General features: G+C 65.5%; 111 protein-coding genes and 4 tRNA genes (2 of these 115 cut by a window edge). 50 read left to right on the forward strand and 65 right to left on the reverse strand.

Annotation, left to right across the window (positions count from 1 at the left end; translation table 11 throughout):
* From BLU17_RS08930 to BLU17_RS08980, 11 genes are all read left to right on the forward strand, one after another.
* Positions 1-334, forward strand: partial view of a glycosyltransferase family 39 protein gene (locus tag BLU17_RS08930; RefSeq protein ID WP_091996372.1) — the end only. The gene continues 1,358 nt to the left of window position 1, outside the view; 334 of the gene's 1,692 nt are visible here — the last part of the coding sequence; the start codon falls outside the window, past its left edge; its stop codon occupies positions 332-334.
* A 121-nt stretch (positions 335-455) separates the two neighbouring features.
* Complete coding sequence (locus BLU17_RS08935; RefSeq protein WP_091996373.1) at positions 456-827, forward strand: SMR family transporter; 372 nt, start codon at positions 456-458, stop codon at positions 825-827.
* A gap of 129 nt (positions 828-956) precedes the next feature.
* Positions 957-2,120 (forward strand): DegT/DnrJ/EryC1/StrS family aminotransferase, encoded by a 1,164-nt coding sequence (locus tag BLU17_RS08940; protein WP_091996374.1) that lies wholly within the window; start codon positions 957-959, stop codon positions 2,118-2,120.
* Between the two features lie 112 nt (positions 2,121-2,232).
* On the forward strand, positions 2,233-3,327 hold the full coding sequence (locus BLU17_RS08945; RefSeq protein WP_245746777.1) for a glycosyltransferase: 1,095 nt from the start codon (positions 2,233-2,235) through the stop codon (positions 3,325-3,327).
* Positions 3,324-4,292, forward strand: coding sequence for a formyltransferase (locus tag BLU17_RS08950; RefSeq protein WP_091996375.1), 969 nt, complete (start codon positions 3,324-3,326; stop codon positions 4,290-4,292). The genes BLU17_RS08945 and BLU17_RS08950 overlap by 4 nt, the downstream gene beginning before the upstream one ends.
* Positions 4,289-5,353 (forward strand): bifunctional UDP-4-keto-pentose/UDP-xylose synthase, encoded by a 1,065-nt coding sequence (locus BLU17_RS08955; protein ID WP_091996376.1) that lies wholly within the window; start codon positions 4,289-4,291, stop codon positions 5,351-5,353. The genes BLU17_RS08950 and BLU17_RS08955 overlap by 4 nt, the downstream gene beginning before the upstream one ends.
* Before the next feature lie 24 nt (positions 5,354-5,377).
* Complete coding sequence (locus BLU17_RS08960) at positions 5,378-6,274, forward strand: polysaccharide deacetylase family protein (RefSeq protein WP_091996377.1); 897 nt, start codon at positions 5,378-5,380, stop codon at positions 6,272-6,274.
* A 154-nt stretch (positions 6,275-6,428) separates the two neighbouring features.
* The gene (locus tag BLU17_RS08965) at positions 6,429-6,890 is read left to right on the forward strand and encodes a peroxiredoxin (protein ID WP_091996522.1); all 462 of its coding nucleotides are present in this window, start codon (positions 6,429-6,431) and stop codon (positions 6,888-6,890) included.
* Positions 6,891-7,277: 387 nt separating this feature from the next.
* On the forward strand, positions 7,278-9,107 hold the full coding sequence (locus tag BLU17_RS08970; RefSeq protein ID WP_091996378.1) for a PhoH family protein: 1,830 nt from the start codon (positions 7,278-7,280) through the stop codon (positions 9,105-9,107).
* 526 nt (positions 9,108-9,633) lie between these two features.
* Positions 9,634-10,734: a C40 family peptidase gene (locus BLU17_RS08975; RefSeq protein WP_091996379.1), complete on the forward strand. Its 1,101-nt coding sequence runs from the start codon at positions 9,634-9,636 to the stop codon at positions 10,732-10,734.
* Between the two features lie 123 nt (positions 10,735-10,857).
* Positions 10,858-11,664, forward strand: a complete 807-nt coding sequence (locus tag BLU17_RS08980; RefSeq protein ID WP_091996380.1) for an SDR family oxidoreductase — start codon at positions 10,858-10,860, stop codon at positions 11,662-11,664.
* A gap of 43 nt (positions 11,665-11,707) precedes the next feature.
* Here BLU17_RS08980 and BLU17_RS08985 read toward each other — a convergent pair whose 3' ends face one another.
* The 9 genes from BLU17_RS08985 to BLU17_RS09025 form a co-directional block, all read right to left on the reverse strand.
* Complete coding sequence (locus BLU17_RS08985; protein WP_091996381.1) at positions 11,708-12,718, reverse strand: inorganic phosphate transporter; 1,011 nt, start codon at positions 12,716-12,718, stop codon at positions 11,708-11,710.
* A gap of 10 nt (positions 12,719-12,728) precedes the next feature.
* On the reverse strand, positions 12,729-13,355 hold the full coding sequence (locus BLU17_RS08990) for a DUF47 domain-containing protein (protein ID WP_091996382.1): 627 nt from the start codon (positions 13,353-13,355) through the stop codon (positions 12,729-12,731).
* 159 nt (positions 13,356-13,514) lie between these two features.
* On the reverse strand, positions 13,515-14,897 hold the full coding sequence (locus BLU17_RS08995) for a replicative DNA helicase (protein WP_091996383.1): 1,383 nt from the start codon (positions 14,895-14,897) through the stop codon (positions 13,515-13,517).
* Between the two features lie 148 nt (positions 14,898-15,045).
* A complete protein-coding gene (rplI, locus tag BLU17_RS09000; RefSeq protein ID WP_091996384.1) occupies positions 15,046-15,498 on the reverse strand; it encodes a 50S ribosomal protein L9 in 453 nt (150 codons plus the stop codon).
* Between the two features lie 27 nt (positions 15,499-15,525).
* Positions 15,526-15,801, reverse strand: coding sequence for a 30S ribosomal protein S18 (gene rpsR, locus BLU17_RS09005; RefSeq protein ID WP_017776738.1), 276 nt, complete (start codon positions 15,799-15,801; stop codon positions 15,526-15,528).
* Positions 15,802-15,803: 2 nt separating this feature from the next.
* Positions 15,804-16,103: a primosomal replication protein N gene (gene priB, locus BLU17_RS09010; protein WP_091996385.1), complete on the reverse strand. Its 300-nt coding sequence runs from the start codon at positions 16,101-16,103 to the stop codon at positions 15,804-15,806.
* Between the two features lie 45 nt (positions 16,104-16,148).
* Positions 16,149-16,520, reverse strand: coding sequence for a 30S ribosomal protein S6 (gene rpsF, locus BLU17_RS09015; protein ID WP_028224726.1), 372 nt, complete (start codon positions 16,518-16,520; stop codon positions 16,149-16,151).
* Positions 16,521-16,720: 200 nt separating this feature from the next.
* On the reverse strand, positions 16,721-17,641 hold the full coding sequence (locus tag BLU17_RS09020) for a zf-HC2 domain-containing protein (protein WP_091996386.1): 921 nt from the start codon (positions 17,639-17,641) through the stop codon (positions 16,721-16,723).
* Positions 17,631-18,401 (reverse strand): RNA polymerase sigma factor, encoded by a 771-nt coding sequence (locus tag BLU17_RS09025; RefSeq protein WP_091996523.1) that lies wholly within the window; start codon positions 18,399-18,401, stop codon positions 17,631-17,633. Before BLU17_RS09025 ends, BLU17_RS09020 begins: the two co-directional genes overlap by 11 nt.
* Positions 18,402-18,571: 170 nt before the next feature.
* Between BLU17_RS09025 and BLU17_RS09030 the strand changes: the two genes are divergently transcribed.
* Complete coding sequence (locus tag BLU17_RS09030) at positions 18,572-19,471, forward strand: metallophosphoesterase family protein (protein WP_091996387.1); 900 nt, start codon at positions 18,572-18,574, stop codon at positions 19,469-19,471.
* A 48-nt stretch (positions 19,472-19,519) separates the two neighbouring features.
* Entirely contained in the window at positions 19,520-19,906 is a 387-nt protein-coding gene (locus tag BLU17_RS09035) for a cupredoxin domain-containing protein (protein WP_091996388.1), read from the forward strand.
* 11 nt (positions 19,907-19,917) lie between these two features.
* Here BLU17_RS09035 and BLU17_RS09040 read toward each other — a convergent pair whose 3' ends face one another.
* Positions 19,918-20,826 carry a LysR family transcriptional regulator gene (locus BLU17_RS09040; protein WP_091996389.1) on the reverse strand — a complete coding sequence of 303 codons (909 nt, stop codon included), beginning with the start codon at positions 20,824-20,826 and terminating at the stop codon, positions 19,918-19,920.
* A 211-nt stretch (positions 20,827-21,037) separates the two neighbouring features.
* Here BLU17_RS09040 and gcl point away from each other — a divergent pair, with 211 nt between their 5' ends.
* The 4 genes from gcl (at position 21,038) to lysM (ending at position 25,611) form a co-directional block, all read left to right on the forward strand.
* Positions 21,038-22,813 (forward strand): glyoxylate carboligase, encoded by a 1,776-nt coding sequence (gcl, locus tag BLU17_RS09045; protein WP_091996390.1) that lies wholly within the window; start codon positions 21,038-21,040, stop codon positions 22,811-22,813.
* Between the two features lie 93 nt (positions 22,814-22,906).
* Complete coding sequence (gene hyi, locus BLU17_RS09050) at positions 22,907-23,704, forward strand: hydroxypyruvate isomerase (RefSeq protein WP_091996391.1); 798 nt, start codon at positions 22,907-22,909, stop codon at positions 23,702-23,704.
* Positions 23,705-23,751: 47 nt separating this feature from the next.
* Complete coding sequence (locus BLU17_RS09055; RefSeq protein WP_091996392.1) at positions 23,752-24,657, forward strand: 2-hydroxy-3-oxopropionate reductase; 906 nt, start codon at positions 23,752-23,754, stop codon at positions 24,655-24,657.
* Between the two features lie 447 nt (positions 24,658-25,104).
* A complete protein-coding gene (gene lysM / locus BLU17_RS09060; protein WP_091996393.1) occupies positions 25,105-25,611 on the forward strand; it encodes a peptidoglycan-binding protein LysM in 507 nt (168 codons plus the stop codon).
* 72 nt (positions 25,612-25,683) lie between these two features.
* Here lysM and BLU17_RS09065 read toward each other — a convergent pair whose 3' ends face one another.
* The 6 genes from BLU17_RS09065 to BLU17_RS09090 all read right to left on the reverse strand — a co-directional run bounded on the left by BLU17_RS09065 (position 25,684) and on the right by BLU17_RS09090 (position 31,944).
* Entirely contained in the window at positions 25,684-26,712 is a 1,029-nt protein-coding gene (locus BLU17_RS09065) for an asparaginase (protein WP_091996524.1), read from the reverse strand.
* A gap of 49 nt (positions 26,713-26,761) precedes the next feature.
* Entirely contained in the window at positions 26,762-27,688 is a 927-nt protein-coding gene (locus tag BLU17_RS09070) for a CysB family HTH-type transcriptional regulator (protein WP_091996394.1), read from the reverse strand.
* Positions 27,689-27,761: 73 nt separating this feature from the next.
* Positions 27,762-28,820: a sulfate/molybdate ABC transporter ATP-binding protein gene (locus tag BLU17_RS09075; RefSeq protein ID WP_091996395.1), complete on the reverse strand. Its 1,059-nt coding sequence runs from the start codon at positions 28,818-28,820 to the stop codon at positions 27,762-27,764.
* A 42-nt stretch (positions 28,821-28,862) separates the two neighbouring features.
* Positions 28,863-29,846, reverse strand: coding sequence for a sulfate ABC transporter permease subunit CysW (cysW, locus tag BLU17_RS09080; RefSeq protein WP_245746778.1), 984 nt, complete (start codon positions 29,844-29,846; stop codon positions 28,863-28,865).
* Positions 29,843-30,754 (reverse strand): sulfate ABC transporter permease subunit CysT, encoded by a 912-nt coding sequence (cysT, locus tag BLU17_RS09085; RefSeq protein ID WP_091996525.1) that lies wholly within the window; start codon positions 30,752-30,754, stop codon positions 29,843-29,845. Before cysT ends, cysW begins: the two co-directional genes overlap by 4 nt.
* 140 nt (positions 30,755-30,894) lie before the next feature.
* A complete protein-coding gene (locus BLU17_RS09090; RefSeq protein WP_091996396.1) occupies positions 30,895-31,944 on the reverse strand; it encodes a sulfate ABC transporter substrate-binding protein in 1,050 nt (349 codons plus the stop codon).
* Positions 31,945-32,215: 271 nt separating this feature from the next.
* On the opposite strand from BLU17_RS09090, the gene lexA reads away from it, so the two are divergent.
* The 3 genes from lexA (at position 32,216) to BLU17_RS09105 (ending at position 34,027) form a co-directional block, all read left to right on the forward strand.
* Positions 32,216-32,866, forward strand: a complete 651-nt coding sequence (gene lexA / locus BLU17_RS09095) for a transcriptional repressor LexA (protein WP_091996397.1) — start codon at positions 32,216-32,218, stop codon at positions 32,864-32,866.
* Positions 32,867-32,899: 33 nt separating this feature from the next.
* A complete protein-coding gene (locus BLU17_RS09100; protein WP_091996398.1) occupies positions 32,900-33,277 on the forward strand; it encodes a hypothetical protein in 378 nt (125 codons plus the stop codon).
* 114 nt (positions 33,278-33,391) lie between these two features.
* A complete protein-coding gene (locus tag BLU17_RS09105) occupies positions 33,392-34,027 on the forward strand; it encodes a DUF2939 domain-containing protein (protein ID WP_091996399.1) in 636 nt (211 codons plus the stop codon).
* Positions 34,028-34,132: 105 nt separating this feature from the next.
* Here the strand turns inward: BLU17_RS09105 and BLU17_RS09110 are convergent, their stop codons facing one another.
* Positions 34,133-34,603: a universal stress protein gene (locus BLU17_RS09110; RefSeq protein ID WP_091996400.1), complete on the reverse strand. Its 471-nt coding sequence runs from the start codon at positions 34,601-34,603 to the stop codon at positions 34,133-34,135.
* Between the two features lie 295 nt (positions 34,604-34,898).
* Between BLU17_RS09110 and nodI the strand changes: the two genes are divergently transcribed.
* On the forward strand, positions 34,899-35,813 hold the full coding sequence (gene nodI / locus BLU17_RS09115) for a nodulation factor ABC transporter ATP-binding protein NodI (RefSeq protein ID WP_091996401.1): 915 nt from the start codon (positions 34,899-34,901) through the stop codon (positions 35,811-35,813).
* A gap of 25 nt (positions 35,814-35,838) precedes the next feature.
* Positions 35,839-36,675 carry an ABC transporter permease gene (locus BLU17_RS09120; protein ID WP_091996402.1) on the forward strand — a complete coding sequence of 279 codons (837 nt, stop codon included), beginning with the start codon at positions 35,839-35,841 and terminating at the stop codon, positions 36,673-36,675.
* Positions 36,676-36,693: 18 nt separating this feature from the next.
* On the opposite strand, the gene BLU17_RS09125 is transcribed toward BLU17_RS09120, so the two are convergent.
* The 4 genes from BLU17_RS09125 to BLU17_RS09140 form a co-directional block, all read right to left on the reverse strand.
* Complete coding sequence (locus tag BLU17_RS09125) at positions 36,694-37,116, reverse strand: hypothetical protein (RefSeq protein ID WP_091996403.1); 423 nt, start codon at positions 37,114-37,116, stop codon at positions 36,694-36,696.
* A 107-nt stretch (positions 37,117-37,223) separates the two neighbouring features.
* Positions 37,224-38,285, reverse strand: coding sequence for a permease (locus BLU17_RS09130; protein ID WP_091996404.1), 1,062 nt, complete (start codon positions 38,283-38,285; stop codon positions 37,224-37,226).
* A gap of 238 nt (positions 38,286-38,523) precedes the next feature.
* On the reverse strand, positions 38,524-39,576 hold the full coding sequence (locus tag BLU17_RS09135) for an NADP(H)-dependent aldo-keto reductase (protein WP_091996405.1): 1,053 nt from the start codon (positions 39,574-39,576) through the stop codon (positions 38,524-38,526).
* Positions 39,577-39,744: 168 nt separating this feature from the next.
* Entirely contained in the window at positions 39,745-40,074 is a 330-nt protein-coding gene (locus BLU17_RS09140) for an RcnB family protein (protein ID WP_091996406.1), read from the reverse strand.
* Positions 40,075-40,234: 160 nt separating this feature from the next.
* Between BLU17_RS09140 and BLU17_RS09145 the strand changes: the two genes are divergently transcribed.
* Positions 40,235-40,477 carry a hypothetical protein gene (locus BLU17_RS09145; protein ID WP_091996407.1) on the forward strand — a complete coding sequence of 81 codons (243 nt, stop codon included), beginning with the start codon at positions 40,235-40,237 and terminating at the stop codon, positions 40,475-40,477.
* Positions 40,478-40,606: 129 nt separating this feature from the next.
* Here BLU17_RS09145 and BLU17_RS09150 read toward each other — a convergent pair whose 3' ends face one another.
* A complete protein-coding gene (locus BLU17_RS09150; protein ID WP_091996408.1) occupies positions 40,607-40,879 on the reverse strand; it encodes a hypothetical protein in 273 nt (90 codons plus the stop codon).
* A gap of 406 nt (positions 40,880-41,285) precedes the next feature.
* Here BLU17_RS09150 and dusA point away from each other — a divergent pair, with 406 nt between their 5' ends.
* From dusA to BLU17_RS09165, 3 genes are all read left to right on the forward strand, one after another.
* Entirely contained in the window at positions 41,286-42,287 is a 1,002-nt protein-coding gene (gene dusA, locus BLU17_RS09155; RefSeq protein WP_091996409.1) for a tRNA dihydrouridine(20/20a) synthase DusA, read from the forward strand.
* A gap of 88 nt (positions 42,288-42,375) precedes the next feature.
* Positions 42,376-42,451: transfer RNA gene (locus BLU17_RS09160), tRNA-His, on the forward strand.
* Between the two features lie 82 nt (positions 42,452-42,533).
* Entirely contained in the window at positions 42,534-43,451 is a 918-nt protein-coding gene (locus tag BLU17_RS09165) for a DnaJ C-terminal domain-containing protein (protein WP_091996410.1), read from the forward strand.
* Here the strand turns inward: BLU17_RS09165 and BLU17_RS09170 are convergent.
* From BLU17_RS09170 to ssuD, 5 genes are all read right to left on the reverse strand, one after another.
* Entirely contained in the window at positions 43,448-43,696 is a 249-nt protein-coding gene (locus BLU17_RS09170; RefSeq protein WP_091996526.1) for a hypothetical protein, read from the reverse strand. The genes BLU17_RS09165 and BLU17_RS09170 overlap by 4 nt on opposite strands.
* 87 nt (positions 43,697-43,783) lie before the next feature.
* The gene (locus tag BLU17_RS09175) at positions 43,784-43,999 is read right to left on the reverse strand and encodes a TOBE domain-containing protein (RefSeq protein ID WP_091996411.1); all 216 of its coding nucleotides are present in this window, start codon (positions 43,997-43,999) and stop codon (positions 43,784-43,786) included.
* 49 nt (positions 44,000-44,048) lie between these two features.
* Positions 44,049-44,930 (reverse strand): ATP-binding cassette domain-containing protein, encoded by an 882-nt coding sequence (locus tag BLU17_RS09180; protein ID WP_091996412.1) that lies wholly within the window; start codon positions 44,928-44,930, stop codon positions 44,049-44,051.
* Entirely contained in the window at positions 44,927-45,775 is an 849-nt protein-coding gene (gene ssuC, locus BLU17_RS09185; protein WP_091996413.1) for an aliphatic sulfonate ABC transporter permease SsuC, read from the reverse strand. The genes BLU17_RS09180 and ssuC overlap by 4 nt, the downstream gene beginning before the upstream one ends.
* Positions 45,776-45,799: 24 nt before the next feature.
* On the reverse strand, positions 45,800-46,957 hold the full coding sequence (gene ssuD / locus BLU17_RS09190) for an FMNH2-dependent alkanesulfonate monooxygenase (RefSeq protein WP_091996414.1): 1,158 nt from the start codon (positions 46,955-46,957) through the stop codon (positions 45,800-45,802).
* Between ssuD and BLU17_RS32250 the strand changes: the two genes are divergently transcribed.
* Together BLU17_RS32250 and BLU17_RS09195 are read left to right on the forward strand one after the other, a co-directional pair.
* Positions 46,938-47,198, forward strand: a complete 261-nt coding sequence (locus BLU17_RS32250; protein WP_143189200.1) for a hypothetical protein — start codon at positions 46,938-46,940, stop codon at positions 47,196-47,198. The genes ssuD and BLU17_RS32250 overlap by 20 nt on opposite strands.
* A 176-nt stretch (positions 47,199-47,374) precedes the next feature.
* On the forward strand, positions 47,375-47,800 hold the full coding sequence (locus BLU17_RS09195; protein WP_091996415.1) for a hypothetical protein: 426 nt from the start codon (positions 47,375-47,377) through the stop codon (positions 47,798-47,800).
* 85 nt (positions 47,801-47,885) lie between these two features.
* Here BLU17_RS09195 and BLU17_RS09200 read toward each other — a convergent pair whose 3' ends face one another.
* From BLU17_RS09200 to BLU17_RS09220, 5 genes are all read right to left on the reverse strand, one after another.
* The gene (locus BLU17_RS09200; RefSeq protein WP_091996416.1) at positions 47,886-49,043 is read right to left on the reverse strand and encodes an enoyl-CoA hydratase/isomerase family protein; all 1,158 of its coding nucleotides are present in this window, start codon (positions 49,041-49,043) and stop codon (positions 47,886-47,888) included.
* 77 nt (positions 49,044-49,120) lie between these two features.
* The gene (locus tag BLU17_RS09205; protein WP_091996417.1) at positions 49,121-49,837 is read right to left on the reverse strand and encodes a TetR/AcrR family transcriptional regulator; all 717 of its coding nucleotides are present in this window, start codon (positions 49,835-49,837) and stop codon (positions 49,121-49,123) included.
* A 39-nt stretch (positions 49,838-49,876) separates the two neighbouring features.
* Complete coding sequence (locus tag BLU17_RS09210; RefSeq protein ID WP_091996418.1) at positions 49,877-50,161, reverse strand: DUF1488 family protein; 285 nt, start codon at positions 50,159-50,161, stop codon at positions 49,877-49,879.
* Between the two features lie 224 nt (positions 50,162-50,385).
* Positions 50,386-50,724 carry a DMT family transporter gene (locus tag BLU17_RS09215; RefSeq protein ID WP_091996419.1) on the reverse strand — a complete coding sequence of 113 codons (339 nt, stop codon included), beginning with the start codon at positions 50,722-50,724 and terminating at the stop codon, positions 50,386-50,388.
* Positions 50,725-50,728: 4 nt separating this feature from the next.
* On the reverse strand, positions 50,729-51,226 hold the full coding sequence (locus BLU17_RS09220) for a heme-degrading domain-containing protein (RefSeq protein WP_091996420.1): 498 nt from the start codon (positions 51,224-51,226) through the stop codon (positions 50,729-50,731).
* Between the two features lie 239 nt (positions 51,227-51,465).
* Here BLU17_RS09220 and BLU17_RS09225 point away from each other — a divergent pair.
* The 7 genes from BLU17_RS09225 to BLU17_RS09255 all read left to right on the forward strand — a co-directional run bounded on the left by BLU17_RS09225 (position 51,466) and on the right by BLU17_RS09255 (position 56,811).
* Positions 51,466-51,542: transfer RNA gene (locus BLU17_RS09225), tRNA-Met, on the forward strand.
* Between the two features lie 184 nt (positions 51,543-51,726).
* A complete protein-coding gene (locus BLU17_RS09230) occupies positions 51,727-52,272 on the forward strand; it encodes an NUDIX hydrolase (protein ID WP_091996421.1) in 546 nt (181 codons plus the stop codon).
* Between the two features lie 13 nt (positions 52,273-52,285).
* Positions 52,286-53,050 carry a leucyl/phenylalanyl-tRNA--protein transferase gene (gene aat, locus BLU17_RS09235; protein WP_091996422.1) on the forward strand — a complete coding sequence of 255 codons (765 nt, stop codon included), beginning with the start codon at positions 52,286-52,288 and terminating at the stop codon, positions 53,048-53,050.
* Between the two features lie 213 nt (positions 53,051-53,263).
* Positions 53,264-54,028, forward strand: a complete 765-nt coding sequence (locus tag BLU17_RS09240) for an arginyltransferase (protein ID WP_091996423.1) — start codon at positions 53,264-53,266, stop codon at positions 54,026-54,028.
* 79 nt (positions 54,029-54,107) lie between these two features.
* Positions 54,108-55,142 (forward strand): quinone-dependent dihydroorotate dehydrogenase, encoded by a 1,035-nt coding sequence (locus BLU17_RS09245; RefSeq protein ID WP_091996424.1) that lies wholly within the window; start codon positions 54,108-54,110, stop codon positions 55,140-55,142.
* Between the two features lie 100 nt (positions 55,143-55,242).
* Entirely contained in the window at positions 55,243-56,040 is a 798-nt protein-coding gene (locus tag BLU17_RS09250; protein WP_091996527.1) for a transporter substrate-binding domain-containing protein, read from the forward strand.
* A 111-nt stretch (positions 56,041-56,151) separates the two neighbouring features.
* A complete protein-coding gene (locus BLU17_RS09255) occupies positions 56,152-56,811 on the forward strand; it encodes an amino acid ABC transporter permease (RefSeq protein WP_091996425.1) in 660 nt (219 codons plus the stop codon).
* Positions 56,812-56,864: 53 nt separating this feature from the next.
* On the opposite strand, the gene BLU17_RS09260 is transcribed toward BLU17_RS09255, so the two are convergent.
* The 3 genes from BLU17_RS09260 to BLU17_RS09270 all read right to left on the reverse strand — a co-directional run bounded on the left by BLU17_RS09260 (position 56,865) and on the right by BLU17_RS09270 (position 60,582).
* Complete coding sequence (locus BLU17_RS09260; RefSeq protein WP_091996426.1) at positions 56,865-57,842, reverse strand: Gfo/Idh/MocA family protein; 978 nt, start codon at positions 57,840-57,842, stop codon at positions 56,865-56,867.
* A gap of 145 nt (positions 57,843-57,987) precedes the next feature.
* Positions 57,988-58,707, reverse strand: coding sequence for a FadR/GntR family transcriptional regulator (locus BLU17_RS09265; protein WP_091996427.1), 720 nt, complete (start codon positions 58,705-58,707; stop codon positions 57,988-57,990).
* 315 nt (positions 58,708-59,022) lie between these two features.
* Positions 59,023-60,582 (reverse strand): mannose-1-phosphate guanylyltransferase/mannose-6-phosphate isomerase, encoded by a 1,560-nt coding sequence (locus BLU17_RS09270; protein ID WP_091996428.1) that lies wholly within the window; start codon positions 60,580-60,582, stop codon positions 59,023-59,025.
* A 726-nt stretch (positions 60,583-61,308) separates the two neighbouring features.
* Here BLU17_RS09270 and BLU17_RS09275 point away from each other — a divergent pair.
* Positions 61,309-62,043, forward strand: coding sequence for a Crp/Fnr family transcriptional regulator (locus BLU17_RS09275; RefSeq protein WP_091996429.1), 735 nt, complete (start codon positions 61,309-61,311; stop codon positions 62,041-62,043).
* Between the two features lie 235 nt (positions 62,044-62,278).
* On the opposite strand, the gene BLU17_RS09280 is transcribed toward BLU17_RS09275, so the two are convergent.
* The 5 genes from BLU17_RS09280 to rnr all read right to left on the reverse strand — a co-directional run bounded on the left by BLU17_RS09280 (position 62,279) and on the right by rnr (position 68,581).
* Positions 62,279-62,890, reverse strand: a complete 612-nt coding sequence (locus BLU17_RS09280; RefSeq protein ID WP_091996430.1) for a hypothetical protein — start codon at positions 62,888-62,890, stop codon at positions 62,279-62,281.
* Between the two features lie 72 nt (positions 62,891-62,962).
* A complete protein-coding gene (locus BLU17_RS09285; RefSeq protein WP_091996431.1) occupies positions 62,963-63,553 on the reverse strand; it encodes a hypothetical protein in 591 nt (196 codons plus the stop codon).
* A 769-nt stretch (positions 63,554-64,322) separates the two neighbouring features.
* Positions 64,323-65,018, reverse strand: coding sequence for a ribose-5-phosphate isomerase RpiA (rpiA, locus tag BLU17_RS09290; RefSeq protein WP_091996432.1), 696 nt, complete (start codon positions 65,016-65,018; stop codon positions 64,323-64,325).
* A gap of 146 nt (positions 65,019-65,164) precedes the next feature.
* On the reverse strand, positions 65,165-65,908 hold the full coding sequence (gene rlmB, locus BLU17_RS09295; protein ID WP_091996433.1) for a 23S rRNA (guanosine(2251)-2'-O)-methyltransferase RlmB: 744 nt from the start codon (positions 65,906-65,908) through the stop codon (positions 65,165-65,167).
* A 207-nt stretch (positions 65,909-66,115) separates the two neighbouring features.
* Positions 66,116-68,581, reverse strand: coding sequence for a ribonuclease R (gene rnr, locus BLU17_RS09300; RefSeq protein ID WP_091996434.1), 2,466 nt, complete (start codon positions 68,579-68,581; stop codon positions 66,116-66,118).
* Between the two features lie 388 nt (positions 68,582-68,969).
* Here rnr and BLU17_RS09305 point away from each other — a divergent pair.
* Positions 68,970-69,056, forward strand: a tRNA-Leu gene (locus BLU17_RS09305).
* 175 nt (positions 69,057-69,231) lie between these two features.
* Positions 69,232-69,318, forward strand: a tRNA-Leu gene (locus BLU17_RS09310).
* A gap of 614 nt (positions 69,319-69,932) precedes the next feature.
* Here the strand turns inward: BLU17_RS09310 and oxlT are convergent.
* From oxlT to BLU17_RS09350, 8 genes are all read right to left on the reverse strand, one after another.
* A complete protein-coding gene (gene oxlT, locus BLU17_RS09315; protein ID WP_245746779.1) occupies positions 69,933-71,258 on the reverse strand; it encodes an oxalate/formate MFS antiporter in 1,326 nt (441 codons plus the stop codon).
* Positions 71,259-71,381: 123 nt separating this feature from the next.
* Entirely contained in the window at positions 71,382-72,776 is a 1,395-nt protein-coding gene (locus BLU17_RS09320; RefSeq protein WP_091996435.1) for an NAD(P)(+) transhydrogenase (Re/Si-specific) subunit beta, read from the reverse strand.
* Between the two features lie 9 nt (positions 72,777-72,785).
* Complete coding sequence (locus tag BLU17_RS09325) at positions 72,786-74,351, reverse strand: Re/Si-specific NAD(P)(+) transhydrogenase subunit alpha (protein WP_425434077.1); 1,566 nt, start codon at positions 74,349-74,351, stop codon at positions 72,786-72,788.
* Positions 74,352-74,551: 200 nt separating this feature from the next.
* The gene (locus tag BLU17_RS09330; RefSeq protein ID WP_091996437.1) at positions 74,552-74,806 is read right to left on the reverse strand and encodes a hypothetical protein; all 255 of its coding nucleotides are present in this window, start codon (positions 74,804-74,806) and stop codon (positions 74,552-74,554) included.
* 18 nt (positions 74,807-74,824) lie between these two features.
* Entirely contained in the window at positions 74,825-75,259 is a 435-nt protein-coding gene (locus BLU17_RS09335) for a PAS domain-containing protein (RefSeq protein ID WP_091996438.1), read from the reverse strand.
* Positions 75,260-75,417: 158 nt separating this feature from the next.
* Entirely contained in the window at positions 75,418-76,668 is a 1,251-nt protein-coding gene (gene frc / locus BLU17_RS09340; RefSeq protein ID WP_091996439.1) for a formyl-CoA transferase, read from the reverse strand.
* A gap of 35 nt (positions 76,669-76,703) precedes the next feature.
* Positions 76,704-78,449, reverse strand: coding sequence for an oxalyl-CoA decarboxylase (gene oxc / locus BLU17_RS09345; RefSeq protein WP_091996440.1), 1,746 nt, complete (start codon positions 78,447-78,449; stop codon positions 76,704-76,706).
* Between the two features lie 333 nt (positions 78,450-78,782).
* Entirely contained in the window at positions 78,783-79,502 is a 720-nt protein-coding gene (locus BLU17_RS09350; protein WP_091996441.1) for a GntR family transcriptional regulator, read from the reverse strand.
* 236 nt (positions 79,503-79,738) lie between these two features.
* Between BLU17_RS09350 and BLU17_RS09355 the strand changes: the two genes are divergently transcribed.
* On the forward strand, positions 79,739-80,107 hold the full coding sequence (locus BLU17_RS09355; RefSeq protein ID WP_091996442.1) for an HAD family hydrolase: 369 nt from the start codon (positions 79,739-79,741) through the stop codon (positions 80,105-80,107).
* 111 nt (positions 80,108-80,218) lie between these two features.
* On the opposite strand, the gene BLU17_RS09360 is transcribed toward BLU17_RS09355, so the two are convergent.
* Positions 80,219-81,958, reverse strand: coding sequence for a long-chain fatty acid--CoA ligase (locus tag BLU17_RS09360; protein ID WP_091996443.1), 1,740 nt, complete (start codon positions 81,956-81,958; stop codon positions 80,219-80,221).
* A 131-nt stretch (positions 81,959-82,089) separates the two neighbouring features.
* Positions 82,090-82,863, reverse strand: coding sequence for an SDR family oxidoreductase (locus BLU17_RS09365; RefSeq protein WP_091996444.1), 774 nt, complete (start codon positions 82,861-82,863; stop codon positions 82,090-82,092).
* Between the two features lie 861 nt (positions 82,864-83,724).
* On the opposite strand from BLU17_RS09365, the gene BLU17_RS09370 reads away from it, so the two are divergent.
* The 3 genes from BLU17_RS09370 to BLU17_RS09375 all read left to right on the forward strand — a co-directional run bounded on the left by BLU17_RS09370 (position 83,725) and on the right by BLU17_RS09375 (position 86,213).
* Positions 83,725-84,942, forward strand: a complete 1,218-nt coding sequence (locus tag BLU17_RS09370) for an MFS transporter (RefSeq protein WP_091996445.1) — start codon at positions 83,725-83,727, stop codon at positions 84,940-84,942.
* A gap of 117 nt (positions 84,943-85,059) precedes the next feature.
* Positions 85,060-85,200 (forward strand): hypothetical protein, encoded by a 141-nt coding sequence (locus tag BLU17_RS33060; RefSeq protein WP_176928981.1) that lies wholly within the window; start codon positions 85,060-85,062, stop codon positions 85,198-85,200.
* A 137-nt stretch (positions 85,201-85,337) separates the two neighbouring features.
* A complete protein-coding gene (locus BLU17_RS09375; RefSeq protein WP_176928982.1) occupies positions 85,338-86,213 on the forward strand; it encodes a DUF1571 domain-containing protein in 876 nt (291 codons plus the stop codon).
* Here the strand turns inward: BLU17_RS09375 and BLU17_RS09380 are convergent.
* The 5 genes from BLU17_RS09380 to BLU17_RS33065 are packed head-to-tail and all read right to left on the reverse strand — an operon-like array spanning position 86,176 to position 89,895.
* A complete protein-coding gene (locus tag BLU17_RS09380; RefSeq protein WP_143189201.1) occupies positions 86,176-86,604 on the reverse strand; it encodes a hypothetical protein in 429 nt (142 codons plus the stop codon). The two genes, BLU17_RS09375 and BLU17_RS09380, sit on opposite strands and share 38 nt — an antisense overlap.
* Positions 86,605-86,655: 51 nt before the next feature.
* On the reverse strand, positions 86,656-88,245 hold the full coding sequence (locus BLU17_RS09385) for an FAD-binding oxidoreductase (RefSeq protein ID WP_091996448.1): 1,590 nt from the start codon (positions 88,243-88,245) through the stop codon (positions 86,656-86,658).
* A gap of 58 nt (positions 88,246-88,303) precedes the next feature.
* Positions 88,304-89,185 carry an anti-sigma factor family protein gene (locus BLU17_RS09390; RefSeq protein WP_091996449.1) on the reverse strand — a complete coding sequence of 294 codons (882 nt, stop codon included), beginning with the start codon at positions 89,183-89,185 and terminating at the stop codon, positions 88,304-88,306.
* Entirely contained in the window at positions 89,182-89,733 is a 552-nt protein-coding gene (locus BLU17_RS09395) for a sigma-70 family RNA polymerase sigma factor (RefSeq protein ID WP_091996450.1), read from the reverse strand. Before BLU17_RS09395 ends, BLU17_RS09390 begins: the two co-directional genes overlap by 4 nt.
* A gap of 12 nt (positions 89,734-89,745) precedes the next feature.
* A complete protein-coding gene (locus BLU17_RS33065; protein ID WP_176928984.1) occupies positions 89,746-89,895 on the reverse strand; it encodes a hypothetical protein in 150 nt (49 codons plus the stop codon).
* A gap of 313 nt (positions 89,896-90,208) precedes the next feature.
* Here BLU17_RS33065 and BLU17_RS32255 point away from each other — a divergent pair, with 313 nt between their 5' ends.
* The 3 genes from BLU17_RS32255 to BLU17_RS09410 all read left to right on the forward strand — a co-directional run bounded on the left by BLU17_RS32255 (position 90,209) and on the right by BLU17_RS09410 (position 91,386).
* On the forward strand, positions 90,209-90,415 hold the full coding sequence (locus BLU17_RS32255; protein ID WP_143189202.1) for a hypothetical protein: 207 nt from the start codon (positions 90,209-90,211) through the stop codon (positions 90,413-90,415).
* Between the two features lie 113 nt (positions 90,416-90,528).
* Positions 90,529-91,008 (forward strand): RNA chaperone Hfq, encoded by a 480-nt coding sequence (hfq, locus tag BLU17_RS09405; protein ID WP_091996452.1) that lies wholly within the window; start codon positions 90,529-90,531, stop codon positions 91,006-91,008.
* Between the two features lie 189 nt (positions 91,009-91,197).
* Complete coding sequence (locus BLU17_RS09410; protein WP_091996453.1) at positions 91,198-91,386, forward strand: hypothetical protein; 189 nt, start codon at positions 91,198-91,200, stop codon at positions 91,384-91,386.
* 177 nt (positions 91,387-91,563) lie between these two features.
* Here BLU17_RS09410 and BLU17_RS09415 read toward each other — a convergent pair whose 3' ends face one another.
* Positions 91,564-92,292, reverse strand: coding sequence for a DUF2968 domain-containing protein (locus tag BLU17_RS09415; protein WP_091996454.1), 729 nt, complete (start codon positions 92,290-92,292; stop codon positions 91,564-91,566).
* A 313-nt stretch (positions 92,293-92,605) separates the two neighbouring features.
* Between BLU17_RS09415 and BLU17_RS09425 the strand changes: the two genes are divergently transcribed.
* A complete protein-coding gene (locus BLU17_RS09425) occupies positions 92,606-93,070 on the forward strand; it encodes a DUF2147 domain-containing protein (protein ID WP_091996529.1) in 465 nt (154 codons plus the stop codon).
* Positions 93,071-93,225: 155 nt separating this feature from the next.
* Here the strand turns inward: BLU17_RS09425 and BLU17_RS09430 are convergent, their stop codons facing one another.
* The 6 genes from BLU17_RS09430 to typA form a co-directional block, all read right to left on the reverse strand.
* Positions 93,226-93,693 (reverse strand): transposase, encoded by a 468-nt coding sequence (locus BLU17_RS09430; RefSeq protein WP_176928986.1) that lies wholly within the window; start codon positions 93,691-93,693, stop codon positions 93,226-93,228.
* A 152-nt stretch (positions 93,694-93,845) separates the two neighbouring features.
* Positions 93,846-94,943, reverse strand: coding sequence for a cell division protein ZapE (gene zapE, locus BLU17_RS09435; protein WP_091996457.1), 1,098 nt, complete (start codon positions 94,941-94,943; stop codon positions 93,846-93,848).
* A 114-nt stretch (positions 94,944-95,057) separates the two neighbouring features.
* Positions 95,058-96,488: a dihydrolipoyl dehydrogenase gene (lpdA, locus tag BLU17_RS09440; protein ID WP_091996458.1), complete on the reverse strand. Its 1,431-nt coding sequence runs from the start codon at positions 96,486-96,488 to the stop codon at positions 95,058-95,060.
* 124 nt (positions 96,489-96,612) lie between these two features.
* Positions 96,613-97,875 carry a 2-oxoglutarate dehydrogenase complex dihydrolipoyllysine-residue succinyltransferase gene (gene odhB / locus BLU17_RS09445; protein WP_091996459.1) on the reverse strand — a complete coding sequence of 421 codons (1,263 nt, stop codon included), beginning with the start codon at positions 97,873-97,875 and terminating at the stop codon, positions 96,613-96,615.
* Positions 97,876-97,981: 106 nt separating this feature from the next.
* Complete coding sequence (locus BLU17_RS09450) at positions 97,982-100,846, reverse strand: 2-oxoglutarate dehydrogenase E1 component (protein WP_091996460.1); 2,865 nt, start codon at positions 100,844-100,846, stop codon at positions 97,982-97,984.
* 336 nt (positions 100,847-101,182) lie between these two features.
* Positions 101,183-103,009 carry a translational GTPase TypA gene (typA, locus tag BLU17_RS09455; RefSeq protein ID WP_091996461.1) on the reverse strand — a complete coding sequence of 609 codons (1,827 nt, stop codon included), beginning with the start codon at positions 103,007-103,009 and terminating at the stop codon, positions 101,183-101,185.
* A 502-nt stretch (positions 103,010-103,511) separates the two neighbouring features.
* Here typA and BLU17_RS09460 point away from each other — a divergent pair.
* The 4 genes from BLU17_RS09460 (at position 103,512) to BLU17_RS09475 (ending at position 108,741) form a co-directional block, all read left to right on the forward strand.
* Positions 103,512-104,018: a MarR family winged helix-turn-helix transcriptional regulator gene (locus BLU17_RS09460; protein WP_091996462.1), complete on the forward strand. Its 507-nt coding sequence runs from the start codon at positions 103,512-103,514 to the stop codon at positions 104,016-104,018.
* Between the two features lie 86 nt (positions 104,019-104,104).
* Positions 104,105-105,712: an efflux transporter outer membrane subunit gene (locus BLU17_RS09465; RefSeq protein WP_091996463.1), complete on the forward strand. Its 1,608-nt coding sequence runs from the start codon at positions 104,105-104,107 to the stop codon at positions 105,710-105,712.
* Positions 105,713-105,783: 71 nt separating this feature from the next.
* A complete protein-coding gene (locus tag BLU17_RS09470) occupies positions 105,784-107,046 on the forward strand; it encodes an EmrA/EmrK family multidrug efflux transporter periplasmic adaptor subunit (RefSeq protein ID WP_091996530.1) in 1,263 nt (420 codons plus the stop codon).
* Between the two features lie 129 nt (positions 107,047-107,175).
* Complete coding sequence (locus tag BLU17_RS09475) at positions 107,176-108,741, forward strand: DHA2 family efflux MFS transporter permease subunit (RefSeq protein WP_091996464.1); 1,566 nt, start codon at positions 107,176-107,178, stop codon at positions 108,739-108,741.
* A gap of 123 nt (positions 108,742-108,864) precedes the next feature.
* Here the strand turns inward: BLU17_RS09475 and truB are convergent, their stop codons facing one another.
* The 3 genes from truB to infB form a co-directional block, all read right to left on the reverse strand.
* Positions 108,865-109,824: a tRNA pseudouridine(55) synthase TruB gene (truB, locus tag BLU17_RS09480; RefSeq protein WP_091996465.1), complete on the reverse strand. Its 960-nt coding sequence runs from the start codon at positions 109,822-109,824 to the stop codon at positions 108,865-108,867.
* 10 nt (positions 109,825-109,834) lie between these two features.
* A complete protein-coding gene (gene rbfA / locus BLU17_RS09485; RefSeq protein WP_065061229.1) occupies positions 109,835-110,200 on the reverse strand; it encodes a 30S ribosome-binding factor RbfA in 366 nt (121 codons plus the stop codon).
* A gap of 170 nt (positions 110,201-110,370) precedes the next feature.
* Positions 110,371-111,503 carry the 3' end of a translation initiation factor IF-2 gene (gene infB / locus BLU17_RS09490; protein WP_091996466.1) on the reverse strand. Its footprint extends 1,825 nt past the window's final position, so the window shows 1,133 of its 2,958 coding nt (coding positions 1,826-2,958); its start codon lies beyond the right edge, outside the window; the stop codon is at positions 110,371-110,373.

Here is a 111,503-nt window from a genome sequence, read left to right on the forward strand (position 1 = left end):
GCCGCTCGCGCCCGCGGTGCGCGCCGCCATCGCGAAGCTGCCGCCCGATACGCCGTTCTATTCGGTGGGCGTGCTCGACCACACCTTGCCCTTCTACGTGCGCCACACGATGACCATGGTCGAAGTCACCGACGAACTCGCCTTCGGCATTTCGGAAGAGCCGCAAAAATGGGTACCGACCATCGCCGGGTGGGAGGACCGCTGGAAAGCCGACCGCTACGCGCTTGCGCTGATCCCGGTGCAGCGCTACGAAGCGCTGGCCGCCCAAGGCTTGCCGATGCAGGTGATCGCCCGCGATTCGCGGCGCGTGATCGTGCAGAAGCCGCAGTCCTGACCGCAGTCCGGCGCCGCCTGGCCCATGCGCGATAATTGCGGCGGCCCGACCGCCGCCGTGCGGCCGGAAAACCCCTGATCCGCCCCCATAGCCCATAACCCGTTGCCCATCCCCAGTGATGATGAATCCGATTTCCCTCATCTGCATCCTCGCCGGCGTTGGCCTGAATGCCTGCGCGCAACTGTTGCTGAAAGCGGGTGTCAATGCCGTTGGACACTTCGAATTCACCCGTGCGAACATCCTGCCCATCGGCTGGAAGCTCGCGACGCAATTGCCGATCATCGGCGGGCTGACCTGCTACGTGTTCAGCGTGGTCGTGTGGATCGTCGGGCTCTCGCGCGTGGACGTCTCGATCGCCTACCCGATGCTCTCGCTCGGCTACGTGGTCAACGCGTTCGCGGCGTGGTATCTGTTCGGCGAAGTGATGAGCGTGCAGCGGCTCGTCGGCATCGGCATCATCCTGATCGGCGTGTTCGTGCTGGCGCGCAGCTAGAACGCCGCGGCGGCTCCGTCCCCGAGCGGGTTGCGCAGCCTGTTGCACCCCATACAAGCCGTTTGCAAGGCCTGCCGTGGCAGCCTTGCGCCTGGTCTCACTTTCTGACGAGCAAAGAGTAAAACACTCATGACCCAGTCATCCGCGCAGTCATCCGTTCCGTTCCTGCCGTTCGTGCGCCCCGAAATCGACGAGGAGACCATCCAGGGCGTCGCCGACGTGCTGCGCTCGGGCTGGATCACGACCGGCCCGCAGAACCAGGCGTTCGAGGCCGCGCTCTCGGAGTACTGCGGCGGCCGCCCCGTGCGCACCTTCAACTCGGGCACGGCGACGCTCGAAATCGGCCTGCGCATTGCCGGCGTCGGGCCCGGCGACGAGGTCATCACCACGCCCGCCTCGTGGGTCGCGACGAGCAACGTGATCTACGAAGTGGGCGCGACGCCCGTGTTCGCCGACATCGATCCCGTCACGCGCAACATCGACCTCGACAAGCTCGAAGCCGCCATCACGCCGAAGACGAAAGCCGTCATTCCCGTCTTTCTCTCGGGCTTGCCCGTCGACATGGACCGGCTCTATGCGATCGCCCGCCAGCACAGACTGCGCGTCATCGAGGACGCCGCGCAGGCGTTCGGCTCGACGTGGAACGGCAAGCGCATCGGCGCGATCGGCGATATCGTGTCGTTCAGCTTCCACGCCAACAAGAATCTCACGTCGATCGAGGGCGGCGCGCTCGTCCTCAACGACGAAGCCGAAGCCGTGCTCGCGCAGAAGTACCGCCTGCAGGGCATCACGCGCACGGGCTTCGACGGCATGGACTGCGACGTGCTCGGCGGCAAGTACAATCTCACGGATGTCGCGGCGCGCGTCGGGCTCGGCCAGCTCAAGCACATCGAGCGCTTCACCCGCCAGCGCCACGCGCTGGCGCGCGCCTACTTCGCGGGCTTCGAAGGCGGCGCGGCGGTGAAGCTCGGCGTGGGCCTGCCGCTGGCCGATTTCGCCAACAGCAACTGGCATATGTTCCAGATCACGCTGCCGCTCGAGCAGCTCGCCATCGACCGCGCCGGCTTCATGGGCGAACTCAAGGCGCGCGGCATCGGCTCGGGCGTGCACTACCCGGCCATCCACCTTTTCACGCTCTACCGCGAGCGCGGTTTCAAGGCGGGCATGTTCCCGCACGCGGAGCGCTTCGGCGCGAGCACGGTCACACTGCCGCTCTTCACGCAGATGACCGAAGCCGACGTGGCGCGCGTGTGCCGCGCGGTGAACGAAATCTGCGGGAAGTCTGCGAAGTAAGAAATCGCCGCGCGCAGGAACCACGGCAAATGCAGGAAATCGGTGCAGCATTGGCGCCGCCGGACTGCGAACGCAGTAAACCGAAGCATCAAATAACGGAATCGACGCACACATGAGTCAAACGGAACACGTCACCCTGACGCCGGACACACCGGAAGTCTCGGTCATCATTCCGGTCTACAACGAGGAAGCCGGACTCCCCGCACTGTTCGCGCGCCTGTATCCGGCGCTCGACAAACTCGGCACCGCGTACGAAGTGATCTTCATCAACGACGGCAGCCGCGACCGCTCGGCCGCGATGCTCGCCGAGCAGTTCCGCGCGCGCCCCGACACCACCCGCGCGATTCTGCTCAACGGCAACTATGGGCAGCACATGGCGATTCTCGCGGGCTTCGAGCAGGCACGCGGCGAGATCGTCATCACGCTCGACGCCGACCTGCAAAACCCGCCCGAGGAAATCGGCAAGCTCGTCGAGAAGATGCGCGAGGGCTACGACTACGTCGGCACGATCCGCAGGCAGCGCCAGGACAGCCTCTGGCGCCGCAAGGCCTCACAGGCGATGAACCGTCTGCGCGAGCGCATCACGCGCATCAAGATGACCGACCAGGGCTGCATGCTGCGCGCGTACAACCGCCGCATCATCGACACGATCAACCGCTGCGGCGAGATCAACACCTTCATCCCGGCGCTCGCCTACACGTTCTCGCAAAACCCCGTCGAGATCGAGGTCGCGCACGAGGAGCGCTTCGCGGGCGAGTCGAAATACTCGCTCTACAGCCTCATTCGCCTGAACTTCGACCTCGTGACGGGCTTCTCGGTCGTGCCGTTGCAGTGGCTCTCGTTCATCGGCGTGATCCTGTCGCTCGGCTCGGCAGGTCTGTTCGTGCTGCTGCTGATCCGCCGCTTCATCATCGGGGCGGAAGTGCAAGGCGTGTTCACGCTGTTCGCCATCACGTTCTTCCTGCTCGGCGTGATCATCTTCGCGCTCGGCCTGCTCGGCGAATACATCGGCCGCATCTACCAGCAGGTGCGCGCGCGTCCGCGCTATCTCATCCAGACGATCCTCGAGGAGCGCAACGGCCGCGCCGTCGTCGATGCGCCGCGCCAGGACGTGATGCAGGCCGCCGCCTTCGCGCAACAATCCGCGCAGCCGGCGCAGGCGGCAAACGCCGATACGAACCCGGCCAACCAGGGAGCCCGCCAATGAAGCCGCGCGCCGTCGTCTTCGCGTATCACAACGTAGGCGTGCGCTGCCTGCAGGTGCTGCTCGCGGGCGGCGTCGACGTCGCGCTCGTCGTCACCCACGAAGACAGCCCGACCGAAAACATCTGGTTCGGCAGCGTGAAGTCGGTGGCCGAGGCCCACGGCATCGAGGTCCTCACGCCCGCCGACCCGAAGAGCGCCGGGCTGCGCGCGGCCGTTTGCGCGGCGCGTCCGGACTTCATCTTTTCGTTCTATTACCGGCACATGCTGCCGGTGGACCTGCTCGCGCTCGCCGGCCGCGGTGCGTACAACATGCACGGCTCGCTGCTGCCGAAGTACCGCGGCCGCGTGCCGACGAACTGGGCGGTGCTCAACGGCGAAACCGAAACCGGCGCCACGCTGCACGAAATGGCCGCGAAGCCCGACGCGGGCGCCATCGTCGCGCAAACGCCGGTGCCGATCCTCCCCGACGACACCGCCGCGCAGGTATTCGACAAGGTCACCGTGGCCGCCGAGCAGACGCTCTGGCGCGTGTTGCCCGCCCTGATCGCCGGCGAGGCGCCGCATCTGCCGAACGATCTCGCGAGGGGCAGCTACTACGGCGGGCGCAAGCCCGAAGACGGCCGCATCGACTTCAGCCGGAGCGCGCAGCAGGTGTACAACCTGATCCGGGCGGTTGCGCCGCCCTATCCGGGCGCGTTCACGGACATCGGCGGCCGGCGTTTCGTGATCGCCCGCGCGCGCCTCGTGCGCCCGGGCTCGCAAGACGCCGAAAGGGTCCGCCCCCTCGCCGGATTGCCCGTGGGCATCCACGTAAGCGATAATGCGCTTTTCGCCGTCTGCGGCGACGGCCGCGCCATCGCGATCCACGAACTGCGGCACCAGCAAATCCAGGAACATGGCGGTCACGAGACCGTCATCACCCCCGCCGCGTTCTCCGAACTCATTTCATCTGTCCCCCGTCCATGAAAACCGAAGGCTACGCCAAAAAAGTTCTGATCCTGGGTGTGAACGGCTTTATCGGCCACCACCTCTCCAAGCGCATCCTCGAAACCACGAACTGGGAAGTGTTCGGCATGGACATGCAGACGGATCGCCTCGGCGACCTCGTCAAGCATGAGCGGATGCACTTCTTCGAAGGCGACATCACGATCAACAAGGAGTGGGTCGAGTACCACGTCAAGAAGTGCGACGTGATCCTGCCGCTGGTCGCCATCGCCACGCCGGCCACCTACGTGCAACAGCCGCTGCGCGTGTTCGAGCTCGACTTCGAGGCGAATCTGCCGATCGTGCGTTCGGCCGTGAAGTACCGCAAGCACCTCGTCTTCCCGTCGACGTCCGAGGTTTACGGCATGTGCGCGGACGAGCAGTTCGACCCTGACGCTTCGGCGCTGACCTACGGCCCGATCAACAAGCCGCGCTGGATCTACGCGTGCTCGAAGCAGCTCATGGATCGCGTGATCTGGGGCTACGGCATGGAAGGCCTGAACTTCACGCTGTTCCGGCCGTTCAACTGGATCGGCCCGGGCCTCGACTCGATCTACACGCCGAAGGAAGGTTCGTCGCGCGTCGTGACGCAGTTCCTCGGCCACATCGTGCGCGGCGAGAACATCAGCCTCGTCGACGGCGGCGCGCAAAAGCGCGCGTTTACCGACATCGACGACGGCATCGAAGCGCTCATGAAGATCATCGAGAACGAGAACGGCATCGCCTCGGGCAAGATCTACAACATCGGCAACCCGACCAACAACTTCTCGGTGCGCGAGCTCGCGCACAAGATGCTCGCGCTCGCCGCCGAGTTCCCCGAGTATGCGGACAGCGCGAAGAAGGTGCAGCTCGTCGAAACCTCGTCGGGCGCGTACTACGGCGCGGGCTACCAGGACGTGCAGAACCGCGTGCCGAAAATCGACAACACGAAGCAGGAGCTCGGCTGGGCGCCGAAGTCGACCTTCGACGACGCGCTGCGCAAGATTTTCGAAGCCTACCGCGGCCACGTGGCCGAGGCGCGCGCGCTCGTCGAGCAACACTGAGCGTCAGCGAAAGGACCTCGCCACTTGGCCCGTATCGTCCTGAAAATCGATGTCGACACGCTGCGCGGCACGCGCGAAGGCGTGCCGAACCTCGCGCGTATCTTCGACCGCTACAAGGCGCGCGCAACGTTCCTGTTCAGCCTCGGCCCCGATCATACGGGCTGGGCGCTGCGTCGCGTGTTGCGCCCCGGCTTTCTCAAGAAGGTCTCGCGCACGTCGGTGGTCGAGCACTACGGCATAAAGCAGCTGATGTACGGCGTACTGTTGCCGGGCCCCGACATCGGCGTGGAAGCGGCCGCGGAAATGCGCGCGATTCACGAGGCCGGCTTCGAGTGCGGCATCCATACGTGGGACCACGTGTACTGGCAGGACAACGTGCGCACGCGTAGCGCGCAATGGACCGCGCGCCAGATGCAAAAGAGCCACGACCGCTTCACGCGGATCTTCGGCGCGCCGCCCGTCACGCACGGCGCGGCGGGCTGGCAGATGAACGAGGCCGCCTTCGAGCAGATCGACGCATGGGGCATGCGCTACGCGTCCGATGGACGCGGGCACTCGCCCTATCGTCCTGTGGTGGCGGGCCGCACGCTGAATCACGTGCAGATGCCGACCACATTGCCCACGCTCGACGAGGTGCTGGGCGTGGACGGCATCGATACCGACAACGTCGCTGCCTGGATGCTCAAGCGCACCGAAAGCAATCCGCACGACCAGGTCTTCACGCTGCACGCCGAGCTCGAAGGCCAGAAGCTCGCGCCCGTATTCGAGCAGCTTCTCGCGGGCTGGCGCGCGCAAGGCCACACATTTGCCACGATGGGCGACTACCATGCGGCGCTGGACCCGGCTTCGCTCCCATCGTACCCTGTCAGCTGGGGCGAGATCGCCGGCCGTTCCGGCCAGTTGATCGTCCAGCCCGACTGAATCCGCCGCCCGCGCTGCGAGGCTTTTGGGCCCAGGCCCGACGCTCGCGCAAACCCCGCGCCGCAGGCGTCCCGGCAAAACGGCTCCGCGGCGCCGAACCTGGCAGCGCTGCGGCTTCGCCAGCCAATAACAAAGGGAGAGCCACGTGCCTGACGTGACCATCGCAGTCGACCAACCCGTTCCCGACTTCACCGCCCCCGCCACCGGCGGCGACTTCACGCTCTCGAGCCTGAAAGGCAGCAAGGTGGTGCTGTACTTCTATCCGAAAGACAACACACCGGGCTGCACGACCGAAGGCCTGCAGTTCCGCGACCTCTATCCGAAGTTCAAGAAGGCAGGCGCGCAGATCGTGGGCGTGTCGCGCGACAGCGTGCGTTCGCACGACAACTTCAAGGCCAAGCTCGAATTGCCGTTTACCTTGGTATCGGATGCCGACGAAGCGCTCTGCACGCGCTTCGACGTCATCAAAATGAAGAAAATGTATGGCAAACAGGTGCGAGGTATCGAACGCTCGACCTTCCTCATCGACGCCGACGGCGTGCTGCGCCAGGAGTGGCGCGGAATCAAGGTCCCGGGCCATGTCGACGAAGTTCTGGAGGCTGTACAAGCGCTTTGAGGAGCGTTATATTGGGCTGCAATGAGTGCCTGTCCAACCCTTTTTACGTCGCGTCGCAGCGGTATCGCAGCCGGTCATGGGATGACCGGAAATGCGCATCCGGGGCTACGCGCCGACACCGAAGTGAAGCCGCTTGCCTCGTCATCCGGGGCGGCGGCTTTTTTGTTTATGCCTCGCTGTTCCCTCCCCGTTGCGCCGGCTTTGCGACCCGGCGCGCGCCTACGTCAAGGAGCTGATCGAAAACCAGGCGAACCGGCATTTTCTGACCTGAGCGCGCACCTTGCGCAGTAACGGCGGGCGCCTACCCGGCACCCGCACGCACCGCTCGAAAGCGCGCCTTACTGGGTAACCCCGCGACCACTCGACCCGATTTTTTCGAGGGACACCATGCCTTTGCCTACCCCCCCCAGCAAGCTCGGCAACCTGCTGCCGCCCGAAGAATACAAGGCGCGTGCCCGCACGACACGCAGCACGCGCAAGGCAGCGAGCGAGAACGACGCTGCCGACGTCGGCGAATACGGCCCCGCCAGCGTTGCGGAGCCGATGACGCAGGCCGCCAATGCCGCGACGACGCTGCGCACGGTCCCGCTCTCGGGCGCCAGCGCCGAGCTGGCCGCGCTCGAACCGGTCGCACCGGCGCCCGCGCGAAAACGCAAGCAAGCCACGGCCGCGCTGCTGCAGCCGCTTGAGGCGCGCACCGAAGCCGAAGAAGCGCCCGTTGCGCGGAGCGGCAAGCCCGCGTCGGCGAAAACCCCGGGCGGCGCCGCTTCGCCCGCCACGCGCGCCGGCGCGAAAAAGCGCGTGCATCCGGAGGAAAGCACCGAAGTGCAGAAGCTCTTCGTGCTCGACACCAACGTGCTGATGCACGACCCGACCTGCCTGTTCCGTTTCGAGGAGCACGACGTCTATCTGCCGATGATGACGTTGGAAGAGCTCGACAACCACAAGAAGGGCATGTCGGAAGTCGCGCGCAACGCGCGCCAGGTGAGCCGCACGCTCGACCAGCTGGTCGCGAATGCGGGCCCGATCTCGGAGGGCATTTCGCTCGGCCGCCTCGGCAGCCGCGAGGCGCTCGGCCGCCTGTACTTCCAGACGACGCTCACGCACATCGATCCGGTCGACGGCCTGCCCCAAGGCAAGGCGGACAACCAGATTCTCGGCGTCGTGCGCGCGCTGCAGCGGGACCGGCCTGACCGCCTTGTCGTGCTGGTGTCGAAAGACATCAACATGCGCATCAAGGCCCACGCGCTCGGCCTGCCCGCGGAAGACTATTTCAACGACCAGGTTCTCGAAGACAAGGATCTGCTCTACTCGGGCGTGCGCGCACTGCCGCAGGACTTCTGGACCAAGCACGCGAAGGGCATGGAGTCCTGGCAGGAAACCAAGACCGGCACGACGTATTACCGCGTGACGGGTCCCGAATGCCTGTCGATGCTCGTGAACGAATTCGTCTATCTCGAGCCGCAAAACGGCGAGCCCGCGTTCCACGCGATCGTGCGCGAGCTCAACGGCAAGACGGCGCTGCTGCAGACGCTGCGCGACTACGGCCACCACAAAAACAACGTGTGGGGCATCACGGCGCGCAATCGCGAGCAGAACTTCGCGTTGAACCTGCTGATGAATCCCGAGATCGACTTCGTCACGCTGCTCGGCCAGGCTGGCACCGGCAAGACGCTTGTCGCGCTCGCGGCGGGCCTCGCGCAGGTGCTCGACGAAAAGCGCTACAACGAGATCATCGTGACGCGCGCGACCGTACCGGTTGGCGAGGACATCGGCTTCCTGCCGGGCACCGAAGAAGAAAAGATGCAGCCGTGGATGGGCGCCTTCGACGACAACCTCGAAGTCCTCCAGAAAACCGACGACGCCGCCGGCGAATGGGGCCGAGCCGCGACCCAGGAGCTGATCCGCTCGCGTCTGAAGGTGAAGAGCATGAATTTCATGCGCGGCCGCACGTTCGTCGACAAGTATCTGATCATCGACGAGGCGCAGAACCTGACGCCCAAGCAGATGAAGACGCTCGTCACGCGCGCGGGTCCGGGCACGAAGATCGTGTGCCTCGGGAACATCGCACAGATCGACACGCCGTATCTGACCGAAGGCAGTTCGGGCCTCACCTACGTGGTGGACCGCTTCAAGGGCTGGGCGCATAGCGGCCACGTGACGCTCGCCCGCGGCGAACGCTCGCGGCTCGCCGATTACGCGTCGGATATTCTGTAATCCGTTCGCCGGGCGTCGTCTTTCGAGGGCGCCCACGCACATGGCGAGGAACGTATCCGGGGATACCGGAACGCGGTCCATCCATAACCAGGGAAGGGAGCGAATTAATCGCTCCCTTTTTTATTTCCTCGCTCTGGCGGTCTCGCCTCTCTAGCTCCCCGACTTAAAAAGGCCCCGAACGCCGTAGCGAACGGGGCAAACTTCCGAAGCGTGTTGCCCTTGATGGCAACCTCTTAATCAACGACCCATTCCTGTGTTGATCGATTAGGGTCAACCCTAACGCGCCCCGCTTACATCAAGAAACCCTTGGACTTGAGTACGAGGAATACAAAGATACGAGGGGTTGCCGGGTAAACCTAAATACTGTCCCTTTTTATTGGCCGAGCGTCCCGCAAGTGCAACGGTTCGCGTCCGAACTTCAAGTAAATTGTGAAGAATTCTTGCGAAAGCCCGGACAGGCGGGCTACCATCCGCCCATGATCCGTTTTTCCGACGGCGCACGCGCTGCGTTCGCCTCTCCTGCTTCATGCGCCGACTCTGGCTTCCGCTTCTGACCGCAATCCTGCTTGCCGCGTGTTCGAGCGCGCCGCAAAAGGTCGCGCGCGGCGGTTCGCCTGCGGGGGAAAACGCATGGCGCACCCGCCCGCCGGGCTTTCCAAATTTCGTCGATCACAGCGTGGGCCGCGAGGAAATCTCGATCCAGGCGATGGGACTCGTCGGCATTCCGTATCGCTGGGGTGGCAACACGCCCGACAGCGGCTTCGATTGCAGCGGTCTCGTGAAATATGTGCTCGCGCGCTCAGCCTCCGTCGACTTGCCGCGCACCACGGCCGAAATGAGCACCCGCGGCGAAATGATCGAACCCGACGGGATCGCGCCCGGCGACCTCGTCTTCTTCAATACGACCGGTCGTCCGCACTCGCATGTCGGGATTTACGTAGGCAAGCTGCGCTTCGTCAATGCGCCTTCGACCGGCGGCACCGTGAGGCTCGACTATCTGACCAACCCCTATTGGGCGAAGCGTTTCGACGGCATTCGCCGCATGGCGCCCCCCAGGCGCACGCCGTTCGACACGCCGACCTGGGAGGCTTCCGCGCCTGCCGAACGAGCGCCTGGCATGGGCACCGCACCGTCGGCCGCCGCCGTCGCGAGCGCTGCTCCGGCGACGGCGGCTCAGCCATCCGCGCGGGCCGTTGCCGCCAGCCAGAATCGCATCGCCACCGCGCCGCAACCGGTCTATGCCGCCGCACCGCCTGCTGGGCCGGCAGCGCCTGCGACTGCGCCTGCCGATGTCTTCGAACCGCCGCCCGCCTCGCTCGGCGCGGCGCAAACGCAGGCGCGCGACGCTGGCACCCTCTCGCCGGCGGTTGCGCCCGGCAACAACACGCCAGCCTACGCCGCCCAGCGCGACGCGATCGACGCCGCAGCCGACGCCTTCGAGCCGCCCCCGCCCACCGCAACGGCGGCGGCCCGGCAGGCTGTCCAGGAGGGCTCGACGCGGATCCAGACTGTTTCACCAGCCCGGAATGCGAATGATGCGAATGGCGCGCAGATCATCCGCGCCCCGACGGGCCCGATCCAATCCATTGACGACCCGATCGCGCGTTTTGCCAACAGCGGTTACTGAAACCCGCCCCACGGTGCGGCGCGGCGTCTTGCTCCTGGCCGGATGGCGAGCGATGTTTCCGGCGCCCCACGCCTCTGCTATCGTCTTGGTGCCGTTTTTATACTTTCGCGCAGCGAGGCGACGATGGATCTCGGACTCAGCAAGAAGGTGGTACTGGTGACGGGCGGCAGCAAGGGCATTGGCCTTGCCTGCGCGCGCGCCTTTGCGAAGGAAGGCGCGCGCGTGGCGATCGTCTCGCGCGATCCGGCCAATCTTGCGCGCGCCCGCGAGCAACTGGTGAGCGAAGGGCTGCACGTGCATCTCACTCGCGCAGACCTGCACGAAGCGCATAGCGCAGCCGACATAGTCGAGGAAGTCTCCACGGCGGTAGGTCCGATCGATATCCTCATCAACAGCGCGGGCGCAGCGCGCCGCTACGATCCGGAAGCGCTCGATGCAGACGCGTTCAAGGCCACGATGGAGGCGAAATATTTCCCCTACATCTACCCGCAGCAGGAAGTGCTGCGCCGTATGGTGCAGCGGATCAAGGCGGGCGAGACCCTGGAGCCGGGCGCGATCGTCAACATTATCGGCATGGGCGGCAAGTTCGCGAGCGACATCCATATCGCGGGCGGCGCGGCCAACGCTGCCTTGATGCTCGCCACCGTGGGCCTCGCGCATTATCACGCGCGCTATGGCATCCGCATCAACGCCATCAACCCCGGCCCGGCGCTCACGGAGCGGCTGCAGGAAGCCGTGCAACTGGAAGCGCAGCGGCAAGGCGTCGACGCAGCCCAGGCGCTGGCGAGCGGGGAAGCCAAGGTGCCGCTCGGGCGCTACGCGAAACCAGAAGAGATCGCCGACGTCGCGCTGTTCCTCGCGAGCCGCCGGGCAAGCTATGTCACCGGCGCCCTCATTCCGATGGACGGAGCGAGCACGCCAGTTATCTGAGCCGCGCCAAAAAACACTGCGGCGCCCAAAGGCGCCGCAGGTTCTAGATGAATCGGTGACCGAGCCACCAGGCCGCCGCGGCCAGCGTGGCCGAGGCGGGAATCGTCAGGACCCACGCCCAGACGATGTTGCCCGCCACTCCCCAACGCACGGCGCTCAGCTTCTGTGTCGCGCCAACGCCGACAATCGCGCCCGTGATCGTGTGCGTAGTCGAAACGGGAATGCCCATCCACGAAGCCGTGAAGAGCGTGAGCGCCCCGCCCGCCTCCGCGCAGAAGCCGCCCACAGGTTTGAGCTTGGTAATCTTCTGCCCCATCGTACGCACAATGCGCCAGCCGCCGAACAGCGTGCCGAGCCCCATCGACAGGTAGCAGCCGCCGATCACCCAGACCGGCGGCGCATCGGCGCCCGGCAACGCGAAGCCCGTGGCGATCAGCAGCATCCAGATGATGCCGATGGTCTTCTGTGCGTCGTTGCCGCCGTGGCCGAGGCTATAGAGGCTCGCCGAGATGAGCTGCAAGCGCCGGAAGCGCCGGTCCACCTTGCTCGGCGGCGTGCGGAAATACAGCCACGACACCGTGAGCATGAAGAACGAACCCAGCACGAAGCCAAGCAGCGGCGAGATGAAGATGAACGCCACGGTCTTCATGAGGCCGTCGAGATTGAGCGAGGTCCAGCCCGACTTCGCGAGCGCCGCGCCTACGAGCCCACCGATCAGCGCGTGCGAAGAACTCGACGGAATTCCGTAATACCAGGTCAGCACGTTCCAGCCGATCGCGCCCATCAGCGCGCCGAACACGACGTAATGATCGACGATGTCGGGGTCGATGGTGCCCTTGCCCACCGTCTGCGCCACCTTCAGGTGGAACACGAAATAGGCGATCACGTTGAACATGGCGGCGAACGCCACCGCCTGTTGCGGCTTGAGCACGCCCGTGGACACGACCGTGGCGATGGAGTTCGCCGCGTCGTGAAAACCGTTCATGAAGTCGAAGATGAGAGCGATGGCGACAAGGGTCGCGACCGCCCAAAGGGCGAGTTGTATCGATTGCATCGCGGTCCGCTCAGGCGTTCTCTAGCACGATGCCTTCGATGATGTTCGCGACATCCTCGCACTTGTCCGTGATCGTTTCGAGCAGTTCGTAGATCGCCTTCAGCTTAATCAGCGTCTTGACGTCGTCTTCCTCGCGGAACAGCTTCGACATGGCCGCGCGCAACAGGCGGTCGGCGTCGGATTCGAGGCGGTCGATGTCCTCGCAGGCCTGCAGGATCGCGCGCGCCTGCTTCATGTCGGACAACAGCGCCACGGCCGCCTGCAGCCGCTCGGCCGTGGCCGTCACCACGTGCGCCAGCTGTCTCGCCTCGGAAGTCACCGCCTGCACGTCATAGAGCGAAATGGCCGTGGCGACGTCCTCCATGAGGTCGAGGCAGTCGTCCATCGTGGTAATCAGCTTGTGGATCTCGTCGCGATCGAGCGGCGTGATGAAGGTCTTGTGCAGCAGGTCGATCGCTTCGTGCGTGAGCTTGTCCGCCGCCTTTTCGGCCGCCTGGACGTTCTGCTTGTGCACCTCGGCATCGGCCAGGTTGTCGATCAGGAGTTCGAGCTCGTGGCTCGCGGAAACGATGCACTTCGCGTGCGCATTGAAGATTTCGAAGAACTTGCCCTCGGTGGGCATGAAGCGACCGAACATTGGTATCCCGGAAATTGGTCTCGGATTGCCGTCACAAAACGGCAAGATAGCCGTCATAAAACGGCAATATTGTATCGTCAGGCGAGAGCCGCCGCATGGATTGGCCGGCGCTCATGCAGCATTTGCGCCACTTTGGCGCAAGCTGCCTTCCCGCCGGCGTTATTCGCCGTAGAAGTTCTGCGCACCGGCAAAGTTGTCGAACTTCGTGTATTGCCCATGGAACGTGAGGCGAACCGGGCCGATCGGACCGTTACGTTGCTTGCCGATGATGATTTCCGCGGTACCCTTGTCAGGGCTGTCGGGGTTGTAGACTTCGTCGCGGTAAATGAACAGGATGACGTCTGCATCCTGCTCGATGGCGCCCGATTCGCGCAGGTCCGACATCACGGGACGCTTGTTCGGTCGTTGCTCGAGACCGCGGTTCAACTGCGACAACGCGATCACGGGCACGTCCAGTTCCTTCGCGAGGCTCTTGAGCGAACGCGAAATTTCGGAGATCTCGGTCGCGCGGTTTTCGCCCGATGTCGAACCGCTCATGAGCTGCAGGTAATCGATGATGATGAGGCCGAGCTTGCCGCACTGGCGCGACAGGCGCCGCGCGCGCGAGCGCAGCTCCATCGGATTCAGGCCGCCCGTTTCGTCGATGAAGATCTGCGCCTCGCTCATTTTCTGCACGGCGTGCGTGAGCTTCGGCCAGTCTTCGTCGGTCAGGCGGCCGGTGCGCATGCGGTGCTGGTCGAGACGGCCCACCGAGCCGAGCATACGCATGATGAGCTGTGTGCCCGGCATTTCCATTGAGAACACCGCCACCGGCAGACCATATTCCACGGCCACGTATTCGCCGATGTTCATCGAGAACGCCGTTTTACCCATCGACGGACGGCCCGCCACGATGATCAGTTCGCCGCCGTGCATGCCCGACGTCATGCGGTCGAGGTCCATGAAGCCCGTGGGCGTGCCCGTCACGTCGCTTGGATTAGCCGTGTGATAGAGCGTGTCGATTCGCTCCACGACCTGCGTGAGCAGCGGCCCGATTTCGAGGAAGCCCTGGGTACCGCGCGCGCCGTCTTCGGCGATCGAGAACACTTTCGCCTCGGCCTCGTCGAGCAACTGGCGCACTTCCTTGCCCTGCGGGTTGAAGGCGTCGGCGGAAATCTCGTCGGCGACGGAAACGAGGCGGCGCAGCACCGCCCGGTCGCGCACGATTTCCGCGTAGCGGCGGATGTTCGCGGCGCTAGGCGTGTTCTGCGCGAGCGCGTTCAGGTACGCGAGCCCGCCCACGTCGTCGGCCTTGCCCGATGTGCCGAGCGCTTCGTACACCGTCACCACGTCGGCCGGACGCGTGGAGGCGATCAGACGGCCGATATGTTCGAAGATGACGCGGTGATCGTAGCGGTAGAAGTCGCTTTGCGAGAGGAAGTCGGCAATCCGGTCCCAGGCGCCGTTATCCAGCAGCAGGCCGCCGAGTACCGACTGCTCGGCTTCGATCGAATGCGGCGGGACTTTCAGCGACTCGAGTTGGGGATCTTTCGGAGCGTTCATGGAGGGCAATTATCGGGCAATCGGGGCGCCCGGAACAAGCTTCAAAGCACGCTAATGAGCGCAACAAAAAAGGCAGAAGCCCTGCGGCTCCTGCCCTTCCTGAGTCCTGCATCAAACCCGTGCGGCCCGTACGGGCCCGCACGTGCGCTTAGGCGTGCTCGCCCAGCACCGACACCGTGACGTCGACGAGGACGTCGGTGTGCAGCGAAACCTGCACCGGGTGGTCGCCCACCATCTTCAGCGGGCCTTCCGGCAGGCGCACTTGGGCCTTTTCCACTGAGAAGCCTTGCTTCGTGAGCGCGCCGGCGATGTCGGCGTTCGTGACCGAGCCGAACAGACGGCCGTCCACACCCGCCTTCTGGCTGATCTGAACGGTCAGGCCATTGAGCTTTTCGCCTTCGGCTTGCGCGGCTGCCAGCTTCTCGGCGGCGGCCTTTTCGAGTTCGGCGCGGCGAACTTCGAATTCGGCGATTGCGTCCTTCGTTGCGCGGCGTGCCTTCTTGTTCGGGATCAGGAAGTTACGTGCGTAACCGTCCTTCACCTTGACGATGTCGCCGAGGTTGCCCAGGTTGACGACTTTTTCCAGAAGAATGATCTGCATTCTATTGCTCCTTATCGCGTCGTCTTGTTAGGCCTTGTGCTGGTCGGTGTACGGCATCAGCGCGAGGAAACGCGCGCGCTTGATAGCCGTGTCCAGCTGACGCTGATAGTGGGCCTTCGTACCCGTCAGACGAGCCGGCGTGATCTTGCCGTTTTCGCCGATGAAGTCCTTCAGCGTTTCGATGTCCTTGTAGTCGATCTGCTCGACGCCTGCAGCCGTGAAGCGGCAGAACTTCTTGCGCTTGAAGAGCGGGTTTTGCTGTTGACGACGCTTGTCGAATTTCTTACCAGTAGGGCGGGCCATGATTAGTCCTTTCCTGTGCCTTGCATTTCGGTGATGTGAAACACCAGGGTTCGCGCATTACGGTGCTTTTTCGCCAGAAAGCCGGTGAAGAGCGCTTCCACGCCCATCTCGCAGCTTTCCACGAGACCGCAGGCCTTGCCGGCCGCCACCGCGGGCATCGTGAGTTCGACGAAGCGGGAAACACCGGCCTCGACGACCTCCGTGCGGTGCTGCAACGTGACGCTGGCGATCGGAACGCCGGCGGGGGTATACCGCACCGGTTCGCGTTCGACGACGCTAGCCGTGAGTTGCAGCCTGTTCACGGGGTTAATTCACGCAACTGAGCTTGAATCCTGATGGCTTGTGTTTTAAGCCTGCGCTTCGGTCGGCTGGGCAGCCGCCTTCTTGGCTTCTTCGCGCTGCACTTCCTTCATCATCGGCGACGGGCCGGTTTCGGCCTTCTTCATCTTGACAATGAGGTGACGCAGGACGGCATCGTTGAACTTGAACGCGTGTTCCAGTTCGTCGAGCGTGGCCTGGTCGCATTCGATGTTCATGCAGACGTAGTGAGCCTTCGCGAGTTTCTCGATCATGTAGGCCAGTTGACGACGGCCCCAGTCTTCGATGCGGTGGATCTGGCCACCGTGCGAGGTGATCGTGCCCTTGTAGCGCTCGATCATGGCGGGCACTTGCTCGCTCTGATCGGGGTGCACGATGAAGACAATTTCGTAATGACGCATGTATCACTCCTTGTGGATTAGAGCCACCCGGGCGTCGGAACCGGTGCGGCAAGTGAGAAGCCGAAGATTGTAGCGCGCCGCTGCCGCCCGCGCAACTGGAATCGCGCGGCGGCGGTCTGATTCGGGCGTGTTTTCAATGACTTGCGGCGCGCATGTCGCCTGAACATGTCTCGCCTCGTGGCGCCACGTTGCGGCAGCGCCTACCCGCCGGCCGTCTCGCTCGCGCCAGCCGAAAGACGGGCGTCGAGCGCCGCGCGCAGGCCGTCGAGCGCATCGGCGCCCGCGTCCGTCACGGCCCACCACGTCATGCCCGCCGCCTGCCAGCGCTCGAGTGCGTAGCCCTCGCTCGTATGCGTCGCCGCGCCGCCCGGGAACACCGAGCCGCTCGCGCCGGGCGGGAACACGTAGACGTCGATCACGTGCTTGCGATAGTGATAGACGAGCACCGCGACGCGCTCGCGCCCCACATAGTCGAGGCGCCCTCCAGCGAGCGCAAAGCCCTGCTGCGCCAGGTCGAAGACGGGTGGCGCGTAGTCGATGCGGCCGTTGAACCACGGCTTCACGGTATGGCGGTCCGTCGAGATCACGTCGAGGTCGCGGCCCGAGATCTGGGCGCGCACGTGGCTCGACACCAGATCATCGACGAACGCGGCTTCCGCCGCCGGGCGACGCAGATGCAACGCGGCGATCACGGCGAGCGCGCACAGCACCAGCGCGGCGCAGCCGAACCACGCTAGCGTCGCCGCGCGCGGGCCCGCGCCGTCTGCCGGGGCGCTCCAGCCGCCCGCCCCGCCGCCGCCTGCCGCCTGGCCGCCTTGCAGCCGGTCGCGCAGCCACGCGCGCCACCCGGACGGACCGCGCGCGCGCGAAGGCGACCGGCTTGCCATCGCGGGCGCGTCCTCCGTCGCCGGCAAAGAAGCAACGATGCGCGCGGCAAGCCCGGCGGGCGGCCGGTGATAGGGCGCGCAGCGAATCATGCGGGAAATGGCCTGCGCCTCGTCGGCGGCGCGGCGGCACGCTGCGCAACTGGCCAGATGCTCGCGCACGCGCCACTCGTCGGCGGCGGAGAGTTCGCGATCGACGCTCGCGTCGACCAGCGGGCGCGCTTCGTTACAGTTCATCGGGCGCCTCCGTGGTACGGCCTTCGGTACGTGGGCGTTGGCGCGAAGGCGCGCCGCCGTCGGCGGACGGCTCCTCGCGGAACCGTCCGCCCGTTTCACGGCCGGATGATCTCCTGGCTTGACGGCTTCCCCCGACTCCCGGCCGGCCTTCCCCACAACCGTCTGCGCGCATGGCCGCTTCGCCCGCCGATGCCTGGCCGCGCCCGGCACCCCGGTAAGCCGCCAGCAGCACCGCAAGACGCCGCCGGCCGCGCGAGAGCCGCGACATCACCGTGCCGACGGGCAAGTCGGCAATCGCTGCGATTTCACGGTAGCCAAGTTCCTCGAGCTCGCGCAGCACCAGCACCTCGCGGTATTCCACGGGCAGGCGCTGCAGCGCGGCCTGCACGTGGCGCGCGTCCTCGGCACGGATGGCGAGCGTCTCGGGATCGATGCCGCCCGTTTCCCAGCCTTCGAGCGGCGCGTCGTCGCGCAGGTCGTCGAGCGGCGCGACGTCTTCCGCGCCCGCGCGCCGCCGCCACTCGTCGTACCAGACGCGCCGCACGATCGCGAGCAGCCACGGGCGCGCTTCTTCGCCGCGAAACGCGTCGAAGAAGCGAAACGCGCGCAGAAACGCCTCCTGGACGATGTCTTCCGCGTCGCCCGGATTGCGCGAGAGCCAGCGCGCGAGGTTGTAGGCCGCATCGAGATGCGGCAGCGCCAGCGCCTGGAAACGGCGGCTGCGCCCTGCCTCGTCCTGCTCGTACGCGGATTCGCCCACGTCGTCCCCTCGCGTCTTCGTCTGGCTCGCGCGACCGTGGCCGCGATGCACGCATTACCGACGCCGGGCCCAGTTTATTCCCGCCGCGCACACGCGAATACGAAAAAAATGTGGGAATGGAAAGCGTATCAATCCGGTAGGACAGTCATCCAACCCGAGAGGAGACTGTCATGCACACCCGCCTCACCCGCCGCGATTTCCTGCACCTGGCCGCCGTCGGCGGCGGCGCCGCGTTCGCCTCGGCGCTGCCCGGCTGGGCCGCCGGCCAGGCAGCGGGCCATGCCAACTTCTTCTTCGTACAGCTCTCCGACGCCCACTGGGGCTTCGAGGGCCCGGCCGTCAATCCCGACGCGAAGGGCACGCTGCCGAAGGCGATCGCCGCCGTCAACGCGCTGCCGGCCCAACCCGACTTCGTGATGTTCACGGGCGACCTCACCCACACGACCGACGACCCCGCCGTGCGCCGCGCGCGCATGCGCGAGTTCCAGCAAATCGTCGGCGGATTGCGCGCGAAGCCGCTCCATCTGATGCCCGGCGAGCACGACGCGAGCCTCGACAACGGCGCCGCGTTTCGCGAACTGTTCGGCGAGACGCACTACACATTCGACCATCGCGGCGTGCACTTCATCGTGCTCGACAATGTGTCCGATCCGGCGGGACGCATCGGCGAGACCCAGCTTGCGTGGCTCGCCGACGATCTGAACCGGCAGCCGGAGGACGCGCGCATCGTCGTCTTCACGCACCGTCCGCTCTTCGACCTCGCGCCCCAGTGGGACTGGGCAACGCGCGACGGCGCCCAGGCGATCTCGCTGCTGCAGAAGCATCCGTACGTCACCGTGTTCTACGGCCACATCCACCAGGAGCATCACGCGATGACGGGCACGATCGCGCATCACGCCGCGCGCTCGCTGATGTTCCCGCTGCCCGCGCCGATGTCGCAGGCGCAACGCCTGCCGGTGCCCTGGGACGCATCCGCGCCGTACAAGGGACTCGGCTGGCGCAGCGTCGAGGTCGACGGCGCGCCGCAGGCTTACGCGCTCAACGAAATGCCGATCCGCACGCTGGGCTGAACGCATCGACACCCATCGACACCCGTCGACACCAACCGGGAGCCCAGGATGCCGAAACTCGCCCCGCTCTTCGCCCGTGCGCCCAGCGCGGCGCGCCGCCGCTGGCTCGTTGCCGCCGCCGCGAGCGCCGCGGCCTTGCTGCGCATCGACGCGCACGCCGCGCCGCGCGTCATCAAGGTCCACGCGCGGCGCTTCGTCTTCGCGCCCGATCACATCGCGCTCGCTCCGCACGAGCAGGTCGTGTTCGAGATCACCGCGCAGGACACCACGATGGGTTTCTCGATCCCTCAGTTCGGCGTGCGCGCCGACGTGCCGCCGGGCACCGTGGTCAAGCTCGCCGCCACGGCGGGCGACGCGGGCACCGTGCCGTTTTTGTGCGACATCTTCTGTGGCTCGGGGCACGAGTCGATGAACGGCGTGATCGTGGTCGGTTGACGGCGCGAGGACTACGCGCCGCTCCAGTAACCGGGCCGCGCGTAGACCTCCTTGAGGTAGTCGATGAAATACCGCACTCTCGCGGGCACGTAACGCTGCTGCGGATACACCGCGAGGATGTCGTAATCGGGCAGCGCGTACTCGTCGAGCACGGTTTCGAGCTCGCCGCGCGCGAGCTGTGCGTCGATCTCCCATGTCGAGCGCCAGCCAAGTCCGAGGCCTTCGGTCACCCAGCGGTGCAGCAGTTCGCCGTCGTTGCAGTCGAGCGTGCCGCCCACGCGAACGGTCACGAGCTTGCCGTTGCGGCTGAAGTACCAGCCGCGGTTCTGGCCGCCCTGCAGGTTGAACGCAAGGCAGTTGTGGTTGGGCAAGTCTTCGAGCGCTTTCGGGCGCCCGTGCTTGCGAAAGTATTCGGGCGTGCCGCACACCACGCGGCGGTTCGAGGCCAGCTTCACGGCGACGAAGTTCGGATCGACCGCGCCGCCGATGCGGATCGACAGATCGTAGCCCTCGCGCACCAGATCGACCACGCGGTCGGTGAGATTGAACGACACCTGCAGCTCCGGCTTGTCGGCGAGAAACCCGGGTGCGAGCGGCGCAACGTGCTTGCGCCCGAACGCGGCGGGGGCCGAAACGATCAAATGGCCGCTCACCACCTGGCGGCCCGCCGAAAGTTCGTTCTCGGCCTGGTCCCAGTCGGCGAGCAGGCCGCGGCAACGCTCCAGAAACGCAGCGCCTTCCTCGCTCACCACGAGCCGCCGCGTCGAGCGGTAGATCAGCTTCACGCCGAGGCGCTTTTCCAGCGCGTCGATGCGCCGCCCGAGTATCACCGGCGAGACGCCCTCCTCGAGCGCCGCCGCAGCGAGGCTGCCTGCGTCCGCCACGCGCACGAAGGTTTCGATCTGCTTGAAGCGGTCCATTTCCTGTCTCCTCTCCCCGATCCGACCCGAGCGCCGGTGCGCCGCCCGCCATCCCGGACGCCCCGCCCGAAAACGCCGCCGCACCGGCATTCCATACTTTTTGTTTCGGAATAAACGACCTGGACTGATCTTATCAAACCTTTCCCGCACGCCTACAGTGGGCCTCAACCGCTTAGCCATTCCTCGCATACGAGACATTCAGGAGATATTCATGGCCAAAATGAGAGCCGTCGACGCCGCCGTGCTCGTGCTCGAAAAAGAAGGCATCGACACCGCCTTCGGCGTGCCGGGCGCCGCCATCAATCCGCTCTACTCGGCGCTCAAGCAGGCCGGCGGCATCACGCACGTGCTGGCGCGCCACGTCGAGGGCGCCTCGCACATGGCCGAAGGCTATACGCGCGCCGCGCCCGGCAACATCGGCGTATGCATCGGCACCTCGGGCCCCGCGGGCACCGACATGATCACGGGCCTCTATTCCGCGCAGGCCGACTCGATTCCGATCCTCGCGATCACGGGCCAGGCGCCGCGCGCCCGCCTCTACAAGGAGGACTTCCAGGCCGTCGATATCGAGTCGATCGCCAAACCCGTCACGAAGTGGGCCGTGACCGTGCGCGAGCCGGCGCTCGTGCCGCGCGTGTTCCAGCAGGCGTTCCACCTGATGCGCTCGGGCCGCCCGGGCCCCGTGCTCGTGGACCTGCCGATCGACGTGCAACTCGCCGAGATCGAATTCGACATCGGCACCTACGAGCCGCTGCCCGTCTACAAGCCGAAGGCGACGCGCAAGCAGATCGAAGCCGCGCTCGAACTGCTCAATGCGAGCGAGAGGCCGCTGATCGTCTCGGGCGGCGGCGTGCTCAACGCGGCGGCCGAGGACCTGCTCGTCAAGTTCGCCGAAACGGTGGGCGTGCCCGTGATCCCGACGCTGATGTCGTGGGGCGCCATCGCCGACGACCATCCGCTCATGGCCGGCATGGTCGGCCTGCAGACTTCGCACCGCTACGGCAACGCCACGATGCTCGCCTCGGATTTCGTGCTCGGCATCGGCAACCGCTGGGCGAACCGCCACACGGGCAGCGTCGAGGTCTACACGAAGGGCCGCAAGTTCGTGCACGTCGACATCGAACCGACGCAGATCGGCCGCGTGTTCGGCCCGGACCTCGGCATCGTCTCGGACGCGAAAGCCGCGCTCGAGCTGTTCGTCGAAGTCGCGCAGGAATGGCAGGCCGCGGGCAAGCTGAAGGACCGCGGCGCGTGGGTGGCCGACTGCCAGCAACGCAAGCGCACGATGCACCGCAAGACGCACTTCGACAATGCGCCGATCAAGCCGCAGCGCGTGTACGAAGAAATGAACAAGGCGTTCGGCCGCGACACCTGCTACGTGAGCACGATCGGCCTTTCGCAGATCGCGGGCGCGCAGTTCCTGCATGTGTACAAGGCGCGCAACTGGATCAACTGCGGCCAGGCCGGCCCGCTCGGCTGGACGATTCCGGCGGCGCTCGGCGTGCGCGCGGCCGACCCGTCGCGGCCCATCGTGGCGCTTTCGGGCGACTACGACTTCCAGTTCATGATCGAGGAGCTGGCCGTGGGCGCGCAGTTCAAGCTGCCCTACGTCCACGTCGTGGTGAACAACTCGTACCTCGGCCTGATCCGCCAGGCGCAGCGCCAGTTCGACATGGACTTCTGCGTGCAGCTCGCGTTCGAGAACATCAACGCGCCCGAAGTGAACGGCTATGGCGTCGATCACGTCGCGGTGGCCGAAGGACTTGGCTGCAAGGCGCTGCGCGTGTTCAAGCCCGAGGACATCGCCCCGGCCTTGAAACAGGCGCAGTCGCTTGCCGCCGAGTTCAGCGTGCCCGTCGTGGTCGAGGTGATTCTCGAACGCGTGACCAACATTTCGATGGGCGCGGAAATCGACGCGATCAACGAGTTCGAGGAACTCGCCGAGAAGCCCGAGCACGCGCCGACGGCCATCGCTCTGCAATCCTGATGTTTCAGCGTTTTGCCTCATCCGCTTTTCGCGCTCAGCCCTGACGTGCGAAAAGCGGTCTCTCTCCCACTCATCGCCCCAGGAGGCACACCCATGCCGAAATTTGCCGCGAACCTCACCATGCTGTTCAATGAAGTGCCGTTTCTCGACCGCTTCGCCTCGGCTGCGCAAGCGGGCTTCGACGCCGTCGAGTTCCTGTTCCCGTATCCGTACAAGGCCGCCGACCTCGCCGAGCGTCTCGAAGCCAACGGACTGAAGCTCGTGCTGCACAACCTGCCCGCGGGCAACTGGGATGCGGGCGAGCGCGGCATTGCGTGCCTGCCCGATCGTAAAGGCGAGTTCCAGGAAGGCGTCGGCCGCGCGATCGCGTATGCGAAGGCGCTGAAGGTGCCGCAACTGAACTGTCTCGTCGGCATTCCGGCGGCCGGCATGGATCGCGAGACGGCGCTCGCCACGATCGTGGAGAACCTGCGCTACGCGGCCGGCGAGCTCGGGCGCGAAGGCATCCGACTGCTGGTCGAGCCGTGCAACGCGTACGACATTCCCGGCTTCGCGCTGAACCGCTCGGCCGAGGCGCTCGACGTAATCGCCCAAACGAAGTCGGACAACCTGTTCCTGCAGTACGACATCTATCACATGCAGCGCATGGAGGGCGAACTGGCCGCGACGATCAAAAAGCACTTCGCGAAGATCGCCCACATCCAGCTTGCCGACAACCCGGGCCGCAACGAGCCCGGCACCGGCGAAATCCACTACCCGTTCCTGTTCGATCTGCTCGATTCGCTCGGCTACGAGGGCTATATCGGCTGCGAGTACAAGCCGCGCACGACGACTGTCGAAGGTCTCGGCTGGCTGCGCAGCGCGAAGCAGCGCACCGCCGAACTCGCCTGAACGACGCGGGACGGGACACCCGCATTCGACTTAATGGAGAAACACTGATGGCAAAGATTGGCTTTATCGGACTGGGCATCATGGGCGCGCACATGGCGCGCAATCTCATCAAGGGCGGCCACGCGCTCGCCGTGAACGGCAAGTACCCGGTGCCCGACGATCTGCGCGCGCAAACCGAGGTCGTCGCCGATTCGACGGCCGTGGCGAAGACTTCGGACATCGTCATCGTGATGGTGCCGGACACGCCCGACGTCGGCAACGTGCTGTTCGCCGACGACGGCGTCGCCAAGGGGCTGTCGGCCGGCAAGCTCGTGATCGACATGAGCTCGATTTCGCCCATCGAAACGCAGCAGTTCGCGAAGCAGATCAACGCGCTCGGCTGCGACTATCTCGACGCGCCCGTCTCGGGCGGCGAAGTCGGCGCACGCGAAGCCACGCTCACGATCATGGTGGGCGGCCCGCAGAAGTCGTTTGAGCGTGCATTGCCGCTGTTCGAACTGATGGGCAAGAACATCTCGCTCATCGGCGACAACGGCGCAGGCCAGACCTGCAAGGTGGCGAACCAGATCATCGTCGCGCTGAACATCGAGGCCGTGGCCGAGGCGCTGCTGTTCGCCGCGCGCTCGGGCGCCGATCCGGAGCGCGTGCGCCGTGCGCTGATGGGCGGCTTCGCTTCGTCGCGCATTCTCGAAGTGCACGGCGAGCGCATGACGAAGCGCACGTTCAATCCGGGCTTTCGCATCGAACTGCACCAGAAGGACCTGAACCTCGCCCTCGACGGCGCGCGCAAGCTCGGCATCGCGCTGCCGCACACGGCGAGCGCGCAGCAGCTCTTCAGCGTGTGCGCGGCGAACGGCGGCAAGGCGTGGGACCACTCGGCGCTGATCCGCGCGCTCGAAATCATGGCGAACTTCGAGATCGCCGAGCCGGCGGCGCAAGTGAAGGCCGCATAAGTCGCGGCACGGCGGTTCGCACGACGCAACGCGCGAACCGCCGCCGCAATTCGATCACACATTCGGGCTGACGCGCGAACGCTATGGCGCGCGCCGGCCTCCCGTGGGGCGCTCCGTGGCGGCGGCAACCGCCGCGGGGCAAATCGGTGCCGCTCTGGGCTGAGGGCGGCCAGTGGGGTCCGAAAGCGGCGCCCGGTGACGGCGGGGAAGCCTTGGTCGGTCAGACGTCGTCACCGGGTGTCCGCGTACGGATGCCCTTTTTCGTTTTCTTCGTTTTCTTCGTTCCCCGCGTTTCACAGTCTTTAACGTCGCCCCGATGGACACCTTCACGGCCGCGTTTCCATAATCGTGCTTTCATCCCTTTCATCCGTCTGTCACGCAGACGGCTCAAGGTGGACGCGAAACGCGACCACCCCAGTCATTTCCTGCACGTGAGGAGTGTGATCGATGGGCATCATCAATTTCATCAAGGAAGCCGGCGAAAAACTGTTCGGCGCGAGCGCCGCGCCGGCCGCCGCCGAACCAGCCGCCGCACCGGCCGACGCCGCCGCGAATCTCGCCGCGCTGAACCAGAAAGCCGGCGACGCCATCGCGGCCTATATCCGCTCGCAGGGTCTCGACGCCGACAACCTCGGCGTGACCTACGACGGCGTCTCGCACACCGTGACCGTGACCGGCAACGCCGCCGACCAGCCGACGAAGGAGAAGATTCTCGTCGCGGCCGGCAACGTGCAGAACGTCGACAAGGTCGACGACCAGATGACCGTGACGAATCCGGCGCCCGAAGCGCAGCACCACACGGTGGTCGCCGGCGACAACCTCTGGAAGATCGCCGAGAAGTACTACGGCAGCGGCGCGAAAAACGACGTGATCTTTGAGGCGAACACGCCGATGCTCAAGAGCCCGGACAAGATCTATCCGGGTCAGGTGCTCGTAATCCCGCCGCTGCAATAAGCGAGGCGGCAAACAAAACGGGCCTGGCGAATCGCCGCCAGGCCCGTTTTCTTTTTACGGCGCCGCTTGCGTTCAGTACGTATCGAATACGCCCTGCAATGCCGCCTTGCCGGTTGCGCCTGCAGCGAGCGCGAGCAGCAGCAGCACGCGCGCCTTGTAAGGGCTCAGCGTGCCGGCGGAGACGAAGCCGAGCGCATCGTCTTTCGCCGCGCCGTTATGCATCACGTGGCCCGAGCCGACGCGCGACGCGCGCACGACGGCCACGCCCCTCGCGGCCGCCTCGGCCAGCGCCTGCTGCAAGGCACCGTGAATCGAGCCGTTGCCCGTGCCGGCCACGACGAGGCCGTCGACACCGGCGGCCACGAGCGCTTCGACCGCCGCGCGCGACACGCCGGCATAGCTCGTCACGATCTCGACCTGCGGCCACTGCGACGGCGCGGAAAACGGTGCATCGATCGTATGCGGGCGCAGCGCGCGGCGCTGGCACTCCACGCGCCCATCCTGCACCCAGCCCAGCGCGCCGATTTCGGGCGACTGGAACGCATCGACGGCATAGGTGCTGATCTTCGCGACGTCGCGCGCGCAATGAATGCGGTTGTTGAACGCCACCATCACGCCTTGCCCCGCCGCTGTCGCGCTCGCAGCGAGCGTGACGGCGTTGAGCAGATTCAGCGGCCCGTCGGCCGAAAGCGCCGTGGCGGGCCGCATGGCCGCCGTCAGCACGCAGGGCTTCGCGCTTTTCACCGTGAGGTGCAGCAGGTAGGCGGTTTCTTCGAGCGTGTCCGTGCCGTGCGTGATCACCACGCCGTCGATCTCGTCGCTCGCCAGCAATTCGTTCACGCGCTGCGCGAGCGTGGTCCACAGCGCGAGCGACATGTCCTTACTGTCGATGCTCGCGACCTGCTCGGCCTGGATCTGCGCAATGGCGTCGAGGCCCGGCACGGCCGCGAGCAACTGCGCGACGCCGATCACGCCGGCCTGATAGCCGGCGGTGTTCGCGGCGTCGGCCGCGGAGCCCGCGATGGTCCCACCGGTGGCGAGTACGGCAATGCGCGGCAACACCTTGGGCGCCGCCGGCGAAAAGGAAGGGGAAGTGTTCATGGCGGCGATTTTAAGCGATCCGCCGGCCGCCACGAAAACCGGCGCGATATCAGCCTGGCTCGCGCAACTGGCTCGCGATCTGCTGCTCGGTGAGCTGCGGCGCGAACATCTCGATGAGCCGGTACGCGTACTGACGCAGGAACGCGCCCCTGCGCAGCCCCACGCGCGTCGTGCTCTCCTCGAACAGATGCTCCGTATCGAGCGCGACGAGTTCGGTGTCGCGTTTCGCCTCGTAGGCCATCGCCGCGACGATGCCCACGCCCATGCCGAGCTCGACGTAGGTTTTGATCACGTCGGCGTCGATGGCGGTCAGCACCACGTCGGGCACCACGCCCGCCTTCGCAAACGCCTGGTCGATGTGCGAGCGCCCCGTGAAGTCCTGGTCGTAAGTGATGACCGGATATTCGGCCACGTCTTCCAGCGTGAGATTCTCGCGGCCCACGAGCGGATGCGTCTTCGGCACCACCACCACGTGATGCCACGAGTAGCACGGAAACGTGACGATGTCGGAGAAGCGGTCGAGCGCCTCGGTCGAGATGCCGATGTCGGCCTCGCCGTTGATGATCATCTGCGCGATCTGCTGCGGATTCCCCTGGCGCAGCGCGAGATGCACCTTCGGAAACACCTCGCGGAACTGGTGCACGACTTTCGGCAGCGCGTAGCGCGCCTGCGTGTGCGTCGTCGCGACCACGAGGTGGCCGCTGTCCTGGTCCGCGAACTGGCGCGCCACGCGGCGCAGGTTCTCGGCGTCGAGCAGCATGCGCTCGATCAGCTGATGCACGGCTTTGCCGGGCTCCGTGAGGCCGGTCAGGCGCTTGCCGCGGCGAATGAAGATGTCGACGCCGAGCTCGTCTTCGAGATCCTTGATCTGCTTCGAGACGCCCGACTGCGACGTATAAAGCACGTTCGCGACCTCGGTCAGGTTCATGTTCTGCCGCACGGCTTCGCGCACGAAACGCAACTGCTGAAAATTCATGGTCTTTTCTCCGATACTGCCGACCGATTATTCGTTTTAGTCGATGTGAACACTGTCGCGCGAACTGCGCCGCTCATTGCGCGGGAAACACGCGCAGCCCCCGCGGAACGGCCGTCACCCCCTCGCCTACCGCGATTCCCAGCTCGCGCCACGACTCGCGGTCGAGTTCGGCTTCGAGCACGCCGCCCGCGCGGCTTTCGAGCTCCACGCGCACCGAGCCGCCCAGCGTCACCACGCGCCGCACGTCGACGACGATGCCGTCGCGACGATCGCTCGCCTCGCGATGCAGCACGAGATCGTGCGGCCGCACATAGGCGAGCGCCGGGCCCTCGAAGCTCGCCTGCACCGAGATCGGCTGCGCCGCGCCGTCGGCCACGAAGCCGCGCGAGTCCACGCTTCCGCGCAGCCGGTTCGCCGCGCCGAGAAATTCGTAGACGAAAGCCGTCTGCGGATGATCGTAGACGTCCTGCGGGCCGCCCACCTGCTCCACGCGCCCGTGATTCATCACGACGATGCGGTCGGCCACTTCGAGCGCTTCTTCCTGGTCGTGCGTGACGAAGATCGTCGAGATGTGCAGGTCGTCGTGCAGGCGTCGCAGCCAGGAGCGCAGCTCCTTGCGCACCTTGGCGTCAAGCGCGCCGAACGGCTCGTCGAGCAGCAGCACCTTCGGCTCGACGGCGAGCGCGCGAGCGAGCGCGATGCGCTGACGCTGGCCGCCCGAAAGCTCGGACGGATAGCGCTGCGCGAGCCAGTCGAGCTGCACGAGCTTGAGCAGCTCGTGCACCTTCTCGCGGATCACGGCTTCCGAGGGCCGCTCGCTGCGCGGCTTCACGCGCAGGCCGAACGCCACGTTTTCGAACACCGTCATATGGCGGAACAGCGCGTAATGCTGGAACACGAAACCTACCTGACGCTCGCGCGCGCCCACCGCGCCCACGTCCTGGCCTTGCAGCACGACCTGGCCCGCGTCGGCGTATTCGAGGCCCGCGATCACGCGCAGCAGCGTGGTCTTGCCGCAACCGGAAGGTCCGAGCAAGGCGACGAGCTCGCCCGGCGGAAAATCGAGCGACACGTTATCGAGGGCGGTGAAGTCGCCGAAGCGCTTCTGCAGATTGCTAACGGTGATGCCCATGTTGACTGCTCTCCTGTCGGCCAGAGCCGGCGCACTGGCGCCTTACTGCGGCCCCACGAAATGTTGCTGTTGAACCGCCTGACGCACTGCGCGAGGCGCCCCTGCATGTTGCGAGACCTGCTGCGAGGCGGCCACAGGCGGCCCCGCATGCGCGGGAACCTCGTCGGCGCCGCGCAGCTCGGCCGAAAGATGGCGCTCGGCGAGCAGCTTCAGGCCCAGCGTCACGAGCGCGAGCAACGCGAGCAGCGACGCAACCGCGAACGCCGCCGCAAAGTTGTATTCGTTGTAGAGGATCTCGACGTGCAGCGGCATCGTGTCAGTCTGGCCGCGAATATGGCCCGACACCACCGAGACCGCGCCAAACTCGCCCATCGCGCGCGCGTTGCAGAGAATCACGCCGTACAGCAAACCCCACCGGATATTGGGCAACGTGACGCGGCGGAACATCTGCCAGCCCGAGGCGCCCAGCACGTGCGCGGCCTCTTCCTCGTCGTTGCCTTGCGCCTGCATCAGCGGAATCAGCTCGCGCGCGACGAAGGGGAACGTCACGAAGATCGTCGCGAGCACGATGCCGGGCACCGCGAAGATGATCTGTACGTTATGGTCTTCGAGCCACGGCCCGAGCCAGCCCTGTGCGCCGAACAGCAGCACGTAGACAAGGCCCGAGATCACGGGCGAGACCGAGAACGGCAGGTCGATCAGCGTGGTGAGCAGCGCCTTGCCGCGAAACTCGAACTTGGCGATCGCCCACGAAGCCGCGAGGCCGAACGCCAGATTGAGCGGCACCGCGATCGCCGCGGTGATGAGCGTGAGCTTGATCGCGGAAAGCGCGTCGGGGTCGGCGAGCGACTCGAAATAAAAACCGACGCCCTTTGAAAGAGCCTGCCAGAACACGGCGACGAGCGGCACCACCAGAAAGAGCGCGAGAAACGCGAGCGCGATGCCCGTGAGCAGCCAGCGCACCCAGGGCGCCTCGGTCACGGGGTCCGGTCCGCGCGCGCCTCGCGATTGCGGCACCCGGCTCATTGCGCACCTCCCGCGACAGTTGCGCCGGCAACGGCATGGGGCGCGCCGGCCGCCGGGACGCCCCGGCTCGTGCGCCGCTGCAAGTACCACTGCAGCGAATTGATGAGAAGCAGCATGACGAACGAGACGCAGAGCATGACCACGGCGAGCGCCGTCGCGCCCGCGTAGTCGTATTGTTCGAGCTTCGTGATGATGAGGAGCGACGTGATTTCCGACTTCATCGGCACGTTGCCCGCGATGAAGATGACCGAGCCGTATTCGCCCAGCGCGCGCGCGAACGCGAGCGCAAACCCGGTGAGCAGCGCCGGGAGCACGGCAGGCAGCACGACGCGGCGAAACGTGAGCCAGCGCGACGCGCCGAGGCACGCGGCGGCCTCCTCCTGCTCGCGCTCGAAATCCTCGAGCACCGGCTGCACCGTGCGCACGACGAAAGGCAGGCCGATGAAGGTCAGCGCCACGAGCACGCCAAGCGGCGTAAACGCGATCTTGAGGCCGAGCGGCTGCAAAAACTGGCCGATCCAGCCATTGCCGGCATAGACGGCTGCGAGCGAGATACCCGCCACCGAAGTCGGCAGCGCGAACGGCAGATCGACGAGCGCGTCGACGATGCGCTTGAGCGGGAACGTATAGCGCACGAGCACCCACGCGAGCAAAAAGCCGAACACCGCGTTAATGAGCGCCCCGCCGAGCGCCGCCGTAAACGTGAGCCGATACGACGCGATCACGCGCGGCGACCACACGGCGCGCACGAACTGGCTCCAGTCGAGCGTGGCGGTCTTGAGGAAGGTGGCGGCAAGCGGAATGAGCACCACGAGGCTCAGGTAAGCCACCGTGATGCCGAGCGTCATGCCGAATCCCGGCAGTGCGCTGGGCTTGCGTAATCGAAACGTCGATCGAAACGTCGTCATGCTCATCGTCCAGACATGGGTTGCGCGCTCTCCGTGCTCAAAAGCGGCGCCGAAAAGCGCGCCCGTGGGCGCGCTTCTTTGTTATGCGGTCGCATCGGTTATCGATTGCCGGCCGTTACTGCATTCCTGCTGTTCCCGCATTACTGCGGTTGATAGATCGAGTCGAACACGCCGCCATCCGCGAAATGCGTCTTCTGCGCGTTGGTCCAGCCGCCGAACGTGTCGTCGACCGTATAGAGCTTCAGCTTCGGAAATTTCGCCGTAAGCGCCGCAGGAACCTTGTCCGAGCGCGGACGGTAGAAGTTCCTCGCGGCGATCTCCTGGCCTTCTTCGCTGTAGAGGAACTGCAGATACGCTTCGGCCTGCCTGCGCGTCCCGCGTTTGTCGACGACCTTGTCCACCACGGCCACGGGCGGCTCGGCGAGGATACTCACCGAAGGCACCACGATCTCGAACTTCTCCGGGCCGAACTCCTTGAGCGAGAGGAACGCTTCGTTCTCCCATGCGATCAGCACGTCGCCGATGTCACGCTGCACGAAGCTCGTGGTCGCGCCGCGCGCGCCCGAGTCGAGCACGCCCGCGTTCTTGTAGAGCTTCGAGACGAACTCCTTCGCCTTCTGCTCGTTGCCGCCCGGCTGGTGCAGCGCGTACGCCCACGCGGCGAGGTAGTTCCAGCGCGCGCCGCCCGAGGTCTTCGGATTCGGCGTGACGATCGAGACACCCGGCTTGATCAGATCGTCCCAGTCCTTGATGTGCCTGGGATTGCCCTTCCTCACGAGGAACACGATGGTCGACGTATAAGGCGAGGCATTGTCGGGCAGGCGCTTTTGCCAGTCTTTCGCGACGAGGCCCTTGTTGGCGAGCGCGTCGATGTCCCATGCAAGCGCGAGCGTCACGACGTCGGCTTGCAGGCCGTCGAGCACCGACCGCGCCTGGGCGCCCGAACCGCCGTGCGACTGCTTGATGGTGAGCGTTTCGCCCGTCTTCGCCTTCCACTGCTTGATGAAGGCCTCGTTGATGTCCTGGTACAGCTCGCGCGTCGGGTCGTAGGACACGTTGAGCAGCGCGGTATCCGCGTGGGCGGCCGCGGGCGCCATCGCCGCGATACCGGCCAGCGGCGCGACGCCGATGACCACTTTTGCCGCCAGTGTTTTCAGCCAGCCCCCGCGCCCCGTATTCCTCGTACCCATTTATCTGTTCTCCGTGTCGTGTGTGGTTTGCCGCTAACGATGGAGGCCAGTCTAGCGACCTGCTTACATCATTAAAAATAATGTTTCCTCATTCTTTAATACGCAAAAGTGGTAAGGGCAGAGGAAGTCGCTGCGAACGCACTGATTTCTCTGCATTAACACGGGAAAACGCCCGCCTGGCGGCGGTCAGGGGACGAACTTCAAGTAACACTTGAAAAGCGGCGAGTACTGTATAAAAATACAGTCACCTGTTCAAACATACAGTGGCGCCATGACCAAACTCACCGCACGACAGCAGCAGGTTTTCGATCTGGTCCGCCGGGCGATCGAGCGCACGGGCTTCCCGCCTACGCGCGCCGAAATCGCGGCGGAACTCGGCTTCAGTTCGGCCAATTCGGCTGAGGAGCACCTGCGCGCACTGGCGCGCAAGGGCGTGATCGAGCTGGCCGCAGGCGCCTCGCGCGGCATCCGCCTCGTGGCGGGGCCCGACGATATGCCGCACCAGTTCACGCTGCCGCACCCGAGCATCATGCAGCTATCGCTGCCGCTCGTCGGTCGCGTCGCGGCGGGCAGTCCGATCCTCGCGCTGGAGCACATCTCCCAGAACTACATGTGCGACCCGGCGCTCTTCTCAAGCCGACCCGACTATCTGCTGAAGGTGCGCGGTCTCTCGATGCGCGACGCCGGCATTCTCGACGGCGACCTGCTCGCCGTGCAGAAGAAGAGCGAGGCGAAAGACGGCCAGATCATCGTGGCGCGCCTTGGCGACGACGTGACCGTGAAGCGCCTGAAGCGGCGCCCGAACGGCGTCGAACTGATCGCGGAGAACCCCGACTACGACAATATTTTTGTCGAGGCCGGCAGCGCGGATTTCGCGCTCGAAGGCATTGCGGTCGGCCTGATCCGGCCCACCGAATTCTAAAGAAGTCCGACTGCGCACCTTCTGGAGAGAGCCATGGAACGCCTTGCCCGCTTGCTGCCCTTTCGTCAATTCGGCCGTCTGCGCCACCTCCGCGGGATCGCCTCGTGTACGGTCCGGGAAGTGCGCGCCTCGGCTGCCGCGCTGAACGGCTCGCTCTTCGAGGACACGCCAGACATGGTGGCGACCAGCACGGCAGACCTGCCTGCGCTGCCTTCGGCCCAGCCGGCGTTCGCGCGCGTTTCGCTCAACGGCGCGCTCAATACCGGGCAGCCCATGCGGCGCGCGCCCGTGCGGGTCTACCAGGGCCCGTCGCGGCTCATTCTGGTCGGCACGGTAGACGCGGTTTGCCGCGCGATCGACCGCTGTATCGCCGAGCAGCACAGCGACCTGCCAGCGGCGCTCGCGAAGTAACCCCGCATGGCCTTCCTATGGGCCTTCCGATGCGACGGGGCGGCGCTCGGGATCGTTTTCGCGGGTTTGCGGTCAACATCGTGTTTCAACGACTTGTCCGAAACCTCCCCCCCCATGACGGAACCCCTCACGAACCCAGGTAAACCGCAAGGCTGGAAGAAGCCCGTCGCGATCACGGTCGCGGCCGTCGCGATCGTCGCCTTGCTCGGCTACGCTTATGCGTCGCCCTACATCGCGGTGAATCGCATGAAAGCCGCAGCGGACGCGCGCGACGCCGCCACGCTGAACCAGTACGTCGATTACCCCGCATTGCGCGTAAGCCTCAAGCAGCAGGTCGGCGACATGCTGCAGCGGCGCATCGGAGCGCAGCACAGCAGCAATCCGCTGCTGATTCTCGGCGCCGTGATCGGCGCGGCGCTCATTGGGCCGCTCGTGGACGCCTATGCCACGCCGGACGGCGTAACCGCACTGCTCAACGGCATGCCGCCCACGGGCAAGCCCGGCGAACGTCCTCAGGCGACGCCGCCAGCTTCCGAAGCGCCGCCCGCTCCCGCCGCGTCCGGCAACGGTACGCCCGAGCCCAGGCCGGTCACCACAGCCAGCTATCGCGGCCTCAACGAGTTTGCGCTCACATGGGATCGCAGCAACACGGGCGAGCACTATGCCGCCATCCTGCGGCGTCACGGGCTCTTCTCGTGGAAGCTCTCGGCGGTCGAGCTAAACGAAGGGAACGTCTCGGACAAAGACTGATTTGAAGCGAAAGCCGAATCGGACCGCCTTGGGGATGAACCGGCCCGCTGATGTCGCGCGGAACAGGTGCGCGACGCAGGCCGCATCCGTACTGCCGCATGCGCGTCAAGCAGCGGCTTGCTGCTGCTTCTCCTCAGCCGCCGACGAACATGCCACCAAAATGCTGCACGACACGCGGTCGAGCAGCGGCGTGTTGCCCGCACCCATCCACCAGCGCGAGAGCCCCGTGCGGCAACGGTGGCCCACTACCACCAGATCGACATGGAGCTCGTTGGCCAGATTCGCGATTTCGTCGATCGGATGTCCGAATGCAAAGTGCCCCTGCGTGCGCACGCCGCGCTCCGTTAGCCAGTCCACGCCTTCCTGGAGGATTTCGCGAGCCGTTTCCTCGAAGCGGCCGCAGGCCACATCGGTGAGCAGGCCCGCACTCTGTGCGATCGTCGAACGCATGTCGACAACCGAGAGCAGATGCGTTTCCGCCTGCAGATCGAGCGCGAGATCGGCGCCGCATCGTAGCGCCTTGCGGCCTTCGCGCGAGCCGTCGTAACAGAGCAGAATCTTTTTATAGCTCGCCATGATCGCTTCTCCCTGCCCGCATGACTTGCAGGCTGTGCGGTTCCATGATGGTGCGCCGCAATTCCACACGCAAGGGTTGGAAAACGCCAGGTCGGCATCGGTAAACGCCATTCGCGCACGCAGCTTGCGCAAGGCGAATGCGTGCCGCGGCATGCATTCGCCTCGGGCGCGCCCGGGCTTCCGCGAAGCGACGCCCAGCCTGCTGCACGGCAATGCACTAGAATAGGCCGCCTCGTTTCGTGCGACGTTTCGTTCGATTCGCGCGACGCCCGTTCGACTCACGCTCAACCGGTCCATGCCCGCACCCGCCATCGAATTCGAGCAGGTCATCAAACACTACGGAGACAGGACGGTCGTCAACGGCCTGTCGTTCAACGTCGTCCCCGGCGAATGCTTCGGACTGCTGGGTCCGAACGGCGCGGGAAAGACCACGACGCTGCGCATGCTCCTCGGCATCGTTTCGCCCGATGCCGGGCGCATCAGCCTGTGCGGCGAGCCGGTGCCGGCACGCGCGCGCCACGCGCGCCAGCGCGTGGGAGTCGTCCCGCAATTCGACAATCTCGACCCCGATTTCACCGTACGCGAGAACCTGCTCGTGTTCGGCCGCTACTTCGGCTTGTCCGCGCGCGAAACGCGCGCCCTCGTCGCGCCGCTGCTCGAATTCGCGCGCCTCGAAAGCAAAGCCGACGCGCGCGTCGGCGAACTCTCCGGCGGCATGCGACGGCGGCTCACGCTCGCTCGCGCCCTCGTAAACGATCCCGACGTGCTCGTGATGGACGAGCCCACCACGGGCCTCGACCCGCAGGCGCGCCACCTCATCTGGGAGCGGCTGCGCTCGCTGCTCGCGCGCGGCAAGACGATTCTTCTCACCACGCATTTCATGGAGGAGGCTGAACGGCTTTGCAACCGCGTCTGCGTGATCGAGGAAGGCCGCAAGATCGCCGAGGGTGCGCCCAAGGCGCTGATCGAATCGGAGATCGGGTGCGACGTGATCGAGGTGTACGGCCCGGACCCCGCCACGCTGCGCGAGGAACTCGCCGCCGACGCGAAACGCACCGAGATCAGCGGCGAAACGCTGTTCTGCTACGTCGACGACCCGGCGCCCGTGCATGCGAAGCTGCGCCATCGCTCGGACCTGCGCTATCTGCACCGGCCCGCGAATCTCGAAGACGTGTTCCTGCGCCTCACGGGTCGCGAGATGCAGGACTAACGGCGTACGGCTTGCCAAGGACACCATGCAGACACGCACCAACAACCCGACTCCCGCACGCCCGGCCCTCGCGCCGATACGCGAGCCGCACGCCGCGCTGCCTTCGAACGCCACGCAATGGATCGCCGTGTGGCGGCGCAACTATCTGGTCTGGCGCAAGCTCGCCATCGCATCGATGTTCGGCAATCTCGCCGATCCGATGATCTACCTCTTCGGCCTCGGCTTCGGGCTCGGGCTCATGGTCGGGCACGTCGATGGCGTGTCGTACATCGCGTTTCTCGCGGCGGGCACGGTGTCGTCGTCGGTGATGATGTCGGCGAGCTTCGAGTCGATGTATTCGGGCTTTTCGCGCATGCACGTGCAGCGCACGTGGGAAGCGATCATGCACACGCCGCTTTCTCTTGGCGATATCGTGCTGGGCGAGGTGATGTGGGCCGCGAGCAAATCGATGCTGTCGGGCGCGGCGATCATGGTGGTGGCGGGCCTGCTCGGCTACGCGAGCTTTCCTTCGATGCTGCTCGCGCTACCCGTGATCGCGCTCGCGGGCCTCGCGTTCGCGAGCTGCGCGATGATCGTCACCGCGCTCGCGCCGTCCTACGACTTCTTCATGTTCTATCAGACGCTCGTGCTCACGCCGATGCTGCTGCTCTCCGGCGTGTTCTTTCCGATCGCGCAATTGCCCGCCGCCGCGCAGCACGTCACGCTGATGCTGCCGCTCGCGCACGCGGTCGCGCTGATCCGCCCCGCCATGCTCGGCCGGCCCGTCGAGCAGGCCGGCCTGCACCTGCTCGTGCTCGCGATCTACGTGGTGGTGCCGTTCGCGATCGCTTCCGTGCTGTTCCGCCGGCGCATGATGCGCTGAACGCGCACCGCGCGGCGTTCAGTCCTCGTCGTCGCCCCAGGGAATATCGACGTCCGAAATAAACGCGACCGTCGCGAACGGGCCGCCTTCCTGGCGGCCGATCTTGCCGTCGGCGCGATGCCATTCCACGCGGAACATCGTCGACTGGGTCTGCGCGAGCAGACGCACCGTGCGGATCTCTTCGGGATCCGACTCTTCCACCGGCCCGTCGAGCGAAACCAGCAGCGACTGCGGCCAAAGCCCCTCGGCCGGGTCGTAGATGCGATCGCCATCGGGAATCGACGTGTGCGCCTCGACGCCAATGGTCGCCGACGCCTCGACGATCATCTTGCCGAGCGCGCGCAGCACCGCCGTCGCGCGAGCCGAATTGGCCTGACGAATGGCGAGATCGCCGCGCGTGAGCGCCTGCTCGAGCTTCGGATTGGTTTTTTGCTGTGCCATGCTGGTTTTCGGGCCGTGGCCCGCTCCTTGGCGGACGGCATGCCGTCCGCGTATTACGTGAATGCCGACGCCTTGCTTCGCAAGGCGCCTGGCTGGTCCCGACGGCCCTAGAAGCCCAGCGCCACGGTCGCGAGACCCGCGACGACACCGAACAACACCACCGTCGCACCGACGATCGCGAGCATGCGCGGCCGGAACGAGCCCGCCAGCATCGCGAACGAAGGCACGCTCACGGGCGGCAGCGTCATCAGGAGCGCGCCTGCGGGCCCGACGCCCATGCCGAGCGCGAGCATCGCCTGGATGATGGGGACCTCGCCGGCCGTGGGAATTACGAACAACATGCCGACCACGGAGAAGGTGACGATCCAGCCGAGACTGCTCGTGACCTCCGGACCGATATGCGGAAAGAGCCAGGCGCGCGCGGCGCCGAGCAGCAGCACCAGCACGATGTACTCGGGCACGAGCCGTACGGCCATGCGCGCGAAGATGCGCGCCCAGCGCACGAACACGTTGCCGCCTTCGGCCTGTTGCTGCGTGAACTGCGCGAGACGGTCGTCGGCGGCGCGCGATTCCTCCGGCGTGACGAACCGGTTGCAGAGCCAGCCGAGGCCGAACACCATCAGCAGACCCAGCGTGAGACGCAGCGCACTCCACTGCCAGCCGAGCACGAAGCCCATGAACACGAGCGTGGCGGGATTGAGCACCGAGTTGCCGAGCCAGAACGCGATCGCCCCGCCCGCCGACGCATTACGCGCACGCAGGCCCACGACCACGGGCGCGGCGCAGCAGGTGCACATCATGCCGGGCACCGCCAGCAAGCCGCCTGCCGCGACGCTGCCGAAGCCGCGCCTGCCAAGCACGCGCGCGACCCACTGCACGGGCAGGAGTGCCTGCACGGCAGACCCGAGCAACAGCCCGAGCACCATGGCCTGCCAGATCGCCTTGCCGTAGGCGAAGGCATAGTCGAGCGCCGCGGCGAACGACGGCGCAGGAGCGCTGGCCGCGCCGCCCATCAGTATCGATTTGCCGATGGAGTGCGTCTCCTCGGCCGTGAACGCGCGGTGATAGTACGGAAACCACTTCACGTAGAAGAGACCGGCCACCGCCAGCAAAATGAAGATGGGCCAGCCGTACGACGGGGGCGATTGCGCGGGACGTGCGCTCGTCATTGTGAAGTTTCTCCATGAATGAGCGGATCTGGGCGGCTGGCGGGACAGCGACCGCGCTTTTCGCGCGTCGCGTGATGGCGCCCCGGCCGGCGCAAGCTGGATCGTAGTGTATGCCTTGCGAATCGCCAACGACTTTGGTGCAAACGCGGCTGACGCGGCTCCGCCGGCCAGGCACCGGGGCGGATCGCCTCGGCGCCTGGCAGCTCGCGAACAGCCGCCGCCTGGCGCCGAGGGCGCGTTACGGCGCGGGGTTCGGCTGCTGCTCGTGCAGCGCGTCGATCTGCGCAAGCAGTTCGGGCGTGAGCTTCACGTCGGCGCTGGCAATATTTTCCTTCAGCTGATCGAGCGAGGTCGCGCCGATCAGATTGCTCGTGACGAACGGCCGGCTGTTGACGAACGCGAGCGCGAACTGGGCGGACGTATAGCCGTGTGTACGGGCGAGATCCACATAACGCGAGGTCGCGGCCACCGATTCAGGCTTGCTGTAGCGCTTGAAGCGCTCGAACCGCGTGATGCGCGCGCCTTCCGGCCGCGCCCCGCCCTCGTACTTGCCCGAGAGCCAGCCGAACGCGAGCGGCGAATACGCGAGCAGGCCCACGCCTTCGCGATGCGTAAATTCCGAGAGACCGCTTTCGAACGTGCGGTTGAGCAGGCTGTACGGATTCTGGATGCTGACGATACGTGGCAGCCCGAGCTTTTCCGCCGCGCGCAGGAATTGCGCCACGCCCCAAGGCGTCTCGTTCGACACGCCGATGTGGCGGACCTTGCCGGCCTTCACGAAATCCGCGAGTACGCTGAGCGTTTCCTCGATCGGCACCGTGCAGGCGTCGTCGATATACGGATAGACGTTCCGGCCAAACGTCATCGTGCTGCGGTCGGGCCAGTGCAGCTGATAGAGGTCGACGTAATCGGTCTGCAGGCGCTTGAGGCTGCCGTCGAGCGCCTCGGTGAGATTCTTGCGGTCGAACTGGTTCTGCGGTCCGCGAATGTGCTGCGGATTGTGCGGCTGGCGCGCCGGGCCCGCGATCTTGGTGGCGAGCACGATGCGCTCGCGCGCCGCGCGATGCTGCGCGAGCCACGTCCCGATGAAGCGCTCGGTCTGGCCCTGGGTCTCGGGGCGCGGCGGCACGGGGTACATTTCCGCGGCATCGACCAGGGTGACGCCGTGGTCGAGTGCATAGTCGATCTGCTCGTGCGCCTCGCGCTCCGTGTTTTGCTCGCCCCACGTCATCGTGCCGAGCCCGATCAGGCTCACCTTGACGTCGCTATCGCCGAGTGTGCGGTATTCCATCGAAACGTTGTCCAGTACAGTTAGGGAGAACGGCGAAACTACCACGGCGCGAAAAATTTTTCAGGAGGTGCTGAATCCACGGGCCGCCGCCACGGCGCTGCCGGTAAAAAAAACCGGACGCGGCAGCGCCGGTCCGGCCTCAGACGGGATGCCGCGCGGCATCGAAGGTTACGGTCCGACGCGCTCGACGACCCAGTTCGAATTGCGCACCAGATAATACTGACCGCCCGCGCCGACCCAGTGATAGCCGCGCGGCGGCGGCTTGAGGTGGTACTGGCGCCAGTCGTCGATCACGTACTGGCGATCACGGTATTCGGCCGGGACGCGTTCGCCCTTGCCCCAGTGGGGCGGCGGCATGTCGGGCGGCGGGGGGTGATTGGGCGGCGGCCCGCCACGGTATTCGTTCGGACCCGGATGAGGCTGCTGCGCGAACGTCGACGTCGACGCAAGCAGGGCTGGAATTGCCAGTGCAGCGAGAAGCGTGAATCCTTTGTTCATTCTTCACCTCCTGGTTAGCCTGACGCAAAGCCATGGTAGTGCAGATCGCCTGAGCGCCTGCGCAAACCGGGCAGCACGTCCCGGACCGGACCCGGCAAGCCGGAACGCGGTTCGCCGCAGACGTGCCAGAATCCCCGAAGCGCCCACGAGGAGGACACGCATGGAAAACCGACGCACCTACGAATACATGGGATTCGACATGACGGCCGGCGTGGACGGCGACCACGAAGCCGGCTTCTTCATCTCGACGCAGACGTTCCGCAGCCTCACGGACAGCGAAAGCGGCGCCGTGCCCGTAGACGGCATCGCCACCGGCCGCTTCCCGACCCAGGACAACGCGTTCGACGCCGCGTTCGACCGCATTCGCGAGGCTATCGACCAGCGTGTGCGCGCCGCGTCCTGAACGCCGCCCCAAGACCCCAGGAGGTGCCGCACACCCTCAACGCATGTCCAAAAAACAAAAGCCGGATGTCGTCGACATCCGGCTTTCATGCCGCCCGGCTCGCGGGCGGCGCGGCAACTTCAGCGCGGCTTACTGTCCAAAGTAGACCGATTGCGGGCCTGCGGCCTTCACGTGGCTGCCCGACTGCGAAGCCGAGCCGGTAACGCCGCCGTATGCCGTCTGGGCGCCCTGGTCCTGGGCACGCTCCGCCGCAACGGTCTGTGCGCTCTGGCCGCGTTGCGAAGCAGGCGCGCCAACATCCGGGCGATAGAACGGTGCAGGGCCATAGCCGCTCGCGAACGCCGGAGCGGCAACAGAAGCGGTAGCTGCGACCAGCAGCGCTGCGATCAGTTTGGTCTTCATGGTGGACTCCAATATCAGGTTCAATTGCGGATCGGGATGGCGCCGCGCCTGGGAGGTCAGAGCCCATGAGCTGCGTCAACGGAACCTAGTGTATACACCTACTATCGGGAAATAATCGCGATAATCCGAATTTACTATTCTGCATTCGGAAACAATCGCGTCAGGCAATTCCGACGGGGCTGAGCGACGAACAGACCCTAAAAGCACGTCACAAAAAATTTGCGCGACGCACCAAATCTGGCGCGTATCACATACTTTCAGCAGGGTTTTTCATGGCGCGAACGTCCGCTGGGAGCGCTTCCTGTCCGGCGGCGGCCGAATTGGCGCAGCGCATAAAGGGCCGGAGTGGCCGCCCGCGCATGCGCTAAAATGCAAGGTTGATCCACGTCAGCCGCCTGCCATTGCCATGTCCGCCACCCGTCAAGCCAGCCCCCGCCGCGTTTCCGTCGCGCCGATGATGGACTGGACCGATCGCCACTGCCGCTCGCTGCATCGCTTCATTTCCCGGCACACGTGGCTGTATACGGAGATGGTGACGACGGGCGCCCTGCTCCACGGCGATGTACCGCGTCATCTAGCCTTCACGCCGGCCGAGGCGCCGGTCGCGCTCCAGCTCGGCGGCAGCGAGCCCGAAGACCTCGCGCGCGCGGCGAAGCTCGGAGAACAGTGGGGCTATGACGAAATCAATTTGAATTGCGGCTGCCCTTCCGAGCGCGTGCAGCGCGGCGCCTTCGGCGCATGCCTCATGAACGAGCCGCAGCTCGTGGCCGATTGCGTGAAGGCGATGCGCGACGTCGTGTCGGTGCCGGTCACGGTCAAGCACCGCATTGGCGTCGATGCGGTGGAGGACTATGCGTTCGTGCGGGATTTCGTCGGTACGATCGCCGAAGCGGGCTGCGAGGTGTTCGTCGTCCACGCGCGCAACGCGATCCTGAAGGGTCTGAGCCCGAAGGAAAACCGCGAGATTCCGCCGCTCAAGTACGACTACGCGTATCAACTCAAGCGCGACTTCCCGCAGCTCGAAATCGTCATCAACGGCGGTATCAAGACGCTGGATGAAGCGGAACAGCATTTGCAGCACGTCGACGGCGTGATGCTGGGCCGCGAGGCCTACCACAACCCCTTCGTGCTCGCCGACGTCGACATGCGCTTCTATGGGGCGACGCAAGCACCGATCACGCGCGAGCAGGTGGAAGCCAGGCTCATCGAGTACTGTGCGAGCGAAATCGCGCGCGGCACGTTCCTCGGCGCGATCACGCGCCATGCGCTGGGTCTCTATCGCGGCGTGGCCGGCGCACGCGGATGGCGCCGCGTGCTCTCCGACAGCCGCAAGCTCGCGAAAGCCGATCTCGCCATCTTCGACGAAGCCCGCGAGCATCTGCGTGTTCCGGATGAAATTGTTGAATAAAGGGCTAGGCAAGCACGCTTTGGCGTGTATATAATCTTGCTTCTTGATTGACGCCGCTTTCAAAGCAGCGCCGGTTGAGGAAACAGCGGTGGCTGTAGCTCAGTTGGTAGAGTCCAGGATTGTGATTCCTGTTGTCGTGGGTTCGAGTCCCATCAGCCACCCCAAAGAATTCAGCAGTGAACAAATGAGCCCGCCTTCGTTGCGGGCTTTTTTGCGTCCGCTCACCAGGAACATTCGGGAACGCGCTTGAGCTTCGAGAAATACTACAGGCGACTGAACCTGCCCGACACGGCATCGGCGGCGGAGATCAAGCGCGCCTACCGCCAACTGCGAGCGAGGTATCACCCGGACCGCAACAAGGGAAGCGAAGCGGCGGTCGAGCCGGTGTTCAAGCTCATTCAGGAAGCGTTCGAGATCCTGACCGGCAGGCGCGTTGCGCCGCCGGCCAAGGCTTCCGACCCGTCGAACAAAAGCCGCGCAAGGGAAGCCCCACCCCGTGATCGCCGCGCGGCGCCGCCCATGCGCGGCGCAAACTGCCTCGTCGAGCTGTTCGTGCCGCTGGAAGTGGCGATCGGGGGCGGCGGCGTCGAAGCGCGCTACCCCGTGAAGGGGCCGTGCGAATCGTGCCAGCGGGAAGATCGCAGCGTGAGTTGCGAGAAGTGCCAAAGCACAGGCGTGCGGACGTGGCGCAGGAGCGAGGTCGTCGTGATTCCTCCCGGCGCGTGGGAAGGTCAGCGTCTGGTCGTGGAAGGCGGCGGTCATCCCGGGTTGAACGGCGGCCCGCCTGGCGACGCGACTTTCTCGGTCACGATCGTTTGCGGTCCGGCTTTCACGCGCAATGGCCTCGATCTCGCCTGCGAGCTTCAGATCGACTTCGTGACGGCCATGCTGGGCGGCAAGGTCGAGGCGAAGGTCCTCGGCCGAACGCTGGACGTGAAGATCGCGCAAAACGTAAGTTCGGGCACCGCAATCGATCTGCCAGGACTTGGGCTCTCGGACCGCAACGGCGCGCGCGGCAACCTGACACTGCATCTGGTGCTCAGCATGCCGGCCGCAGCCGCACATCTGACCGACGCCGAGCGGCAACAGCTCCGTGAAATGTTCGCCGATGCAGAACGCCGAATGAAGCAATCGCCATCGGCAAGCGGGCGAAATCAACGCTAGACCGGCTGCGCCCCCTGCGCGTCGATCCATGCACGCGCCGCCTCGAAGCCCGCTTCCGCGGCGGCGTGCTCGCTCGACCAGAGGCGCGTGATGTGCACGAGCTGCCAGTCCTCCACGACCGCATCGCCTTTCAGCACGCGAAAGTGCGCCTTCACACCAGTAAGCACCTGCTCGACCGCGACTTCGACGTCGTAGTCCTTGTAGCGCTCCTGGTAGTCGCCCATGTCGATGCCCTTCGGCTCCATGATCGTTTCTCCGTCCTCAATCTGACGGTTCATCGTAGCACTTCCGCCTGGCTCGACGTACGGGCCGCACCGGCATGCGAGCGCGCTTCACAGGCGCGCGATCGACACCTCCGTCGACTTCACCAGCGCGACCACTTCGGAGCCCACTTTCAGCTCGAGTTCGTCGATCGAACGCGTGGTGATGACCGATGTCACGATGCCGAACGTCGTATCGACGTCGACTTCCGAAACGACGGGCCCGCGAATGATCTCCTTGATCTTGCCGCGAAACTGGTTGCGCACGTTGATGGCGGTAATGCTCATTGTTTCGGCTCCGTGAGTTCGGTAACTGAGAGGATGACTGAAAAATGATTCAGGGCGTCGCGGCGGAAAACGGTGCGCCCGCGTGCTGCGGCCCGTTGCCGAGCACGCGTTGCAGCACGCGTTCCTCGAGCGCGGCGAAACGCGCGTCGACCCGCGCACGCGGACGCTCGAGCTGCACGGCCTGATCGAGCGCGATGTGCCCTGCCTCGACGAGCAAAATACGGTCGCCGAGTGCGACGGCTTCATGCACGTCGTGCGTGACCAGCAGCGCCGTGAAGCGATGCTCGCGCCACAAGCGCTCGATCAGCGCATGCATCTCGATGCGCGTGAGCGCATCGAGCGCCCCGAGCGGCTCGTCCAGCAGCAACAGGCTCGGCCGGTGCACGAGCGCGCGCGCGAGCGCCACCCGCTGGCGCTGACCGCCGGAAAGGCGCGCGGGCCATTCGTCGGCGCGCGCGAGCAGGCCCACTTCGTTCAGCACCGCTCGTGCGTCCTCGCGCGCGCCGCGCGAGAGACCGAGCATCACGTTCTGCAAGACGGTCTTCCACGGCAAGAGGCGCGCATCCTGAAACATGATGCGCGTGTCGAGCGCCGCGCCGCTTGCGCCGCGCCGTTCGACGGCGCCCTCGTCCGGTGTTTCGAGGCCCGCGATCAGACGCAACAGCGTGGACTTGCCGCAACCGCTGCGGCCGACGATCGAGACGAAGCTGCCGCGTTCGATCGCAAGATCGAAGCCGCTCAGCACCACACGCTCGCCGTAACGCTTGCCGACGCCGCGCAGCTCGACGGCGGCGTCCACCGCGAGCGGGTCCGCGCGTCGCGCGGCGCCTTCGCGCGCGGTCTGCCCCGTCTCGATCCGTTCGCGCGCATGCGCGCCCTGGAAGCTATCGCGCGCCGCGCGATAAGCGGGTGCCAACTGGCTCGCGCTCATGCTTCGCTCTCCTCTTGATACGCGGGGTGCCAGCGCAGCGCCACGCGCTCCAGCCATTTCGCGAGCCAGTCAGCAAGTTTGCCGAGCGCCGCATAGAGCAGGATGCCGACCACCACCACATCGGTTTGCAGGAATTCGCGCGCGTTCATCGTCATGTAGCCGATGCCCGACTGCGCGGAAATCGTTTCGGCGACGATCAGCGTCACCCACATCAGGCCGAGCGCGAAGCGCACGCCGACGAGAATCGACGGCAACGCCCCCGGCAAAATCACTTCGCGATAGAGCGCGAAACCCTTGAGGCCATAGCTGCGGGCCATCTCGACGAGATTGGCGTCGACGGAGCGGATGCCGTGGAACGTGTTCACGTAGACGGGAAAGAACACGCCCAGCGCGACGAGAAACACCTTCGCCTCCTCGCCGATGCCGAACCACAGAATCACGAGCGGAATCATCGCGAGCGCCGGGATGTTGCGCACCATCTGCACGGTCGAATCGAGCGCGGTCTCGACGCGCTTGAAGAGCCCGGTGGCAAGCCCGAGCACGAGTCCAATGCCGCCGCCGATCGCGAAGCCCGACAGCGCGCGCCACGTGCTCACGCGCACGTCCTGCCACATTTCGCCCGATTCGATCAGCGACCAGGCGGCCCGCACCACGGCGAGCGGCTCGGGCAGCACGCGCGTGGAGAGCGCGCCGCTCTTTGCCGCGATCTCCCAGAGCGCGAAAATCGCCAGCGGCACGAGCCAGGGCGCGAGGCGCCGCCAGCTTGCGCGCGCGAACGCGCGCGCCGTGCGCGCGGCAGGATCACCGGCCGTGCCGCGCGCGGCCGTCACTGCGGATTGCGTCATCGTTGCGTCCTCCACGATCCATGCTTAGCTCTGGCTCACCTTCGGCAGAAAGTGATTGCCCACCACTTCGCCGAACGGCCCCGAAACCGGGCCGCCAGCGCCCTTCCGGACACGCCCCGGCAGCAACGGAAACACGAGCTCCGCAAAACGATAGGATTCCTCCAGATGGGGATACCCGGACAGAATGAACGTCTCGATGCCAAGCTCGGCATATTCCTTCATGCGCGCGGCCACCTGTTCCGGACTCCCGACGAGCGCCGTGCCGGCGCCGCCGCGCACGAGGCCCACCCCCGCCCACAGATTCGGATACACCTCGAGGTCCTTGCGCGTGCCGAGCTTGCCGCCGTGCAGCGCGGCCATACGGCGCTGCCCCTCGGAATCCATCTTGCCGAACGCAGCCTGCGCACGCGCGACGGTGTCGTTGTCGAGGCGGCTGATGAGCTTGTCGGCGGCGTCCCACGCTTGCGCTTCGGTCTCGCGCACGATCACGTGCAGGCGAATGCCGAAGCGGATCGTGCGGCCGTGCTCCGCCGCGCGCGCGCGAATGTCGGCGATCTTTTGCGCAACGGCGTCAGGCGGCTCGCCCCACGTCAGATACGTGTCGATATGCGCGCCGGCCATCGCGTGCGCGGCCGGCGAGGAGCCGCCGAACCACAACGGCGGATGCGGCCGCTGCACCGGCGGATACAGTACCTTGCCGCCCACCGAGCGCAGATGCCGGCCATCGAAATCGATCGCCTCGTTCGTATGCGAGGCGGCGAGCAGCTTGCGCCAGATGTGCAGGAACTCGTCGGTGATTTCGTAGCGTGTGTCGTGATCGACGAAAAGACCATCGCCTTCGAGCTCGGTCGTATCGCCGCCCGTCACCACGTTGATCAGCAGACGCCCGTTCGAGAGGCGGTCGAAAGTGGCGGCCATACGCGCCGAAAGCGCCGGCGACGAGAGTCCCGGGCGAACCGCCACCAGAAATTTCAGGCGCCGCGTCGCGGCGATGAGGCTCGACGCCACGACCCATGCGTCCTCGCACGAGCGACCCGTGGGCAGCAGGACGCCCTCGTAGCCGAGCGTATCGGCGGCGACGGCGATCTGCTGGAAGTATGCGAGGTCGGCCGCGCGCGCGCCCTCGGTCGTGCCCAGATAGCGGCTGTCGCCGTGGGTCGGGATGAACCAGAACACATTCATGCATTGCTCCTGCCAGCTATTTGAAAATCTGAAAATCGCAAAAAAAGGGAATGCCGCCATCGCGGCAGACGCGAAGGCGCGCGAGCGCGCCGCGCACGCATGCGCCGCTCATGACAGGGTTGAAAGGATTCGACGGCAGACGGAATGCGCCGACGCGTTCCCCGAGCGCCTTGCGCGGCGGCCGGTGACGGCGGCGCCGTCTTCATGGGGAACCAGTCTAGGGATGGGCCGCGTCCTTTAGAACGATTTTTTTGAGCTTTGGTTTTCCACTTTCGTGCTTTGCCCGACGCTTTAGCATACGGCGGCGCCTTGCCGCACCATGCGCCGATATAATGGCGCACGCCTCCACAAAAACACCGGCACGCCGCGCGCGCTACGCGAAACGCGGCGAGGCCACGCAAGCTCTCGCACGATTACATGCAAAAACTGATTCTGCCGTTCGTTTCCGGCTTTCTGGCGTCGCTCTTCTTTCGCGAGGCGACGCTTGCGCTACTGCACGCGGCCCAGGTCGTCGACGTAGCGGGCTTTTCGACAGAACCGTTTCTGCCGCTCGGACTGCCCGAGTTCCTGGTGAACGCGATCTGGAGCGCCATCTGGGCAGTGCTCATGGCGTGGCTGCTGCGCGTGTCGCCTGCGCGGCCCGCGCCGTGGATTCAGGCCTTCGTGTTCGGCGGCCTCGTGCTGACTGCCGCGATGGTGTTCGTCGTCGATCCGCTGCGCGGCATCTGGCCAAGCGGCAACATGCTGCCGCGGCTCGCCACGGGATTCGCGTCGAATGCGATGTGGGGTTGGGGTGCGCTCGTGTTCATGCGCGCGTTCATGAGCGAAACACCGGAAGATTGATCCTGCGCCGCGCGCAGTGCGCGGCGCGTTCGTTCCGCCGTTTTTTCCTTTCGCTTCTTTTCCCTTCTTTTCCCTTTTCCCGCGCTCAGCCGACCAGCCCGCGCAACGGATGCTCCCCAGCGCTCCAGGGGCTCTCGAACATCCGCTCGACGTCCTCTCGGCGCACGTCCTCGATCCGTGCGAAACGCCAGTGTGGACGATTGTCCTTGTCGATGATGCGTGCGCGGATGCCCTCCATCACGTCGCCGGCCGCGAAGCTCGAGCGCGTGAGGTCGAGGTCGCGGCGCAGACAGTCGGCCATCGTGCCTTCCGCACGCGACACCACCTCGAGCGACACCGCCATCGAGAGTGGCGAGCGCTCGCGCAGCACACCCACGGTCTGCTCGGCCCATTCGGCTTCGCCCTCCTCGCCTCCCCGCTGCGCGGCTTCGAGCGACGCCAGCATGGCCGGCACGTCGGCAAGCGAGAAGTGGCGATCGATCCAGGCGCGCACTGCCGCCAGCGACGAGTTTCCGGCCACGCGCCGCGACTCGGGCGTGGGCAGCGCCGCGCGCCGGACGCGCGCGACCACGTCCGCGCCCGTCGCGAACGGCTCGCTCTCGAGCGCATCGAGCAGGCCCGGCCACGCCGCCTCGTCGAGCGACACGTCGGCGAGCCCCGCATAGAGCGCGCTGGCCGCGTCGAGCGTCTCGCCCGTCACCGCCAGATAGCGGCCAATCGCGCCGGGCGTGCGCGCAAGGAACCAGCCCATCCCGACATCCGGAAAGAGGCCGATGCGCGTCTCAGGCATCGCCATGCGCGCGCTCGCGCCGACGAGCCGCAGCCCGCCCGTTCGATGCGCTCCCTGCGAAATGCCCATGCCGCCCCCCATCACCACGCCGTTGAGCAACGCGATATACGGCTTCGGGTAGGTAAAGATGGCGTGATCGAGGCGGTATTCGTCGGAGAAGAACGTGTCGAGCGCGGCCTGCTCGCCCGACCGGTACGACTCGTAGAGAAAGCGGATGTCGCCGCCCGCGCAGAACGCGCGCGCGTGGCGCGTGCGCACGATCACGGCGAGCACGCCGGGGTCGTCCCGCCAGCGGTCCAGCGCCGCGTGCATCGTGCGGACCATGGCGGTAGTGAGCGCATTGAGCGCCTGCGGGCGCTCGAGTTCGATGTAGCCGATGCGGTTCGCTACGCGTGCGAGCACGTGCGGTTCGGCTTCGGCGGGGGGCGTGCTTGCGGTGGCTTCGTGTGACATGGCGATTGACAAAAGCAGGCAGAAGCAGGCAAAACCCGGCAAAACCCGGACAGAGCGGAACGATGGTCGAACCGAGGCTAACACGACGCCGCGCCGGACGTTTGCGCAGGTGGCAGCGTGGCGGCGGCGCGTTCGCCGAACCACGCGTCGAGCGCGGCCTCAATCAGGGGTCCGGGCGCGGCGGGCGCAAATTCCGCACGCGCGAGCGTGAGCATCACCACGCCGTGCAGCGTCGCCCAGAGCGCCTCGGCAAGCAGGCCGCAGTCGGCGTGCGCGCCGCGCGCGAGTATCAGCTCGGACAGCGTGGCGGCGAAAAGCTGCGCGCCGCAGGCAGCGCAAGCGCGCGCGTCGCTCGCCGGCGGCTTGCTCGCGGCGTCGCGCTGACGGTGGGCATGCGGCCCCGCCTGCTGCTGGCGTCCCCTGTGCATCATGAAGATGAGTTCGTAAGTCTGCGGATGGTCGCAGCCGAACGCCACATACGCATGCGCGAGCGCATGCAGGCGCTCGCGCGCATCGTCGGCGCACGCGTGCGGCTCGAGATACGCGAGCAGTTGCGCATAGCCCTCGCGGCCGAGCGCCTCGGCTATCTCGTCGCGGCCTTCGAAATAGAGGTACAGGGAAGCTGGGGAATAACCGATTGCTTCAGCGATCTTGCGCATCGAGAGCGCGGCGAGCCCTTCGCGCAAGACGATGCGGCGCGCGGCGTCGACAATGCGCTCGCGCTGGTCATGTGCGCGCGTTGCGCGGTCCTTGCGCCCGGCGATGTCCATGGCCGTCAACGTCAATTGCGGCATTCGAAACGTCCGACGACGCCGGTGCCGGCGCCCGGTGCGTTACGAACACAAGCGTCCGGGCGGAAAATGACCGCTCTTGAGCAGCACCGGCGTGCCGTTGCTGAGTTCGAGATGCGCCCGCGCGACAGCCTCGATGCGCGTGCGGCCGGCGTCGAACGCTTGCATCCACGCGTCGCGATTCGCGGGCAGCGCGCCGAAATGGTCCTCGAGCGCCTCGACGGAAATCGCGCAGGGAACGCGCGCGCCATCGACGAGTGCGGGAAAGACCACGGTCAGATTGGCGTCGCGATAGAGCGGCGCATCGGCGGGAAAACGAATGATCATGTCCAGCCCCGGTGAAGAAAATCAGCAGAAAGCACCGTTGCCGGCGGACGACGCGGCGCGCGGCGACAACAGCCCATGTTACGCGCGAGGCCCGATCGCCGGCGCGAACATGGCCGCGGCCCTGGCTGCCGATGTCGTCACCGAGGCACCCGACAAGACGTCGATGCCGCGGCCATGTGCATCGCGCCACCGGACTGACCGAGGCGCCGCTGCGCGGGCAGCCGTCAGTGCGCCTGCATCTTCGAGAACAGATTCAGCACGACCACGCCCGAGACAATGAGACTCAGCCCCAGCATGGCCGGCAGATCGGGCACCTGACGATAGAGCGCCATCGCCACGAGCGTGATGAGTACGATGCCGACGCCGGACCACACGGCATAGACGATGCCCACCGGCAAGCTGCGCAATGTGAGCGAGAGCCCATAGAACGCGATGCCATACCCCACCGCCACCACCGCCGAGGGCACGAGCCGCGTGAAGCCGTCCGAGGCGCGCAATGCGGAAGTGGCGATCACTTCCGCGACGATCGAGACGGCGAGCCAGGTCCACGCAGAGAATCGCATTGCGTCAGACCTTCGCGAGCGCGAGCTGGGCGTAGTCGACGTCGAGTTGCGCGCACAGCGCTTCGACCACCAGTTCGTGATCGGCGCGCTGCGGCAAACCCGAAACGGTCACCGAGCCGATCACGCCCGCACCCGCCACGGCGAGCGGAAACGAACCGCCATGCGGCGCGAAATCGGCGATGGGCAAGCCGTGCTTTTCGGCGAGCGTCGTGCCGGTCTGCTGCATGCGCAGGCCGATCGCGTACGAACTGTGGCGGAAGTGCTCGACCACGCGCGCCTTGCGGCGCACCCAGTCGGCGTTGTCGGGCGTGGTCCCGTCGAGCGCGAAGAAGAAAAGGGGGTGCCCGAACGTGCGCACGTCGATGGCGATCGCGAGCGCGCGGGCCCGCGCGAGTTCGTGCAGATGCGCGCCGAGCTGCCAGGCGCGATCGGCGTCGAAACGGGGAAACACCAGCGCATGTTCCTGCGCGGCTATCGATTGCAGATCGAGAGGGATGTCCATAAACGAGGCTTTCGAAGGAGGCGATTGATGCGCGATGCGCGGCGGAAAGCAAGGAGGCGGTGCGAGCAATGCATGGACCGAAACGCACCGCGCCGACCGAACCCCGATTCTATCCTGACGGCTCCCGAAGCCGCCCCGCGCAACATGTCCTGCAATCGTTCTGCAACCGCAAAGAAAGGCTGACGTCATTCTTTGTTGCATCGCGGTGCAAACTGTCATATAATCTTTTCTTCGACGGACGCGGGGTGGAGCAGTCTGGCAGCTCGTCGGGCTCATAACCCGAAGGTCGTAGGTTCAAATCCTACCCCCGCAACCAGCAGAATTCGAAAGGGTTACAGGTCAACGGCCTGTAACCCTTTTTCCGTTTGCGGTCCCGTGCGGCTCCACGCCGCCTGCCTGTTCCAGTCGGGCGCCGCCTGCCATTGCCGCCCCTTCGGCCAGCCTCCCGGCCGGCGCCTCACCGGTGATAAACTCGCATCACCCATCCCCCTATCGTGCCCATGAAATTCTGCTCGACTTGCGGTCAGGCGGTCAGCCTGCTCATTCCGCCCGGCGACAATCGCGAACGCTACGTCTGCTCGCACTGCGGCACCATCCACTATCAAAATCCGCGCAACGTGGTTGGCACGGTGCCCGTCTGGGAAGACAGGGTGCTCTTGTGCCGCCGCGCAATCGAGCCGCGCTACGGCTACTGGACGCTGCCCGCCGGCTTCATGGAGATGGGTGAAACGACCGCCGAAGCGGCTGCGCGCGAAACGCTCGAGGAAGCCGGCGCCCGCGTCGAGGTGCAGAGCCTCTTTTCGCTCCTGAACGTGCCGCGCGTGCACCAGGTGCATCTGTTTTATCTCGCGCGCCTGCTCGACATCGACGTCGAAGCCGGCGAAGAGAGTCTCGAAGTGCGGCTCTTCGAAGAACACGAGATCCCCTGGGATGACATCGCGTTTCCGACTGTCGGCCAGACCCTGCGCTTCTTCTTCGCCGATCGCCAGTCGGGCAGCTACGGGCTGCACACCGGCGACGTCCTGCGCCCGCTGCGCGACGGCTGACAGCACCTGCACGATGGTCCCCTGGCTCTCGCCCGACGCCCCGTTTCCCGCCGTCGAGCGCGCGCTCGGCGCGTCGAGCGGCGCGCCGGGCCTGCTCGCCGCGAGCGCGGACCTGCTGCCCTCGCGTCTTCTCGACGCCTACCGGCACGGCATCTTCCCCTGGTACTCCGACGGCCAGCCGGTGCTCTGGTGGAGCCCCGATCCGCGCATGATCCTGCGCCCCGACGAGTTCAAGCTCTCGCCATCGCTCAGGAAAACGCTCAAGCGGGTGCTGCGCGAGGATGCATGGGAGATTCGCGTCGACGACGATTTCGCCGCCGTCATGCGCGCGTGCGCGAACGCGCCGCGCCGCGGCCAACGCGGCACGTGGATCACCGCCGACGTGATCGACGCCTACTCTACCCTGCACCGCGTGGGCGACGCGCACAGCATCGAGGCGTGGTTCGGCGGCGAGCGCGTCGGCGGCCTCTACGGCGTGGCGCTCGGTACGATGTTCTTCGGCGAATCGATGTTCGCCTCCGTCACCGATGCCTCGAAAATCGCGCTCTCGGCGCTCGTCGCGCATCTGCGCCGCCACGGCGTCGAGATGATCGACTGTCAGCAGAACACCGCGCATCTGGCTTCGCTCGGCGGACGCGAAATTTCGCGCAAGGCCTTCATCGCCCATGTGCGCACGCATGTGAACGCCGCGCCCATTCCGTGGAAGTTCGGCAAAGCGGTGCTCGCCGACCTGCTCGGCGGCCGCGGCACGCCCACCGCCGTTCTGCCGGCCGCCTGATCCATACGGAGGCATCGCGTGCACGTTCGCGACGGCGCGGCAATTGGATATAGACATGCGCGGCGTCAATGTTAGACTGAACGGCGAACCCGTCGCGCCCCTCTGCTGCACGCCGCGTGCGTAGCGCCATGCAGCCTGGCAAGGCTTACGCGCGAGGCCGGATGCGCAAAAGCGCGCCGCGCGACGATCCGAACTGCTACGAGAGCTGCCAACGTGACGCATCCAAACGAGCTGCCGCTTTCACCGCTTTCCGCGCTGCAATTCTATGCAACGGCGCCCTACCCCTGCAGCTATCTGGAGGGGCGCATCGCGCGCTCGCAAGTGGCCACGCCCAGTCATCTCATCAATTCCGACGTCTATACCGATCTCGTGAAGGCCGGCTTCCGGCGCTCCGGGGTCTTCACCTATCGGCCTTACTGCGACGGCTGCCGCGCCTGCGTACCGGTGCGCGTGCCGGTCGAACGCTTCACGCCGAGCCGCGCGCAGCGCCGCGCGTGGAAGCACCATGGCGCGCTCGCCGCGACGGTCGCGCCGCTGCATTACGACGAGGCGCACTACGCGCTCTACATGCGCTATCAGTCGGCGCGCCACGCGGGCGGCGGCATGGACCGCGACAGCCGCGACCAGTACGAGCAATTCCTGCTGCAGAGCCGGATCAATTCGCGGCTCGTCGAATTTCGCGAGCCCGCCCCTGCGCATCCCGACGAACCCGCCGCGCTGCGCATGGTGAGCATGATCGACATCCTCGGCGACGGGCTTTCCTCGGTCTATACGTTCTTCGACCCCGACACGCCGCACACGAGCTACGGCACCTACAACATCCTCTGGCAGATCGAGCAGGCGCGCAGCCTTCAGCTGCCTTATGTCTACCTCGGATACTGGATCCGCGAGAGCCCGAAAATGGCGTACAAGGCGCGCTTCCAGCCGCTCGAAGGCCTCGTCGACGGCACCTGGGCGGCGCTCACGCCCGAATCCTGATCGTCCGGCGCGTCGCCCCGGGCCCGCGTTGCCGCTAAAATAGCGGGTTACCATTTTCCGGCGCCCGCGCCTTTTCTCCGTGTTCAGCACCCTATATCCGTTCGTCCGCGACCAGCTCTTTCGCATGGACGCCGAAGACGCCCACCACCTCGCCCTGCGCGCCGTGGGCGCAGCCGGCCGCACCGGCGTGGCCGCCCTGTTCGCGCCGCGCGTGCCCGACTCGCCGCGCACCGTCATGGGCCTCACCTTTCGCAACCCCGTGGGCCTCGCCGCAGGTCTCGACAAGGAAGGCGCCGCGATCGACGGTTTCGCCGCGCTCGGCTTCGGCTTCATCGAAGTGGGCACCGTGACGCCGCGCCCGCAGCCGGGCAATCCGCGTCCGCGCATCTTCCGCCTGCCGCAGGCGGGCGGCATCATCAACCGGATGGGGTTCAACAACCACGGCGTCGAGCAGTTCGTGAAGAACGTGCAGGCCGCGCGCTACCGCGGCATTCTCGGCCTGAACATCGGCAAGAACGCCGACACGCCGATCGAGCGCGCCGCCGACGACTATCTCTTCTGCCTCGAGCGCGTCTATCCGTTCGCGAGTTACGTCACGATCAACATCTCGTCGCCGAACACGAAAAATCTGCGTCAGTTGCAGGGCGCGGGCGAACTCGATGCCCTGCTCGCGGCCCTCAAGAACAAGCAGCAACGTCTGGCCGACATGCACGGCAAACTCGTGCCGCTCGCGCTGAAGATCGCCCCCGATCTCGACGACGAGCAGGTCAAGGAAATCGCCGATACGCTCCTGCGCCACAAGATCGAAGGCGTGATCGCGACCAACACCACGCTCTCGCGCGCGGCGGTGGAAGGCATGCCCAACGCGAACGAAACCGGCGGTCTCTCGGGGCGCCCCGTGTTCGAGGCGTCGAACAACGTGATCCGCAAGCTGCGCGCCGAACTGGGCGGCGAAGTGCCGATCATCGGCGTGGGCGGCATTTTCTCGGGCGACGACGCGCGCGAGAAAATCGCGGCGGGCGCGTCGCTCGTGCAGATTTATACGGGCTTCATCTACCGGGGCCCCGCACTCGTCGCCGAGTGCGCGCGGGCGCTGGCCTCGGACCGCGCGTGAAGCTATAGTGGCAGGCTGGTCACGGCGCATCGAAGGCGTCGTGCCTGGCACGGAAATTCAGGCGGCAACGCAGAAAATCGCAGCAGAACAAGAGGAAAACATGAAAGCCGGTTTGCTGAAGAAACTCCTTGCACTCGCGCTCGTCGGCGCATCGTTCGTCGCGGCCAGCGCCCATGCCGAAGACCTGCTCGACCAGGCCAAGGCGCGCGGCACGCTGCGCATCGGTCTCGAAGGCACCTTCCCGCCGTTCAATTCGAAAGCGCCCAACGGCGAACTGGTCGGCTATGACGTCGACATCGCCACGGCCGTGGCCGCGAAGATGGGCCTCAAGCCCGAGTTCGTCACGACCGAATGGAGCGGCATCATCGCCGGCCTGCAGGCGGGCAAGTTCGACGTGATCGTGAACCAGGTCGGCGTGACCGACCAGCGCAAAGCGGTGCTCGACTTCTCGCCGGCCTACACGTACTCGGCCGCGCAGCTCATCCAGCGCAAGGACGACACGCGCCAGTTCAAGTCGCTCGAAGACCTCAAGGGGAAGAAACTCGGCGTCGGTCTCGGCACGAATTACATGGACATGGCCAAGTCGGTGCCGGGCATCGACGTGAAGACCTATCCGGGCGCGCCCGAGTATCTGCGCGATCTCGCGGCAGGCCGGCTCGACGCGGCGCTCAACGACCGCCTGATGCTCGCCTACCTGCTCAAGAACTCGCAGTTGCCGCTGCGCACGGGCGCGATCGTCGGCAACGGCAACCCTTCGGCCATCCCGTTCAGGAAGGGCAATCCGAAGTTCGCCAAGGCGATCGAAGACGCGATGACGCAACTCGAAGCCGACGGCACTTTCACGAAGATCTCGGACAAATGGTTCGGCATCGACGTGACCAGACCGGTCACGCAATGATCCCGCGCACCGCACAGTCCGGCTGACGCGAAGGGCGGCATCGTGCGATGCCGCCCTTCGCATATGTACGGCCATTGCAAAACACGCCACTTCAACTTCATACCTACGCCCATGCCCATTTACACGCTCATCATCCAGTCGCTGCCGGTACTCGCGCAGGGCGCGGTGCTGACGGTCAAGTTCGCCGTGCTTTCGATGATCTTCGGGTTCATCGGCGGCGCCGTGCTCGCGCTCATGGGCATCAGCTCGAACCGCTCGCTCGTGCTCATCGCGCGCGTGTACGTAAGCCTGATGCGCGGCACGCCGCTGCTCGTGCAGATCTTCGTCATTTACTACGGATTGCCGAGCATCGGCATCTCGCTCGATCCGACGCCAGCAGGGGTGATCGCGCTCTCCGCGAACGTGGCAGCGTATCTCTCGGAGAGCATGCGCGGCGCGATTCTCGGCATTCACCGCGGCCAATGGCTCGCTGCGTACAGCCTCGGTCTCTCGCGGCGCCAGACGCTGCGCTACGTGATCGCGCCGCAGGCGCTGCGCATAGCCGTGCCGAGTCTCTCGAACAGCCTCATCAGTCTCATCAAGGATACGTCGCTCGTGTCCGTCATCACCGTGACGGAACTGCTGCGCAGCGCGCAGGAAATCATCGCTTCGACGTATCAGCCGCTGCCGCTCTATCTCGCGGCCGCCGCCATCTACTGGGTGCTCTGCCAGGTGCTCGAGTGGGTGCAGCACTGGTACGAAAAGCGCCTCGCGCTGCCCACGCGGCACTGATACCGCATGTTGCCTGTCGCGCACGGTCCGCTCATGCGAACCGTGCCGCTTTTTTACTCGCAGGCAAAGCGCAGTCCGAGCGCCGCGCGCGCGGCGTCGGCTATCGCGAGCATGCGGCGCGAAGTGTCGTGCGTCATCACCGGGCTTTCCAGCACGCCCGCGCGCAGCAGCTCGCAAAAGTGCGCGGTTTCGTAATTCAGGCCGCCGCCCGTGAACGGCTCGTCGAGTTCGACGACGCGGCCATCCACATAGCGCACCGTCGCGCGCGCGGGGTTCCACCAGTTCGCATGAATTGTCACGTGGCCAAGCGGCCCCGCGAGCAGCGCGTCGCCATAGCCATGCAGATCGAGGCCGCAAAATAGCTGGGCGATGCCGTGCTCGTGCTGGCAGTTCAGGCTCGCGAACGTGTCCACGCCGGTTGCGCCGAGACGCCCGAAGGTTTGCACCTCGCGCGGCGCGCCGAGCCAGTCGACGGCAAGAAACATCTCGTAGACGCCGATATCGAGCAGCGCCCCGCCCGCTTGTTCGAAAGAAAACGAAGGATGGTCGGCGCTCACGTTCGCCACCGAGCAGCCCGCGCGCACGAGCCCCACGTGCCCGATCGGATCGGCAGCCAGATGCTCGCGCAACGCGCGATAGAGGGGATAGAACGGCGGCTTCATCGCCTCCATGAAGAGGCGGCGCGTGCGGCGCGCCGCGTCGAGCACGCGTTCGAGCTGCGCGCCGTTCACCGTGGCGGGCTTTTCGCAGAGCACGGGCAGGCCGGCTTCGAGCGCCGCGATCGCATATTGGGCGTGGCTGTCCTGCATCGTGGCGATATAGACGGCGTCGATGCCGCTCGCGAAAAGCGCTTCGAGGCTATCGCACGCCCTGGCGCCGCAGGCCGCGCCCAGCGCCTGCGCGGTTTCGGCGCGCCGCGACCAGACCGCTTCCACACGCGCATGCGGCACGTGCCCGAGGCCCTGCGCAAAGCGGTGCGCGATGCGGCCCGCGCCGACGATGCCCCAACGGATCGTTTTTGTTTCGCTCATAAGTTGCGTGCTCCGGTAGTGAGCCCCGGGGCTGCCGCATCCCGCGCGGCGCACCCAAAGACACGCACGATACCGGCACGCCCGGCGCGCCGCAATGCACCCGCGTCGAAGCGCTCACCGCGGCGCCATGAACGGACGACGCGCGCTAGCGCTGCTCCAGCGCTTCGGGGGACAACGCGCGGGTGAGTTCGTCGGCCGTGTACTCGATCATCGCCAGCGCGGCCGCTTCCGCCTCTTTCGGCGCGCGCCGCTCGATCGCGTCGATCACGCGCTCGTGCGCCGCCACGACGTTGGCCCAGCCCCCGTCCCGCGCGTTGAGGATCGGATTGACGAGCGAGAGCGCGCCGCGAATGATCGCCGCCATCTGCTGATAAAACTGATTCCCGCTCGCAGCCAGAATGCGCGTGTGCAACAGCGCGTCGGCGGTCTGGAAGTTCGGGTCGTCGGTGCTCGTCCGGCGTAGCGCCTCAAACGCGTCGCGTATGCCGGCGATGTCCGCCGCGCTTGCGCGCGTGGCCGCGAGCGCGCATGCCGCCGGTTCGATCAGGCCGCGAAATTCGATCACGTCGCGCAGAAACGTCTTGTCCGGCTTCGCGCGAAAGCGCCAGCTCACGACGTCCTCGTCGATCATGCGCCAGTCGCGCATCGGCCTGATGCGCGTGCCGATCTTCGGCCGCACATCGAGCATATGACGGGCCAGCAGCATGGAGAGCGCTTCGCGCATCACCGTCCGGCTTACCTCAAACTCCTTCGAGAGGACGTCCTGCGGCGGCAGCACGGCGCCATACCGCTCCTCGACGATGCCCGAAATCAGCCCGTCCATCACCTTGCTGACGAGCGAGCGTTCCTTGTTCCCCAGTTCCATGACCCTACCCCCCGATGCGGCTTGTCGCCCATGTTTGCCGGTTACTGCGCGGGCCCTCGTGCGTCGTCGAACTTATGTGGTACGTTGCCATGCTGTTCGCATAACTCGCCAGCCAGGATATCTCCTGACGTGATGCTTGCGGCGCCGACGTATCGTTTGGATTGCCTCGTGCCGCTGCGGCCCGTGTGTTGCCGTTCTTGTAAGGCGATCGTATGAATCGCCCAATTACTTCAACCGACCCCATGCGTCGATCGACAGCCTCTGGCCGTGCATATGCAGCGATGCCGGCGCGCATGTTTCGTCCGCGTATGCTTTTTAACGCTGTATACGTCCGTATTGATCGTCGAAGCGCACGATGTCGTCCTCGCCGAGATAGCCGCCCGACTGCACCTCGATGATCTCCAGCGACGTTTTGCCCGGATTCTCCAGCCGGTGCTTCACGCCGAGCGGAATGTAAGTGGACTCGTTTTCCGAGAGCAGAAAGACCTCGTCGCCGCGCGTGACGCGCGCGGTGCCGCGCACCACGGTCCAGTGCTCGGCGCGATGGTGATGCATCTGCAGCGAAAGCCGCCCGCCCGGTTTCACGACGATGCGCTTGACCTGGAAGCGCTCGCCTTGATCGACCGAATCGTAGTAGCCCCATGGTCGCTCCACGCGCCGGTGATGCTGCGCGACTTCGCTGTGCTGCTCCCGGAGCCGGCTCACCACGGCCTTCACGTCCTGCACGCGGTCTTTGGCGGCGACCAGCACCGCATCGGCCGTCTCCACGACCACCACGCCGTGCACGCCCACGCAGGCGACGAGGCGTCCGTCCGAATGCGCGAACGTGTCGGTCACGTCCTCGAACATCACGCGGCCGCGCGCAACGTTGCCGCTCGCGTCCTTGTTCGAGGCTTGCCACACGGCATCCCATGCGCCCACGTCGGACCAGCCCGCCACGAACGGCACGACCACGCCCGCGAGTCGCGCGTCGGAGCCCAGCGATTCCATCACCGCATAGTCGATCGAATCGGACGGGCACGCGGCGAGCGCCGCTGCATCGAGATGCACGGTGCCGTCCGCATCGACCACGGCCGCCTCGAACGCCGTCGCGCATTGCGCGGCGATGGACGGCCGGCAATGCGCGATCGCGGCGAGCCAGACCGATGCGCGCACCACGAAAATGCCGCTATTCCAGAGATAGTCGCCCGAGGCAACGTAGCGCGCGGCAAGCTCGGCATCGGGCTTTTCGACGAAGCGCTCGATGCGGCGCGCCCCGCTCACGCCGAGCGCCACTCCCGCGCCGATGTACCCGTAACCCGTTTCCGCGCGCTGCGGCGGCACGCCCAGCGTGACGATCGCGCCGTGCGCCGCATACATGACGGCCTCTTCGAGCGCGACCGCGAACGCCGCGCGGTCGGCAATCAGATGGTCGGCCGGCATGGCGACGAGCACCGGGTCGCTGTCGCAATCGGCAACGGCGCCTTCGCGCTCGAGCGCAGCTTCGTGCATGGTGCGCGCCGCGAGCGCCGCCACCGTCAACGCGGGCGCCGTGTTGCGCGCGACCGGCTCCAGCACGACGCATGCGGGCTTGCCGCTGCGCCCGAGCCGGTCGGCTGTCATGAGCCGCAGCTCCTCGCTGCTCACCACGATGGGCGCAGCCTTGCGGATCGCGGGGCCCGACTGCGCATACACGCCGTCGAGCCGCCTCAGGGTGGCTTCGAGCAGCGACTCGCCGTCGAGCAGATCGATCAGTTGCTTCGGGCAATGTTCGCGCGAAAGCGGCCAGAGCCGCGTGCCCGATCCGCCGGCCAGCACGACGGGCTGAACGGCTAGCGCGACTTCGCGTTCACTGGCTGCGGCGGTCAAGCCGGCAGGCATCACGAGCTGGTTCATGCAGGGCGCTCCCCGTTTGAAGTACGTGGGGGTCACGTTGGCGAACCTCACGCCCTCCCTGCCGGCGGACTCGCCCGAAGCATCACGCGCTTCCCGGACCTCCCGGATCCCCAGGATCTTTCACGGCCCTCATTGGAGCAAACCTCGCCCGGCCAATCTGTACGCATACCCACACTGAAGGCATGCGCCGATGCAATCGCCGCGTGATGTTTCACGCCCGCACGCTTTTTCGCAGGCGATGCTTGCGCTGCAACAGAACTGAATCAAAAAAGCTGCGTTTTTTGCGGCGTGGCCCATATCGGCAGGATTTCCCTCGCCTCGATGTTTCAGCAAGGAGCCATTCCTGACAGCCCGTGTTCGCCGGGAAAATATCCATTTCGAATCAAGCACTTGCAGACACCAAAAATCCTTCTTCCGTCAGCGCGGCCGGCAACGTCGTCGTACAAAAGTGAAACAAAAAATGCGGCATTACGCCGCGGTGCGGCATGACCACCCCGCGCGGAGCCGCATGCAGACGTGATTTCGTTCCCGCTGGCACACACCCTGCTAAAGGTGAGCGCCACACGAGCGCTGACGCGGACGAACAATACCCGCGCACGCAAACGGGACTATGGGGCCGGCACGACGAACATAGAAGCCGTACGGGAAACGGCGGATAACAACAAGTTCGGCGAACGGAATCAAAAAACAGGAGACGGCACCTGCCGCCTCGCACGAGGACCAGTCATGTTAACCCTTCAGTCGGATCTTCACGGCAATCATTTGCTGGGCGCCCTCCCGTCGCATGAATGGCAGGCTCTTGCCCCGCACCTCGAACTCGTTCATCTGCGCACCGAACAACTGATCTGCGATTCCGGCCAGCGCATTCATCACGTGTACTTCCCGACCACGGCGATCGTTTCGCTGCTCTCGACGATGGAAGACGGCAGTTCGGTCGAAATCGCCGCGGTCGGCCGTGAGGGCATGACCGGCGTGCCGGTGCTCACGGGCGGCGAGACGATGCCTAACCGCGTGCAGGTGCAGTGCGCGGGCTTCGCCTATCGCATGAGCGCGCAAAGCCTCAAGCAGCAGTTCGCGCGCTCCGACTTCCTGCGCCGCCTCATGCTGCTCTACATGCACGCCCTGCTCACGCAGGTCGCGCAGACGGCCGCCTGCAATCGTCATCATTCGCTCAGCAAGCAGTTGTGCCGCTGGCTCCTGATCGAGGTGGACCGCGTGGCTTCGAACGATCTCACCGTCACGCAACAACTGATCGCCGACATGCTCGGCGTGCGCCGCGAAGGCATCACCGAAGCGGCCGGCAAGCTGCACGACGAAGGCCTGATCCACCACAGCCGCGGCCACATCCGCGTGCTCGACCGCAAGGGTCTCGAAGCGCGCGCCTGCGAATGTTACGGGCTCGTGCGCCGCGAATTCGATCGGCTGCTGCCGCGCCTGCGTCAGGCGGAAACCGTCGAGTGAGATCGTTCTCGCGGTTCGCGCCGCGAGCGCCACGCGGGCTGGCTCATCATCCGCGAGCAAAGCGTGTCCGTAGCGGCACGCTTTTGCATGCTTTGCGTTTCTCTTTCGCGATCGCCGCAACGGCTCATGCGCACCCCGGAATCCGCAGACAAAGAGAAAACCGGCAGGATAACGAATCAATCGTGGCCAGACATGCGAGGCAGGAACGAGCACGCTCTCTCCTGCCTTGCGGCATTCAATGAGCCGAAGGCATGAGCGCCTGGGCAAGCGGCACCGGGGGAAGGTGCTCGCGTTCCCGCACGAACGGGTCGGTCGGTTCCTGGAGTTTCGGATCCGCGCCGGTATCGGCATTGCGCAGTTGCACGGGCGCGCCGTCGTTCTTCGCGACCTTGCGGTTCTCGCCGCACGGATGATCGGTCAACGCGGCGGCTTCGCGGAAGTCGTCTTCCTGGCACATGATGTTGAACGCAATGTCCTTGCGGTCCATGCGCCACGCCACCGCTGCGTTCAAACGCTTGTTGCAGTCCTGATCCTTGATGGTGCCTGCGGCCGTCGCGCCGACGCCCACCACCGATACGGCAGCCGAAACACTGCCCCAGCAGGTTTCGGTCACCGAAGCCGTCAGGCCCGGCGCATAGACCGTGGGCGTCGTGCGCACGTCGTACGCGCCGTGATACGTGATGTCCGACGCACCGCCGCTCGGCAGCACGACCGTGTTGGACACCGTGCTCGTCTGGCTCGACGTGGACGTGGTCCCCGACGTCATCGTCGGCGTGGTCTGCGCCCACGCAGCGCCTGCAAACATCAACACCCCGGCAACGGCGAATTTTTGTTTCAGCTTGCTCATTCTTGTCTCCGTAGACGGAAAGGGGGGCGGCGCCCCCCTCCGACGCGCTAGTGAACGGCTGATCCGTCCTGCTTACCAGTGAATGCCGCCGGTGATCGAGCCCGCGCCGCCCGCCGCGAGAATGCCGGCCTGGCCATCCGCGTTGGCGGTGCCGTTGCCGGTCGCGCTTGCGTTCGACGTGAAGCCCGAGCCGCCGTAGCTGCCGCTCGAACCGTTGAACGACGTGTTGATCACCGACGAGTTGAAGTTCTGCGAGCCCGACTGCGTCGCGCTCGTGAAGCCGAGCGTGGCCGAATTCTGGTTCGTGCTCGTCGTGCCGGTCTGGCCGACGTTGCCGTAGCCAACCTGTCCGTAGGTCTGCGAGTTGCCGCTTTGCGTGGTGTAGCCCGAGCCGAACGTGAGGCTCGCGTTCGAGAACGACTGGTTGCCTTGCGCCACCGTGGCGTCGATATGACCCGGCACCGTCAGCGACGAGCCGAAATTGCCGTTGACCGACGAGGTGGAGCTCGACGTCAACGCAGCGGCGCCAAAGCCGGCGCCAGCGGCGCCCACCGACGACGTGGTGGACGACGGCGCGCCGATCGAGCCCGGACCGCCCGCGAAAGCGGCAGCCGAACCGAGGGAGAGCATGGCGGCGAGCGAAATGGCTTGAATCTTCTTCATGACTTTGATCTTCCTGATAAGACAGGGGAGAGTTGGATGAATACGCTCGCACTCCCCCTGATAGCGCGGGCGCATTTAACACGACTGCGATTTCAATGCCTGTAAATCACTGAATTAACGGCGCACGAATATCCCGCGGACCAACCCGTTATCGGAAAGACCGTTTTAATGGAATTGCCGGATTTAAATTCGCACGCACGACGCCATATTGCGCATTCGCGCAAAACGACGATCAGGCAGAATCGAAAATCCGGAAAACGGAAAGGGATACTCCGTAGACACATGGACTTGTCGCGGACCCTATTGAATAGCAGTCCGATATGAATCGCCCATCCGGTTTTTTCATTGTTTCCCCGAGTGCCACACGGCGCCCGCCATGTTTTCCGGCGCGCTGCCTGACTGAAACCACCGAGCTGCCGCGCATGTTCGCGTGCCGCTTCGTCTCCTGCCCGGCCGTTTCGATGTCACTTTTATCGAACCGCTTGCATAACGCCGCCGAACAGTGAATTTATATCTCAGGCAGCAAGACCATTGCTACGCCATTCGCCCGTTTTATGTGGGGTTCTCAACGTAAGGGGGGATGCGATAAAAAAAGAAATCGAAAATGATTTGATGCGGCGAGAAGTTGCACAAGCAACGAGACGTCTAAAATCGCGTTATTTTAATGATTGATCGCGGTATTCCGTTCGGCAGGCCACGTCAGGCTGCCAGAAAAAGAGCGGCAGCGAACACACAAGGCGTGTTGCATCTGCCGCTCGCGCGAAACCGCTCAGGCCTCGCGATATTCGATGCGCTCGACGCCCGCTTCGCCGCCGAGGAGGCAAAGGTCCGCGCCGCGTGCGGCAAACAGACCCACCGTGACCACGCCCGGCCAGGCGTTGACGTGCGCCTCGAGCGTGCGCGGGTCGCTGATGCGCAGGCCCTTCACGTCGAGGATTTCGTTGCCGTTGTCGGTGATATAGGGCGAACCGTCCTTCTGCACGCGCAACACGGGCACGCCGCCGAGCGCTGCGACACGGCGGCCGACGGCCGTGCGCGCCATCGGTACCACTTCGAGCGGCAGCGGAAACTGGCCGAGCACCTCGACGCGCTTGCTGGCGTCGGCGATGCAGACGAACACGTCCGACACCGAAGCGACGATCTTCTCGCGCGTGAGCGCTCCGCCGCCGCCCTTGATCATGGCGCCTTCGCCGTCGATTTCATCGGCGCCGTCCACATAGACGGGCAGCGCTTCGATCTCGTTGAGGTCGAAAATCTTGAAGCCGTGCGCTTCGAGGCGCGCCGTGGTCGCGACCGAGCTCGACACGGCGCCGCGATAGCGGCCCTTGCTCGCCGCGAGCGCGTCGATGAAGCAGTTTGCGGTGGATCCCGTGCCGACGCCGATCACGGCGCCCTCCGGCACATTGGCGTTGACATAGTCGGCGGCGGCCTGGCCGACCAGTTGCTTGAGTTCGTCTTGAGTCATGGGAGTACAGCCCGAGGAGGAGAAAAACGCGGAATCGCATAGTTTACCGGAGATGCGGGCGCGGGCTGCCCGCATCATGCCGGCGCGCGGCCCATCGGGCGACGCCGGTGCGCCCCGCCCGCGCCGCGCGGAATCGGCGCGACCGCTCAGCGCGCGACGGAGCGCTGCCGCACGGCCTCGAACAGGCACACGCCCGAAGCCACGGAAACGTTCAGGCTTTCGACCGTGCCCGCCATCGGAATGTGCATGACTTCGTCGCAGGTTTCGCGCGTGAGGCGGCGCATGCCCTCGCCTTCGGCGCCCATCACGAGCGCGACGGGGCCGTCGAGCTTCGTCTGGTAAAGGCTGGCGCTCGCGTCGCCTGCCGTGCCCACCACCCATACGCCCGCTTCCTTGAGTTCGCGCAGCGCGCGCGCGAGGTTCGTGACGGTGATGTACGGCACCGTATCGGCGGCGCCGCTCGCCACCTTCGCGGCCGTCGCATTCAGGCCCACGGCGCGGTCGCGCGGCGCGATCACGGCGTGGGCGCCCGCCGCGTCGGCCACGCGCAGGCACGCACCGAGGTTGTGCGGATCGGTCACGCCGTCGAGCACGAGCAGGAGCGGCGAGCCCTGGATACCGTCGAGCAGTTCCGCGAGGTTCTGCGCGAGCGGCAGATCGTTCACGCGGGCCACCACGCCCTGGTGGCGCTCCGTGTGCGCGAGGCCCCAAAGGCGCGTTTCATCGGCTGCGATCAGACGCGCGCCCGCTTCCTTCGCGGCGTGCAGGAAATCCTGCATGCGGCGATCGCGGCGCGTCGGATCGTAGTAGACATCCTCGACCGTGGACGCGTCGTGCCGCAAGCGTGCGGTCACCGCATGAAATCCGTAAAGAACCTTGAGACGTGACATGACTGAGACAACCCCTGATAAACGGTTTGCGGCGCAGACGCTGCGCCGTATACAACGATGACGCTGCCGGCCGCTTCGTGCGGTCCGGCGCATGCGAAATGCGCCCGACATGGCGCGCCCGCATGTGAAAAAACCGGGCGCGCGCACGAAGGCGCCGCCCGGATGTGAGACTGCTGCGGTGCGCGCAGGCGCCCGCAGCACGCTGTATCAGCGCTTTTTGCGCGACGGCTGCTTCTTTGCCGACGACTTCGCCGCCGCACGCTTTTTCGCGGTCTTGGCCGCGCCGCGCGCCGCGCGCGCTTCCTTCACCGCGGCGCTCGGCGCCGGTGCGGCTTTCTTCTGGCGCGAAACGTCGCCGCCCGGCAGCGCACGCACGCGCGGACCGCCTTCCATGCCGCCCTTGTCGACCGCCATCGGCCGGCTGCCGCCGCCCGGCTTAACGGGCGTATCGCGAACGAGACGGAAGTCGATCTTGCGGGCGTCCAGATCCACGCGGCTCACCTGCACGCGCACGCGGTCCGAAAGACGATAGCGGATGCCGGTGCGCTCGCCGCGCAATTCGTTCTTGATCTCGTCGTACTGGAAGTAGTCCGAACCCAGTTCCGTCACGTGCACGAGACCTTCGATGAACAGCGCGTCGAGCTGCACGAAAATACCGAACGACGTCACGCCGCTCACCATCCCGCCATACTCCTCGCCGAGCTTGTCGCGCATGAAATAGCACTTGAGCCACGCTTCGACGTCGCGCGAGGCTTCGTCCGCGCGGCGCTCGTTCGCCGAGCAGTGCAGGCCCAGCTCTTCCCAGATCGCCGTGTTGCTTCCGCGGCCGCGCCGGCCACGCTTTTCCTCGTCCTCGGCCTGCAGCGCGCGGGCGCGCGGCGAGAGCGCGGTGTTGAGCTCGACGCCGTCCGGCGCGTGCGGCTGGTACTTCTTGCCCTGCAAGATCGCGTAGATCGCGCGGTGCGTGAGCAGGTCGGGATAGCGGCGAATCGGGCTCGTGAAGTGCGCGTAGGCCTCGTAGGCAAGCCCGAAGTGGCCGATGTTGTCGGGACTGTAGACGGCCTGCTGCATCGAGCGCAGCAGCATGGTCTGCAGCATCTGCGCGTCGGGCCGGTCGCGGACGTGTGCCATCAGCGCGGCGTAGTCGCTCGCGTGCGGCGTGTCGCCGCCGCCGAGCGAAAGGCCCATGCCGCGCAGGAAGGTGCGCAGGTTCTCGAGCTTTTCGGCACCCGGACCGGCGTGCACGCGGTACAGGCCCGGGTGCTTGTGGCGCTTCATGAAGTCGGCCGCGCAGACGTTCGCCGCGAGCATGCACTCCTCGATCAGCTTGTGCGCATCGTTGCGCTGGCGCGGCACGATCTGCTCAATCTTGCCCTGCGCGTTGCAGACGATGTACGTCTCGGTCGTGTCGAAGTCGATCGCGCCGCGCTTCTGGCGCGCCGCGAAAAGCGACTTGTACACGCCGTAGAGATTCTGCAAATGCAGCAGCAGCGCCGCGCGGCGCGTCGCCTCCGGGCCCTTGGTGTTGGTGAGGACCGCCGCGACTTCGGTATACGTGAGCCGCGCCGCCGAATGCATGACGCCCGGATAGAACTGGTACGCCTTGATCTCGCCGCGCGCGGTGATGACCATGTCGCACACGAGTACGCAGCGGTCGACGTGCGGATTGAGCGAGCAGAGCCCGTTCGAGAGCTTCTCGGGCAGCATCGGAATCACGCGGCGCGGGAAATAGACCGACGTGCTGCGCTCGATCGCGTCGACGTCGAGCCCGGTGCCGGGCAGCACATAGTGCGAGACGTCGGCGATCGCGACGATCAGCCGGAAGCCTTCGCCGCGTCCGACCTGCATCGGCTCGCAATAGACGGCGTCGTCGAAGTCGCGCGCATCTTCGCCGTCGATGGTGACGAGCGGCACGTCGCGCAGATCCACGCGATAGCGAATGTCGGTGGGACGCACGGCGTCGGGCAGCTTCGCGGCCTCGTCGAGCGCGGCCTTGCTGAACTCGTGCGGCACGCCGTACTTGCGCACGGCGATCTCGATCTCCATGCCGGGATCGTCGATGTCGCCGAGCACCTCCACCACGCGCCCGAGCGGCTGCGAGTGGCGGCTGGGGAAATCGGTGAGTTCGACGACCACGACCTGGCCGACCTTGGCTTTCTTCGGATTCTGCGTGACGAGGATGTCGTGGCCGATGCGCTTGTCCTCGGGGGCGACGATCAGCGCGCCGTTCTCGTTGAGCAGGCGCCCGATCACGCTGCGGTTCGCGCGGTCGGTGACCTCGACGATATGCCCCTCCGGGCGCCCGCGCCGGTCATAGCCGACGATGCGCGCCAGCACGCGATCGTTGTGCATGACTTTCTGCATTTCGCCTTGTGGCAGAAACAGATCGTCTTGCCCGTCGTCGCGAATGAGGAAGCCGTAGCCGTCGCGATGTCCCTGCACGCGCCCCGCGACGAAATTCGAGGGATGAGCGAGCTGGTAATGGCCACGCGAATCTAGCCGGATCTGCCCGTCGCGCTCCATCGCGGCGAGCCGCCGGAAAAACCCTTCGCGCTCCTGGCGCTTGATGGAAAGCGCCTCGGCGATATCGTTCGCGGTGCACGGCGAGTCGCTGGTCCGCAGCACGCCGAGGATCTCTTCGCGGCTGGGAATCGGGTACGGATATTTGCTCAAGGGCTTGTCGATGGTTGTTCTCGTTGCGTGGACGTCGGATTTGGCGCGGCCCGACGAATGCGGGCGGCGCCCCGGTCTTCGAGTGCTGCAACCCGCTGGCCCGCGCGAGGACTGCTTGACCGCTCGCACCGCGTGCACAACGGTGCACCACGCGCATGTACGACTTGTTCAGCCGGCGGAACTGCTGCGAGGCATTCTAACACCCGCGCCACGCCCTACGAGCCGGGGCGAAGGCGTTGCGGCCCGACCGGGCGCCCGTATCATGTCGACGAAGCACCCCAGGCGGCCACGATTGACGATGTTCGGCAAAGTGCTTGACAGAAGCCTTTTGTCCTCTATAATGGCGGTCTTCGCTGCACAACACCAGTTGAATAGCGAACGACACCTTGCCCAGGTGGCGGAATTGGTAGACGCACCAGGTTCAGGTCCTGGCGGTGGCAACACTGTGGAGGTTCGAGTCCTCTCTTGGGCACCAGATACAAAAGGCCGGCTTCACGCCGGCCTTTTTCATTTTCGGCTTGACCAGAAGGTCAGTTGCCCTGCTATCTGGCAAAAAACGCAGCAGCAGTTTTCCCGAGTTCAGTTTTTTGAAAACATCCATTGACAGACTCGCGGAATCACGCCATAATTTTGTTCTAGCTTGAAGACGTGCCCAGGTGGCGGAATTGGTAGACGCACCAGGTTCAGGTCCTGGCGGTGGCAACACTGTGGAGGTTCGAGTCCTCTCCTGGGCACCACGTCTCATCAAGCACAAAATTGGCAGCACAAGCTTCATCGAAAAAGCCCGCAAACTTGCGGGCTTTTTCGTTTTTCTCGCGAAGCTTGCTTCCGTCTCCCTCACAGGCTGCTTCTTCGCCCATCGCCCCTCCGTTGTATTTCATGGTACATATTGCTCGGGGCCATTCTTTGATTGACGCCTTCGCCGGACACTGAACGCGTCCGGCATAGCGCGTGCGCCTATTCATGGAATATCGATTGAGGAAGACCGGATGGAACTCGTTCTTGCCGCCGCGATCGTTGCCGTGAGCTTCGGCGCCGCGGGGACCTGACTGCTGGCAACGCGCCTCCCCGAACACTGGCACGACAGGAGCGCCAGCGAGGGCCGTTATGCGCACCTTGGCCTCGGGGAAAACGAGGATGAAGAAGCCCCACCCCGTCGTCAGCAGGCACGCACCAATGCGCGACGCGTGCGACTGGCACGTGTCCGCGCCAGACTGCAAACGGCCACCCGGATGGTACGCGCGTTACGCCCCGCCCCCGCTCGCAGCGGGTACAGCCGCGCGCCCGTAACGCGCAGACTGCGTGCGTATCCCGGCAATCGCCGAGGCGCGTCCGACCGGGCGCGCCGCGCTCACTCGTGCGAACCGAGCGGCGAAGGCGCGAACGCAGAATCGGCGATTTTCGCCTCCACGCCCGACTGAAAAATCCACCGGCGGCGCATCGGCTGCAGGATCACCTTCGCACACACGCCCGCCATCATCGCCACGCAGGCGACCATGTCGAACACCATGTTCCAGCCGCCGTGCAGCGCGAGCAATGTCGCGACGGGCACCAGCATCGCCGCGGTCCCCTTCGCGGTATAGAGCGTACCGGCGTTCCCTGCCGCGTAGCGCGCGCCGAACGTGTCGGCGCAAGTGGCAGGAAAATTGGAGAAGATGTCGCCGTAGAAGAGGAACACGAGACCGGAAAACAACATGAAGAAATACGGGTCGTGGCCGAACGCGCGCAAGCCGAGCAACGCGAGCCCCTCGCCGAGAAACGTCATGAACATCGTGTTCTCGCGCCCGATGCGATCCGATATGAACCCGCACAGCGGCCGCGTAAAGCCGTTGCAGAGCTTGTTGATCGAGAGCGTCATCGTAAGCAGCGGCAGCGTTGCCGAAATGAGCGTGACCGGCATCGACGCGAAGCCATAGCTCCTGGCGATCGGGCCGATCTGCGCCGTCGCGATGATGCCGCCCGCCGCCACGCAAACGAACATCGCGTACATCACCCAGAAAATGGGCGCGCGAACCATCTGCTTCGTCGTGTAGTCGGTCTTCGTCGCGACGATGCGCTTAATGCCCGCCGCATGTGCGGGCGGCTTCGGCCGCACCATTACGAGCGCGAGCGCCATGATGCACGCGCCCTGAAGGAGTCCGAAGAATATGAACGCGCGCTCATAGCCCGACTGCTGGATCATGTTCGAGATCGGAATGACCGTGAGCGCCGCGCCCGCGCCGAAACCCGCCGCCGTCATGCCGGCGGCGAGGCCGCGCCTGTCGGGAAACCATTTGAGCGCTGTGCCGACACAGGTGCCGTACACGCAGCCCGCGCCGATGCCCGAAATCACCCCCGCCATGTAGAGCACCGGCAGCGCGGACGCCCACGCATCGAGCACCCAGCCGAGCGCTACGCAGCACGCGCCTCCCATCACGACCGGGCGTGGGCCGAAGCGGTCGACGAGCCATCCCTCCACGGGCACGAGCCAGGTCTCCGTCACGATGAAAATCGAGAACGCGAGCTGGATCGCAGCCTGCCCCCAATGATGTTGCGCGTCCATTGGCACGACGAAGAGCGTCCACGCGTACTGCAGGTTCGCGACGAGCCCCATGCAGAGAATGCCCGCCACGAGCTGCACCCAGCGGTTGTGCCGCCTGGCGGTGTAGCCACCTTCGATACGATCGGTATATGCCACGTTTTCTGTCTCCGTCCGTTGTGATTGCCTGCGTGCCATCGCGCGGCGCGTGCGCATTTGCGTGGATTTCCCGCGATACAGGCAGCGCGGCAGACGTTCGCGCGCCGCGCCTTGCTTCAAACGTCAAGCCGATTCGAGTTGTCGCAACAACGCATCGACGCTCCCCTTGGCGTCCCCAAACAGCATTCGTGTGTTCTCCTTATAAAATAGTGGATTGTCCACGCCCGCATAACCGGTCGCCATGCTGCGCTTGGAAACCACCACCGTGCGCGCCTTCCATACCTCCAGCACCGGCATGCCGGCGATCGGGCTGCCCGCGTCCTCCTGCGCGCCTGGATTGACGATATCGTTCGCGCCGATCACGAGCACGACGTCGGTGCCCGTGAAGTCGTCGTTGATCTCGTCCATCTCGAGCACGATGTCGTACGGCACCTTCGCCTCCGCCAGCAGCACGTTCATGTGCCCGGGCAAGCGACCCGCAACGGGGTGAATCCCGAACCGGACGCGTATGCCGAGCGCGCGCAGCCTCCGCGTGATCTCGCTGATGGTGCTCTGGGCCTGCGCGACCGCCATGCCGTACCCCGGCACGATCACGACCTCCTGCGCGTCGCGCAGCAGCGACCCCACTTCGTCCACGGTGGTCGCCACGACTTCGCCTTGCGGTGCGGAGCCGGCCGTGGCGCTCGCCGCGCCGAAGCCGCCGAGGATCACCGAAACGAAGCTCCGGTTCATCGCACGGCACATGATGTAGCTGAGAATCGCGCCGCTCGATCCGACCAACGCGCCCGTGGTAACGAGCAGATCGTTGTCGAGCATGAAACCCGTTGCCGCGGCTGCCCAGCCCGAATAGCTGTTGAGCATGGAGACCACCACGGGCATGTCCGCGCCGCCGATACCCATCACGAGATGCATGCCGAGCGCCGCCGCGAGCACGCACATCACAATGAGCGCGTAGAGCGCGTCGCCGCCATCGGGCGCGCTGACGAAGCGATAGCCGAGCACGATGCATGCGCCGAGCACGACCGCGTTGAGCAGATGCCTCGCCGGCAGCACGAGCGGCTTGCCGCTCACCGTGCCCTGCAGCTTCAGGAATGCGACGATCGAACCGCTGAACGTAATCGTGCCGATAAAGGCGCCGACATAGATCTCCGTGTCGTGGATCGCGCGGTCCGCGCCGCTCGTCGCGGTTGCAGGCGAGAGAAAGTTCGCGAAGGCGATCAACGTAGCCGCGAGTCCCACGAAGCTGTGCAGCACCGCGACAAGCTGCGGCATCTGCGTCATCTCCACGCGGCGCGCGAGCATCGCACCGAGCCCGCCGCCCACCAACGCCGCGACGAGCGCAATCTGCAGCCCCGCGCCGCCCGTCACCAGCAAGGTTGCGAGCATGGCGATCACCATCCCGGTCACGCCATAGAGATTGCCGCGTCGCGCGCTGGCGGGATGACTCAGGCCGCGCAGGCTGAGGATGAAGAGCGTTGCCGCGCCGAGCCACGCCATGTTGCCGATTCCGTTGAGCATGACGTCTCCTCAGGTCCGTTGGAACATCTTCAGCATGCGCTGGGTGACGAGAAAGCCGCCCGCGATGTTGATGGTCGCGACGACGAGCGCGATGCCCGCCAGCGCAGTCACGATCGCGCTCGCGTTGCCCGGATGCAGCAATGCGCCGATCACGATGATCCCGCTGATCGCATTCGTCACGCTCATGAGCGGCGTATGCAGCGCCGGCGTGACGTTCCAGACCACCTGATAGCCGACGAACACCGCCAGCACGAACACGGTGAAGTGCGCGACGAACGACGGCGGCGCAACCGCGCCGAGCACGAGCAGCAGCAGCGCGACGATGACGAGCGCGGCAAGCGACCAGACGCCGTTGCGACGCACGGCCCGCGCGTCATCGTCTTTGGCGCTGGCGGCCGTGACGGCGGGCTTCGCCGGCGCCGCGGCTTGCGGCATGGCGCAGACCTGTACCGGGGGCGGCGGCCAGCACACCTTGCCGCGCTCCATCACGGTCGCGCCGCGCTGCACGGCATCGCTCATGTCGAGCTTGAGTTCGCCGTCCTTCGCGGGCGTGAGATCGGTCAGCAGATGGCGTATGTTGGTCGCATAGAGCTGGCTCGACTGGTTCGCCATGCGGCTCGGCAGGTCCGTGTAGCCGATCACGGTTACGCCGTTTGCGTTCACGACTTCGCCCGCGCGGGTGAGCTCGCAGTTGCCGCCCTGCTCCGCCGCCATGTCGACGATCACGCTGCCCGCGCGCATGCACGCCACCGTCTTCGCGTCGATGAGACGCGGCGCCGGTTTGCCCGGAATGAGCGCCGTCGTGATGATGATGTCGACTTCGCGCGCCTGCGCCTCGAAAAGCGCCATCTCGGCCTCGATGAACTTCGCGCTCATCTGTTTCGCGTACCCGCCCGCACCGCCGCCCTCCTCCTCGATGTCGACGCTCAGGAACTCCGCGCCCATGCTCTCGACCTGCTGGCCGACCTCGGGGCGCGTATCGAATGCGCGCACGATCGCACCGAGGCCGCGCGCGGCGCCGATCGCCGCCAGCCCCGCGACACCCGCGCCGATCACGAGCACCTTCGCGGGGGGCATCTTGCCGGCCGCCGTGATTTGTCCCGTGAATACGCGCCCAAAATGCTGGGCCGCTTCGACGACCGCGCGATAACCGGCCATGTTCGCCATCGAGCTGAGCGCATCGAGCTTCTGCGCGCGCGAGATGCGCGGCACGCAGTCCATCGCGAGCACCGTGGCGCCGCGCGCAGACAGTTGCTCGAGCAATGCCGCGTTCTGCGCGGGCCAGACGAAGCCGATCAGCGTTGCGCCCGGCCTGATTTGCTGCACTTCCTCGCTCGAAGGCGGCCTCACCTTGACGACGATATCCGCCCCGCTCCAGAGCGCCTGCACATCGTCCGCGATACGCGCACCTGCCGCGCGATAGGCGTCGTCCGGGTAAGACGCGTTCGCGCCCGCCGACGCTTCGACCTCCACGGCATAACCCAGCTTGATTAGTTGTGCCACACTTTCCGGCGTCGCCGCTACGCGTCGTTCGCCTTCAAGTGTCTCGCAGGCAACCGCAATCGTCATCGTCACGATGCGCCTCCTTGCTTCAGGAAAGGCAGCGATGCGGCAAGGACTTGGGAAACCGGCGGCGCGCCAATGTACCTGGCGCGCCGTAAGCGTGGCCACGACTTCATCAAACGTCTCCTGTGCCGGCCAGGGTTAGCGCTTCAGCGCCTGACTCCGGCCTCATGTTGGAATTCTGTGTACAGCGGCTCGATCGGGGCTGCGCCCTACGACATGCCGAGGCTGGGAGAATTGCCTCGCTTGAGCAAGGCGAGCGCCGCCTCGCGCGCGCCGACAATGGCCGCGGCCTCGCTTTCGAATACGGTTTCGTCGAGCACCCATTGACGGGGGAAGACAGCGGCCGCCGCGTCGTCGGTGTCCTCTGCCGTGTGGATGGCGGCGAACGCCGCCCAGCCGCCGTTATGGATCAGTTGACGAGCCGACAGTTCGACCTCGTAGTGACCATGTCTTTCGGTGTGCATCGGCGGGGCTCTCAACGCTCAGGATTGCTGAGCTTGCGCTTCCAGTTCCGTAACCCGCTTCTTGAGCGCGCGTTCTTCCTGGAAACGTACCGTTTCATCGCGGATCACGGCAACGATGCCGCTCACTTCGCCCTGCGGCGCGTGCAGCAGCGCGACCGTGAATGCGATGGAAAGCGCCTTGCCCGCCTTGTCCACGGCCGGCACGCGCAGCACGTCGCTGCCGTAGCGCGTCTGGCCGGTCGCCATGGTCTTGTGATAGCCCTCCCAGTGACGACCGCGCAGCCGCTCGGGAATGATGAGGTCGAGCGTCTTGCCGAGCGCTTCGTCCTGCGTATAGCCGAACATGCGCGTCGCCGCGGGATTCCAGTATGTGATGTCGCCCGCCGCGTCCGAGATGACGACGGCGTCCCCGATGGCGTTGGCGAGTTGCTCGAAATCGATGGCAGATTGCATGTCGATGACTATGTAGGGTGAGTCGTTTATCGTCGCCGCGCGGCACGCCTTGCATGCGCTACGCGGCGTCCTGCCTGACCTTCTGGCGTTGCGAACGTTCGCGGGCGCAGCTGGCGCTGCGTCCGCATTTGCCTGCCTGCTTCGTCAGCGGATGGGCGTCAAACCGCCCGCACTTCGTGCAGCGCCGCGATTTGCTGCGGCGTGTAGCCGAGGTCGGCCAGCACCTCGTCGGTGTGCTCGCCCAGCAGCGGCGAACCCGTGATCTCGGGCTTCAGCTCCGAGAACTTGATCGGGCTGCCCACCGTGAGGTACGAGCCGCGCTCCTTGTGCGGCACTTCGACAATCGTACCGCTTGCGCGCAACGACGGATCATTGGCGATTTCCTTCATGCTGAGCACGGGTGCGCACGGAATGTCGAATTTGCGCAGAATGTCGACGGCTTCGAACTTGGTCTTGTCGGCGAGCCACGCCTCGATCGTCGCGAAGATGTCGAAGATATGCGGCTGACGCGCCTGCGCCGTCGCGTAATTCGGGTCGTCGATCCATTCGGGTTTGCCGAGCGCGCGGCAGATCGGTTCCCACGCGTGGCCCTGCACCGTGAAGTAGATGTACGCGTTCGGGTCCGTCTCCCAGCCCTTGCACTTGAGCACCCAGCCAGGCTGGCCGCCGCCGCCCGCGTTGCCGCCGCGCGGCACGACGTCGCTGAACGTGCCGTGCGGATACTGCGGATATTCCTCGAGGAAGCCAAGACGGTCCAGTCGCTGCTGGTCGCGCAGCTTCACGCGGCACAGGTTGACCACGCTGTCCTGCATCGACACGGCGACCTTCTGACCCTTGCCTGTCTTCTCGCGGCCGATCAGCGCAGTGAGAATGCCAATGGCGAGGTGCATGCCCGTGTTGCTGTCGCCGAGCGCGGCCGCGCTCACCGTGGGCGGGCCGTCCCAGAAACCCGTGGTCGAGGCCGCGCCGCCCGCGCATTGCGCGACGTTCTCGTAGACCTTGAGGTCGTCGTAATGGTGGCCTTCGCTGAAGCCCTTGACCGAAGCGACGATCATCTTCGGGTTGAGCTCCTTGATGCGTTCCCACGTAAAGCCCATGCGGTCGAGCGCGCCCGGGCCGAAATTCTCGACCATCACATCCGACTCGCGAATCAGCTTATCGAGCACCTCCTTGCCTTCGGGCTTCTTGGTGTCGAGCGTGATCGAGCGCTTGTTGCTGTTGAGCATGGTGAAGTAAAGCGCGTCGACGTCGGGGATGTCGCGCAGTTGCGAGCGCGTCACGTCGCCCGCACCCGGGCGTTCCACCTTGATAACGTCCGCACCGAACCACGCGAGCATCTGTGTGCAGGCGGGACCCGCCTGCACGTGGGTGAAGTCGATGATCTTGATACCGTCGAGGGGTTTGCTCATTTCTCGTATCTCCTGGTCTGCCTGATCAAATGGGCTTATTTCTTCATGGCCGCGCTTTGCGGATTCAGATTCGTGAGACGACCGCTTTCGGTGCCGGCCGATTCGTCGATGACTGCGTTGATCAACGTGGGGTTGCCCGACGCGATCGCTTCGAGCAGCGCATTCGCGAGTTCTTCGGGCGTCGTGACCTGATGGCCAATGCCGCCGAACGCCTCGATCATCCTGTCGTAGCGCGCGTTCTTTACGAACACCGTCGGCGCGACGTCGCAGCCGCCGCTCGGGTTGACGTCCGTGCCGCGATACACGCCGTTGTTGTTGAAGACAATGGTGCAAACCGGCAAGTTGTAGCGGCAAATCGTTTCGAGCTCCATGCCGGAGAAACCGAATGCGCTGTCGCCCTCGATAGCGACCACTTGCGTGCCGCTCGTCACGGCCGCGCCGATCGCGAAGCCCATGCCGATGCCCATGATCCCCCACGTGCCCGAGTCGAAGCGCTTGCGCGGCTGGTACATGTCGATGATGCTGCGCGCGTAGTCGAGCGTATTCGCCCCTTCGTTGACCACGTTGATGTCGGGACGCGTTTTGAGCACATCGCGAATGGCGCGCAGCGCACTGTGAAAGTTCATCGGCGACGGGCTTTTTGCGAGCGTCGCGGCCATCTTTTCGAGGTTCTTGTTCTTGCGTTCGGCAACGGCGTCGAGCCACTCGGCGGGCGGCTTGGGAAAATTCTTGCCGAGACCCGCGACGAGCGCTTCCACGCACGAGCCGATGTCGCCGATCACCGGCGCCTCGATGGCCACGTTGCTGTCGATCTCGGTAGGTGCGATGTCGATCTGCACGAACTGCTTCGGCGCGGGCGCGCCCCACGTCTTGCCCTTGCCGTGTGAGAGCAGCCAGTTCAGGCGCGCGCCGATCAGCACCACGGCGTCCGACTCGGCCAGCACGAACGAGCGCGCCGCCGAAGCCGATTGTTCGTGCGTGTCGGGCAGCAGGCCCTTGGCCATCGACATCGGCAGATACGGAATGCCGCTCTTCTCCACCAGCTCGCGGATCTGCGCATCGGCTTGCGCATACGCCGCGCCCTTGCCGAGCAGGATCAGCGGGCGTTTTGCATTCCTGATCACCTCGATAGCGCGCGCCACCGAATCGGGTGCAGGAATCTGGCGCGGCGCAGCGTCGATCACCTTCACGAGCGACTGACGGCCCTTCACCGCGTCGATGGTCTGCGCAAGAAGCTTGGCCGGCAAGTCGAGATACACGCCGCCCGGACGGCCCGATACGGCCGCGCGAATCGCACGCGCCACGCCAATGCCGATGTCCTCGGCGTGCAGCACGCGATAAGCAGCCTTGGCATAGGGCTTCGCGGCGTTGAGCTGATCCATCTCCTCGTAGTCGCCCTGCTGCAGATCGACGATTTCCCGCTCGCTCGAACCGCTGATGAGGATCATCGGGAAGCAGTTCGTCGTGGCATTGGCCAGCGCCGTCAGGCCATTCAGAAAACCCGGCGCGGAAACGGTGAGGCAGACGCCCGGCTTCTTCGTCATGTAGCCCGCGACGGCCGCCGCGTTGCCCGCGTTCTGCTCATGCCGAAAGCCGATGAAGCGCATGCCCTCGGCCTGCGCGAGACGGGCGAGATCGGTAATGGGAATACCGACGAGACCGAAGATCGTGTCGATATCGTTGAGTTTCAGCGCGTCGATGACCAGATGAAAACCATCGGTCGTTTGCTGCGCTTCGGGCACAGGGTTCTGCTGTGCCTCGTTGATGCCTGCTTCTGCCATGACGTCTCCTCTTTGGCGGGGCGTTGCGTGATTCGTGATATACAATATTCCACACACAATATTAGTCAAGACGTTTTTTTACCCATGCTGGGCTTGCTGCGCTGCGGTACGCAGCGCAGCCTGAGATGGCTGTTCACGCGGCGGCAAACCTTGGCGCGGCACCCACCATTGACAGGCTTCTGCAATACGCCCGAACATCCCGATTAAACTAATACGCACTCCATATCTTCCTTTCTGGGCCGACGCACCGATTCAGACGAAAAACGTATTGATACACCTGACTCATGCATCAGCACGATATGAAACGCCCGCTCGCCGCGGCCCGCCGTTCCGTCAGTCGAGAAAATCGCAGTTGGCTTCCACGAACAGCGCGAGTTCTATCGAGTGCTGCCGCACGAGCTGCTCAACGCGCTCGGTGTCGCGCGCCTCGAGCGCTTCGATGATGCGCATGTGGTCCACGATCGAGCGCGATGCACGATCGCTCTGCGCGATCGTCATCCGGCGGATCGCACGCACATGCATGAAGATGTTCTTGATGGTGTCGACAATGATGGGCGACTTCGAAAGCTCGACCAGCGACTGGTGAAACATGATGTTCGCTTCGGAGTACTCCTCGATGTGCTCCGAGGGCGTCGAGTCGCCGAAGGTCGCGAACATGCGACGCAGGCCCGCGATGTCGTCGTCCGAGGCCCGCTGCGTGGCGAGGCGCGCGGCAATGCTTTCCAGCGCGGCCCACATATAGATCATCTCCACGATCTCCTTGCGCGTCTTGCGCAAGATGTAGACGCCGCGCCGCGGCACGGTCCGCAGGAAACCCTCCTGTTCCAGCAACGTCATCGCCTCGCGCACAGGCGTGCGGCTCACGCCGAGCTTCTCGGTCAACTCCTTCTCGTCCAGCCGGATCTCGTCTCGCGAACGGTAAATGTCGGTTTCCGCTATGGCCTGCTTGAGCTTCGCGTAGGCCTGATCGCGCAGTGAAACGGTCGCGTTGATCGGCTCCAGGGTCAAGGTGACCTGAGACGCCATGGCGGCGAGTTCTCTTTCGGCGGACATCGGTCGTTCGTCTCCAATGTTCTGGTTAGCCGGCGTTACCGTGCAATTTTATATTTACAATACAGTATATCAGTGAGATGCCGATAGCCAAGCGGGTTTACTCGTACTTGAGCGTTGCGGCGCGCAAGCACGTTTCATAAAACATTACTTATGATTATCTAAAAAAACTTTAACTATCGTTTATTCATTGGTGCTTCTACGCTTGATTCACGCCAATCTCGATAGAGGAGACAGCCATGAGCCATCCCACCGCCGGACACGATCGTCAACTGGAAGCGCAGCTTTGCGCGTTCAACACGGCGTTCGCCGAACTAGGCCTGCGTTTTCGCTGGGACGTCCGCACGCTCTACTCGCTCGCCTCGATCGCGGGCGAACATGCACGTGTCGCGGCCTATATCGAGGCGCATCATCCGCATCTGCTAAAGGCTTACAGCATGGAGTTTCTGTGCGAGGCGATCCTCGCGCGAAAGAATGCGCGAGCGCCAGGTGAATGGCCGCTAGCCCAGCCCGCAGAGCGCGGCGCGGCCCAGGATTGGCAAACCCTGGCGACCGCCATGGAGCAGGAATGGCACGAAGGAGGATTGCCGGCGCTCGCAGGCGCCTGACGTACCGGAAGAAAAAAGCGGCTTGAAGACGAAATCCGTCTGGCAAGGCGCGCGCTGGCGCCCCACTCAGACGGGTTTGATATGGAAACGCCCCCGGCCGGGTCTACCGGCTCAAGCGTTGCGCCGCGCCTCGATCTCGTCTTCCTGCAGTTTGCGCCAGAGAATCTTGCCGCTGCCCGATTTCGGCAACGTCTCGACGAACTGCACGATGCGCGGCGCCTTGTACGCCGCCATGTTCTCGTGCGCCCAGGCGATGATATCGTCTTCGTTCACGCGGCCGGGCTGCGTCGGATCGAGCACGACGACTGCCTTCACCGTCTCGCCGCGTCGCGGATCCTGACTGCCGATGATGCACACTTCCTTGATCGCCGGATGCCGGTACATCAGCGCCTCGACCTCGGCCGGCCAGACCTTGAAGCCCGCCGCGTTGATCATGCGTTTGAGGCGGTCAGTCATGAAGTAATAGCCTTCCTCGTCGCGCCGCACGAGGTCGCCGGTGCGCAGAAAGCGCTTGCCGTCGCGCTCGATGAACGCTTCGCGCGTCGCCTCGGGGTTGCGCCAGTAACCCAGCATCACCTGTGGCGCATGCATGATGAGCTCGCCTGATTCCCCCGGCGGCATCTCTTCCAGCGTAATCGGATCGACCACGCGCGAATCGACGTCGAATACGGGAATGCCCAGACACTGCGGCTTTGGACGCTGCGGCGGATTGATGTGCGTACCGGCCATGGTCTCCGACATGCCATAGCCTTCGACGAAGTCGAGGCCGGTCAGATCCTTGAGCTTCTTCGCCACCGCGTCGGGCATCGTCGCGCCGCCGCCGCGCATCCACGCGAGGCTCGACAGATCATATTCGTCGATGCGCGGGTTAGAGATGAAGTCCACGACCATTGTCGAGATCGCCTGCCATCCGTTGATGCGGTAGTGCTCGATCGCGCGCGCGGCGGCGTCGCGGTCCCAGCGCGGCAGCAGCAACACAGTCGATCCGTTGTAGATCGGGCTGTTCATGCCGCCCTGCATGCCCGTCACGTGAAAGAGCGGCAGCACCGAAAGTTGTATGGCATCCTGATTACTTCCGAACCAGTTGCAGCCGCCCACGGCCGTCGCCATCACGCTGCGGTGCGTGTGCATGCAGCCCTTGGGTTTGCCCGTGGTGCCCGAGGTGTACGGCATCACGCAGAGGTCGTCGGGGCCCGCGGTAAGCGCGCCAGGCACGCAGCCCGCGTCCAGCACGTCAGCCCAGTGGGCGACGCCGGGGCCATCTACCGAACGCGGAGCGCTCACGAATTCTGGCGGTGGCGCATACGGCTCGCGTTTCAGATAGTCGCTATAGGTGGCGACGAGCAGATGTTTCAGGCCCTCGCCCTCGCCTTCGCCCTCCCGCACGAGTGGCGCGATGCGCGCGTAAAGATCCTGCGCGACGAAAGCCGTCGTCGCGCCACTGTCTTCCACGTAGTGCGAGAGCTCCTCGGTGAGATTCATCGGATTGACCGGCACGACCACGGCGTTGGCACGCAGGATACCGTAATAAGCGATGACCCATTGCGGGCTGTTCTGCATGTAGAGCAGCACGCGATCGCCGGCCTCCACGCCGCATTCCTGCTGCAGATAGCCGGCCACACGCTCGGCCTCGTCCTTGAACTGGGCGAACGTGACCACCGTGTCGTAAAAGATGATGAATGGCTTGTCGGGATAGCGCGCTGCCGAAACCTCGGCGTTGTAGAACAGGTTCGTCTCCGGAATGCTCAGACGCGGCGACAGATGCGCGGGCCAATGCGGCGAGACCAGACGCGGGGAAAACGCTGAGGAAGACGAAGGATTTTCGGAAGGTGTCGGGACAGACGTGGGCATGGCGGGCTCCGTCGAGCGAGTCTCTTGAAGAACGCGGCCGTGCCGCCTGCGGGCGGCACACGGTCGCGCTTACCGTGGAATCGGCGCGGGTTGCCCGCCGCGGGTTCGGGCAGGCAACCGGGAATGCTCGATCAGACGACGCTCGCGCCCCCGTCCACGGCGAGGTATTGGCCCGTCACGTGGCGCGCCGCCTGGCTCGCGAGGAACACCACCGCGCCCTTGAGATCGTCGTCGTCGCCGAGACGGTGCAGCGGCGTCTGATCGATCACCGCCTGCCCCATCTTGTCGAGCAAGCCGGCCGACATCTTCGAGGGAAAGAAGCCGGGGCAGATCGCGTTGACGTTGATGTTGTACTTGCCCCATTCGGCCGCCAGCGCGCGCGTGAAATTAATGGCCGCCGCCTTCGAGGTGTTGTACGCAATCGTCTGCATCGGGCCGAGCGAGCCCTTCAGGCCGGCAATGGAAGCGACGTTGATGATCTTGCCGCGCCTGCGTGCGATCATGCTGCGTTTGCCCACCTCGCGCGCGAGAAAGAACGGCGCGTTCACGTTCAGGTTCATGACCTTGTGCCACGCCTCGTCGGGATAATCCTCGGCAGGCGCGCCCCACGTAGCGCCCGCATTGTTCACGAGGATGTCGATCTGGCCGCAGGCCGCCAGCGTCTCGCTCACGAGCGGCGTGACCGCCTCCGGGTGCTGCAGGTCGCTCACGACGGTCGTCGCCTCGATGCCGAGCGCCTGCAGATGGCCGGCCGCCTCGGCAAGCTCGTCGGCCTTGCGCGCCGTGATGACCACGTGGCAGCCCATCTCCCCGAGCGCCTGCGCCATCTGCAGGCCCAGACCGCGCGAACCGCCGGTGATGAGCGCAACCTGCCCGCCCAGTTCGAACATTTCCCTGACACGCATGCTTTCGTCTCCTTGATGTCTGCCGGCTGGCGAAGCTCCGCCACGCGGAACCCGATGAGAAGCCACCGATTCTAGCGAGGTCGTCCAGCGAGAAACATAGGGAAAAGCACGATCGTTCATTAAATAGTATTTTGTGCTTTTTGGGCGTCGCCTGCGCCGCAGGCGGCGAGCCGCGCAAGCCGCATCCGCGGCCAGTTCCTTTGCGCGCGCAACCGTTGCAACCACGCTACAGCCGGCGCTTTCGCCCACCCGTCGTGAATCTGTCATCGGTCCCCCGGTCAGTACCCTTTAGCACGGCATATAAAAAATACGGGCGCCGCACCCCGGCGGCCCATCAGATCACTGACACCGACGATCCCCCCGCGGTCGGCAATTAGCTCGAAAGCGCATGGCTATCGGTCGCACCCGGCGCAGGCCACTATGCTGTCAATGCGGTCAAATAGACTGGATCGTTCGGTAACCTGAACGTCGATGCGATGTACTCGTTCGGCGCGACTACGCCTCGACCGTCGTCAACGCCGTTTTCAATTCGCACAACTGATGCACGCGTTTGCATTCATTTATTTGCATTGGCTGCACACGAACTCATTTAACTGCCTTCAGTTTAATTACATTTAAATTACGAACAAAACAGGAAGCTTTCGCCCACACGCAGGTTCTCCAGGGATTACTCCGGGTTGCAGTCATATGCATGCAAATGTTTAATGCCGGGCGTACACTGGCGCGAAGCCCGCTGCGGGGGCCAATCTAGCCACACGATGCAATGCCGCCACGTGCAAGGGATTGCAGCGAGCGTCGAGACGCTTGCTGCAATCAACAGGAGACATGGCATTGCACCCGTTTCACAGGAGAACAAACAACATGAGCTGGACGCGGGAACAGAAGAACGTCACGATTGCGGCGTACCTCGGATGGACGCTCGATGCATTCGATTTCTTTCTAATGGTTTTCGTACTGAAAGACATTGCCAACGAATTCAACACCAAAATTCCGGCCGTGGCTTTCGCCATTACGCTGACGCTGGCCATGCGCCCGCTCGGCGCGCTGATATTCGGCCGCCTCGCCGACAAATACGGCCGCCGCCCCACGTTGATGGTCAATATCGCGTGCTATTCGGTGCTCGAACTACTCACCGGCTTTTCGCCCAACCTCACGACCTTCATCGTCCTGCGTGCGCTGTTCGGCGTCGCGATGGGCGGCGAATGGGGCGTGGGTTCCGCGCTCACGATGGAAACCATTCCCCCCAGGTCGCGCGGCATCGTTTCCGGCCTGCTGCAGGCGGGCTATCCCAGCGGCTATCTGCTCGCCTCGATCGTGTTCGGCGTGCTGTACCAATACATCGGCTGGCGCGGCATGTTCTTCGTGGGCGTCCTGCCCGCGCTGCTCGTGCTTTACGTGCGTACGCACGTGCCCGAATCGCCGGCCTGGAAGGAGATGGAAAAGCGCGCGCGTCCGAGCCTCATCACCACGCTCAAGCACAACTGGGTGCTTTCCGTGTACGCGATCGTGCTGATGACCGCGTTCAACTTCTTCTCGCACGGCACGCAAGACCTGTATCCGACCTTCCTGCGCGAGCAGCATCACTTCGATCCGCACACGGTTTCGATCATCACCATCGTGCTGAATATCGGCGCGATCGTGGGCGGCCTCTTCTTCGGCCAGATTTCCGAGAGAATCGGCCGTCGCAAGGCGATCTTCATCGCTGCGCTGATCGCGCTGCCGGTGCTGCCGCTGTGGGCGTTCTCTCAAGGCCCGCTGCTGCTCGCGCTGGGCGCGTTCCTCATGCAGATTTCGGTGCAAGGCGCGTGGGGCGTGATTCCGGTGCACCTGAACGAAATCTCGCCGGACGAAGTACGCGCGACCTTCCCGGGTCTCGTCTACCAGCTCGGCAACCTGTTCGCTTCGGTCAACGCCACGCTGCAGGCCTCGCTCGCCGAAGCACACGACCAGAACTACGCGATGGCCATGGCAATCGTCGCCGGAACGGTGGCCGTCGTGATCGCCGTGCTGATCCCGTTCAGTCGCGAGCGTCGCGGCATCGACATGACGCAGACGGCGAAGCAGGTGTCGGGCGTCTGATCCAAGCGCGCGGCGGCGCCGCAACGACGCAATGAAAGGCCGTGCCGGGTTCGCCCGCACGGCCTTTCTGCTTTTGTCGACGACTGCACTGCGCACTTTCCCAAGCGCGCCGCCTGCGTGAGCGCTGGCTCGCCGATGACCTGCCGCGCGCTCGTCGCGTTCCGCGAGTCGCTGCCGCCATCGACCATCGACAAGGTGCTGCGGCGGCAGCTGCGCGACGGGGAAATCGCAAAAGCCGGGAAGAAAACGCAAGTCTGAGACGTTGATGCGGTGATGGCGCTCGCGGCACATCCGGCGCGCGCCGCTTGCCCGCCAACATCGACGCACCGTGGAGGGCCTTGTCGATGACGTCTCGCTCCACGCGTATTTCGACACGCCGAGGTCCGGCGACGCGCGTGCAAACGTGCATGCGCGTCGCGCGCATCGCGGCACTGTTTGCGGCGTTCTTCGCCGCGTTGCCTGACGCAAGCCACGCCGGCCCCGAAGCGCGGACGCCGCCCTCCGAAGTGAGCGCGCTGCCCGCTGACGCGCAGGTGCGCTGGCTCCAGCGCGCCGCGCGCGACGGCACGCTCGCGCAGCTCGGCGACGCGCAACTCGTCGCGCTCTTCGCCTCGCTCGAACGCGACACGCTCGCGCGCTATATCGCGGCTGGACCGAACGGCTATGCGTCGTGCGAAATCTCGATGCGGCATCGCGAGCGCATCGACGGGCGCTGGCCCGCCGCGGCCGATCATCTGCTCGTGCGCATCGCCCATGCTCCGCTGCGGCTCTACGCGCGCTGGCTGCCCGACGGCGCGCACGCGGGCCAGGAAGTGCTCTACGACGCCACGCACCGCGGCGACGAAATGTACGGCCATACGGGCGGCCTCTTTGGCGCCATATCGATGTGGACGCAGCTCGACAGCGCGTTCGCGCGCTCGCAATCGCATCATCGGCTCACCGACCTCGGCACCGAGGCGATCGCGCGGCATTTCCTCGAGGACTACCCGCGGCTTGCGGCGGCGGGCGCGGCCCGAGCCTCGCGCATTGCCGTCGAAACGCTCGACGGCGTGCGCGTCGTCGCCTTCACGTGGGACGCGCCGCCCGACGCGCGCGGCCTGCCCGCGAACCGCGAGACGCTCGGCCTCGATCTGCGGCATCCATGGTTTCGCACCGTGCAGTCGTACGATGGCGAAGGGCGCCCCATCGAGGACATCGTGATCGAGCGCGTCGAACCGAAGGCCTTCGACGCCCTCACGTTCGATGCGCGCAATCCCGACTATCGCTTTTAGCCGGCGCGCGATGGGCCGCCGATGCGAAATCGCGCAACGCCACCCGCCGTGCTGCGGCGAGCCGTGCGAGCACGAAGCGGTCCGAGGGACGCAATGCGCCGATCACTGTCGCGCCGGGCTCGAGCCGTCGCGCAATCCGCGCATGCCACAGGCCGCCGATGTCGCTCGCGCCATCGCCAACGGCCCATGCCGCGCATCCCGCTCGCGCCGCCTCGCGCGCGAGCGCGCGGCCCTGCGGCAGCGCCGGATCGAACACCGCGGCGCTTGCCGCACCCAAACCCGCGCCCGCATCGGGCACCGATCCGGCAAGCGCAAGCCCGAGCGGCTGCGCCCGCCACACCGCACCGAGCGCCGCGGCCGTCGCCTCGCCGAGAAAAGCTCGCCGGTTCATCGCATCCTCCATTGCCCTCGCGCTATCCTCACGCGATCCTTCAGGCCGCCTTCACGTGTAGCCGCGTTGCGCTCGCCACCCCGCCGGCCAGATACCCTGCTTGCCCGGAGACAGCACGCCCTGCGGATCGAGCGCGTCCTTCACGGTCTGCGAAAGGCGCAGCAGCGCGCCGTCATTGAATGCGTACTGCGCCGCCGCATAGTCCATGTAGAGCAGATGCGAACGGTACACGCCATAGCCCGCCGCGCCCGCGTCGCTCATCAGCGCGCGCAACAGGTCGCCCGCGCGCGCGGCGTCGGCGCGGCGCTCGCGGGCGAAGATCGCCGCGAACACATGATGCAGATAACGCCCCGCCGCCGTGAAGCCGCCGTAATAGTCGAAGCCGTACTCGGCCGCGCGCGCCTTGACGAGCGCGTACTGACGCAGCGCGTCGCGGCCGTCGGCGGGACACAGCGGCGAGAAGTCCACGTGCGCGCCCTCGCCGCCGCGCCAGTCGAGCATGCGAAAAGCGCTCATCGCGGGTATGCCCGCGAAATTGCGGTCGCCGCCGCCCTGCGGCTCGTCGCCTTCGGCATAACGCCGCGACGCGAGGCGTGCGCCAGGCACGCCGGCGAAGGCGCGCTCGACGATGCGCCGCTGCACGTCGATCACCTCGGGCGCGCCGTAAAGCGCGTAGTGCAGGTTCCAGCGGCCCACGCCGAGCGCGCGCTGCATCGCGGCGACGGCGTCCTCCGGCATCGGCCCTTCGCCGTCGTACCAGCGCGAGCGCGGCGCGAGGCTCGCCGCGCGCCTTATCGCGCCTTCGATCACGGCATGCTGACGTATCGTGCCGTCGAGCTGGAGCGCACGCAGCGTATCGACGATCACGCCCAGATCGTCCTCGCGCGCGAACTGGATCTCGCCGATCACGAACGCCTGCGGCGCCGGCATCAGCCAGAGCCCCATCTTCGTGACGATGCCGTAGTTCGATTGCGTGAAGAGAGCGTCGAACGAAGGGCCATAGCCAGGCTTGTAGAGCTGCCAGGCCGTGCCGTTCTCGATCGCGCCCATGCCGGTGCGCACCACGTCGCCGTTGGCGAGCACGACCTCCATGCCGCACTGCGCCGACGCGTGGTCACCGTAAGCCGTGGTGCCGAAGCCGCGCTCGAGCGTGTTGCCGATCACGCTGCCCCAGCCGGCCGCGGGCGGATCGACCCAAAGGCGCAGATGCTGCTCGCGCAGGTGCGCATGCAGGTCGAAGTAGCTCACACCGGGCTCGACGCGCGCCCACGCGAGCCGCTCGTCCACCTCCAGGATGCGGTTCATGCGCTGCAGGTCGAGCACGACCGAACCCGCGAGACGCGGCGCGGCGCCGCCATAAGCGAAGTTGCGGCCCGTGGAAACGGTCCAGAGCGGCACGCGGGTCTCGTTCGCAATACGCAGAATGGCGCGGATCTCCTCGACATTCGCGGGGAGGATCGCCGCCGAAGGCGCGAAGGCATGCGGATCGGCGAGCGGCAAAAATGGATCGAGATACGGGTCGAGCGATGCGCCGCCGCGGCATACGTTCGGCGCGCCGACGACTTCCGCGAACGCCGCGAGCGCGCGCTCGAAGCGGTCCGCGTCGATGCCGGGCGGCAAGGGGCGCGCGGCGTCGCTCATCGGCGCACTCCGCTACCGCAGCCGGTCCGCGCTGGCATGGCCCCGCCCTCGCCGCCGCTCACCACTGCGCGGGCTTGCCGCCCAGCGCGCCGCACACTTCGAGTGCGATGTCGCGCAGTTGCGGCTCGGTTTGCGGCCCCGAAAGCGCGTAGCCCATGCGGTCGGTGCTCCAGTAGAACGTGCGGCGGTTGCCGTCGCGCAGGAGGCGCACGGCGTCGCGGTCGATGCCCGAACTGCTCACATAAAGCGTGAGCCGCTCGCCCGCATCGTTCTCGTACATGAATTGCGCGGCCGGGCCCGAATTGCCGGGCAACAACCGGCCACCCACCAGCGCGTAACCATATTCGGCGAGCGACGGAACGGAAAGCCGCTTGCCGAGCCGCTTCGAGAGCCATGCGACGAGATGCGCTTCGTCGGCCGCGCCCACTTCCACGGGGTGCCGCTGCTCCGGCGAATACACCGCATAGGCGACATCGGCGCGGCGCGCGAACGCTTCGGGGGTTTCGAAGCGCGTGGCCGCTGGCGTTGCGCCGGCCACGAGCGCCGGCGCGAGGCCGGGCGCGAGCCGCGGCACGAGCGCCGTGGCCGCCACCGCGAGCCCCGCGCCCAGAGCCGCCCACGCGGCGGCGATGCCCGCGCGCCACCACCACGGCGTGCGGGCACGCAGCACGAGCACGGTGGGCGCGTCGTCGGAAGCGGACGCCGCGCGCTCGCCGCCCACGCGCGCGCCTTCGCACAGTGCCCGCAGCGCGGCCTTCTGCGCGCGATAACCGGCCACGCGCCCCGCCGCCTGTGGATCGGACGCGAGGCGCGCCTGCAGCGCCGCGCGCTCGCCGGGCGGCAATTCGTCGTCGACGAAAGCACCGAGCATCGACAGATCCTCTTCAGGGCCGCCGGGCAGCATGCCCTCATGTTCGTGGTCGAGATCGTCGTGATTCATCTCATCGTCCCCACCACCCTGAGCGACGCGGCTCGTTGCGCGGGATCCCGCGCCGGCCCCGTGTCGAGCAACGCGCGCAGATGCTCGCGCGCCCGCGACAGGCGCGACATCACCGTGCCGGCCGGCACGCCGAGCACCGCCGACGCCTCGCTATAGCTCAACTCCTCCACGCACACGAGCAGCAGCACCTCGCGCTGCGCGGCCGGCAGGACATACAGCGCGCGCTGCAGGTCGCGCAGCACGAGCCCGTCCACCTCGCCGCGCGGCGCTTCGAGCGTGCGCCAGGGCGCCGCTTCGTCGTCGACGGCGATCTCACGCCGCCCGCGCAACTGGTCGATGTAGAGATGGCGCAGGATCGTGAGCAGCCACGCGCGCAGATTGCTCTGCGGCCGAAACGAGGTCCAGCGCGAGAGCGCACGCTCGGCGGCGTCCTGCACGAGGTCGTCGGCCCATGCGGCGTCGCCGGTCAATGCGCGGGCATACCGGCGCAAGGGCCCGAGCTGCGCCACGACCTGTGCTTCGAATTCCGGCGAAGGATGGCGCAACACGCCGCACGCCGCTCAGTAGCCGCCGCCGCTCGACGAGCCGCCCGAACTGCTCGAGGACGACCCGCCTGAGTTCATGTCGCCGCACGCGGCAAGCCCGACGCCGGAAACGCCGGCTAGCGCCGCGCAAACGAGGCACGCGAAAAACCTTCGAAACCGCTTCATGGCCACCTCCGCTGAGGTTACGCCCGGATAGCCGGACGGATGACCTGGGAGACCCGGCGAGCCGCATCACATGCGGCGTGAGCGCGCGCTCGCCCGGCATCGTCGATATGGCGTTAAACGTCGCGGCGAGCGCGCTTATTCCGCGCGAGCGGCGATTTCGCCTCTTTCGCGCACGCTGCGACGCGATTGCGATTGCGATGGCGTCGCGTGCGCCGCCGCACGGAACGCAGCGCGCGCGAGACGCGAGAATCGTCGCAGATCGATCGAATCACGATATGCGAAGGCTCGAATCGGTCGAGCATGGCGCGCTTTCATGGACTACGCTGTGAAAGTGCGCTGGGAGCGTCGATATGTCACGGTGTTGGCCGCCGGGATGCGTATCGTCGGCGCGCCCCGCCGAAAACCGCTGTCGCTGTGTATCGGAACCCGTCATCCGACCCGCTTGCTGGCCGCGGTCGCCGACGAGGGACGCAACGAGCACTTTTCGTCAACCTGCGGCGCCAGCCGCGAGCCGGTATAGTTCAGCAGTAAGCATGCTTCCCCGCACGCGCGCTTCGCCGACACAAGGTAGAATCGCGGCGAGCAAACGTTCCAACTGATTGCGGCATCGAGCCGCCTGGCTAAATCGAGTCCATGCCTTCCGCAGAATCGCACCCGCAAAACGACTTCATGAACGCCGCGCGAAAAGAAAGAAAGCGCGTCGAAATTTATCTGGTCAACGGCATTCGCCTGACCGGATGTATCGAGTCGTTCGATCAGTACCTGGTGATGCTGCGCACGCCCGTCGGCCTGCAAGGCATCTACAAGCGCGCCATCTCGACTATCCAGCTCGACACCGGCACCCGTCCGGGGCCGCGCCCGGGCGGCGCCCGCAGCTCGCACGGCGAGCACACGAGCCGCGGCCCCCATGGCAGCCATGGCGGTCATGGTCCGCGCGAGCAGAGAGAGCCGCGCGAGCCCCGCGAATCTCGCGAACCTCGCGAAAGCTGGCCGGCGCCCGGCAGCACCGAGCGTCCGTCACAGGACGGCCCCGTCGTCGTCACGCGCCGCCGCCGTCTCTACGGCGCGGTGAACAATGGCGGCAACGGCGGCGAAGGTTCGGGCAACAGCTAAGCTGCTACTGGCCGGCGCATTCGTCGAATGCGTACGCCGGCCTCTCCGCTCCTCGGGATATGGGCGCGCCTCGGCGCGCCCGCTTCTTTGCGCGCCGTTCTTTTCGGTGTATCCGAAACTGTCTCGCGGTCATGGTTTTGGCCTTTGCGTTATTCTGAGACAGTGACGCCTATTGCCAGGGAGACCGCCATGAGCGCATCCAAGCAGAAGCAACCGCAAACCTCGCAGGAAGACCCGCTCGACGAAGCACTCGAGGAAACCTTTCCGGCGAGCGACCCTATCGCCGTTGATCCGACGCCCACCGGCTCGCAACCGAAGCATCAACCGGCCGACGAACATCACAAAAGCCGCGACGCGCATCGCCACGGCAAGCACTGAGCGCGCAGCGACCGCTTCCCGCCTCACGCCCCTCCGGCTCGGGCATTTCAGAATCGGGCCCAAAAAAAGGCGGAGCGCCTAAGGGCGCCCCGCCTTTTTTCACCGCATCGGCTTGTCACATCCGCGCACATCGCGCAGACCGGCGCACATGGTGCGCCGCCTACCCGCTCGGCTCGATTAGCGGACCGGCAAGCCGCCTTCCACCTGTTGCTGCAGCTCGCGCACCTGGCGCTGCACGGTGCGCAGTTGCGCCTGTGCAGCGGCCTTCTGGGCTTGCAGCGTGTTGGCCTGATCGCGACCCTGCTTCTGCTGGTCCGCAACAAGTGCCTGCTGCTCACGCGCGATCGCCAGATCGGCCTGAAGCCGGTTTGCGTGGTCCTGGGTGAGCGCGATCATGCGGTTGGTGAACGCCTTCTGCGCCTCGAGGCGCGTGCGGCGGATTTCCACTTCCGCAAGCTGCGCCGACTTCTGCGCGAAGTCGCGATAAATTGCTTCCGCGCGCGTCTCGTCGCTCGTCTTGATCACGCGCCAGAACGTCTTGTTCTGAAACAGCGTGACGTAATACGTCATTTCCTTGCCATAGAACAGCAGGCTCGCACCATACGAACCGTTGTAGGTGGTGCGCAGCTCGCTGAGATCCGAGCCGCGCAACATCTGCTGAAGCTCGGCCACGTTACCCGCCGCGTTCTGTTTCGCCTCGTCGGGCGTGAGCGCGGTCGGCTGGCTCGCCGCCAGCGCCTGCATCGTGACCTGCTCATCCTGCACTGCGGGTGCGGCGGTGGTCTGTGCTACGGGCGCCGCTGCCGCTGAATTGTCAGGCGGCGTCTGCGCGCAGCCCGTACCGATACCCCCGATCACCACCAGCGCCGCCAAGGCAATGCGACGAACTCTCCACTTGTAGTCCATGTAGTACCTGCTTTGACAGTTCTAATTTTTACAAATCGGCACAATTATTACTCACTTTCACGCCTTTCGGGCTCCCGGTCGCAAATTTGGCGCTCGCGGCTCTTTTCCCACAACACTTCGGGAAAAATTTCCAGGGATTGCGCGGTGTCCTTGCATCTCCGCTGGTTTTGGTTCAGCTCGGCCGAACTGCCCAGACTAGAACCCCTTCTCTCAAACGCGCACGATGCTTTCCAGTATTCTGCCGTGACCGTTCGGCGCCCAAGCGCGTTGGACGGCCGTATCGCCATCACGAACAACATCAGTGGAGGAAGACATGAACCGACTCACAAGTCGCGCCATACGCCGTTTCGCGCTTGCGGGCGCACTGCTGTGCGGCGCCCTCGTCGCGCACGCGCAGACCGAAACGCCCGTTGGCGTCTGGCAGACCATCGACGACCATACCGGCCAACCGAAGGCGCTCGTGCAAATCAGCGCAGACGCCAATGGAGACCTGAGCGGCAAGGTCATCAAGGGACTCGGCGCCAATGACCAGCCCGACCGGCGTTGCACGGCCTGCACCGATGCGCGCAAGGACCAGCCGATTCTCGGCATGACGATCATCGACAGCATGAAGAAAACCAGCGACGGCTGGGACGGCGGCCATATCCTCGACCCGGAAAACGGCAAGGTGTACCGCTGCAAGATGCACACCGAAGACGGCGGCCAGAAACTCGTCGTGCGGGGCTATCTGGGTATTTCGTTGCTCGGCCGCTCGCAGACCTGGGTGCGTCAGCAGTGAGATAGCGCGTCCGGCAGCCGGCGCACGAACCGGCGAGCGAACCTGAGAAACGAAACCGGCCGGATACGTATGTGCGCCTTCGGCCGGCGCTTCGCACGATCGATGCAAGACAACGTATTGATGCGCGCGCATTGGGGCTGTGGACGATCGCCGCACTACGCCCTGTGCCGATACACCGAGCGATAGCCGAACGGCTGCACCGGCGCGGCAGGTGCGGCGGATGCAACGGGCGCGAACGGAGAATTACGAGGCAGGTTGCGCGCGGCCTCTTGCCGGCGCGCGGCCCTTTCGGCACGGTTCTCATGCCTGCGCATCCGCATGCGCGATTCGATGGTGCTGCACAGCCTGACGCCTTCATCGCCAAACAGCTCGGCCATCACGCGCTTGAGCACGCCTTCGTCGTGCCAGATCTTGAAGCGCCGATGACAGGTTTGATACGAGGGGTAGCGGCGCGGCATGGCCGACCAGGTCGTGCCGCTATAGATGACCCATAACACGCCATTGAGCACCGAGCGCGTGTTGGCGAGCGGCCGGCCGCGCAGCTCGGAGCGCGGGCGCAGTTCCGGCAGGAGCAGCATTACACGCTGCCATTCTTCGTCGGTGATATCGCGATGCGGAGTCATGGAAGGTCCTTTGTCAGATGCTGTACCGACAAACGATATCCACTCGCTCCGGCCGCCCATATCAGACGGGTCCGAATCTTGAAAAAGGCGCTGCGCCGCTAACTTGCGACTGGCGCATCGCGACGAATGCGCTCATTGCCGCGCATCACCGCTCAGGTCAACGCCGTATCGACGATGCGGCGCGGTGCTTCGAGATATTCCTTCGACTGCATTTCGACGATGCGCGAGACGGTGCGCGTGAACTCGTTGGCCATCGGACCTTCCACATAGAGCTGCTCCGGCGGCACAGCGGCCGACATCAGCAGCTTGACCTTGTGGTCGTAGAACACGTCGATGAGCCACGTGAAGCGGCGCGCTTCGGACTGCATGCGCGGCGTCATCTGCGGCACGTCGGAAAGGACCACCGCGTGGAAGCGGCTCGCCAGCTCCAGATAGTCGTTCTGCGAGCGCGGACCGCCGCACAGCGTGGCGAAGTCGAACCATACGACGCCGTCGGCGCGGCGCAATGCCTTCAGCTCGCGCTTTTCGATATGCAGGATCGGGCTCTCGTCGGGCACGGCGGCAAGCTGCGCGAACGAGTGCCGCAGCGCCTTGTCGGCGGCCGCGCCGAGCGGCGTGTGGTAAACCTCGACCTGCGCGAGGGTGCGCTGACGATAGTCGACGCCCGCGTCGACGTTGAGCACGTCGAGCTTGCTCTTGAGCAGATCGATGGCGGGCAGCATGCGGTCGCGATGCAGGCCGTCGGGATAGAGCAGATCGGGATCGTAGTTGGACGTCATCACGAACTGCACGCCGTTCTTGAAGAGGCCGTCGAGCAGGCGATAGAGAATCATCGCGTCGGCGATGTCCGAGACGTGGAATTCGTCGAAGCAGATCAGGCGATAACGCTTCGCGATGCGGCGCGCGAGTTCGTCGAGCGGATCGGCCATGCCCTTGAGTTCTTCGAGCTCGCGATGCACCTCGCGCATGAACTCGTGGAAGTGCAGGCGCGTCTTGCGCTGCAGCGGCAAGACCGCGTAGAAGCTGTCCATGAGGAAGCTCTTGCCGCGCCCCACGCCGCCCCACATGTAGACGCCGCGAGGCAGGTCCGGGTGGATGAGGAACTTCTTGATCGCGTTCGAACGCCGCGATTTGTAGGCGCCCCATTCGTCGTAACACCGCTGCAGCCGGTCGATCGCGGCGCGCTGTGCCGTATCGGGCTTGTATCCCCGCTTCTGCAGTTCGTTTTCGTAGTATTCGGTGACGTTCATTTTCTGTGCCGCAAATGAGGAAAGGCGGGAGAGCAAAAGCCCACCCGCCTCTGTACGCGATGCAAGGTACTTCGAGGCAAGACGGCCATCAAACGGCCGCCCCGCCCCTCGCGCTTACATGTTGAGCGCGCGCTTGTCGGTGGCGAGTGCCGCCTCGCGCATGACTTCGGACAGCGACGGGTGCGGATGGCAGATGCGGCCGATGTCTTCGGCGGCAGCCTTGAATTCCATCGCCACCACGGCTTCCGCGATCAGGTCCGATGCGTTCGCCGAGATGATGTGCACGCCGAGCAGCTCGTCGGTCTTGGCGTCGGCGATCATCTTCACGAAGCCGTCGGCCTTGTTGATGCCGAGCGCGCGGCCGTTCGCCATGAACGGGAACTGGCCCGTCTTGATGTCGCGGCCTTCGGCCTTGAGCTGCTGTTCCGTCTTGCCGACCCACGCGATTTCCGGCTCGGTGTAGATCACCCACGGAATGCAGTTGTAGTCGATGTGCGGCTTCTGGCCGTCGATGATCTCGGCCACCAGCACGCCTTCGTCTTCGGCCTTGTGCGCGAGCATCGGGCCGCGCACCACGTCGCCGATCGCGTAGACGTTCGGCACGCTCGTCGCGCAGTGGTTGTCCACGTCGATGAAGCCGCGCTCGTTGGCCTTCAGGCCGATCGCTTCGAGACCGAGGTTGTCGGTGTTCGGCACGCGGCCGACCGAGACGATCAGGCGGTCGGCTTCGAGCACCTGCGCATTGCCGTCCTTGTCCGTGTAGGCGATCGTGACGTTCTTGTCCGTTGCCTTCACTTCGCCGACCTTCACGCCGACGTGAATGTCGAGACCCTGCTTCTTGAAGAGCTTCGCGGCTTCCTTCGAGAGCGCCTGGTCGGCTGCGCCGAGGAATTCGGGCAGCGCTTCGAGGATCGTGACGTCGGCGCCGAGACGGCGCCACACCGAGCCCAGTTCCAGGCCGATCACGCCCGCGCCGATCACGGCGAGCTTCTTCGGCACGGCGTCGAACGAGAGCGCGCCTTCGTTGTCGGCGACGATCTTGTTGTCGACCGGAATGCCGGCCAGGTGGCGCGCCTTCGAGCCCGTCGCGATGATGACGTTCTTCGCCGTGACGACTTCGGTCTCGCCTTCGCCGCTCACTTCGATCTGCACGCCGGCGTCGCTCTTGCCGACGAACTTGCCGTGGCCCTTGAGCCACGTGATCTTGTTCTTGCGGAACAGGAACTCGATACCCTTCGTCATCTTCTCGACGATGGCTTCTTTGCGGCCGAGCATCTTCGAGACGTCGATCTGCACGTCGCCCACGGTGATGCCGTGGTCGCCGAGGTGATGCTGGGCGTTCTCGAACTCTTCCGACGAGGCGAGCAGCGCCTTCGACGGAATGCAGCCGACGTTCAGGCAGGTGCCGCCGAGCTTCGGCACGCCGGCCGGGTTCTTCCATTGTTCGATCACGGCAACCGACTTGCCGAGCTGCGCGGCGCGGATCGCCGCGATATAGCCGCCGGGGCCGGCGCCGATCACGACGACGTCAAATTCTTTGGACATGGTCATCCTTTCGAGACGCGAGCGCGGCGCGCGGACCCCGGCTTCCGGAATCCGCGCGCCCGGCGCTCAGTGTGAGACTTGATGCGTGGGAACTGCGCGCGCGAAACGCGCGCGCAGGGCCGCCTTACAGGTCGAGCAGCAGACGCGCCGGATCTTCCAGCGCGTCCTTCATCGCGACCAGCGACAGGACGGCTTCGCGGCCGTCGATGATGCGGTGGTCGTACGACATCGCGAGGTAGTTCATCGGACGGATCACGATCTGGCCGTTCTCCACCACCGCGCGTTCCTTCGTCGCGTGCACGCCGAGGATCGCCGACTGCGGCGGGTTGATGATCGGCGTCGAGAGCATCGAACCGAACACGCCGCCGTTCGAGATCGAGAACGTGCCGCCCGTCATTTCCTCGATCGAGAGCTTGCCTTCCTTGGCCTTCTGGCCGAATTCGGCGATCTTCTTCTCGATTTCGGCGAGGCTCAGCTGGTCCGCGTTGCGCAGGATCGGCACCACGAGACCGCGCGGCGAGCCGACGGCGATACCGATGTCGAAGTAGCCGTGGTAGACGATGTCGTTGCCGTCGATCGACGCGTTCACGAGCGGGAACTTCTTCAGCGCGTGAACCGCGGCCTTCACGAAGAACGACATGAAGCCGAGCTTGACGCCGTGTTCCTTCTCGAACTTGTCCTTGTACTTGTTGCGCAGATCCATGACCGGCGCCATGTTCACTTCGTTGAACGTCGTGAGGATGGCGTTGGTTTGCTGCGACTCGAGCAGACGCTCGGCGATACGCGCACGCAGACGCGACATCGGCACGCGCTGTTCCGGACGGTCGTTGAGCCAGTTCGTGGCCGATGCCGGCGCGTTGACTTGCGGCAGCGACGGCTTGGCGGCTGCCGGCTTTGCGGCTGCCGGTGCGGTCTTCGGCGCGCCCGCGCCGAGCACGTCCTGCTTCGTGATGCGGCCGTCGCGGCCCGTGCCGGCGACGTCGCCGCCCGACAGGCCCTTCTCGGCCATCAGCTTCGACGCGGCGGGCGAAGCAACGGTGCTGCTTGCCGTCGATGCGGCAGCGGCGGCGGCCGGCGCGGCTGCGGGAGCCGCTGCGGCAGCCGGGGCAGCGGCGGCTGCGGGAGCAGCAACGGCGCCGGCCTTGGCTTCCGTGTCGATCTTCGCGATCACCTGTTCGCTCTCGACGGTTGCGCCGTCGCCCACCAGGATCTCGGTCAGCACGCCGGCTGCCGGCGCGGGCACTTCGAGCACGACCTTATCGGTCTCGATCTCGATGACGACTTCGTCCTGGGCAATCGCTTCGCCCGGCTTCTTCTTCCACTGCAGCATCGTGCCTTCCGACACCGACTCCGAAAACTGCGGGACCTTCACTTCTACGATAGCCATGTGATTTTCCTGAATACTTTATCGGGGACATCCCCGTATGACGAACCGGGTCGCGCACATGAGCGCGGGAAAGCGCGAGGCTTTCCCGGTTCGGTTGCTCTTGTGCTTACTTCGCGACCTGCACGCCCTTCAGGCGGCCGAACGCACCTTCGATCAGCGCCTTCTGCTGCTCGTAGTGCTTCGCGTAGTAGCCGACTGCCGGCGAGGCGGAAGCAGGACGGCCGCTGTAAGCGAGCTTCATGCCTTCCTTCATGCCTTCCTTCAGGTGGTGCTCGATGTAGAACCACGGGCCCTGATTCTGCGGCTCGTCCTGCACCCAGACCACTTCCGTCGCGTTGTCGTACTTCTTCAGCTCCGCTTCGAACTGCTTGTGCGCGAACGGATAGAGCTGTTCGATACGGATGATCGCGACGTCGGTTGCCTTCGCTTCGCGGCGATGCGCGACGAGGTCGAAGTACACGCGGCCCGAGCAGGCGACCACGCGCTTGACCTTCTTCGCATCGATCGTTTCGTCCACTTCGCCGATGACCGGCTGGAACGTGCCCTTCGCGAGTTCCGACAGATCCGACACGGCTTCCTTGTGACGCAGCAGCGACTTCGGCGTGAAGATGATGAGCGGCTTGCGGAACAGGCGGATCATCTGGCGGCGCAGCACGTGGAAGATCTGAGCCGGCGTGGTCGGCTGAACGACCTGCATGTTGTGGTCAGCGCACAGCTGCAGGAAACGCTCGATACGCGCCGACGAGTGCTCCGGACCCTGGCCTTCGTAGCCGTGCGGCAGCAGCATCGTGAGGCCCGACACGCGGCCCCACTTCACTTCGCCCGACGAGATGAACTGGTCGATCACGACCTGCGCGCCGTTGACGAAGTCGCCGAACTGGCCTTCCCATGCAACGAACGTGTTCGGTTCGGCGGTCGAGTAGCCGTATTCGAAGCCGAGCACGGCCTCCTCCGACAGCACCGAGTCGATCACCGTGAACTTCGCCTGGTTCTCGCTGATGTTCTGCAGCGGAACATACGTGCCGTCGTTCCAGCGCTCGCGGTTCTGGTCGTGCAGCACCGCGTGACGGTGCGTGAACGTGCCGCGGCCCGAGTCCTGGCCCGTCAGGCGCACAGCGTAGCCCGATGCGACCAGCGATGCGAATGCGAGGTGCTCGCCCATGCCCCAGTCGAGCTTGTGCTCGCCCTTGCCCATCGCGCGGCGGTCGTTGATGACGCGCTCGACGAGCGGGTGAACCTTGAAGTTCTCGGGGATCGTCGTGATGCGCTCGGCCAGACGCTTCAGTTCCGCGAGGGGGACGGCCGTGTCGGCGGCGTCGGTCCACTTGCGGTTCAGGAACGGCACCCAGTCCACCGCGTACTTGCTCTTGTAGTTCGAGAGCACGGGGTCGACCGTGTGGTGGCCTTCGTCCATCGCGGCGCGGTAGGCCTTGACGTAGCTGTCGCCGTCTTCAGCCGTGATGACGCCCTGCTGCACGAGCTTCTCGGCGTACAGCGCACGGGTGCCCGGGTGCTGCGCGATCTTCTTGTACATGAGCGGCTGCGTGACAGCCGGGGTGTCCTGCTCGTTGTGGCCGAGCTTGCGGAAGCAGACGATGTCGACGACCACGTCCTTGTGGAACTGCATGCGGAAGTCGACCGCGAACTGGATCGCCAGCACGACCGCTTCCGGATCGTCGCCGTTCACGTGCAGCACCGGCGCTTCGATCATCTTGACGACGTCGGTACAGTAGAGCGTCGAGCGCGCGTCGCGCGGGTCCGAGGTCGTGAAGCCGATCTGGTTGTTGATGACGATGTGCAGCGTGCCGTGCGTGCCGTAACCGCGCGTCTGCGCGAGGTTCAGCGTTTCCATCACGACGCCCTGGCCCGCGAAGGCCGCGTCGCCGTGGATCTGCACCGGCAGCACCTGCAGGCCGTTGTCGTCGCCGCGGCGATCCATACGCGCCTTCGCCGAACCCTCGACCACCGGGTTGACGATTTCGAGGTGCGACGGGTTGAACGCGAGCGACAGGTGAACCGGACCGCCTTCGGTCGCCACGTCAGACGAGAAGCCCTTGTGGTACTTCACGTCGCCTGCCGGCAGGTCGTCGACGTGCTTGCCTTCGAATTCGGCGAAGAGGTCGGCCGGCATCTTGCCGAGCGTATTGACCAGCACGTTCAGGCGGCCGCGGTGGGCCATGCCGATGACGATTTCCTGCACGCCCTTCGCGCCCGCGTGACGGACGACTTCGTCCATCGCGGCGATGAAGGACTCCCCGCCTTCGAGCGAGAAGCGCTTCTGGCCGACGTACTTGGTGTGCAGGAAGCGCTCGAGACCTTCGGCTGCCGTCAGGCGCTGCAGGATGTGCTTCTTCTTGTCAGTCGTGAAGTTGGGCGTCGAGCGGATCGACTCGAGACGCTCCTTCCACCAGCGCTTTTGCTCAGGATCGCTGATGTACATGTATTCGGCGCCGATCGTACCGCAGTACGTATCGCGCAGTGCCTTGACGATCTCGCGCAGCGTCGCGCGCTCGAACCCGAAATACAGGTTGGTGGCGCTGAACGTCTGGTCCATGTCGGCTTCGGTGAAGTCGTAGAACGCAGGCTCGAGTTCGGGAATATTCGGACGTTCGCGGCGCTTGAGCGGATCGAGATTGGCCCATTGCGAGCCGAGGAATCGATAAGCGCCAATCAGGGACTGAACATAGACCTGCTTGCGCGCCGTGGCGAGATCTTCGCCGCCGCCGCGTGCGACGAATGCGTTGGCCTTCGCGCGTTGTGCGAAGGATTCGACGATCGGCCCATGGGCGATGTCGTTGTCAGCGGTCCCACTCGACGACGGCACGTTTTGCAGTGCGTCGAAGTATTCACGCCAGGCGTCCGGAACGGACGCGGGGTTGTCAAGATATGCTTCGTATAGCTCTTCGACATACGGAGCATTGCCGCCGAACAGATAGGAGTTCAGCTGAAACTGCTTCATCGTTTCCGACATTTACGCTCACCTTTCTTCGAGTTTCTCGAGAAATAGCGGGTTACTCAACCTTCCGCGCCACGGCCTGACCGTTTAGCGGATTGCGAATCAAGTCTGCTTGGAAGGACCTAAATCATGCATCCGCGGAGTATAGCGCATATGCGCATCTCACCACACGGTGCAATGCGACCGAACATCGCGCGCAAACCCTGTAGGCACGGGCTTTTGCGGCATTCGCAACGCTCTTTTCCTGCCCCGCAACACAATCCGCGCCAGACGCAAAAAAGCCGCCCGTAAAGCGGCGGCTTTTCCGTAAGTCTGTTTGCATTGCAGTGCGGAAAAAACTTCGACTGCTAATTAATCGGCGGCGGCCTCGCGGCTTGCGCGGCGACGCTCGTGCTCCTTCAAATGACGCTTGCGCAGACGGATCGACTGCGGCGTGACTTCCACGAGTTCGTCGTCGTCGATGAATTCCACCGCGTATTCGAGCGACATCTGGATCGGCGGCACGAGGCGCACGGCTTCGTCGGTGCCCGAGGCGCGCACGTTGGTGAGCTGCTTGCCCTTGATCGGATTCACGACGAGGTCGTTGTCGCGGCTGTGGATGCCGATAATCATGCCTTCATAGAGCGCGTCGCCCGGCTTCACGAACATGCGGCCGCGATCCTGCAGCTTCCACAGCGCGTAGGCGACGGCCGCGCCGTCGTCCTGCGAGATCAGCACGCCGTTGCGGCGCTCGCCGAGCGAGCCTTCCTTGATCGGACCGTATTCGTCGAACACGTGGCTCATCAGGCCCGTGCCGCGCGTGAGCGTCATGAATTCGCCCTGGAAGCCGATCAGGCCGCGCGCCGGGATGCGGTACTCCAGACGCGTGCGGCCGCGGCCGTCCGACGCCATGTCGAGCATTTCGCCCTTGCGGCGGCCCAGTTCCTCCATCACGCCGCCCTGGTGGCCGTCTTCGACGTCCACCGTCAGCAGCTCGTACGGCTCCTGCTTCACGCCGTCGACTTCGTGCAGCACCACGCGCGGACGCGACACGGCCAGTTCGTAGCCTTCGCGGCGCATGTTCTCGATCAGGATCGTGAGGTGCAGCTCGCCGCGGCCCGACACTTCGAACGTGGTTTCGTCGCCGGTGTCCTTCACGCGCAGCGCGACGTTGTGATTCAGTTCCTTCGTGAGACGGTCGCGAATCTGGCGGCTCGTCACGAACTTGCCTTCCTTGCCCGCGAGCGGCGACGAGTTCACGAGGAAGTTCATCGTGAGCGTCGGCTCGTCCACCGTGATCATCGGCAGGGCTTCGGGGTTGTCCACCGCGCAGATGGTCGCGCCGATGCCGATGTCTTCGATGCCGTTGATCAGCACGATGTCGCCGGCCTCGGCCGATTCGACCTGCACGCGCTCCAGGCCGCTGAACGACAGCACCTGGTTGATCTTGCGGTTCATCACGTCGCCTTCCGGACCGAAGCGCAGCGCCACGGGCTGGCCCGGCTTGATGCGGCCGCGCGTGATGCGGCCCACGCCGATGCGGCCGACGTAGGTCGAGTAGTCGAGCGAGGTGATCTGCAGTTGCAGGGGGCCGTCCGGGTCGGCGGCGCGCACCGGCACGTGTTCGAGGATCGCCTCGAACAGCGGGCGCATGTCGCCTTCGCGCGCCGAAGCGTCGAGCGACGCGTAGCCGTTCAGGCCCGACGCGTAGACCACCGGGAAGTCGAGCTGCTCTTCGGTCGCGCCGAGCTTGTCGAACAGGTCGAAGGTCTGGTTGATGACCCAGTCGATGCGCGCACCCGGGCGGTCGATCTTGTTGACGACGACGATCGGCTTCAGGCCGAGCGCGAGCGCCTTCTTCGTGACGAAGCGCGTTTGCGGCATCGGGCCTTCGACGGCGTCGACGAGCAGCAGCACCGAATCGACCATCGAGAGCACGCGCTCCACTTCGCCGCCGAAGTCGGCGTGACCCGGGGTGTCGACGATGTTGATGTGGGTGCCTTCGTACTCGACCGCGCAGTTCTTCGCGAGAATCGTGATCCCGCGCTCTTTTTCGATGTCGTTCGAGTCCATGATGCGTTCGGCGACCTGCTGGTTGTCGCGGAAGGTGCCGGACTGGCGCAGCAGTTGGTCGACGAGCGTGGTCTTGCCGTGGTCGACGTGGGCAATGATGGCGATGTTGCGAAGGGCGCGGGACATAGGAACCTGGGTACAGTTGAGTGCGCCGCGCATGCCCTGCTGGCAGGCCCGGCTAGGGCGCGCGGCCGCCGCATCGAACCGCGGCGGACCATCTGCCGGCGGATCGGTTCAGCAGCGCTGCAATGGCGCACTTTTGGGAACCTGAAATTATAGCACGCGCAGATGAATTGATCCCGCGCACATATACATGCCGGGCCCGGATCGTGCCGCCAGCCTCACGTCCGACACTCACGCCCGGTAAAACGCGTGCGACCGCGTATCCAGCGCCGCCACTGGGTTGACCGGTGGCTTACGCGCCACGACTCAATCCGCCTCAATGGCCGCAACAGGCCGCTCAGCCACACCGACGTGGCTTTCTCCCCACATTTTCCCACGTAAGGCCGCGCCGGATTAAGCCCCTACTCTGCAAAGGTTTTTCATCAAAGGCAGAATAAATCTTGCCGCGTCAACTAACCGCCCATATAATCCCTGCCTGGTCAACCATTGCAAGCGCAGCAGAATCATGACGGATCCGACCCCTACGCCGCCGCCCGAAGTCCGCGATTACGACCTTGGCGAGAGCGTCGGCTACCTGATCTCGCGGGTGAAATCGACGATGTCGAACATGGTCACCCAACGCACCGTGGCCGAGCTCGGCGTGACGAGCCAGCAGGCCAGCATCCTCTTCATGGTGGCAACCGGCAAATGCCTCCTCGCGGCCGAACTCGCGCGCGAATACGGCATCGACGCGAGCGCCGTCACACGGCTCGTCGACCGCCTGGAGAAGCGCGGGCTCCTGCAGCGCGTGCGCAGCTCCGAGGACCGCCGCGCGGTGCGCCTCGCGCTCACGCCCGAGGGCCTCGCCATCGCCGCGCGCATGCCGGCGATCTTCCGCAGCGTCACGGAACACCTCTCCGCCGGCTTCACGCCGGAGGAGGTCGGCTTCCTCAAAAGCATGTTGCGGCGGATTCTCTCGAATAGCTGCGAAGCCGCTCAGAGCACCAACCCGAACCCGCCCGCGAATGGATGACAAGACAAGCAAATTTGAAGCCATCACACAAAAAAATAGCTGCATCGTCCAGTATCACAACACCCTCTCACGCATCGAGACGAGCAATGAAATCCCAAACCGAGTTTGCGCCAGTTCCGGCCGTGCGGGCACTGCCCTGCCGGGCGGCGGTCGCCGCCGCGGTCGCAGCGCTCGCCCTTTCGGGTTGCGCGAACTACATCGGCATCAAGAGCGACAAGACCATCAGTCAGCCGCAGCAGTTCGAGACCTCGCAGAGCATTCCTGAGCAAGGCGGCCAGTGGCCAACGCTCGACTGGGCCAGCCAGTTCGGCGACCCGCAACTGCCGGGGCTGATCGACGAGGCGCTCGCTGGCAACCCGACCATCGCACAGGCGCAGGCACGCATTGCCAAAGCGTCGTCGTATATCGAAACGTCGCGCTCGGCGCTCTTTCCGAAGGCCGACCTGAGCTACTCGTGGACCCGCGAGCTCTACTCCGGAAACGCGCTCTTCCCGCCCCCTTACGGCGGCAGCTGGTATAGCGAGAACAACGTGCTCGCGAGCGCCTCGTGGGATCTGGACCTGTGGGGCAAGAACCGCCAGCGCCTCGCGCAGGCCGTCTCCTCGCAGCGCGCCGCCCAGGCCGACATGCAGCAGGCGCGCATCACGCTCGCTTCCTCGGTTGCTCGCACGTACAACCAGCTCGCGCAGCTCTACGCGCTGCGCGACATCGCGGTGCGCGAGATCGACAACCGCAAGACAATCGGCACGATCACGAACGGCCGTGTGGTCGCGGGTCTCGACACCAACGTCGAGCGACAGACCGCGAACGGCAACATCGCGACGAGCCAGGCCAACCTCTCGCAGATCGACGGCCAGATCGAGACCGTGCGTTACCAGCTGGGCGCGCTGCTCGGCAAGGGCCCGGACCGCGGCCTGCAGATCGCGCAGCCGGTGCTCAATCCGGCCGCGAACGTCGCGCTGCCCGACAACCTCCCCGCCGACCTCCTGGCGCGCCGCCCCGACATCGTCGCCGCGCGCTGGCAGGTGGAGGCCGCGATGCACGACGTGAAAGAAGCGAAGGCCGAGTTCTATCCCGACGTGAATCTCGCCGCCGGCATTGGCTTCGACGCGTTCGGCTGGGGCCGCTTCCTGAACTTCGCGAGCCGCCAGATGAACATCGGGCCGGCCGTGCATCTGCCTCTCTTCGACGCAGGCGCCCTGCGCGCGCAGCTGAAGGGTCGCTACGCCGACTTCGAACTCGACATCGCGAACTACAACCAGGCGCTCATCGGCGCGTTCCAGGACGTCGCCACCGGCGTCTCGTCGATCCGCTCGGCCGACAGGCAGCTCGTGGACGCCCAGCGTGCGCTCGACGCGTCGACAAAGGCCTGGGAACTCGCCGTGATCCGCTACAAGGCGGGCCTCTCGCCCCAGCTTCAGGTGCTCACCGCCGACCAGAACCGCCTCGCGGCGGAGCAGACAGTGGCGAACCTGAAGGCGCAGCGTCGCGACCAGCAGATGGCGCTCATCAAGGCGCTCGGCGGCGGCTTCGAAGCGCGGGAAGCGGGCCTCGCGCCGCCGGCCGACGTCGGCAGCGAGGCGGGCAGCGGCGCGCGCGGCCAGAGCGACGTCAACGGCGCGCCATGGCGCGGCACGCGCCCGCCGGCGCAAAGCGCGGCGGCAACGTCCGGCGCCGCGACCGCGGCGAACTGAGTGCCCGCCCGAGCCGCAGACCGAACACACACAACCGAACGAACAGCACGCAAGAATCCGGAGATCCTTCCATGAGCACCCCCCAGCAGCCGGCGGCCAACCCGCAGCCGAACGCGAACAGCGGCAAGCGCAAGCGCATGATGACGCTGCTTGTCCTCGTGATCGTGATTGCGGCCGTTGCCTACGGCCTCTACTACTTCCTCGTCGCGCGCTTCACCGAGAGCACGGACGACGCCTACGTGAACGGCAACGTCGTGCAGATCACGCCGCAGGTCACCGGCACGGTGATCGCCGTGAAAGCGGACGACACGCAAACCGTCAACGTCGGCGAACCGCTCGTGCTGCTCGATCCGGCCGACGCGCGCGTCACGCTCGAGCAGACAGAAGCGACGCTCGCGCAAACAGTGCGCCAGGTGCGCGGTCTTTTCGCCGACGACAGCCAGTACGAAGCCCAGGTCGCGGTACGCCAGGCCGACCTCTCGCGCGCGCAGGATGATCTGCGCCGCCGCATGCAGGTCGCGCAGACGGGCGCCGTCTCGCAGGAAGAGATTTCGCACGCCCGCGACACCGTGCGCAGCGCCGAAGCCGCGCTCGACGCCGCGCAGCAGCAGCTCGCCGCGAACCGCGCGCTGACCGCGAACACGACCATCGCGAGCCATCCGAACGTGGAAGCCGCCGCCGCCAAGGTGCGCGACGCCTATCTCGCGAATGCGCGCAACACGCTGCCGGCGCCGGTTACCGGCTACGTGGCCAAGCGCTCGGTGCAGGTGGGCCAGCGCGTCTCGCCGGGCACGCCGCTCATGTCGGTGGTGCCGCTGAACTCGCTGTGGGTCGACGCGAACTTCAAGGAAGTCCAACTGAAGCACATGCGCATCGGCCAGCCGGTCGAAATGACTGCCGACGTGTACGGCTCGTCGGTGGTCTATCACGGCAAGGTCATCGGCTTTTCGGCGGGCACGGGCTCGGCCTTCTCGCTGCTGCCCGCGCAGAACGCGACGGGCAACTGGATCAAGGTGGTGCAGCGCCTGCCGGTGCGTATCTCGCTCGATCCGGAAGACCTCCAGAAGCACCCGCTGCGTATCGGCCTCTCGATGCAGGTGGACGTGAGCATCCGCAACGATTCCGGAACCCAGCTCGGCAACGCGCAGAACACGGTCTGGGAAACCGACGTGTTCGCGAAGTACGGCGCCGAGGCCGACGCGGAAATCGCGCGCATCATCGCCGAGAATGCCGGGCCGAATGCGAACAAGGCGGTGAGCAACGGCAACGGCAGCGCATCCGCCAAGGCGCAGGTGTCGGCGGCCCATGCGGCCAGGACCGGCGCGAAAGGCTGATCGACGCACTGGCGAAAGCCTTCACGAACGCATAGACAACCGCATCGACAACCCCATCGACAAACGCTGGCGCGGGCTGCCCTCGGCCCGCGCCAGCGTTGCTTTGCACAGGCCACGACAAAGGACGCAATGGCAGCACCACAACAACCCGTCGCGCATCCGCCGCTGCAGGGCGCGCAACTCGTGATCGGCACCATCGCCGTGTCGCTCGCGGTGTTCATGAACGTGCTCGATACGTCGATCGCGAACGTGTCGATCCCGTCGATCTCGGGCGACCTCGGCGTGTCGTCGGACCAGGGCACGTGGGTCATCACGTCGTTCGCGGTGGCGAACGCGATTTCCGTGCCGCTCACGGGCTGGCTCACCGACCGCATCGGCCAGGTGCGCCTCTTCATGGCGTCGATCATCCTGTTCGTGATCTCGTCGTGGATGTGCGGCCTCGCGCCCACGCTGCCCTTCCTGCTCGCCTCGCGCGTCCTGCAGGGCGCCGTGGCCGGCCCGATGATTCCGCTCTCGCAAACGCTGCTGCTCGCGAGCTATCCGCGTGCGAAGGCGCCCATGGCGCTCTCGATGTGGTCGATGACCACGCTGATCGCGCCCGTGGCCGGGCCGATTCTCGGCGGCTGGATCTCCGACAACATCTCGTGGCCGTGGATCTTCTACGTGAACATTCCCGTGGGCATCGTCGCGGCGCTGGCGACATGGACGATCTTCCGCAACCGCGATTCGGTCGTGAAGAAGGCGCCGATAGACGGCGTGGGTCTCGCGCTGCTCATCGTCTGGGTGGGCTCGCTGCAGGTGATGCTCGACAAGGGCAAGGACCTCGACTGGTTCTCGTCCACCACGATCGTCGTGCTCGCGCTCACCGCCGTGATCGCGTTCGCGTTCTTCGTGGTGTGGGAGCTGACCGCCGATCACCCCGTGGTCGATCTCTCGCTGTTCGCGCGGCGCAATTTCACGGGCGGCACGGTCGCGCTTTCGGTGGGCTACGGTCTTTACTTCGGCAACCTCGTGCTGCTGCCGCTGTGGCTGCAGACCGACATCGGCTACACGGCCACCGACGCGGGCCTCGTGATGGCGCCCGTGGGCTTCTTCGCGATCATGCTCTCGCCGATCACGGGCAAGATCCTGCCGCGCACCGACCCGCGCTATATCGCGACGACGGCCTTCATCGTGTTCGCACTGTGCTTCTGGATGCGTTCGCGCTACACCACGGGCGTGGACACCTGGGCGCTCACCCTGCCGACGCTCATTCAGGGCATCGGCATGGCGGGCCTCTTCATTCCGCTCGTGTCGATCACGCTCTCGGGTCTGCCGGGCCACCGCATTCCCGCAGCTTCGGGCCTGTCGAACTTCGTGCGGATCATGTGCGGCGGCATCGGCACCTCGATCTTCGAGACGGCCTGGGATCACCGCACGACTTTCCACCACGCACGCCTGACCGAAGTGGCCACGCCGACCAACCCTGTCTTCAACCAGTCGATGCAGCAGTTCCAGGGCGCGGGCCTCGATCCCGCCCAGGCGCACGGCCTCTTCGACCGGATGTTGTCGCAGCAGGCTGCGCAGCTCGGCGTGAACGACCTGTTCTTCATCTCGTCGGCGATTTTTATCGTGCTGATCGCGCTCATCTGGATCACGCGGCCCGAACGCGCCGGCAGCGCCGATGCTGGAGCGGCGGCTTCGGCGGCGCACTGAGGTTCACGCGCCAAAGCGCTTTCGGCCACTTTCTGCCACTTTCGGCCGCAAACAGCAAAACGGCACGCCCGGTTCGTCACCGGCGTGCCGTTTTATTTACGCGCACCGCGCGAAGCGGCGTGTTCAGCCCGCGCCGCTCACCACCAGCCGCTCCGGCGCCAGCACGCCGTTTGCCGCCTTCGCTACGCCGAGCAAGCGCCCGTCTTCCGCATACACGCGCACACGCCCGGCCGCTGCGCACGCCGCGCGGTCGAGCACGAGTTCGTTGACCGGCAGACGCTGGCCGTGCATGAAACGGCGCGCAGCTTCGGCATTAAGCCTGACGGCCGGAAACGTCGAGAGCAGCGCATCGACGGGACGCAGCCATGTATCGCGCGCGGGTTCGTCGGCTGCGGTGAGCGCGTCGAGCGTGACCGCGTGCTCGAGCGTGAGCGCGCCCACGCCCGTGCGCCGCAGCATCACGAGATGCGCGCCGCAGCCAAGCGCTTCGCCGATGTCCTCGGCCAGCGTGCGAACGTAGGTGCCCTTGCTGCACGTCACGCGAAACGTCACGTCCGGCAGCGCGCACGCGATCATTTCCAGCGCGAGGATCTTCACCGGACGCCCTTCGCGCTCGACCGTCTGGCCCGCGCGCGCGTATTCGTAAAGCGGCTTGCCGTCGCGCTTGAGCGCCGAATACATCGGCGGCACCTGCACGATGTCGCCGAGAAAGCGCCTCATGGCCTCGCGCACCGCGCCTTCGTCGCACGTGACGTCGCGCGTGTCGATCGCCTCGCCTTCGGCGTCGCCCGTGGTCGTGCGAACGCCGAGGCGCATCGTCGCCTCATAGGTCTTGTCGGCGTCGAGCAGATCCTGCGAGAACTTGGTCGCCTCGCCGAAGCACAGCGGCAGAAGACCCGACGCGAGCGGATCGAGCGTGCCGGTATGACCGGCCTTCTTCACGCGATAAAGGCGCTTCGCGCGTATCAGCGCGTCGTTGCTGGAAAGGCCGACGGGCTTGTCGAGCAGGAGCACGCCGTCGAGCAGGCGGCGCGGCACCTTCGGTGGGGCCGCGCCCTGATTCTTTTTCGATGATGCAGTCATGCCGGCCGCTTCAGTCGTCCTTCGCGCGCGTGGCGTTCGCCTCGTCGATGAGACGCGACATCTCGACACCCTTTTCGACTGACTGGTCGTAGTGGAAATGCAGCGTCGGCACCGTGTGGATGTGCAGGCGCTTGAAGAGCTGGTTGTGCAGGTGCCCGGCAGCATGATTGAGCGCTTCCTGCGTGGTCTTCGGGTCGCCCGTGAGCGTCGTGAAATAGACCTTCGCGTGCGCGTAATCAGGCGTCAGCTCGACGCTCTGGATCGTCACGAGCCCCACGCGCGGATCCTTCACTTCGCGCATCAGTTCGGACAAGTCGCGCTGGATCTGATCGGCGATCTGCACGTTGCGATTCGGAGAGGAACGTTTTTTCGGCATGATTCATCCACCTCTTTCGGCGGCATTCGAACGAAGCGCGGCCGGCCTCGCAGCAAAACACGGCGAGGCGGCCGCACAAAAACAAATGGGCGGGGCTGGCCAGCGCCCGCCCCGCCCGTCATCGGGTAAAACCGCGGGCGGCAGGAACGCCGTCCGCAAGCGTCGCCGGATTACAGCGTACGCGCGACTTCGGTGATCTCGAAGACTTCGAACTGGTCGCCTTCGACGATGTCGTTGAAGTTCTTGATCGACATACCGCACTCGAAGCCTTGCTTGACTTCCTTGACGTCGTCCTTGAAACGCTTGAGCGAGTCGAGTTCGCCGGTGTGAATGACCACGTTGTTGCGCAGCACGCGCACCGACGACGAACGCTTGACGACACCGTCCGTGACCATACAGCCCGCCACCGCGCCGACCTTCGGCACCTTGAACACCTGGCGCACTTCGACCATGCCCGTGATGACTTCGCGCTTCTCCGGCGCCAGCATGCCCGACATCGCCGCCTTCACCTCATCCACTGCGTCGTAGATGATGTTGTAGTAGCGGATGTCCACGCCGTTGGTCTCGGCCAGCTTGCGCGCCAGAGCATCGGCACGCGTGTTGAAGCCGATGATGACCGCCTTCGAAGCCGTTGCGAGGTTGACGTCGCTTTCGCTGATACCGCCCACCGCGGCGTGCACGATCTGCACGCGCACTTCGCTCGTCGAGAGCTTGAGGAGCGCGTGAACCAGCGCTTCCTGCGAGCCCTGCACATCGGCCTTGACGATGAGCGGCAGGTTTTGCACTTCGCCTTCGCCCATCTGCTCGAGCATGTTCTCGAGCTTCGCGGCCTGCTGTTTCGCGAGCTTGACGTCGCGGAACTTGCCTTGACGGAACATCGCGATTTCGCGCGCCTTGCGTTCGTCCGGCAGGACGATGACTTCTTCGCCGGCGCCCGGCACTTCCGAAAGACCCTGGATCTCGACCGGAATCGACGGGCCTGCTTCCTTGGTGGGCTTGCCGGTTTCGTCGAGCATGGCGCGCACGCGGCCATAAGCCGTGCCCGCGAGCACCACGTCGCCGCGATTGAGCGTGCCCGACTGCACGAGCACGGTCGCGACCGGGCCCTTGCCTTTGTCGAGCTTCGCTTCGATGACGAGGCCCTTGGCCGGGGCTTCGACCGGTGCCGTCAGTTCCAGCACTTCGGCCTGCAGCAGCACGTTTTCGAGCAGCTCGTCGATGCCCGCGCCAGTCTTCGCCGATACCGGCACGAACGGCGAGTCGCCGCCGTACTCTTCCGGCACGACGCCTTCCGCGACGAGTT

Origin of the sequence: Paraburkholderia lycopersici (genome assembly GCF_900096975.1) — a bacterium.
GTDB classification, from domain to species: Bacteria; Pseudomonadota; Gammaproteobacteria; order Burkholderiales; family Burkholderiaceae; genus Paraburkholderia; species Paraburkholderia lycopersici.

What these genes read in the sequence shown, in the direction of transcription:
- BLU17_RS08935 (WP_091996373.1), top strand. Translation starts at nt 456, where the DNA reads ATGAATCCGATTTCCCTCATCTGCATCCTCGCCGGCGTTGGCCTGAAT.
- BLU17_RS08940 (WP_091996374.1), top strand. Translation starts at nt 957, where the DNA reads ATGACCCAGTCATCCGCGCAGTCATCCGTTCCGTTCCTGCCGTTCGTG.
- BLU17_RS08945 (WP_245746777.1), top strand. Translation starts at nt 2,233, where the DNA reads ATGAGTCAAACGGAACACGTCACCCTGACGCCGGACACACCGGAAGTC.
- BLU17_RS08950 (WP_091996375.1), top strand. Translation starts at nt 3,324, where the DNA reads ATGAAGCCGCGCGCCGTCGTCTTCGCGTATCACAACGTAGGCGTGCGC.
- BLU17_RS08955 (WP_091996376.1), top strand. Translation starts at nt 4,289, where the DNA reads ATGAAAACCGAAGGCTACGCCAAAAAAGTTCTGATCCTGGGTGTGAAC.
- BLU17_RS08970 (WP_091996378.1), top strand. Translation starts at nt 7,278, where the DNA reads ATGCCTTTGCCTACCCCCCCCAGCAAGCTCGGCAACCTGCTGCCGCCC.
- BLU17_RS08975 (WP_091996379.1), top strand. Translation starts at nt 9,634, where the DNA reads ATGCGCCGACTCTGGCTTCCGCTTCTGACCGCAATCCTGCTTGCCGCG.
- BLU17_RS08980 (WP_091996380.1), top strand. Translation starts at nt 10,858, where the DNA reads ATGGATCTCGGACTCAGCAAGAAGGTGGTACTGGTGACGGGCGGCAGC.
- BLU17_RS08985 (WP_091996381.1), bottom strand. Translation starts at nt 12,718, where the DNA reads ATGCAATCGATACAACTCGCCCTTTGGGCGGTCGCGACCCTTGTCGCC.
- BLU17_RS08990 (WP_091996382.1), bottom strand. Translation starts at nt 13,355, where the DNA reads ATGTTCGGTCGCTTCATGCCCACCGAGGGCAAGTTCTTCGAAATCTTC.
- BLU17_RS08995 (WP_091996383.1), bottom strand. Translation starts at nt 14,897, where the DNA reads ATGAACGCTCCGAAAGATCCCCAACTCGAGTCGCTGAAAGTCCCGCCG.
- rplI (WP_091996384.1), bottom strand. Translation starts at nt 15,498, where the DNA reads ATGCAGATCATTCTTCTGGAAAAAGTCGTCAACCTGGGCAACCTCGGC.
- rpsR (WP_017776738.1), bottom strand. Translation starts at nt 15,801, where the DNA reads ATGGCCCGCCCTACTGGTAAGAAATTCGACAAGCGTCGTCAACAGCAA.
- rpsF (WP_028224726.1), bottom strand. Translation starts at nt 16,520, where the DNA reads ATGCGTCATTACGAAATTGTCTTCATCGTGCACCCCGATCAGAGCGAG.
- BLU17_RS09020 (WP_091996386.1), bottom strand. Translation starts at nt 17,641, where the DNA reads ATGAACTGTAACGAAGCGCGCCCGCTGGTCGACGCGAGCGTCGATCGC.
- BLU17_RS09030 (WP_091996387.1), top strand. Translation starts at nt 18,572, where the DNA reads ATGCACACCCGCCTCACCCGCCGCGATTTCCTGCACCTGGCCGCCGTC.
- BLU17_RS09035 (WP_091996388.1), top strand. Translation starts at nt 19,520, where the DNA reads ATGCCGAAACTCGCCCCGCTCTTCGCCCGTGCGCCCAGCGCGGCGCGC.
- BLU17_RS09040 (WP_091996389.1), bottom strand. Translation starts at nt 20,826, where the DNA reads ATGGACCGCTTCAAGCAGATCGAAACCTTCGTGCGCGTGGCGGACGCA.
- gcl (WP_091996390.1), top strand. Translation starts at nt 21,038, where the DNA reads ATGGCCAAAATGAGAGCCGTCGACGCCGCCGTGCTCGTGCTCGAAAAA.
- hyi (WP_091996391.1), top strand. Translation starts at nt 22,907, where the DNA reads ATGCCGAAATTTGCCGCGAACCTCACCATGCTGTTCAATGAAGTGCCG.
- BLU17_RS09055 (WP_091996392.1), top strand. Translation starts at nt 23,752, where the DNA reads ATGGCAAAGATTGGCTTTATCGGACTGGGCATCATGGGCGCGCACATG.
- lysM (WP_091996393.1), top strand. Translation starts at nt 25,105, where the DNA reads ATGGGCATCATCAATTTCATCAAGGAAGCCGGCGAAAAACTGTTCGGC.
- BLU17_RS09065 (WP_091996524.1), bottom strand. Translation starts at nt 26,712, where the DNA reads ATGAACACTTCCCCTTCCTTTTCGCCGGCGGCGCCCAAGGTGTTGCCG.
- BLU17_RS09070 (WP_091996394.1), bottom strand. Translation starts at nt 27,688, where the DNA reads ATGAATTTTCAGCAGTTGCGTTTCGTGCGCGAAGCCGTGCGGCAGAAC.
- BLU17_RS09075 (WP_091996395.1), bottom strand. Translation starts at nt 28,820, where the DNA reads ATGGGCATCACCGTTAGCAATCTGCAGAAGCGCTTCGGCGACTTCACC.
- cysW (WP_245746778.1), bottom strand. Translation starts at nt 29,846, where the DNA reads ATGAGCCGGGTGCCGCAATCGCGAGGCGCGCGCGGACCGGACCCCGTG.
- cysT (WP_091996525.1), bottom strand. Translation starts at nt 30,754, where the DNA reads ATGACGACGTTTCGATCGACGTTTCGATTACGCAAGCCCAGCGCACTG.
- BLU17_RS09090 (WP_091996396.1), bottom strand. Translation starts at nt 31,944, where the DNA reads ATGGGTACGAGGAATACGGGGCGCGGGGGCTGGCTGAAAACACTGGCG.
- lexA (WP_091996397.1), top strand. Translation starts at nt 32,216, where the DNA reads ATGACCAAACTCACCGCACGACAGCAGCAGGTTTTCGATCTGGTCCGC.
- BLU17_RS09100 (WP_091996398.1), top strand. Translation starts at nt 32,900, where the DNA reads ATGGAACGCCTTGCCCGCTTGCTGCCCTTTCGTCAATTCGGCCGTCTG.
- BLU17_RS09105 (WP_091996399.1), top strand. Translation starts at nt 33,392, where the DNA reads ATGACGGAACCCCTCACGAACCCAGGTAAACCGCAAGGCTGGAAGAAG.
- BLU17_RS09110 (WP_091996400.1), bottom strand. Translation starts at nt 34,603, where the DNA reads ATGGCGAGCTATAAAAAGATTCTGCTCTGTTACGACGGCTCGCGCGAA.
- nodI (WP_091996401.1), top strand. Translation starts at nt 34,899, where the DNA reads ATGCCCGCACCCGCCATCGAATTCGAGCAGGTCATCAAACACTACGGA.
- BLU17_RS09120 (WP_091996402.1), top strand. Translation starts at nt 35,839, where the DNA reads ATGCAGACACGCACCAACAACCCGACTCCCGCACGCCCGGCCCTCGCG.
- BLU17_RS09125 (WP_091996403.1), bottom strand. Translation starts at nt 37,116, where the DNA reads ATGGCACAGCAAAAAACCAATCCGAAGCTCGAGCAGGCGCTCACGCGC.
- BLU17_RS09130 (WP_091996404.1), bottom strand. Translation starts at nt 38,285, where the DNA reads ATGACGAGCGCACGTCCCGCGCAATCGCCCCCGTCGTACGGCTGGCCC.
- BLU17_RS09135 (WP_091996405.1), bottom strand. Translation starts at nt 39,576, where the DNA reads ATGGAATACCGCACACTCGGCGATAGCGACGTCAAGGTGAGCCTGATC.
- BLU17_RS09140 (WP_091996406.1), bottom strand. Translation starts at nt 40,074, where the DNA reads ATGAACAAAGGATTCACGCTTCTCGCTGCACTGGCAATTCCAGCCCTG.
- BLU17_RS09145 (WP_091996407.1), top strand. Translation starts at nt 40,235, where the DNA reads ATGGAAAACCGACGCACCTACGAATACATGGGATTCGACATGACGGCC.
- BLU17_RS09150 (WP_091996408.1), bottom strand. Translation starts at nt 40,879, where the DNA reads ATGAAGACCAAACTGATCGCAGCGCTGCTGGTCGCAGCTACCGCTTCT.
- dusA (WP_091996409.1), top strand. Translation starts at nt 41,286, where the DNA reads ATGTCCGCCACCCGTCAAGCCAGCCCCCGCCGCGTTTCCGTCGCGCCG.
- BLU17_RS09170 (WP_091996526.1), bottom strand. Translation starts at nt 43,696, where the DNA reads ATGGAGCCGAAGGGCATCGACATGGGCGACTACCAGGAGCGCTACAAG.
- BLU17_RS09175 (WP_091996411.1), bottom strand. Translation starts at nt 43,999, where the DNA reads ATGAGCATTACCGCCATCAACGTGCGCAACCAGTTTCGCGGCAAGATC.
- BLU17_RS09180 (WP_091996412.1), bottom strand. Translation starts at nt 44,930, where the DNA reads ATGAGCGCGAGCCAGTTGGCACCCGCTTATCGCGCGGCGCGCGATAGC.
- ssuC (WP_091996413.1), bottom strand. Translation starts at nt 45,775, where the DNA reads ATGACGCAATCCGCAGTGACGGCCGCGCGCGGCACGGCCGGTGATCCT.
- BLU17_RS32250 (WP_143189200.1), top strand. Translation starts at nt 46,938, where the DNA reads ATGAACCAGAACACATTCATGCATTGCTCCTGCCAGCTATTTGAAAAT.
- ssuD (WP_091996414.1), bottom strand. Translation starts at nt 46,957, where the DNA reads ATGAATGTGTTCTGGTTCATCCCGACCCACGGCGACAGCCGCTATCTG.
- BLU17_RS09195 (WP_091996415.1), top strand. Translation starts at nt 47,375, where the DNA reads ATGCAAAAACTGATTCTGCCGTTCGTTTCCGGCTTTCTGGCGTCGCTC.
- BLU17_RS09200 (WP_091996416.1), bottom strand. Translation starts at nt 49,043, where the DNA reads ATGTCACACGAAGCCACCGCAAGCACGCCCCCCGCCGAAGCCGAACCG.
- BLU17_RS09205 (WP_091996417.1), bottom strand. Translation starts at nt 49,837, where the DNA reads ATGCCGCAATTGACGTTGACGGCCATGGACATCGCCGGGCGCAAGGAC.
- BLU17_RS09210 (WP_091996418.1), bottom strand. Translation starts at nt 50,161, where the DNA reads ATGATCATTCGTTTTCCCGCCGATGCGCCGCTCTATCGCGACGCCAAT.
- BLU17_RS09215 (WP_091996419.1), bottom strand. Translation starts at nt 50,724, where the DNA reads ATGCGATTCTCTGCGTGGACCTGGCTCGCCGTCTCGATCGTCGCGGAA.
- BLU17_RS09220 (WP_091996420.1), bottom strand. Translation starts at nt 51,226, where the DNA reads ATGGACATCCCTCTCGATCTGCAATCGATAGCCGCGCAGGAACATGCG.
- BLU17_RS09230 (WP_091996421.1), top strand. Translation starts at nt 51,727, where the DNA reads ATGAAATTCTGCTCGACTTGCGGTCAGGCGGTCAGCCTGCTCATTCCG.
- aat (WP_091996422.1), top strand. Translation starts at nt 52,286, where the DNA reads ATGGTCCCCTGGCTCTCGCCCGACGCCCCGTTTCCCGCCGTCGAGCGC.
- BLU17_RS09250 (WP_091996527.1), top strand. Translation starts at nt 55,243, where the DNA reads ATGAAAGCCGGTTTGCTGAAGAAACTCCTTGCACTCGCGCTCGTCGGC.
- BLU17_RS09255 (WP_091996425.1), top strand. Translation starts at nt 56,152, where the DNA reads ATGCCCATTTACACGCTCATCATCCAGTCGCTGCCGGTACTCGCGCAG.
- BLU17_RS09260 (WP_091996426.1), bottom strand. Translation starts at nt 57,842, where the DNA reads ATGAGCGAAACAAAAACGATCCGTTGGGGCATCGTCGGCGCGGGCCGC.
- BLU17_RS09265 (WP_091996427.1), bottom strand. Translation starts at nt 58,707, where the DNA reads ATGGAACTGGGGAACAAGGAACGCTCGCTCGTCAGCAAGGTGATGGAC.
- BLU17_RS09270 (WP_091996428.1), bottom strand. Translation starts at nt 60,582, where the DNA reads ATGAACCAGCTCGTGATGCCTGCCGGCTTGACCGCCGCAGCCAGTGAA.
- BLU17_RS09275 (WP_091996429.1), top strand. Translation starts at nt 61,309, where the DNA reads ATGTTAACCCTTCAGTCGGATCTTCACGGCAATCATTTGCTGGGCGCC.
- BLU17_RS09280 (WP_091996430.1), bottom strand. Translation starts at nt 62,890, where the DNA reads ATGAGCAAGCTGAAACAAAAATTCGCCGTTGCCGGGGTGTTGATGTTT.
- BLU17_RS09285 (WP_091996431.1), bottom strand. Translation starts at nt 63,553, where the DNA reads ATGAAGAAGATTCAAGCCATTTCGCTCGCCGCCATGCTCTCCCTCGGT.
- rpiA (WP_091996432.1), bottom strand. Translation starts at nt 65,018, where the DNA reads ATGACTCAAGACGAACTCAAGCAACTGGTCGGCCAGGCCGCCGCCGAC.
- rlmB (WP_091996433.1), bottom strand. Translation starts at nt 65,908, where the DNA reads ATGTCACGTCTCAAGGTTCTTTACGGATTTCATGCGGTGACCGCACGC.
- BLU17_RS09320 (WP_091996435.1), bottom strand. Translation starts at nt 72,776, where the DNA reads ATGCTCAACGGAATCGGCAACATGGCGTGGCTCGGCGCGGCAACGCTC.
- BLU17_RS09330 (WP_091996437.1), bottom strand. Translation starts at nt 74,806, where the DNA reads ATGCACACCGAAAGACATGGTCACTACGAGGTCGAACTGTCGGCTCGT.
- BLU17_RS09335 (WP_091996438.1), bottom strand. Translation starts at nt 75,259, where the DNA reads ATGCAATCTGCCATCGATTTCGAGCAACTCGCCAACGCCATCGGGGAC.
- frc (WP_091996439.1), bottom strand. Translation starts at nt 76,668, where the DNA reads ATGAGCAAACCCCTCGACGGTATCAAGATCATCGACTTCACCCACGTG.
- oxc (WP_091996440.1), bottom strand. Translation starts at nt 78,449, where the DNA reads ATGGCAGAAGCAGGCATCAACGAGGCACAGCAGAACCCTGTGCCCGAA.
- BLU17_RS09350 (WP_091996441.1), bottom strand. Translation starts at nt 79,502, where the DNA reads ATGTCCGCCGAAAGAGAACTCGCCGCCATGGCGTCTCAGGTCACCTTG.
- BLU17_RS09355 (WP_091996442.1), top strand. Translation starts at nt 79,739, where the DNA reads ATGAGCCATCCCACCGCCGGACACGATCGTCAACTGGAAGCGCAGCTT.
- BLU17_RS09360 (WP_091996443.1), bottom strand. Translation starts at nt 81,958, where the DNA reads ATGCCCACGTCTGTCCCGACACCTTCCGAAAATCCTTCGTCTTCCTCA.
- BLU17_RS09365 (WP_091996444.1), bottom strand. Translation starts at nt 82,863, where the DNA reads ATGCGTGTCAGGGAAATGTTCGAACTGGGCGGGCAGGTTGCGCTCATC.
- BLU17_RS09370 (WP_091996445.1), top strand. Translation starts at nt 83,725, where the DNA reads ATGAGCTGGACGCGGGAACAGAAGAACGTCACGATTGCGGCGTACCTC.
- BLU17_RS09380 (WP_143189201.1), bottom strand. Translation starts at nt 86,604, where the DNA reads ATGAACCGGCGAGCTTTTCTCGGCGAGGCGACGGCCGCGGCGCTCGGT.
- BLU17_RS09385 (WP_091996448.1), bottom strand. Translation starts at nt 88,245, where the DNA reads ATGAGCGACGCCGCGCGCCCCTTGCCGCCCGGCATCGACGCGGACCGC.
- BLU17_RS09390 (WP_091996449.1), bottom strand. Translation starts at nt 89,185, where the DNA reads ATGAATCACGACGATCTCGACCACGAACATGAGGGCATGCTGCCCGGC.
- BLU17_RS33065 (WP_176928984.1), bottom strand. Translation starts at nt 89,895, where the DNA reads ATGAAGCGGTTTCGAAGGTTTTTCGCGTGCCTCGTTTGCGCGGCGCTA.
- BLU17_RS32255 (WP_143189202.1), top strand. Translation starts at nt 90,209, where the DNA reads ATGGACTACGCTGTGAAAGTGCGCTGGGAGCGTCGATATGTCACGGTG.
- hfq (WP_091996452.1), top strand. Translation starts at nt 90,529, where the DNA reads ATGCCTTCCGCAGAATCGCACCCGCAAAACGACTTCATGAACGCCGCG.
- BLU17_RS09410 (WP_091996453.1), top strand. Translation starts at nt 91,198, where the DNA reads ATGAGCGCATCCAAGCAGAAGCAACCGCAAACCTCGCAGGAAGACCCG.
- BLU17_RS09415 (WP_091996454.1), bottom strand. Translation starts at nt 92,292, where the DNA reads ATGGACTACAAGTGGAGAGTTCGTCGCATTGCCTTGGCGGCGCTGGTG.
- BLU17_RS09425 (WP_091996529.1), top strand. Translation starts at nt 92,606, where the DNA reads ATGAACCGACTCACAAGTCGCGCCATACGCCGTTTCGCGCTTGCGGGC.
- BLU17_RS09430 (WP_176928986.1), bottom strand. Translation starts at nt 93,693, where the DNA reads ATGACTCCGCATCGCGATATCACCGACGAAGAATGGCAGCGTGTAATG.
- zapE (WP_091996457.1), bottom strand. Translation starts at nt 94,943, where the DNA reads ATGAACGTCACCGAATACTACGAAAACGAACTGCAGAAGCGGGGATAC.
- lpdA (WP_091996458.1), bottom strand. Translation starts at nt 96,488, where the DNA reads ATGTCCAAAGAATTTGACGTCGTCGTGATCGGCGCCGGCCCCGGCGGC.
- odhB (WP_091996459.1), bottom strand. Translation starts at nt 97,875, where the DNA reads ATGGCTATCGTAGAAGTGAAGGTCCCGCAGTTTTCGGAGTCGGTGTCG.
- BLU17_RS09450 (WP_091996460.1), bottom strand. Translation starts at nt 100,846, where the DNA reads ATGTCGGAAACGATGAAGCAGTTTCAGCTGAACTCCTATCTGTTCGGC.
- typA (WP_091996461.1), bottom strand. Translation starts at nt 103,009, where the DNA reads ATGTCCCGCGCCCTTCGCAACATCGCCATCATTGCCCACGTCGACCAC.
- BLU17_RS09460 (WP_091996462.1), top strand. Translation starts at nt 103,512, where the DNA reads ATGACGGATCCGACCCCTACGCCGCCGCCCGAAGTCCGCGATTACGAC.
- BLU17_RS09465 (WP_091996463.1), top strand. Translation starts at nt 104,105, where the DNA reads ATGAAATCCCAAACCGAGTTTGCGCCAGTTCCGGCCGTGCGGGCACTG.
- BLU17_RS09470 (WP_091996530.1), top strand. Translation starts at nt 105,784, where the DNA reads ATGAGCACCCCCCAGCAGCCGGCGGCCAACCCGCAGCCGAACGCGAAC.
- BLU17_RS09475 (WP_091996464.1), top strand. Translation starts at nt 107,176, where the DNA reads ATGGCAGCACCACAACAACCCGTCGCGCATCCGCCGCTGCAGGGCGCG.
- truB (WP_091996465.1), bottom strand. Translation starts at nt 109,824, where the DNA reads ATGACTGCATCATCGAAAAAGAATCAGGGCGCGGCCCCACCGAAGGTG.
- rbfA (WP_065061229.1), bottom strand. Translation starts at nt 110,200, where the DNA reads ATGCCGAAAAAACGTTCCTCTCCGAATCGCAACGTGCAGATCGCCGAT.